Below are 86,529 nucleotides of genomic sequence, written 5' to 3'. Positions count from 1 at the left end.
TGCTGATCTTGCTTTGCGACATGTTGCACAGCCGCGCAAGCCGGACTCCCGTGAGTCCGGCTTGTCGACGGAGGCTCTTAAGCGCCGTCGCCAGTTCTTGCTTTGATCGCCCTAACTGGTCGAGATCTAGCGTCACCTGTGTTCTTTCAAGTATTGCTCGAATGGGATGGCGGCCTCCATGGCGATCCTTTTCCATTCGTGATACGGCTCGACATCGGTTTCGATGAGCTCTCGATTGATCTGGGTGCCGTCGGATCTGAAGTTCAGATGTACGACAGCCGAACCGTCGAGCATCCACCAGTCCCGGTCGAGTGGAATGCCGAGGTCGCGATCGGTGATGTCGAGAACGCGGATGTGTTCTCCCGCCTCGATGTTGCCCGGGATACTCCAGGCGAACTGATACTGCTGGTACTCGGTGAGTGGATGCCGTATCACGCGGACGCGTCCGATGGTCCTACCTGCTCGCACGTAGCCCGCCACACGCTTCCGCCATGCTGCATTATGATCTGCGGGCCTGGGCTCGCCGCGACGGAAACGGGCGATCCGCTCTGCTTCGGCGGGCATAGTGTAAGTAGGCTGAGTCTCCAGCCGGAAGGCGTCATGTTTGAACGAGTCGAAGAGAGACTGCCAGGCGTCACCATCCAAGAGCACGAAAAGCCTCCCGGAGCGTGCGCTCTGGAATCTCGACCGCGAGTTCTCCCGCCGGAACTTTTAGCTGCGTGAATCCTGCTCCCTGGACGATGAATGTCCCCCTCTCGGTTCGGTAGACGTTAGGACAGTCGTTGTCGTCGCAGTCGTCCGAGCCGTTGCCGGTGAGTCGAATCCATTCGGGCTTTTCGGTCATCGAATCCCCTCCCGTCGTTGAGTCGGATACGTGCCTTCTTGACCGTAGGAGCAGGATCTTATGTGGTCAACCCAAAGACGAGAATATTCCTGTACTGGAATAACGGCGCGATATTGCGCAGCCGGTCCGGTGGCTGCGGAACAGCTTCTCGGAACCCTGGAAGGACACCTGACCGACGCGCGTGGGAGCGTCTTGCGCGAGGAGCAAGACGTCCAGTGCCGCCGCGCGCCGACTGCGTCGGCCGACCCAATGGGCGAGCGCCGACCTGCGAGGGCTTCCAACTTGGCTGAACCCATCGTGGCCGTCGGAACCCATGTGCCGCCCTCCGGCGAGGGCGGGCGGATCATCGGTCGAGCAGTGACAGGTGGTGCTGGTTGTAGCGCTCTCCCTGGACGCCGATCCGTTCGGCCAGGTGGTCGAGGTCGGTCAGGTCGTCGGCCGAGAGTGCGAGCCGGGTGGCGGCGGTGTTCTCCCGCACGCGGCTCAGGCGGCGGGTGCCGGGGATCGGGACGATCCGGGGGTGCTGGGCCAGTAGCCAGGCGAGCGCGACCTGCCCCGGGGTGGCGTTCCTGGTGTGCGCCAGCGCGGCGATGTGGTCCACCAATGCCTGGTTGGCCGTACGGTTGCCGGCGGTGAAGCGGGGGATGGTGGCGCGGATGTCGCCGTCGGCGAAGGACGTGGCAGCGTCCACCGATCCGGTCAGGAACCCCTTGCCGAGCGGGCTGAAGGGCACGAACCCGATGCCCAGCGCCGCGCACGTGGGCAGTACGTCGGTCTCGGGGTCGCGGGTCCAGAGCGAGTACTCGCTCTGGACGGCGGTGACCGGGTGGACCGCGTGCGCGCGGCCGATGGTGGACGCGCTCGCCTCCGACAGCCCGAAGTGGCCGACCTTGCCGGCGGCGACGAGTTCGCCGACGGTGCCCGCGACCTCCTCGATGGGCACCTGAGGGTCGACGCGGTGCTGGTAGAACAGGTCGATCCGGTCGACCCCGAGCCGCCGCAGCGAGGCGTCGGCGACGGCGCGGATGTGCTCGGGGCGGCTGTCGAGCCCCGCGACCGCCCCGTTCTCGATGCGGAAGCCGAACTTGGTGGCGATCGTCACCTGCTCCCGGACCGGGGCCAGCGCCTCGCCCAGGAGCTCCTCGTTGACATAGGGTCCGTACACCTCGGCGGTGTCGAAGAAGGTGACCCCGAGTTCCACCGCGCCACGCACCACGCCGACCATGTCGGTACGGTCACCGGGATTGGGGCCGTAACCCTGCGACATCCCCATCACGCCCAATCCGACGGCCGAGACCCGCAGATCACGACCGAGTGTCCGCACATGCACGATTTCCTCCTGAGGTTTCCTCGACCAGGGCGAACGGCCGGTCTTCACCCTGCCGCGCGGACTCAGCCGGTGACAGGCCGAGCGGTTCAGGGGTAATGCCAGGGCCCCTCAGCGAACGCTCGTTCAAGGGACACTGGGGGCATGGCATCTGCGCACCTCTCCGACCCCACCGGCCCGGAACTGGGCCGTTTCCTGCGCGCCCGCCGTACTCAGACCCGGCCTGAACAGGTCGGGCTGCCGGTCGGCGTCGGACGGCGGCGCACGCCGGGACTGCGTCGTGAGGAACTGGCCACCCTGGCCGGGATCAGCATCGACTACTACGTGCGCCTGGAACGCGGCAAGGAGACCCGCCCCAGCCCCGCCGTCATCGACGCCCTGGCCCGCGCCCTGCGGCTGGACGAGCGCGAGTACCGGCACCTGCGCGAACTGGCGGCCCTCGCCGCGCGCTACGCCCCCGAGCCTCCGCCGCCGCCCAGCCGTACCGTGCGTCCTCATCTGGCCCTGCTGGTGCAGACCCTGCGGCCCCACCCGGCCTACATCATCAGCCGCAGCATGGACGTCCTGGCCGGCAACCCCGGGGCCCTGGCCCTGTTCGCCGGACTGGAGGACTGGCCCGCAACCCAGCGCAACCTGGCCCGCTACCTGTTTCTGCACCCGGCCGCCCGCACCCTGTTCCCTGACTGGGACGTCCAGGTCCGAGGCTGCGTCGCCCGGCTGCGCGCCCAGGCCGGGATCGCCCCCGACGCCCCCGACCTGAGCGGCCTGGTCGGCGAACTTCTCCTGAAAAGTCCTGACTTCGCCCGGCTTTGGGAACGTTACGAGGTCACCGGCCTCAAGCCCTCTCTCAAGACCTTCCATCATCCCGTCGTCGGCACCGTCACCTTCCAGACCCAGTCCATGGACCTGGAAGGCACCCCCGGCCGGCGGCTCGGCGTCTATCTCACCGACCCCGGCACCCCCGACCACGACGCGGCGCTGCTGCTGGACATGACGGCACCCTCCGCGTCCACACCCACCGCCGCGCGGCGGTGAGCGAGTGGACCTCCCGCTCCCGGACGGCGCGGCGATCCGACGAGCGGGCCACGACGAGGACGGGCGGGCCACGACGAGCGAGGAGGCCGCCCGCCAGAAGGTCGAGCTCGTGGGCCCAGCGCGGCCGTCCTGGAGATTTCGCCGGAAAACTTCGCGGGGGTATGTCGAGAATCGGGGCGCGGCTCCGTCCCCGCAGCGGACACGGCCACAATGGGTCGTACGGCACAAGGAGAACACCATGGCCAAGTACCTGCTTCTGAAGCACTATCGAGGCGCGCCCGCAGCGGTCAACGACGTGCCGATGGACCAGTGGACGCCGGCGGAGATCTCGGCCCACGTGCAGTACATGCGGGATTTCGCCGCCCGGCTGGAGGACAGCGGCGAGTTCGTCGACAGCCAGGCGCTCTCCCCGGAGGGCATGTTCGTCCGCTTCGACGGTGAGGGCCGGCCGCCGGTCACCGACGGTCCGTTCGCGGAGACGAAGGACCTGATCGCCGGCTGGATGGTGATCGACGTCGAGACCCATGAGCGGGCGCTGGAGCTGGCGGGCGAGTTGTCCGCGGCTCCGGGTGCGGGTGGCAAGCCGATCCACGAGTGGCTTGAGGTGCGCCCGTTCCTGGCCGCGCCCCCGACCATCACGGAGTGACACGCGGTGGACGAGGCGTTGCTGCGAACCCTCACCCCTGAGGTGATCGGGGTCCTCGTCCGCAGGGGAGCGGACTTCGCGGGGGCCGAGGACGCCGTGCAGGACGCTCTGGTCGAGGCCGTGCGCGGGTGGCGGGAGGACCCGCCGAGGGATCCCAAGGGCTGGCTGGTCACCGTGGCCTGGCGCAAGTTCCTCGACGCCGCCCGCGCCCACGCCGCCCGGCGGCACCGCGAGGTGCTCGTCGAGGGCGAGCCGGTGCCCGGCCCCGGCGAGGAGGCGGACGACACGCTGCGGTTGTTCTTCCTGTGCGCCCACCCGTCGCTGACGCCGGCCTCGGCCGTCGCGCTGACGCTGCGCGCGGTCGGCGGCCTGACCACGCGGCAGATCGCCCGGGCCTACCTCGTGCCGGAGGCGACCATGGCCCAGCGCATCAGCAGGGCCAAGCGAACCGTCTCGTCCGTCCGTCTCGACCGGCCCGGTGACGTGGCCACCGTGCTGCGGGTGCTCTATCTGATCTTCAACGAGGGGTACTCCGGCGACGTCGATCTGGCCCACGAGGCGATCCGGCTGACGCGCGAGTTGGCCGCCAAGACCAGCCACGAGGAGGTCGCGGGCCTGCTCGCGCTCATGCTGCTCCATCACGCGCGGCGCCCGGCCCGGACCGGCTCGGGCGGCAGGCTGGTGCCGCTCGCCGAGCAGGACCGAGGCCGGTGGGACACCCGCCTGATCGCCGAGGGCGTTGAGGTCCTCCAGACGGCCCTGGCCCGCGACCGCCTGGGCGAGTACCAGGCCCAGGCGGCCGTCGCGGCGCTCCACGCCGACGCCCGGACGGCCGAGGAGACCGACTGGGTGCAGATCGTCGAGTGGTACGACGAAGTGGTGCGCCTCACCGGCAACCCGGTGGCCCGTCTCAACCGGGCCGTCGCGCTCGGCGAGGCCGACGGCCCGAGGGCGGGTCTGGCCGCCTTGGCGGAGCTCGACCCCGCCCTTCCGCGCCACACGGCCGCCGCGGCCTACCTGCACGAGCGTGACGGCGATCCGGTCACCGCGGCACGCCTGTACGCCGAGGCCGCCCGATCGGCGCCCAACCTGCCCGAACGCGACCATCTCACGCGACAGGCCGCACGGCTCAACGCGCGACTACGCGGGTGAGCGGAGCGGCCGGGGTGCGCCGAGTTCGGCGACCAACGCCCCCGACACCAGTTCGCGGGCACGTCCCAGACTCATCGAGCCGCTGAGCCAGCGTTCGCTCACTCCTTCGACCAGGGCGCTGAGCCGTTCGGCGACATCGACGGGGTGGGCCTCGGCGTCGGCCAGCCCGGCCGCCTGCGCCTGCCGTACCAGGTCGGCGAGGTCGTCGATCCAGCGCTGCGTCGAGGCGCTCAGCGGCTCGCGCAGGTCGGGGTCGAAGACCGCGCTGGCCCGCAGTTCTCCCCAGGCCACGCTGTTCTCCCGGACTTCCGGAAGGTCCTGCAGTTCCAGCAGCAGGAGGAGTTCGAGCCGCTCCCGAGGGTCCTTTCCGACCTCCAGCGCCTCGTCGGTGTAGCGGTCGGCCCGCTCGCTGACGAACTCCAGTGTCCTGCGCATGAGGCCGGCGCGGTCGCCGAAGTGGTAGTAGATCAACGCGGTGGACACCCCGGCCTCGGCGGACAGCTGCTCCACCCGCAGGCCCCGCACGCCGCTGGCGGCGATGACTCGTACGGCCGCTTCCAGGATCACCTGCTGGCGGTTGGACGACATGGCACCTCGCGTCACGGGGGGTCGGGTGGTTTGACTGGAACTTCAGTCAAGCCCGTACTTTAGCAATCGGTTGTCCTGGATACCCAGGTCAGTGGGCTAAGCTCGATCCTGACGAAAATTTCAGTCAGGGAGTTCACCATGCGGATTTCGCGACGTCGGACGATCCAGTCGGCCGTCATGGCCGCCGTCGGCAGCGCGCTGGGCGCCTGCGGCACATCCCCGGAGCGCACCAGCGTGTCGACCGCCGAGGCCACGAAGGAAGCCCGGTGGCTGATGCCGGAGGAGACCCACCCCCACCGGCTGACCCTCATGTCGTGGCCGACCGCGCTGGTCTGGGAGTCGGACACCGCCGGAGTGCGCCGCGACATCGCCGGCATCGCCCGCGCGGTCGCGGACTTCGAGCCGGTGGTGCTGCTCGCCAACCCCGGGGACGTCAAAGCCGCGCGGCGGGCCTGCGGCTCCCAGGTCGACGTCGTCCCGGTCCCCGTGGACGACCTGTGGATGCGCGACACCGGGCCTGCCTTCGTGCTCGACGGCCAGAAGATCGCGGGAGTCGACTTCAATTTCAACGGCTGGGGCGGCAAGCAGGCGCACTCGCGTGACGAGAACGTCGCCCGTGAGATCCTGACCATGGAACGCATCCCCAGGATCCAGGCGCCGATCGTCGCCGAAGGCGGCTCCCTGGAGGTGGACGGCGTGGGCACGCTGATGGCCACCGAGAGTTCCCTGATCAACGACAACCGCAATCCCGGCAAGACCCGCGCCGACATCGAGCGCGCCCTCCGGGAGACCGTCGGCGCGACCACGTTCATCTGGGTCAAGGGCGTCAAGGGCAAGGACATCACCGACTACCACATCGACGCACTGGCCCGCTTCAGCGAGCCGGGCGTCGTGGTGATCAGCACTCCGCCCGAGGACGCTCCGCAGGACGTCTGGACCGCCGCCCACGATCAGGCGCGAAAGGTCCTGGACACCGCCGTGGACGCCCGGGGCAAGCGGCTCGACCTGGTCGAGTTGCCGGAACCCGTCGACGTCGGCCGCCGGGGCGAGGGCTTCCTGGCCACCTACGTCAACTACTACGTGGTCAACGGCGGAGTCCTCCTGCCCCGGTTCGGCGACAAGAAGGCCGACAGGGACGCCGTCGCCATCGTCCGCGACCTCTACCCCGGGCGCGAGGTCGTCCAGGTGTCCGTCGACACCCTCGGCGAGGGCGGCGGCGGCATCCACTGCGCGACGCAGCAGTTGCCCAAGCGGGCCTGACCTCCGAAGCGGCAGCTCAGACGGAGATGACGACCTTGCCGGGGACGTGGCCCCCTTCCAGGTAGGCGATCGCCCGGGGAATCTCCGCGAAAGGGTAGGTGCGGTCGATGATCGGGACAACGCGTTCGTCGTTCAGGAACCCGCTCAGCGTCCGCAGGTTCGCTTTGGGATCGGGGCACGCGAGGGCGTCGGCCACCGAGATCCGATGGCCGGCGAAGCGGGAGACCGCCAGGGCGGACAGTACCCGGCCCATGGGCTGTATCCAGCGACCGGGCGGGCCGCCGACCACCACGTAGGCCCCCTTGGGACGGAGCGTACGGCGGGCGACGGAGACCGGCCGGCTTCCGGCGATGTCCACGAACAGGTCGTAGCGCCGGGTCTCACGGGTGAAGTCCTGGGTGGTGTAGTCGATGACCTTGGCCGCGCCGAGGGAATGGACCAGGTCCACGTTCCGGGCGCTGCAGACGCCGGTGACCTCGGCGCCGAGGGCGCGGGCGAGTTGCACGGCGAACGTGCCGACCCCGCCGGACGCGCCGTTGACGAGAACACGCTGGCCGGGCAGGATCTGCCCCTCGTCGCGCAGGGCGAGGAGGGCGGTGTTGGCCGCCATGGGAACCGAGGCGGCCTCCTCGTACGAGAGGTTCTCCGGCTTCGGGGCGAGGCGGGATTCGCGGACGCAGACGTATTCGGCGAAGCCGCCGCCGTCGATGACGGCGAAGACGTCGTCGCCAGGACGGAACTCCGTGACATCTCCGCCGACGGCCTCGACCCGGCCGGAGACGTCCGCGCCCAGGACGGTGACCTTGGGGGTGCGGAGGGCGAGGCCGCCGGGCAGCAGCCGGGCCAGGTACGGCTCGCCGCGCATGTTGTGCCAGTCGTACGGATTGACCGAGCAGGCCCGCACCCGGATCAGGACCTCGTCGTCGCGAGGAACGGGGACGGGGATCTCGGTGAGCGTCAGAACCTCGGGTGGTCCGTACGAGCGTGAGACGAACGCCTTCATCGCCAGCTCCTCATGCGAGTCGACATGGTGGCCTGAAGGTTAAGAAACGCGGCCAGACCAGCGGATCAGCCGAAAGTACGCCTGATCCCCGGATGATCGGCTGAGCTGATTCGGGCCGTTCGAGCGATGAGCGGGCATGGGCGAAGCAGCCACGATCCCCTCATGACCGGTTCGGCACGGCGATGGCGGCCTCCCTCGTGCTCGGCTTCGCCGCCGTCCGGCGGCGAGATTTCCGCCGCCACCGTGCCTGGACGATGCGCGCCTACGCGATCGGCGTGGCCGCAGGTACCCAGGCGTTCACCCAGCTCCCCTGGATGCTCCTTGTCGGCCCCCTCGACGAGACCCCCAGAGCCCTGCTCGTGGCCCCCGGATGGGTCATCAACCTCGCCGTGGCCGAGTGGATCATCCGCAGACCTAGGTCCTGACGCGATGGGTCTCGTACGCCCACATGGCGATCTCCACCCGGTTCCGGGCGCCGAGCTTGGCCATCAGGCTGGCGATGTGGGTCTTGACGGTGCTGAGCGAGATGTGAAGTTCATCGGCGATCTCACTGTTCGTACGCCCCCGGGCCACCGTGAGGAGAATCTGCTCCTCACGCTCGGTGAGCGCCTCGATGGGACGGACCGGCGGTGCGGCAGGCCCGGCGTGCGCGAAGGCGGTGAGCAGGCGGGCGGTGACGCTCGGCGCGATGAGGGCGTCCCCGGCCGCCGCAGTGTGAACGGCCTGGGAGAGCAACGCGGCGCCGGCGTTCTTCAGCAGGAACCCCCGGGCTCCCGCGCGCAGTGCCGCGTAGACGTACTCGTCGAGGTCGAAGGTGGTGATGACCACGACCGCGAGCGGGTTCTCGACGGTGGGCCCGGCGAGCATCCGGGTCGCCTCGATGCCGTTGAGGACGGGCATCCGGATGTCGAACAGGCACACATCCGGTCGCAGCCGCCGGGCGAGTTCGACTGCGCGCCGCCCGTCGGCGGCATCGCCGACCACCTCGATGTCCGGCTGCGCGTCGAGGATCATCACCAGTCCGGTGCGGACGATCTCCTGGTCGTCGGCGACCAGCACCCGGACGCTCATCGGGCCACTCCGGTACGCGGCAGCACGGCGGTGACACTCCATCCCCGGCCGGGATCGGGGCCCGCCACGCAGGTCCCGCCGAGGAGATCGGCCCGTTCGATCATGCCGATGATCCCGTAACCGGGTGTCCCGTTGGGGCGGACGGGATCGCCGTCATCACTCACGGACAAACGGACCGACGTGTCGTCCGCGCTGACCCGGACCCGGACCCGGCTGGCGTGCCGCGCGTGGCGCCGGGCGTTGGTGACCGACTCCTGGGCGAGGCGGCAGATCGCGGCCTCGACGGACGGCGGGAGGCCGGCGGTGTCGCCCTCGATCTCCACGTGGACGGACGGACCGGACTGTCCCGGGCTTTCGAGCTGGGGGAGATCGGCGATGCTCCGCCCGGGAGCCAGGTCCGCGGGCGCAGTCCGGCGGAGGACGTGCACCATGGCCCGCATCTCGGCGAGCGCCTGGGCCGCCTCGGCCTCGATCAGCTCCAACGCCTCGATGGCGGCGGCCGGTCGCGACGCCGCCGTGGCCAAGCCCGCCTGCGCCCGGATCGCCATCGCCGAGACGTGATGGGCGACGGTGTCATGCAGGTCGCGGGCCAGTTGCTCCCGTTCGAGCAGTTTGACCTGGTCGAGCTCCCGCGTCCGTGCCCTCGTCCGGTACCGGAACGCCGCTCCTGCGGCGATCACCGAGCACACGACGGCGAAGGCGGCGGCGGTGTCGGCGGGGCCGGGATAGTCCACAACCGTGGAGAACACGGTCTTGCCCAGGATGATCGCCGACCCGATGACCGCCTCCCGCCCGGACCCCCATCGGAACAGCGCGTACGGCAGGAGAAGCAGATAGACCATGGTGGGGGACTCGGGCGAGTCGCCGCCCGCCAGCGCCTGGACCACACCCGACACGCCGAACGCGATCACGACCATCAGCAGCGGCCGGGTGCGGCGCCACAGCAAGGTGGGCACCAGCCCGACGGCGAGGCTCACCGAGACAACCCGTAGGGGCAGGTCCGGCCGTACGACTCCGTCGAGCAACGCGACCGGCAGCAGCACCCCCACGAGCACCCAGTCTCGCCACACCCGCCGAGGCGCGTCGGGGGAGCGGGGCTCGGACCACACGGAGCGAAGAAGGCCGTGCACGAAGTCATAGTACGAGAACCCCGCCACCCACGATCAGCCCGAAGCACACGACATTCCGAGCCGGTTACGCATCTCGTTCACCCGCCCCTCGCGGCGGCTTGACCTTGACACGGTGACAAGGTCTTCACTGTGGCCGAGGAGGTGGGCTCCGATGACCACGCAGAAGGCTTTCCAGGGGTTGGAGGACAGCCGCTCGTCAGTGCGGCTGCGGGCGGCGATGGCGGTCGGCACGACCCCCGACCCGAGGTTCGTCGACAAGCTCGTCGAGCGGTGCGCGATCGAACCCGAATTCCACGTCCGCGATATGCTGACGTGGGCACTCACCCGCCACTCAGCGGCGACGACGGTCCCGAAGCTGCTCCGGGAACTCCGATCGGAGCGCGCCCAGGCGCGAAGCCAGGCACTGCACACGCTGTCCAAGATCGGAGATCGGACGGCGTGGCCGGCGATCACCCGGGCGCTTCTGACCGACCCCGACGACGAGGTGGCGCGGAGCGCCTGGCGGGCGGCGGTCGTGCTCGTGCCCGACGGTGCGGAGCCCGAGTTGGCCGAGGTGCTGTCGACCCAGTTCGGGCGCGGGGAACGGGAGACGCAGCTGAGCCTCAGCCGGGCGCTCGCGGCGCTCGGCGAGGTGATCGTGCCCAGGCTGCGCGCCGCGATGACGGATCTCGACCCGCGCGTGCGCGCGCACGCGCTCGCCACGGAACGGTTGTTGCGCGACCCGGACGCCGGATTCGAGTTCGCGATCGAGGAGGCCAAGCGGGTCGTGGCCCTCGGCGGCGGCAAGGAGGAGTGATGAGCGGTGTTGATCGGTGATGTGGCACGACGTTCCGGCGTCAGTACCCGCATGCTCCGGCACTACGACTCCCTCGGCCTGATGCGGCCGACGGGCCGTACCGGCGCGGGTTATCGCGAGTACTCGGACGAGGACATCCGGCGGATCTTCCACATCGAAAGCCTGCGGTCGCTGGGGCTGTCGCTGAGTGAGGTCAGACGCGCGCTCGACGATCCCGAGTTCACGCCCTCGAAGCTCGTGGACGACCTCATCCGCCAGACTCGCGAACGCATCGCGGCCGAGACGGAACTGCTCACGCGCCTGCGCCGGGTCGGTGCCGTGGAACCCGCCGGATGGCAGGACGTCCTGCAGATCGTCGCACTCCTGCGGGCGCTGGGGTCGAAGAGCGCCGGCAAGCGCCAGCGTGCGGCCCTGTCCTCGGCCGAAGAGGTTCCGATGCCGGTGGAAGCACTGGTCGAGGCGGCGCTGAGCGAGACGGACCCCCACGTCGCCGGTGCCCTTCGCTGGGCTTTGGCGCAGTCGGGCGACGACGCCCTGGCGTTGCTGGCGGAGGGCCTCGGCGCACCGGCGGCCGAGGTGCGCGAGCGTGCCGTCCGGTCCATCGCCGAGTTCTCGGACGGCGGGGCGACCGTACTGCTGCGGGACGCTCTCGCGAACCCCGACGTCGTGGTGCGCAGGCATGCCGCTCTGGCCCTCGGGGCACGTGGCGTGGCCGAGGCGATCCCGACGCTCATCGACATCGTCGTCGAGGGGACGAACGACGTCGATGCGGCCGACGCCCTGGGCGCGCTGGCGGATCGTCCCGCGTCGGCGGAGCGGATCGCCGGCGGGCTCGTCGATCGCCTCGCCCGCAGTGGTGTCGAACCGGCCGTACGCCTACGGCTGACACAGGCGCTCGCGGACATCCCGGGAACCACGGCATCACGAGCCCTCGCGGATCTGTCCCATGACGAAGACCGCGCCGTCGCACTCACCGCGACCTACCTTCTCGGTCTCCGCGACGCACGATGACGGTGCTGGAGCATGGCGCTCGGCCCCGCTGACTGAGATGCTGGCCTGACACCGAGCACGCCTCCCGGCGAGGGGAAACGCTGTGCGTCACCTCATCGACACCGCGTTGCTGAAAGTCATCGGGTGGGCCAACCTGGCGGTTTTCAAGGTCTCCAGGGGAGGTGTCCGGTTCTACAGCTTCGGCGGTGTGCCGGGCCTGTTCCTCACCGTCACCGCACCGGCCGCGCCCATCGGGGAGGACCTGTCGGTGTCCTGCTTTCCCGACGGGGACGATCACATCGTGCTGGCCGCGGCGTCCGACACCAGACTCCTGGACCTGCTGCGCACCGCCACCGCCGTGACGTTCTCCGACTCGGAGATTCCCGTCGACTGCGTCATGCTGACCGACACCGAACGGGCCGTCCAGCTCAGGCGGATCCGCAAGCGGCTCTCCCTCCCTCAACGCCACGAGGTGACGGAGCATCGCCTGCTTCCCGTCGCCAGGCTGAGTCCCCGCCTGTAGTCGCTGCGCCGGGCATCCGTACGGCGGGCAAAGTCCCACTCGCGCGCGGACGAGTCTACTTGTGCGCGAATTCGCTTCAAGTCTTGTCTTTCCATGCATTATTGGGCATCTTGATCACAACGGCACCACAGTGTGGTGCGGGGAGCACAGCACGACGACTCATCGTGATGGAGAGCCCGAAAGCATGGATGATCTCCGAATCGCTGCCATCGGCCTCGGACAGAGGCGCAGCCTCGCCGTCGCCGTCCACCGTGAGCCAGGTCTTGGGGCGCGCGTCACCGCCGTCTGCGACCTGGATGAGACCACCGTCCGCAAAGAGGCCGACTTCTTCGGCGTGACCGCCGCCGAGACCGACTACCGCCGCCTGCTGGACCGCGACGACGTGGACGCGGTGCTGGTGGCCACCCCCGACCACACCCACGCCCGGGTGGCGATCGACGCGCTGAGCGCCGGCAAGGCCGTCTACCTGGAGAAACCCATGGCGACGACGGTCGAGGACGCCGACGCCGTACTGCGCGCCGCCCGGCAGTCGGGCGCCCGCCTGTACGTCGGGCACAACATGCGCCACATGGAAGTCGTCCGCCTGATGCGCCGCCTCGTACAGGAAGGCCAGATCGGCACCCCGAAGGCGGTGTGGATCCGCCACTTCGTGGGCCACGGCGGCGACTACTTCTTCAAGGACTGGCACGCGGAGCGGTCCAAGGTGAACAGCCTGCTGCTGCAGAAGGCGTCCCACGACCTCGACGCCATGCACTGGATCGTCGGCGGCGCCACCGAGGAGGTACAGGCGATGGGCGGCCTGACCGTCTACGGCGGCCTGCCGAGACGCGCGGCCGGGGCGCCCAAGCCGGAGAACTGGCTGAGCGAGGAGCACTGGCCGCCGTCGAGTCAGCGCGACCTCAACCCGGTGATCGACGTCGAGGACCTGGCGCTGCTCAACCTGCGCCTGGACAACGGGGTGCTGGCCGCCTACCAGCAGTGCCACTACACCCCCGACTACTGGCGCTCCTTCACGGTGATCGGCGACGCCGGGCGGCTGGAGAACTTCGGCGACGCGCCGGGCGGCACGGTCCGGGTGTGGAACGCGAGCCGGCGCGACTACGACCCGGGCGGGGACGCGGAGTTCCGGATCCCCGGTCCGATCGGCGGGCACGGCGGGGCGGACGCGAAGGTGATCGAGGAATTCGTCCGGTTCGTCCGTGAGGGCGGGGCCACCGACACCTCACCGGTGGCCGCGCGCACGGCCGTGGCCGCCGGTGACCTGGCCACCCGCTCGCTCCGGGACGGCGGCGCCGTCCTGCGCGTGCCCGAACTGGACGGATCACTACGGTCCTACTTCGAGAACGGCCAGGTGGAAGCGGCATGAGCGGGGTGCGGTGCTCCTTCGGGAACAGGCAGGTGGCGGCGTGACCGGGCGGCAGGATCGGTTCGATCTGAGCGGGCGGGTGGCGCTGGTGACCGGCGCGGCCGGTGGCGTCGGACGGGTGACCGTACGGCGGCTGGCGGCCTCGGGCGCGGCGGTGGCGGTCACCGACGTCGAGGAGAAGGGCGCGCAGGACCTCGCCGCGGAGATCACCGCCGACGGCGGCCGGGCGATCGGCTTACGGCTGGACGTCACCAGCGCCGACAGCGTGTCCGAGGGCTTCGCCTCGGCCGAAAGGCAGTTGGGCGGCCCGGTGGATGTGCTGGTCAACAACGCCATCGTGGCCTGCCCGGTGCCGCCCCGCTTCCACGAGGCGCCGGAGTCGCTCTGGGACACCGATCTCGACGTGATCGTCAAGGGTGCGGTGCGGTGCGCGCAGACGGCGCTGCCCGCCATGATGGCCCGTGGCGACGGCGTGATCGTGAACGTCGTCTCGGTGAACGCCGTCGCCTTCTTCGGCCATCCCTCCTACAGCGCGGCCAAGGCGGCGATCGTGTCGCTGACCCGCTCACTGGCCGTGGAGTACGGCGGTTACGGCATCCGCGCGAACGCGGTGAGCCCCGGGACGATCCGGACCCCGGCGTGGGACGAGCAGATCGCCAAGAACCCGGCCACCTTCGACGCGCTCAAGCAGTGGTACCCGCTGGGCCGGATCGGGGAGCCGGACGACGTCGCCGCGTCGATCTGCTTCCTGGCCTCCGACAGCGCCGCCTGGATCAGCGGATCGGTCCTGACCGTGGACGGCGCGCTCACCGCGGGCAACGCCGTGATGGCCCGCTCCGTCGAAGGCAGCTGACCGACCGAAGGAGGTGGCGCGTCGGCGGGACGCGCCACCCCCTCAGCCGCGAAACAGCCTGAAAATCCCGAAACAGCACGAAGAAGAACGAATTTTCATGAACAGCCCGTCAGGAAAGGACGCAAACGCATGCGCGTCATGCATCTGGTGCAGTGTGGACCCACGACAGGAGGTACGGTCAGCCACGTCGCCACCCAGGTGACCCACCAGATCGCCCTCGGCCTCACGGTCGCCGTGGTGGCCGGGAGCGACGGCGTCCTGACCGAGCACTGCCGCAGGGCGGGTGCCGACGTCTTCGTCGACCCGACCCTGCTGCCGGTGGCGGCCGACGGGCGGCCCGCCGACCTGGTGGAAACGGGCAGGGCCTGGCGGCCGGACCTGATTCACGCCCATCTGATGCACGCCGGCTTCAGAGGCGGGGAACTGGCCGAGGCGACCGGGACGCCGCTGCTGTACACGCAGCACATGTTCCAGCCGGTGGACCCGTTCCTCCAGGCCGCGCTGGCCACGGGCGCCGGCTTCCCGGTCATCGCCGTCGCCGAGTTCGCCCAGCGGGCCATCGGCAAGTTCCTCGGCGACGCGGGCCGCGTCCACCATGTCCCGAACGGCGTGGACGTCCCCGCCCCGTCGGGGTTCCGGCTGGAGCCGGGCGCCGGACCGCAGGTGCTGTACTGCGGCCGGCTGTCGCCGGAGAAGGGCGCGGACGTCGCGGTCCTCGCCTTCGAGCTCATCCTCGGCCAGTCACCCGGCGCGAAACTGCACATCGTGGGTACGGGCCCCGACGAGACCCTGCTCCGCAGGCTGGTCCACGCCCTCGGGATCGCCGAGCACGTGCGCTTCTACGGCAGCGTGTCCGGCGCCCTGACCGGGGAGATCGGCGCGGACGTGCTCCTGGCCTCGTCCAGAGGCGACGCGGCCAGCCTCGTCGTCCTGGAGGCGATGGCGTCGGGGATCCCGATCGTGTCGACGACGGTGGGCGGCATCCCGGAGCTGGTCAGGCACGGGATCGACGGCCTGCTGGTCGCGCCGGACAACCCGCACGCGCTGGCGCGGGCCGCGCTGAGCGTACTGACGGGGGAGGACCGGGGCGCGGCCTTGGCCGCCGGCGCCCGTGAACGGCACGCGGAGCTGTTCACGGCCGCGCGGATGGTCGAGCGCACCCGCGACGTCTACGAAATCGTCGCGCGGTGAACCGACGGCGGTTGATCTGGCAGTCCGCCGCGCTGGTCGTCCTGCTGGCCTCGACCTGGCTGGTCGTGCAGGCGTCCTTGGAGGGGGCGAGCACCGGGATCGTGTCGGCCGGCCGTACCGCGTTCACCGTCCTGGGACTGCTGGCGCTCACCTGGTGGTCGCCCGCCGGGCCCGCGCCACCGGCGGCGAAGAGCACGGCCTACCGGTGGTGGCAGGTCGCGCTGCTGGCGCTGACCGGCGTGACGGCGTACACGGTGCTCTCGACGGTCGCGATCAGCCTCGCCGGGCCGGTGCTGCCGTCGCTGGCCCTCTCGCTCACGCCGGCCGTGGTGCTGATCGCCGAGAGCGTCATGCTGCGCACCCGGCCCCCGGCCCGCACCGTCGTGGGGACCGTGGTCGCGGTCGCCGGCGCCGCGATCTACACGATCCCCCGGCTGGCGGGGACGCTGGGCACCGACGTGGCGCTCGGCTCCCTGGTCGCGCTCGCGGCGATGTTCTCCATGGCCTTCTACGGCATCTACTTCAGCCGGACCAACCGCGGCCACCAGGGGCCGATGGCGCCGCGCATCCTGCCGATCTTCGCGGTGGGGACGGTCCCCCTCGCCGCGTGGGCGGCGGCGGACCTCGCCTCGGGCGAGCGGGTCGGTTGGACGGCGCTGGGCCTGCTGGTCCTGCTCGGCGTCGTCATCTACGTGCCCGTCTACCTTCTCCAGCACCGCATCCTGCTGACCGGCGGGCCGTCCTACTCCGCGCTGCTCGGCCTGGCCGTACCGCCGCTGGTGGGGGTCAGTTCCGCGCTGTTGCAACTCGCGGGCACGCCCTCGCCGGTGCAACTCGCCGGGATGGCGCTCACTCTGGCAGGGATGGCACTCGTCATCAGGGGCAAGTTCGCCCGGCAGCAAGGCTGATCGTTTCTGTCGGTCATGCCACGTACGCTGCCGTGGCATGACCGCCCCCTCAGCCCGGCCCGACCTTCCTGACTACCGGGCGAAGCTCGGTTCGGCCTCTCCCGCGCGCGCCTGGAAGGCGGCCCGCGCACTCGTCCTCGACGGCCGTGAAGACGCCCTCGCGCTGGCCGCCGAGTTCGCGGAGATCGCCGAGCCGTCCACCGACAAACTGCTCAGACTCTGGCCGGACGCGCCCGACCCGGACGGGTTCGCCGAACTGCTGCTGAGTCCCGCGTTCCTGCGCGAGGGCCGCACCGCGCTGGAGCTGCGCCGTCGCGAGAAGCTCACCGGAGTGCGGCACCTGACCATGCTGCGGACCCTGCGCCTGGACCACTGCAAGCATCTGACGGACCTGTCCGAGCTCGCCGCGCTGACCGGGTTGTTCCGCCTTGAGCTGGACGGCTGCGCGGCCGTCACCGACCTCACCCCGTTGTCGGGTCTGCCCGTGCTGAAGACGCTCATTCTCCGCAGCAGCCGGGCCCTTACCGACGCCACCCCGTTGCTCACCCTGCGTACCCTGCGCCATCTCGACCTGCGCAGCAGCGGCGTGACCAGCGTGGAAGGGTTCGGCGAGGCTTTCCCCCACCTGGAAAACCTCGACCTCGACCACTGCCGGGCGATCGAGGACATCCTGCCCCTGTCGGGACTGCGGCGCCTGACCAAGCTGGAACTTTCCGGCACCAAGATCCGGTCCATCGCCGGGCTGCGCGACCTGGGCTCCGTCACCGACTTGAGCATGCACTGCGCCCGCCTGACCAGTCTCGACGGCATCGGGGCCATGACCGGGCTGCGGCGGTTGTGGCTCAGCGGCTGCACGAAGCTCACCAGCCTCGACGGGCTCGGCCACCACCCCCACCTGACCAACCTCGGCCTGCCGAACGCGCGCATCCCGGACCTGCGCCCCCTGTCCCGCCTGCCCGCCCTCACCACGCTCAACATCGACGAGTGGCAGGGGCTGACCTCACTGGACGGGCTGGAAGACCACCCCTCGCTCGCCGAGATCAGCCTGACCTACGCCCAGGACCTGCGCGACTTCTCCGCCCTGGCCCGCATGCCCGCCCTGCGTGAGCTCACCCTCCAGGGTCTCCACCAGCTCACCGACCTGGCCCCGTTCGCCGGGTTGCAGCGGCTTGAGGAGCTTGTCGTGGCCTACGACGGCCAGCTGCGAACCCTCGGCGACCCCGGAAACCTGCCCGAACTGCGCGTCCTGGAACTCATCGGCTGTAGCGTCCTGGCCGACCTGGGGACGCTCATCGAACTGCCCTCCCTCAAGGAGGTGAGGGTGCATGAATGCCCAGCGCTCCCTCCCGACGTCATCGCCGCCCTGGACGCCCGGGGCCTGCTCCCTGACTGAAGGAGGCAACGCCCCGACCCGCAACGGGCCGGGGCGCGGCTGTTCAGGTCCTAGTACGCGGTGTTGGTGAACCCGGTGCGGGCCACGATGTCGGCGTAGTTGTTGACGTCGAAATCCTCGGTGTAGAAGAAGGTGAAGTCCGACGGCCCCGCCGCCAGTGCGGTGCCGAACTGGTTGCCGGTGGTGTTGGGGTTCATCCGTACGACGGGGAAGCGTCCCGTGGTGCCGCCGTCGGCGTTGAAGCCCCGGGCGTAGACCTCGTGGGAGCGGCTCTCGTTCCAGATGTCGGACTCGGTCCAGCCCACGAGGAAGCGGCCGGACTCGTCCACGGCGATCGACGGAGTGCCCTGGACCGCGCATTTCGTCAGGTCGCACAGGGGCGGGTACTCGTAGGTCGCGTCGGCGTTCGGACCCGGACCGTTCACGCCGAGGGCGACGGGCCGCTCGGTGAAGCGCTGCGCGAGCGACGGGGTGAAGCCGCGCATCCGTACCCGCCACCGGTTGTCCAGGTTGTCGCTCCAGGCCACGACGCTGTCCCCGGCGCCCGTGACGGCCACGGCGGGGGCGAGGTGCTGAGTGGCGGCGTTGGTGTTCAGCCGCGTACGGCCCGCGAGGGTCGCGCCGGTGGCCGACAGCCGCATGCCGTACACGTGGGGGGCGTCCTGCCAGGCCACGGTGGCCGCGCCGGAGGAGTCGACGCCGACGTCCGGCCGGTCGCCCGCGCCTACCTGGACCGGCCCGAAGGTGCGGGAGGTCAGCGAGGCGTAACCGGCGGCGCGCACGGTGGCCGTGGTGGCGTCCTCCCAGACGACGGTGAACGCGCCGGCGGCGGTCACGGCGATCCTGGGCCGGGTCTGGTCGCCGCGCCATTCGGGGTCGTTGGCCCAGATGGCGGAGCTGAGCGCGCCGGAGGGCGAGAGCCTGCGGACGGCGATGTTGTGCTCGTTCCGGCAGTCGGCGTCCTCGGACCAGGCGACGTAGGCGTTGCCGGAGGAGTCGACGCCGACCGAGGGCTGCTGGTGGTTCCAGCCGCTCGCGCAGCCGACGCCGCCCATGGACACCTTCACCGGGCCGGTCACCGGCGCGCCGTCGCGGTAGATGCGCGCGTAGATCTCCTTCGCGCTCTCCCAGGCCACAGCGGTGTACCCGCCGCGTACGGCGGCCGCGCGGGGCGAGCGCTGGTCCTGCGGACCGTTGGCCGTCATCTGCAGCGCGGCGGCCGGATAGGCCGCTGGGACGATCTTGATGAGCTCTTCGCGCATGTCGCGGAAGTCGGCGTCGTAGGCGTTCCAGACCGCCTCGTCCTTCACCTGCACGATGGAGTCGTCGGCCCTGGTCAGCGAGCCGTTGTTGAGGTTGTGCGAGCCGGTGAAGACCAGCTTCCCGGTGGCCGCGCTGTCGATGAGCATGATCTTGGAGTGGATGGTGTCCAGCTCGCATTTACCGGCGAGCGGGTAGTGACAGCCGCCCGGCCGGTAGCTGAAACTGACGATGCCCCGGGCGGCCAGGAGCTTGCCCGTCGCGGTGGTCTGGTTGCCCTCCGGCACGATCACCTCGACCGTGCAACCGGCCGCCTTCTTGTCGCCCAGTGCCTTGATGAGGTCCAGGCGCTCGTCGCTGAACTGGGAGTGCGCGACGCGGATGGTGCCGGGGCAGTCTGTGTTCCGTACCGCCGCGAGCAGCGGGTCGTCGGTACGGGGCGTCATCCAGACGGTGACCTTGCCGGAGGTGGAGGTGAACGGCGTGGTCCAGGTGTGGGCGCGCTGGGAGGCCAGCGTGTCGAAGACGGCGCGGTAACCGTTCGCCAGCCCGGGGTCGCCGGAGCTGATCAGCATGTTCTGGTGTGCGGTGTGCTTGTTGTCGTAGTTCTGGGAGCTCTGCATGACCACGTCGGTGCGGCCGTCCGCCAGTTGGCTGAAGACGGCGAACTTGTGGTGCATGATGTCGGCGTTCGCCGCGCTGTTGCAGCCCTGATGACAGAGTACGACCCGGTCGGCGCCGAGTTCGGTCCTCAACTGGTCGAGCACCGGGCTGTGGTTGAGGTTCTCCGCGACCACGCGGACGTCCACATTGCGCTGGTTCTTTGCGTTGACCAGCGCGGTCTTGACGTCGGTGTCGCTCATGAGGAAGGTGGCCATGCGGATCGACGAGCCGGTGGCGGCCTGGCCGATCAGTTCAAGGGTGCGGGTCTTCAGGGAGTCGTCGTGGACGCCGGTGATGCTCGGGCGGGTGAAGTGGGCCTCCAGCTGTGGAGCGGAGGAGGAGGCGAGGAACAAGGCCAGGATGATCTTTAACATCGTCCGTCTCCGGATGCCGCAGGGCGGGGCCGTCACGGGGCCCCGGTGGGCTTGTGTGATCTTCGCGCCGTCCATTTATAGTGGATCCCACCATTAATCCGCGTCAAGAGGAGATCGGATGACGGCTGCCGTGACCGGAGGCGACCTCCACCGCCTGCGCCGCCTCAACGCCCTGTCGGTCATCGCCGCGCTCCGCGAGCACGGACCGGCGTCGCTCACCCAGATGGCCGAGCGGGCCGAGCGGGCCAGGGCGACCGTCAAGGACGTCGTCCGAGAGCTCATCGAGCAGGGCTGGGTGGCCGAGATGGAGCCCGCGGGCGGGGTGAAGGGCCGGCCCGCCCGCCGCTTCCGATTCCGCGCCGAGCGCGGCCGGGTGCTGGGGCTCGACGTGGGGGCGCACAAGGTCCTTGCGGCTCTGGCCGACCTCGACGGCACCGTCCTCCACCTGGCCCGCGAGGCGGTCACCCCCGCGATGAGCCGCGACGAACGCCTGGCCGCCGTCGACCGTACCGTCGCCGCCTGCCTGGCGGCCTCCGGCAGCGCGCCCGAGCAGGTCTGGGCGGCCGTCGCGGGCAGCACCGGCTATGTCGACCTCGACGGCGAGATCGTGATCTCACGCGCCATCGAGGACTGGGCCGGCGTGCCGCTGGCCGCCCATCTGGGCGGGCTGCTGCCGTGCCCGGTGCTGGTCGAGAACGACAGCCGCCTCGCCGCGCTCGCCGAATGCCGGCGCGGCGCCGCCCGCGACGCGCGCGACGTGGTCTTCCTCCATCTCGGACGGCGCGCGGGTGCCGCCGTCGTGCTCGACGGCGTGCCCCTGCGCGGTGGCGGCGGCGCGGCCGGCGAGATCGGCTTCCACCCGCTGTTCCGCCTGGGCGCCTCCAGCGAGGTGCTCTGCCCGCCGGGGGAGCAGGCCGCGGGCGACGTGGGCGCCGTCTTCGAGGCCGCGCGGCGCGGCGAGCCCTCGGCCAAGGGCGCGGTGCTCAGGTACGTCAAGGTCGTCGGGCTGGCCGCCGCGGCCATGGCCCTCACCGTCGACCCCGACCTGGTGGTCCTCGGCGGCGGCTTCTCCCGGTCGGCCGACGTGCTGCTCCCGCCGCTGCGGGCCGAACTGGAGGCCATGTGCCTGCGTACACCGGAGGTCCGGGCCTCGACGCTGGGGGACGAGTGCGTGGCGGTCGGCGCGGTGTGCCACGCGGTGGAGCACCTCAACGGCCTGCTGTTCAACCCCGAAACCGGCCCGATAACGGTGAACTCCACCAGAATGCTGGCCGCCATCGAGCGGGATCACCGCCTGCCGTAGGCCAGGCGAGGGTCTCCGTCGTGTGTCCGGCCGTCTCCCCTACGAGTGCGGGTCACACGTCCCAGGTGACGGGCAGGCTCCTGACGCCGTAGATGTCCGAGCTCTCGGGGCGCAGGACGACCTCTTCGGCCGGTGTTCGCCCGGCGCGAGCGCGACCCCGGGCGGCGCCGCGACGTCTACGTGGTCGACACCGAGGCCTGGTACCACTCGATCGTGGTCAGCTCGCGGCAGGCGCTGGAGGCGGCGGAGTTCGCGATCGCGGCGGCGCGGACGCCCGGGATCGACAGGTCCGCGGCGGAGCGGCTGGCCAGGGGCGGGGCCTTCATGGAGCGGATCACCCTGGACATGATCGAGTCGGCCGACCGCTGGCGCGCGCTTCTGACGTGAGGCCGCGCGGCGGATCCGTGGAATCGGCGCACACTGTGCTCACGCCACCATCGGCAGGCCGCGGTCCAGGCCGGTGATGTGCAGCAGCCGGGACATGAACGGGCGGGGCGCGGTCAGGGCCAGGGTGATGCCCATCGACCGGGCGCGGCGCTGGATGCCGACCAGAACGGCCAGGCCACCGGCGTCGCAGAACGACACCTGCGACAGATCGATGATGAGCAGGGTCGTGCTGTGCTCCAGTTCGTCGAGCAACTGCCGGCGCAATGCCGCGCTGGTGAAGATGTCGATCTCGCCGGACAGGTGGACGGTGGTCGGCTCGGACGGATCGGCCACGCCGAACGGCGCGGTGTCGATGACGGTCATGGAAGTCTCCCTTGCGGAGAAGCTGAAGTCAGGTGAGATGTCCCTCTGGCTGGACGACTGGCCCGCTCTCGCCGAGATCGGCGCGATCAGGCCGCTGGGCGTTACGTGGGTCGCCGGTGCCGCCGGGCGGCCTGCCGGCCGACCGGCCCGCACCCGCTTCCCCGGCGGGCCGTGCTGTCGGCCGTCGTCGGGTGCGCGGGATCGGACGGCAGGTGCGCCAGGGCGACGATGGCGTCGTCGGTCAGGTCGGCGGTGTCGCGGGCGGTGAGCTCCAGCGCGGCCTCGGCGGCGCCGAGCGCGGTGTCCGGCGGGATGATCAGCAGGGCGACCGGCTCGTCGGAGGCGAAGAACAGAACGATCACGTGGGGGTCGGCATGGCGGAACCATCCGATGCGGACCGTTCGCCCACGTGCCGGGATCCGGGACGGGATACGCGGCCACGCGTCCCGGTGCACGCCCACCATCAGGGTGGTCCGCTGCAGTCGCTGGTCGACCGCGGCGATGAGACCGGGTAGTTCGGCGGCCGCGTCACAGGAGTAGGGCCACCAGGCCCCGTTCACCAGGGCTCGCCGATCCGGCACCGGGTGAAGGCTGAGTCGCAGGGCCGAATCGGCTCGTGGCAGCGCGGAGGAGACGGAGCCGAGCGGTGCGCGTTGCGACAGAAGCGTCGGCGTCATGGTCGTCTGACCTGTCCAGCCCCTGAAGGCAGGGCCACGGTGAGTGGTTCGCCGGGGGCGACGCGGACTTGAGTGCCAACGCTCGAAAAGACCTCGGTCTATTCACAGTACCCCCTGGTTCCGGGATTCCCTAATTCCGGTATCAGGGACGACATTCCGGTATCAGGGACGACGCCCGCCGAGCACGTGGAGCATCCGCTGCCACACGATCACGACGGCGAGCCGGGTCGCGGCGCCGTACCGGCCGGGGGCGACCAGCCCCGCCCCCCGCCACATCAGCCGAAACCCTCGCAGCACCTCCGCCGACCCGTCGGGCCCGCGCAGCACCGCGACCGGCGCGACACACCGTGGAACCCCCGCCAGCAGCGGAAACTCGGTGGTGAGGTGAGGGTCTCGACAGGACCGCACGATCACCTGCGGGGCCAGCACCCGCGACAGCCGCTCCGCGATGGAGGAGCAACTGCCGCAGGCGCCGTCGTACACGACCACGAGCGAGCCGGTCACCCGGCCGCCCAAACACCGATCGCCAGCGAGGCGATCGTGGCGACCGTGGTGACGATCGCCAGTATCCGCCGGTGCGAGCTCCACAGCTCCGACCACGAGCCGTCGTCGCTGTGGGCGATGCTCGCCGCCGCCATGATCCACCGCGCCGCCGCGAACCCGCCCGCCGCGGCGAGGGCCCCGGAGAACGGCACCACCAGCAGGATCGCCAGCAGCACCAGGTGCGGCAGGGACGAGGGCGAGTACGTGCGCATGCCCGTCCCCATCTCGAACCCGAACTGGATGCCGCCGAACACCCGCCCGCGCTGCAGAACATGCTCAGGCACCAGCCGCTTGTTCTCCGGCACCGGCAGCGTGATCAGGCCCGCCTCCCGCAGGAGTACGGCCCCGGCCGCCAGCCCCAGCAGAGCCAGCCGTACCGCAGGCGGAAGCAGCGACTGCACGATGCCGCCGAACACGCCCGCCACGACCGCGACGCTCGTCGCACCGAGCCACAACCCGACCCCGAAATAGGCCAGAGCACCAGAACCGCGCCAGACCGACGCGCTCAGCAGGAAAGCTGAATTGTGGCTTCAAGTGCTGCCGGAGTTGGCGTACCCGGCATTCAGTCCCGCCCACAGGAACAGCAGGAGCACGGACCAGCCCATCGCGGCGGGTACGGCGAACCCGAGCGCGATCGGCACCGCCAGCACCAGCGGGTGCAGCGCCAGCCGACGGGCCTGGATCAAAGCCGGCACGCCGAGATGGTCAGAGCGGTGTAGCGCTCACCGGAGTTCCACACGACCATGGTGTTGGCGTCCGAGCAGCGGTAGACATTGCCGCTGGCGGTCCACCGCCAGGCGTTGCGGCCTACGCAGGTGGTGATGCGGTTGGAGGTGTAGCCCTCGTCGTGGTAACCCCGCCAGCCCTCGAAGTGGCGCTTGTTGGAGTTGCACGGGTAGCTGCCCATGCGCCAGCCGCCGAAGCAGGCCGCCGGCCCGCCCACCCACCAGTTGTTGCGCTGCTCGCCGTACCCGCTGGAGTAGGCGTCCCTGCAGTTGGAGCGGGTCCACTCGGAGGTGGGGCCGGCCGCCCAGGCGGCGCGCTTGGACAGCGCCCAGTCGAGCGGTGCGAGAGCGGCGGTGGAGGCCGCGACGAGCATGCCCTTCAGCATCGTGCGGCGCCGGGGGGTCAGGGTCGTGATGGAGGCGCGCACCCGGCTGGGCGCGAACTCCTCCGGCGCGTCGTTCGCGGAGGGGATCAGGTCAAGACGCATGGTGGCTCCCGGAATCGGAGAGTTCGGGCAGAAGCTCGCTCAGGAGGGCGGGTACGTCGGTGTCGCCGTACACGAAGCGGCGGGCGACGATGCGGCCGGCCGGGTCGATGACGTACACGCAGGGCGCGTAGCCCTCGTAGACCGCGCTCCACAGATCGGGGTCGGCGACCTTCTCCACGCCGCCGTCGAAGGTGCTCGCCACCTCCTGTGAGGTGAACAGGCCGAGGACGCGGACGCCGGGGATCGGCCGGACCGAGGTCTCCCAGAGTCCCTTGCAGATGCCGCATCCGGCGTCGAGCAGGAACAGCAGCGCGTGGGTGTCGCCCGCGCCGGGCCGGAGCCCGGCGGGGACGGCCTGGGGCTGGTCGGTGAGTTGCGCGCCGCCGCCCGCCTGTTCGAGTGTGCGCACCCGTGCGTAGACACCCGCCGTGGCGAGGAGGGTGAACAGCGACAGCAGCAGGGACAGCAGGGACAGCGCGACAGGCAGTGTCATGCCGCCCACACGGCGCGGACGCCGGAGACGATCGAGGTGACGCGGTCGTGTTCGGCCGCGTCGTTCGCCCGCATCATCGTGGCGGACGTCTGCGGGAAGAAGAGTTCGAGGACCGCCGTGGAGTTGGCCAGGATGTAGCGCCACTCGTACGGCGTGCCGCTGAGCGCACCGGCCTGGTCGGCGTCGAGGTCGAGCTTCTCCTTCCAGACTTCGGCGTCGCCCTGGGCCGCTCCGCGCCATGCCGGGAGTTCGTCGCGGCTGGTACGGACGTCCTTGACGGTGACCCACAACTGGTCGCTCACGCCGTAGACCATGTTGGCGAACTGCTGGAGGCCCATCGCGGGCAGTGCGGGCTTGACGGTGGCGCCTTCGGGCGAGTCGGCGAAGGCCACCGAGGAGACGATCCGGTTGAGCAGCGACCGCCGCGGCAGCGGCCCGCCGAACCAGGTGGTGGCCTCGTTGTACGGTCCGGCCCAGACGAGGCAGCTGTCGGTGCGGTCGGCGGATTCGTACACGACCAGGTCGAAGCCCTCGCGGCGGAAGGTCTCCGTGTGGCCCCCGGGGAAGATCTTCTTCGGGATGACCCGGTGTTGTCCCGCCTGGGCGAGGCCGAAGCTCCGCAGGAAGGACGGTCCGCCGATCTTGGTGTTGCCGTGCCATTCCAGGGCGGGCGCCTCCGGTGGGAGCGAGATCTCCACCCGGGCCCCGTCGGGTGCTAAGCGGGTGTTCGTCGAAATAACAGCGACCATGGTTCCCCCTGTGCTGTTGCCGGTTGATCGCCACAAGGGTGGCATTTGCGGCGGTGGCGAGCAAGGAAAAACATTGTTCCGTGGCAACTGTCGTATTGAGTGGCCCGTGTTGTCGCTTATCGCCCTTGACAAAAAGTGTGAAGTCTGGACGCTTATTTCCCCATTCTATTTATAATTCAACGAACGCGCGAATGCAACAAAGAATTGTGGAAATCGTGGAATCCAGCCGTCATGGTCGAGCGGGTGCCGCGGTCCGCCGGCCGTTGGTCACCAGTCGCAGCAGGTGCTCGACCGGCCCGTGGCGGTGCCGGCGCAGCCACCAGACGCTGAGCCCGAGCAGCACCGCGTAGACGACGGCGGCGACGCCCATGACCGCGACCGGCGGCAGCCGCCCGGCCAGGCCGAGGCCGTACCCGGTGAAGACCAGGCAGGCCAGCACGGACTGGCCGAGGTAGTTGGAGGCGGCGGCCCGCCCGGCCGGGGCGAGGGCCGCCGACACGGCGGGCACCCGGCGCGCCAGGCGGAGCAGCGTGACGACGTAGGCGGCGGCCAGCAGCGGCGAGGTGAGGGTGTTGAGAGCGGTCGCGGCCACCATGGCGGTGCCGTCCTGGTCGACCAGGTAGGAGTACAGGACGGCGGTGGGCAGTCCGACGCCGAAGCCGATCCACTGGACGGCGGGGACGCGGTGGGCCCAGTCGCCGGGCCGTTCGAGCAGGCGGCTCTTGCCGGCCGCGAGGCCGAGCAGGAACAGCGCCAGCGCGGTGGGCCCCTGAGCGCTCCAGGTCGTCTCGACGGTCTGGGCGTACTGAGCGATGTTCACCCGCAGGAACTCGGCCGGACCTGCGGTGAAGGCGGCCAGCAGCCGGTCGCCCTGCTCGGCCGAGAGGGCGGGCGGCATGACCGCGACGCCGGAGGGCGCGAGCGAGAGCAGCCAGGCGAGCGCGGCGTACGCGGCGGCGATGAGCGCGAGCAGGACGGCGGCGCAGACGACGGCGGTCCTGGGCCGGATGCGGTGCACGGCCAGCAGGACGACGCCGAGCACGGCGTACAGGGTGAGGATGTCGCCCGGCCACAGCAGCAGCCCGTGCAGCAGGCCGAGGACGAGCAGGGCGGCGCAGCGGCGCAGGGTCCTGGCCGCGACACGCGTCCCGTTCCGGTGCTGGAGCGTGAACGAGTAGCCGAAAAGGAAGGAGAAGATGACGTAGAACTTGGACAGGACGAAGGTCTGGACGACGAAGTCGACGGGCCCGGTGGTGCCGAAGCCGATGGTGCCCAGCAGGCGCGGGTCGGCGATGAAGCCGATGTTGGCGATGAGGATCCCGGCGAGGGCGAAGCCCCGGATGGTGTCGATCTCGTCGATCCGGCGGGTGGGCGACATGCCGACGACGCTATGAGCCCCTGAAGTCACGAAATATCGTTCTTTCGGAGGATGGTGGGCCCCTCCTTCGGACTCCTCCTCCGAAGCGGAAGCGCCGCGAGCAGGGGGACTACAGTGAGGCCATGCCTCACTTCCGCGCCATTCTGGACACCATGCCCCCGTACAAGGCGGGCAAGGCCGTCGTCAGCGCCGACGGTCGGTCCTACAAGCTGTCCTCCAACGAGTCCCCTTACGACCCGCTGCCCTCGGTCGTGGACGTCATCGCGGAGGGCGCGCGGCAGATCAACCGTTACCCGGACCCGGCGGCGGCCGAACTGACCGAGGCCGTCGCGCGGAGGTACGGCGTACCCCCCGAGCACGTGGCCCTCGGGGCGGGGTCGGTGACGGTGGCGCAGCAGTTGTTCGAGACCGTGAGTGAGCCGGGCGCCGAGGTGATCTACGCCTGGCGCTCGTTCGAGGCATATCCGCTGCTGGCCGACCTGGCCGGGGCGGTGTCGGTACGGGTCCCGCTGGTCGACGAGGCGCACGACCTGGACGCGATGGCCGACGCGATCACCGACCGCACCCGGATGATCTTCGTGTGCAACCCGAACAACCCGACCGGCGTCGCCATCGGGAGCGCCGCGCTCACCGCCTTCCTCGACCGGGTGCCGGACAACGTGCTGGTCGTGCTGGACGAGGCCTACCGCGAGTACGTCCGCGACCCCGACGTCCCCGACGGGCTCGGCTTCTACCGCGAGCGTCCCAACGTGTGCGTGCTGCGCACCTTCTCCAAGGCGTACGGCCTGGCCGGGCTGCGCGTCGGCTACCTCATCGGGCACGAGCCGGTGGCCGCCGCGGTCCGCAAGGTGATGGTGCCGTTCGCGGTCAACCACCTCGCCCAGATCGCCGCCGTCGCCTCGCTGCAGGCGGAGGAGGAACTGCTGGAGCGGGTGGACGCGGTGGTCAAGGAGCGCACCCGGGTCCGTGAGGCGCTGGTCGAGCAGGGGTGGACCGTACCCTCCACCGAGGCGAACTTCGTCTGGCTGCGGCTCGGCGAGCGCACGCTCGACTTCGCCGCCGCCTGCGCGGTGGAGGGCGTGGCGGTCCGGCCGTTCGCGGGCGAGGGCGCCCGGGTGTCGATCGGCGACCCGGAGGCGAACGACACCTTCCTACGGGCCGCCGCGGCGTACGGGCCTCACACGCCCTGAGTGACCGCGTACCAGTTGAGGTAGGCGACGCCGAGGACGAACGATCCCTGCTGGGGCTGCACCCGGCGGGCGTCGTAGATCGACCTGGAATGGGTGAACGGCCGCCGGTCCGCGGCGGCGGCGCCCGCGAGCCAGCGCGGGGCCTGGAGGTACTGACCGGCGTTGGTGGTGCTGCCGGTCCCGTCGATGCGCATGTAGGCGGTCGGGTGGCCGTCGGCGCCGGTGGGCGCGATGAGGTTGTCGGTGTACGTCCGCGAGAAGCGCGTGAGGTCCGCCCGGGTGAAGTGGATGCCGGAGCGGTGGGCGCGGGCGGCGAACTCGACGTCGATGGCGCCGTGGCTCAGGTCCTCGATCTGCTGTTGCGGGGTGAGCGACGGTGAGTACTCCGAGAGGTTGGCGGCTCGCGACCAGCCCCGGTGGGCATGGCCGAACTTCGGCCAGTACGTCCAGGTGGCGGCGGCGCCGGTGAGTTCGCGGCGGAAGGTGCGGGCCATGCGCTCGGCACGGTCGCGGTAGAGGGGGTCGCCGGTGGCGGCGGCGATCTCGCAGTAGGTCTTCCCGAGTGCGAGGCTCTGGTTGGTGGGCTGCTCGACGCCGTCGTGGGGGAGCGGGGTGCCCTTGTTCCACACGAAATAGCCGTAGCCGTCGGCGGTCTGCCGCCATTCGTGGTCGTGGACGGCGGCGGCCTGCTTCGCCGCGTCCAGATACTCCAACGCTTTGGCATGATATTTCGGGATCGCGGAGAGTGCGGGGTCGGTGAGCACCACCCGGGCGAACGCCGCCATCGGATACGTGATCATCCCTGTGTGCACGCTGAAGATCACCGGGTCCGAGACGAACGAGACCGCCCCGGCCGCCGGCCTGGTGTTGCCCACCGGGGTGGCCCGCAGCTCCCGTGCCGTCACCCGGGTGGTCGCGGTGGGGTACGCGTCGTTGATCTGCTTGATCGCGTAGTAGTTCGACAGGGGGTCGAGCGACAGGTACGCGTACGTGGTCGTCAGGTTGTGCCTGGTGTTCTTCACCTCCAGTTTCCACTTGCCGGGGGAGTCGACGGCCGTCACCGTCGCCACGGCGTTGTCCGCGTAGGACAGCGAGGTCCGCAGTTCGATGAGGTCCTGCCCGGCGGTGTCCTTGAGCGTCACCCTGCCCAGCGTGTACGGCGCGAGCGCCCGCCAGGCGGGCAGCGACAGCCCTCGGTGGTCGGCGGCGCCGCGCTCGGAGTCGCGCTGGGCCAGCACCAGGTCGATGACGGTGACGAGCCGGTCGAGGTAGTGGGTGTCCTTGTACGCCTCGTACATCCGGACCAGGGCGGTCATGGCGTAGGCGTGGCCCCAGGCGAGGCCGCCCCGTTCGTTGTGGCCGACCGGGCTGCTCGCGTGGAAGGCCCGGTCGAACTCGTCGAAGGTCGAACGCGCGGAGTAGTCGAACGCGCTGGAGAATCCGAGGGTGCCGACCGCGAGGGCGCCTAAGCCGAACTGTCTGCGAGTGATCATGAAGCTCGTGCCTTTCGTCTCACATGAGGGGTGGGGAGAGCGAAAGAGCGCGCCGAAACCGTCCCGAAGCTCGATAACGGCGCGCCAGAACTTCCTGCAGACTACCTACGGCCGAAATTCCCGACAATGGCCATAATCCGAATTACGGCGCGTGCTTGATCGGCCGCGCCGAGCGGCACGGGTGCACAGCACGGAACGGGCCGCGTTCCTCCCGGGAGGGGGGTGTCAACTCACGTCGGGTTCGTCAGAACTCGTCCACTCCGCCGACCTGTCCGATCGGGAAGATGTGGCGGGTGGCCGCGCAGATGGTCTCAAGCGTGTGGACAGGTGTCCCTTCGGTCGAATAGGAGGCGCGAAGGACCTGCACCACCCACTCGCCAGGGTCCAGGTTCAGCGTGTCAGCCTCGAAATGAGTCGCCGGTCGGGCGGTGAGTGTTTCCTCCGCGTGGCCGAAACTGTAGCCGAGGGCCTGGATCGCGGCTTGGAGCGAGGGCTTCACGAACTCCGGTTCGGCTATCCGAGTGCCGGCGAAGAGGTCGGCGCGAAAGTAGGAGGTCGCGATCCGCACCGGCACCTCGTTGGCCAGCATCATCTTGCGCCGGGCGATGATCTCGTCGCCGGTTCCCACGCGCAGGCACTCGGCGACGTGGTCACTCGCAGGCTCAAGGCCGATGTACAGCATCGTGCGGTCGGGACGGATACCCTGCCGCTCGGCTTCGACGAGAAAGAGCGACACCGACCCACGTGTGGCGGGGTCGGTCGGCAGTGCTCGTTGGACGATGACTTTCGGTACTTGGCTGACGGGCTGTTCGGGAGCCCTTTCCGGTGGTCCCTTGCGCATCTGGGAAACTCGTCCAGGTGTCACGCCCAGGGCCTTCGCGATCGCCTCAAGGGTGTGCCCCTGCTCTCTGGCCTCGGCGATGGCGCCCCGGCGGATGCGGGCGGCCTCCTGGGTGATGCCCTGCTGTTCGGTCATCGCGCGGCTGATGGCCCGCGCCCGCTCGATCGGATCAGCGATAGCGGAGATGTCTCGCAGTGTTCTGAGGTCCACAGGTGGTGATTCTCCGGTCATCTCGGGCGGATTTTAGCCCCCTAAAGTTCGCTCACTCGATGATCGCAGGGCTGGGTGCGTGAGTGCCAGGTCCAGGTTCAGTGGTGGGATAGGTCGTAGGTGGCTCCTCCGGCCGGGCACGGTGGTCCCTGTGCGATGCGCAAGGGACCACCGTCGAATCAATCGGCTGACCTGCCGATGTTGATCGTGAGCGCCTCGGTGAACTCAGCCGTGCTTGATCAACCGGGCCAGCGTGATGAGGTGGGAGGGGTTGGAGAGGGGCAGGTTCGTGTACTTCGTGGCGACCAGGGCTTTGACCTGCGGATCCCACTCGGTGAGTTCGATCCACGAGTGGAGGTAGTAGTCGGCCTGCGCGGTGTTGTCCGTCCCGTCCACGTTCCACGAGAAGCGCGGCGCGGTCGTCGAGCGGTTCCACATCTTGGTCGTGAACGTGTTCTTGAGTGCCGTCATGTCGGCCGCCGTGAGGATCCGGCCGTTCCGGTAGTACTCCAGGAAGGCCGACAGGTCCACGTTGGCGTGGGAGATGTCCTCCTTCTGGGCGGCGTAGCTCGCGTAGTTCCACACATACGCGCCGCCCGAGTTGACCAGCGCGCCCTTGGCCCACCGTACGACGGAGTCGGCCCGCGCCTGGTAGGTGGCGTCGCCGTTCAGGCTGTGCAGGACCGTCAGCATGTTGGCGAAGGCCAGCGCCATGTTGTACGGCAGGTCCCGGGACGGGTCGGTGCCCGGCATCGTGTTGATGTTCGGGGGCTCGCGGTAGGTGGTGCCGTTCCAGGTGTTGCCGAGGAAGGCGCTGCGTTCCCACCGGGGCACGATCTGCGTCTCCAGGAAGCTGCGGTACGCGTCGGCCTTCCCGGCGTAGGCCGACAGCGCGGGCGTGGTCGCGATGAGCCGGGCGAACTCCGCCATCGGCAGGCCGATCATGCCGTCGTGCACGATGAACGGGTAGCGCCCGCTCAGCTCGACCTCGTCGTAGTAGGCGGACCCGGTCGCCGTGTAGGTCGCGTGCTCAAGCCAGACCCGCAGGGCGGGACCGCCTCTGGGCATCACGCACTCGACCTCTTTGTACGTCCAGCTCGTCGAGGTGTAGTCGAGTGCGCAGATCGAGCGCGTGCCCTCGCGCAGCACGATCCGCCCGGTCGCCGAACCGGTCTTCTTGCCCCACCCGCGCAGCACGTACGTGACGCCGCTGCCGTACCCGGCGGCGACGTTCTGGTAGAGCTTCTTCCAGCGCGTCTGGTCCGAGATGATCCGTACGGCCTGCGGCCCCTCGCCCGCCGGGGTGTCGGTGGTGCGGTGGACGTGGCTCCCGGTGTCCTGGAACCGCGTCCACGCGGCGGGCAGGGTGGTGTCGCCGCTGGCCGCGTTGCCGAAGCCGGGGTTCGACAGCGCCACGGGGGTGTACTTCGCGGTGCTCCAGCCGAGGAACCCGTCGCCGTCGATGTCGTCGGCGTTGGAGATCACCTTGTCGGCGTGGGTGACGAGTTTGTCCAGCCAGGCCGTGTCCTGGGTGGCCTGGTAAACGTCGAGGTAGCTACGCATGATGTAGCTCTCGCCCCAGGCCAGCCGGTCGCTCTTCGGGCTGGTGTAGTAGTTTCCGCTGATCTGCGCCTCCAGGGCGCGGTATTTGGTGAGCCAGACGCTCTCGACGGGCTGCACCCCCGTCATGGCCAGTGTTCCGGCGAGCACCAGGTTGAGTAACACTCAGGACCTCTTTCTTCTCCTTGCGAACCAGTTCAGGTAGGCCACACAGCCCACCTGGGAGCCTTGCGTCGGCTGGACCGCTCGGCCGTCGTAGATGGACAGCGAGTGCGTGAAGACCGTCGGGTCCCACGGCGCGACCGGCATCCAGCGCGGCGCCTGGAGGTACTGGCCGGGGGTGGTGGTGCTGCCGGTGCCGTCCACGCGCAGGTAGGCGGTGGCGATGCCGTCCGGGCCGGGGGGTGCCACGAGGTTCCTGCTGTAGGTCCTGGCGAAGCGGGCCATGTCCACGTCCTGGAAGAACAGGCCGTGGCGGTGGACGGCGGCGGCGAACTCGACGTCGATGGCCGCGTGGCTGAGGTCCTCGACGCTGCGCACCGGGACGCTCGACGGGGTGTACTCCGAGACCCCGTCGGTCTTGGCGTAGCCGTTGTAGAGCTTGCCGTTCTTCGGCCAGTACGACCACACGTAGGCGTCGTCGGCGTCGGCGGTGACCTCGTTCAGGAAGCTTCTGGCCATCCGCCGGGCCCGGTCGGCGTAGAACGGGTCGCCGGTGGCGGCGGCGAGTTCGGCGTAGGTCTGGCCGAGCGCGAGCCCCTGGTTGAGGGGCTGCTCGGTGCCGTCGTAGGCGAGCTGCGTGCCCTTGTTCCACACGAAGTACCCGAGCCCGTCGTCGGTCTGCCGCCACTCCTCGTCGTGGATGGCGGCCGCGTCCCGCGCGGCCTGGAGGTACTGCTGCGCCTTGTTCAGGTACGTTCGCCGGGACCTGAGCTTGCGCGAGCGCAGCACGAGGCGGGCGAACGCCGCCATCGGATAGGTGATCATCCCGGTGTGCACGGTGAACAGCACCGGCTGGGAGACGAACGGCGTCTCGCCGAGCACCGGCATCGCGCCCGCCGCCGGGGCGGTCCGCAGCTCCCGCGCGGTCACCAGCGTGGGCGTCGGGTAGGCGTCGAGGACGCGGGTGACCACGTAGTCGGGCGCGGCCGGGTCGAGCGACACGTCGGGGAAGGTCGCCACCAGGTTGGTGCGGTTGTTGCGGACCTCAAGGGTGAACCGGTCGGCCGAGGTCCCCGCCCGTACGGTCGCCACCGCGTTGTCGGCGTACGTCCGCGCGGTGCGGATCTCGACGAGGTCCTGCCCGGCGGCGTCCTTGAGGGTGACCAGGCCGACGGTGTAGGGGGCCTTGGCCCGCCACCCCGGCAGCGACCTGCCCCGGTGGTCGGTGACGCCGCGCACGGAGTCGCGGTTGGCGAGGATCAGGTCGAGGTTGGTGACGAGCCGGTCGAGGTAGTGGGGGTCCCCATAAGCCTCGTACATCCGGACGAACCCCATGAGCACGTACGACTGCCCCCAGGCCAGGCCGCCCGCCTCGTTGGTGTCGCCGGGCTGGCCCGCTGCGCCGCTCTGGTGGAAGACCCGGTCGAACTCGTCGAAGGTCGCGCGGGCGGTGTAGTCGTAGGCGGCGGAGGTGGAGGCGGCGCGGGCCATGGAGGGGAGGGAGGCAAGGGCTCCTGCCCCTAATGCGCCCAGGGTGAACTGTCGGCGGGAAACGATCATCGCGATCAGCCTTTCACTGCGCCCCGCATGCCCTCAAGGACATGGCGTTGCATGATCATAAAGATGACGACCACCGGGACGATCGAGATGATGGTCCCCGCGGCCAGGGTGCGGACGTCGGTGCCGGTGATCCCGGCCAGATAGGCGATGCCGAGCGCGATGGGGTACTTCGCGGAGTCCTTCAGCACCACGAGCGGCCAGATGAAGCTGTTCCAGACCGAGATGAACCCGAAGATCGCGAGCACGGCGAGGGTGGGCCGGGCGGAGGGCAGCATCACGTGCCAGAAGACGCGCAGTTCGTTGCAGCCGTCGGTGCGGGCGGCGTCCACGATCTCGCGCGGGATCCCGGCGAAGGTCTGGCGCAACAGGAAGATCCCGAACGCCGACAGCAGCGCGGGCAGGATCACTCCCGCGTAGGTGTCGGCCATTCCGAGTTGCGAGACGACGAGGAAACGGGGGATGAGCGTGACCTCGCCCGGCAGGAACATCGTGGACAGGATGGCCAGGAAGATGAGGTTGCGGCCGCGGAAGCGCATCCGGGCCAGCGGGTAGGCGCACAGCGCCGAGACCAGGACGTAGGCGGGGACGATGGCGGCGACGTACAGGATCGAGTTGAGCAGGTAGCGCGGGAACGGGATCGCCGTCCACGCCTCCTTCACCCAGTCGAGCACGGGCGGCCTGGGGATGATGTCGGGCGGGAAGGAGAAGACGGCCTGGCCCGCCGGTTTCAGCCCCGACGACAGCAGGATGAGGAACGGGCCGACGAAGACCAGGGCGATGGCCGTGAGCAGGATGTACATTCCCGCGCGTCTGGTTCTCATGATCTCCCCCTGGTGAGGCGGTGGTTGACCAGCGCCAGGACGATCATGGCCACCCAGAGCACGAGGCCGACGGCGCTGGCGTAGCCCATCTCGTAGTGCTCGAACCCGGCCGACCAGATGTAGTAGCCGAGGGTCAGGGTCGCGTCCTGGGGTCCGCCTCTGGTCATGACGTACACGGAGGTGAAGGCCTGCATCGCGTCGAGCATCGCCATCGTGGTGGCGACCGCGAGGTAGGGGACCATGAGCGGCACCGTGATGCGCCACAGCCGGTTCCAGGCGGTGCAGCCGTCGACGCGGGCCGCCTCGTAGAGCGTCGAGTCGATGGCCTGCAGTCCGGCGAGGTAGACCATCATGTAGAAGCCCATGCTCTTCCAGCCTTCGACCAGGATGAGCGCGGGCAGCGCCCAGAACGGGTCGAGGAGGTACTGGATCGGCCGGTCCAGCAGGCCGGCGCCGGTGAGGACCCAGTTGAGGACGCCCTGCTGGTTGAAGACGTACTCCCAGGCCACTGCCACGGCGACCATCGAGGTGATCACCGGCAGGTAGTAGAGCATCCGGAAGGTCCTGATCCCGGGCAGCTTCTGGTTCACGAGGACGGCGAGCAGCAGCGGCAGTAAGACGAGCAGCGGCAGGAACCCGGCCATGAACAGCAGGGAGTTGCGCGTCGCCGTCCAGAACCGCTCGTCGCCGAACAGGCGCGCGAAGTTGTCCAGGCCGACGAAGACGGGCGGGGAGACCACGTCGTACTTCATGAACGACAGCTGGACCGCGGTGGCGAGGGGCCAGACGAAGAAGATCCCGAACAGGGCGAGGGCCGGGAGGGCGAAGAGGTAGGGGGTGTACCACCGCTGTCCTGGCATTGGCAGTCCTAAAGATGGATAACGGCGGGCCAAATTTTTTTGCAGCGTACATAGCCCAGGGATTGACGGCAAGAGTGCGCGATGACATTGTGCCGAAAGTAGCGATTAAGGACGGCCACATGTCACCCAGAAGCTTCTTAGCGGCAGCGCTCGCGTTCTCGTTCCTCACGACGGGCTGCGTCGCCGGCACCACCGGCGCGTCGGAGAGCAGCGCCTCCGACCAGCCCTTCGAGGGGGAGGTCGAGTTCTGGACGATCAACCTCAAGAAGAACTACAGCGCCTACATCGACGGACTCATCGCCGCCTACCAGAAGCAGCACCCCAAGGTCACGGTCAACTGGGTGGACGTGCCGGGCACGGAGAGCGCCACCAAACTGCTGGCCGCCGTGGCCAGCGGCGACGTGCCGGACGCCGTCAACGTCAACTCCATCGAGCTCGGCCGCTTCGTGCCGTCGCTCGAACCGCTCGACGCCTACTTCGGCACCGCCGAGCTCGCCGACTTCCAGCCCAACCTGGTCGAGCCGCTGCGCACCGGCGGCAAGCTGTACGCCGTGCCCTGGTACAACGGCGGCGCCCCCGTCGCGATGTACCGCAAGTCCGTGATGGGCAAGGTCGGCTTCGACCCGGAGAAGCCGCCCACCAGCTACGACGAGGCGCTCGCGCTGGCCGACAAGGTCCACGACCAGGCCAAGGTCCACGGCTTCAACGCGCTGCCCGACCACAACACCCTGCGCTACTACGGCATCGAACTGATCTCCGCCGACAAGAAGAAGGCCGCCTTCAACACCCCCGACGCCCTCGCCGTCCTGGAGAAGTTCAAGAAGAGCTACGACGCCGAGGGCATCGCGCCCGGCGCGGTCTCCAAGGACACCCGCAACCTCCCGCAGACCCTCGACAACGGCCAGATCGCCTTCAAGGCGACCGCCAACGCGGCCGAACTGCTCAACCTGCAGAAGAACGCGCCCGACGTCTACCAGGACCTGGCGGTCACCCCGCCCGTCCGGATGAAGGAGGGCGGCTACCTCCTGCTCGCCCAGCAGGCTTTCGCCATCCCCAGGGCCTCCAAGCAGAAGAAGGCCGCCGCCGAGTTCATCAAGTACTTCACCAACGGCGTCAACCAGCTCGCCTTCTGCAAGATCGTGCCGATCTACCCCTCGACCGTCTCCTCGGCCAAGGACCCCTTCTTCACCGACGTCACCGGCTCGGACCCCATGTCGGTGGCCAGAAGCGTGATCGTGAAGGGCCTGCCGGAGCTGAAGTACGTCCCGATCGGCACCGCCAAGGACGCCGAACTCGGCGAACTGCTCTCCGAGGAGGTCAGGGCCTTCATCACCGGCACCAAGACCGCCAAAGAAGCGCTGGACACAGCAGAGAAGCGATGGAATGACGCACTTGCCTAAGCTCAGAGTGGGGATCGTCGGCGCCGGGATCATGGGCAGGGGGCACGCCGAAGTGCTCACCGCCCACCCCGACGTCGAACTGACCGCCGTCTCACGCAGCCCCCTCGGGGACGCCACGGTCTACGCCGACTACCGCGACCTGATCGCCTCCGGCACCGTGGACGCCGTCTCGATCACCACCCCCGACCACCTGCACGCCGACCTGATGGTGGCCGCCGCCGAGGCCGGGCTGCACATCCTGGTCGAGAAACCCTTCACCACCACGGTCGCCGACGCCGACCGCGCCGTCGCCGCGATCAGGCAGGCGGGCGTCATCGCCATGTGCCTGTTCAACCACCGCTGGGTGCCCGCCTACGCCCAGGCCAAGCAGCAGATGGAGCTGATCGGCGAGCCCGTCGTCGGCTACGCCCGCAAGGACGACACCATCCACGTCCCCACCGAGATGATCCGCTGGGCCGACCGGACCACCTGCGCCTGGTTCCTGTCCAGCCACGACATCGACCTGGTGAGCTGGCTGTACGACGACCGCGTCGTCGAGGTCTACGCCACCGCCCGCCACGGCAAGCTGCGCGGCATGGGCATCGACACCCCCGACGCGATGCAGATCCAGGCCCGCTTCAGCCGGGGCGCCGTCGCCACCTTCGAGTCCGCCTGGATCTACCCTGACACCTTCCCGACCATGGTGGACAGCTACGTCACCGTCGTCGGCGAGGACGGCGTCATCCAGCTCGACCGGCAGAAGGAGAACATCCAGCTCGCCACCGCCAAGGGCTACACCTACCCGCGCAACATGCTCCAGCGGGTCGTCCACGGCGTACCGGCGGGCGCCTACCGCGACGCCATCCACCACTTCGTGGACTGCGCCCGCACCGGCACCGAGCCGCTCATCAGCGTGGAGAGCTCGCGCGACGTGACCGCCGTGCTCGCCGCCGCCCACGAGTCGGCCCGCACCGGGGCACCGGTGAGGCTCACGTGAGCGTGGAGAAACCGCCGCACGTGCATCCGACGCGGATGCGGCACATCCCCGACGCCGACCTCGACGCCCTCCTCGGTACGGCGGGCCGCGCGTGGCGGTGGCGGGCGCCCGTACCGGCCGGGTTGCCCGCCGACGGCGCCGACGACCTCATCGGCACGCAGGTCGACTTCCTCGACAAGGGCCACGGCCGCTCCCGCCTGTACGGTTTCCACTACCTGCGCTGGATGACCCCGCTCGTCGCCGCCTACGAGAAGACCGGCGACCCCCGCTACGCGGCCGAGTGGGAGCGCCTGTTCCGCCAGTGGTACGCGAGCCGCGACCGGGTCGAGGGCGACTGGCCCGGCCTCGACGTGGTCTGGTACTCCCTCGGCGTGTGGGCCAGGAGCATGCACCTCACGCACGCGCTGCACGTCCTCGGCGACGCGCTCGGCGAGGAGTGCTGGCGGGAGATGATGAAGACCCTCGTCGGCGGCGCCCGCTGGACGGCCGAGGAGCACGACTCCTTCCGCCACGGCAACTGGCAGTTCGCCGCGGTGTGCGAACTGCTGCACCTGGCCCGCGTCTTCGCCGACCTGCCGGAGTCCGAGGCGTGGGCCGAACTCGCGCTGGCCCGCATCGACGAGCACCTCGACCGCGACATCCGCGCCGACGGCGGCCACCACGAACGCTCGCCCGGCTACCACGGCATGTGCCTGGACGCGCTGCGCCGGGCCGCCGCCGTCGAACCCGCCCTGGCCGCCCACCCCCGCCACGTGGCGATGCGCGACTGGCTGGCCGCGCTCACGACCTCGGGCGGCTGGGTGCCGCACCTCCAGGACAGCGGCGTCGTGTGGCCGGAGGGCATCGACCCGGCGGCCGGCTCGGTCAATCTGGAGGCCAGCGGCTACGCGGTCTTCCGCGGCGCGGGCTTCCACACGGTGGTCAACTACGGCCCGTACGTCGGCCACGAGCTGGAGCCGCACAGCCACCACGCCGCCCTCGACTTCGTGATCGAGGGCTGGGGGCGGCCACTGGCCTGGGAGGGCGGCGGCCCGCCCTCCTACGACGACCCCGGCTACTACGACTGGTACCAGGCGACCCGCGCGCACAACACGCTGCTCGTGCCGGGACAGGAGTACACGGAGGACCGCCGGGCGGCCTGCGACCTGTTCTCCGTCACCGACGACGTGGACGTCTTCGCCGGCCACCACCACGGCTACGCGCAGCGGCACGACCGCCGCGTCACGTTCGTGAAGGACCCCGGCTACTGGGTCGTCGAGGACCGGATCGACGCCGAGGCGGTCTGGCTCCTGCACGGCCTGTCCCCGTGGCGTCCCCACGAGGACGGCTGGATCTCGGCGGAGGGGCCCGGCCTCCTCGTCGTACCGCTGCTGCCGCCCGAGGAGGTCCTGCACGGGAACGGTCCTGCGCGCATCCCCGACCCCTCGGCCAGGAGCGCCGAGTACGGCGAGATCCACTCACTCGGGCTGCGTCGCACCGACGGCCGGTTCACCGTCGGACTGTTCCCCTTCCGCGACCAGCCCCCCACGATCCCCGACGGATGGACGGTTCATGCTGATCGACGCTGACGCGATGCTCGGGCGACACCCCCGCAGGGATGTCGGTCCGGGCACGGTCACGCACACCCTGGCCGAAATGGACCGTTTCGGCATCTCCGAGGCGCTGGTGAGCCACAGCTGGTCGTGGCTGCACGACCCGCACACCGGCAACCTGCGCCTCACCGAACTGGTCGCGGGCCGGCCCCGGCTGCGGCCCTGCTGGGTGCTGCTCCCCGCCACCTGCGGGGAGACCGGCACCCCTGAGGAGTTCGCCGCCTCGGCGCTCGCGCACGGCGTCGCCGCCGTCCGCGCCTACCCGGCCGACCACGGCTACGACCTCGCCGGGCCGGACGTCGCGCCCGTACTCGACGCCGTCGCGGCGGCCGGGCTGCCGCTGCTGCTCGACGCGCAGCAGGCCGGCTGGGCCGCCGTCGAAGCCGTCGCCGCCGCCCGCCCGGCCCTGCCGATCGTCGTCGGCGGCCTCGGCTACCGGGTGCTGCGGCAGGCCGCGGGCGTGCTCGCCCGCACCGGCAACGTGCACCTCGGCCTGGCCAACCTCTCCTCACACTGCGGACTCGAATGGCTGGCCGACCGGTTCGGACCCGGGCGCCTCGTCTTCGGCACCGGGGCCCCGTACCGGGACCCGGGGGAGAGCGTCACCCGGCTGCTGTGGTCGGAACTCGACGACGGCGCCGTGGCCGCCGTCGGCTCCGGCAACCTGCTCGGGCTGCTGCGCGCGGAGGCGAGGGCCGCGTGAGCATCGAGACCTCGGTACGAAACCGCCGGGCGCAGACCGACGTCCGGATCGTGGACGCGCACGCGCACGCCGGGCCGTACAGTCTGTTCTTCATCCCGGACGCCGGGCCGCAGGCCATGGTGCGGGTCATGGACCGGTGCGGGGTCGCGCACGCGGTGCTGTCCAGCCACCTGGCGATCCAGCTCGACGCCTCGGACGGCAACGCGCAGACGGCCGAGATCGTCCGGTCGGCGCCCGGCCGGTTCACCGGCTACCTGACCGTCAACCCGTGGCAGGACCCCGTGGGCGAGCTGGCGCGGTGGGGCGACGACCCCGCCTTCGGCGGCATCAAGCTCCACCCCGACCTGCACGACTACCCGCTGACCGGGCGAAGGTACGCGCCGGTGTGGGAGTTCGCGCAGCGTACCGGCTGCCCCGTGCTGACCCACAGCTTCGACGGCTCGCCGTACAACGACCTCGGGCACGTCGAGGAGGTCGCCACCCGCCACCCGGACGCGCGCATCCTGGCCGGGCACGCCGGGGGCACGCCGCTCGGCTTCGACCTCGCGATCGAGACCGCGGAACGGTGCCCCGGGGTGGTGCTGGAGTTGTGCGGCTCTTTGAACAGCGGCCAGGACATTGCCAGAATGGTGGACGCACTGGGCGCGGACCGGGTGGTCTTCGGCTCCGACTTCCCGTTCATCGATCTTCGTATGTCGCTCGGCCGGGTAATCTTCAGTGGCCTTTCCGAGGAGGACCGGGCGGCGGTGCTCGGCGGGACGATGACGCGACTCCTGCGGTGGCGAACCGGATTGGGGAGATAGCGATCATGGATCGGTTGCGGTCCGAGACACGGTCGAGAGTGGCGATCGGCGTGGTCGGGCCGCCCGACCTGGTCGAGCAGATCATGATGATCGGCGCCGACCTGCCGGTGGCGGGCGACTGGCGCCTGGTCGGCGCGCCGCTCGCGGGCGAGCACGAGACGTACGAGAAGTTCTCGAAGATCGCCGACACCATAGACGTGGTGCTGTTCAGCGGGCCGCTCCAGTACGACCTCGCCAGGCAGGCGGGCGAACTGCCGGTGCCGGCCACGTTCGTGCCGATGAGCGGCGCCAGCCTGTACGCCGCCCTGCTGCGCGGCGTGCTCGACGACGGCATCGACCCGGCGCGGGTCAGCATAGACTCACTGCCCGCCGCCGACGTCGAGGAGGCGTACGGCGAGATCGGGGTGAGCACCGCCGGCGTCCACCTGTCCGAGTACGACCACCCCGAGTCGGCGCGCGGCTTCGCCGCCTTCCACGAGCAACTCCACCGGCAGGGCGCCACCACGGCGGCGCTCACCACCGTGCGCAGCGTCGCCAAGACGCTCACCGCCGCGAACGTGCCCGTGCTCCGGGTGCTGCCCACCTCCTCCACCCTGCGGCTGGCGCTCAACACCGCCGCGCTGCTCGGCACCGGCAGCCGGCTGGAGGAGTCCCAGATCGCCATCGCCGTGGTCGAACTGGCCGCCTCCGCCCGGCCCAGCTACTCGGGGCCCGGCAACTACTGGCAGCAGGAACTGCGGCTGTCGCTCCACCAGTCGCTGCTCGCCGACGCCCGCGTCATGGGGGCCACCGTGGCCCCCAGAGGCGAGAACGGGTACGTGGTCACCGCCACCGTCGGCGCCCTCGCCCAGGCGACGGACGGCTTCCGGGTCGCGCCGTTCATGGACCGGATCCGGTCGGAGGCCGGGGTGCCCGTCGAGGTCGGCATCGGCCTCGGCGGCACCGCCCGCGACGCCGACGCCAACGCGCTCGTCGCCGTCGACAAGGCCCGCGACGCCGGAGCCGCCGCCGCCTACCTGGTCGGCGGCGACGGCACCGTGCTGGCGTTGCCGCTGCGGCAGCGCCGCAGGCAGGACACCGTTCCCGTGGTCGCCACCAAGGCGGCCAAGCTCCTCGAACGGCTCGTGGCCGGGCTGGGCGACGGCCCGGAGGCGCTGGTGGTCGACGCCGAGATCGTGGCCGACGTGCTCGGGGTGGCGCCGCGCTCCGCGCGCCGGGTCCTGCAGAGCCTCGCGGAGGAGGGCCTGGCCTGGCCCATGCCCCCGGTCAAGGGCTCCCAAGCGGGACGGCCCCGCCAGCCGTACCGGCTGGTTCGGCCCTGACGTTCCTACCGGCAGGGTGGCCCCTGAGCCTCTGCCCCACCGGCTGGTCCGGCCCTACCGGCAGGTTCTCGTCTCGGGCGAGCAGTGCTCGACCTCGGGGTGGCGGCTCGACGGCCGGTCCAGCAGGGGCTGGGGCCGGTTGCGCAGGTGCAGGTCGAAGAAGGCCCCGACGTACGCGCGGGTGATGTCCATGGCGCGGTCACCGGGCAGTTCCGAACCGTCGTCGATGCCGAGCTGGTCCATCAGCAGGCCGAGGTCGGTGAAGGACGTGTGCGCCGTCCCGGTCACCAGGAGCCAGCGCTTCCAGCCGGTCAGCTGCTTCCAGTCACGCTCCCAGGTGGCGGCGGCCTCTCCCTTACCCGGGGTGTAGGTGGCGGGCTTGCCCAGGAGCAGCACCGGCCGGGACAGCCCGCCGTCCGGGATGCGGATCTCGGTGGTGCCGTCCATGTTGATTCCGGCGCGTACCCGGGAGTCCGTCAGCATGGTCGCGATGGCGCTCGCTCCTCCGACGGAGTGACCGGCCATCGCGACCCGAGACGGGTCGATCAGCCGGGCGCCCTTCCATTTCGGGCGCGGTGCGAGCAACTGGTCGAGCACGAAGGAGACGTCGGCCGCCCGGCCCCCCGTGAGCTTCGCCCACCACTCCGGGGTCTTGCTGAGCTCGCACGTGACGCAGGTGGTGACCCGTCCGTCGGGGAAGGTCGTGGCGACGTTCTCGTAGGTGTGGTCGATCGCGGCCACCGCGTGGCCTCGGCTCGCCAGGTCCTCGGCCAGCGCCGTGAGTTCGGTCCGGGGCTTGCTGTGGCCGGGGGAGAGCACGACGAGGGGGAGGGTGCGCGCCCGGCCTGCCGGGCCGACGTCGGTGAAGGCGTGGGTCCGCGTCCTGCTCAACGCGTCGGGCGGGACGCTGGTGATCCGCCCGCTCTTCAGCAGGAGCTCGGACTCCTTCGGCGTCATGTACCGGGCCCGCTCTCGGCCCGGCGACCTGGCCGGGTACCACAGGGAGACCATGAGCTCCCGGGCTTTCACCGACGGGACCCAGGGGTCGGAGCGGGAGGTGTCCTGCAGGTACAGGAAGGTGGTGCCGACCGGCCGCGAACCGGTCGGTTCCGGCAGGCGGAGCGTGCCGTTCGGCGTCGAAGAAGGACCGGCGGAGGCGCTTCCGGACTGCGCGGCCTCGGACGTGGACGGGGCGGTCCTGGACTGCGCGGCCTCGGGGGTGGATACGGCGGTCCCGGGTTGTGCGGTCTCGGAGGTGGATAGGGCGGTCCCGGGCTGCGTGGATCGGGTGTCCACGGACTCTGCGGTCTTGGACGTGGACGGGGTGCCCACGGACTCTGCGGACGCGGTCGACGTGGTCGCCACGTAGGCGAGCAACCCGGCGGCGACCACACCGCCGCGCAAGGTCCGGCCCCTTCTGCGCTGGGAGACGCCGGTGCGCGTCGGCCTGCCTGGCTCTGTCATATGACCCATGAACCTGTCCGCCCTTTTCGGTATTTGGCGGGATTTCCCGCATTGGCGAGGACGAGGCTAGGGACGGCCGAAGTCCGTGCGCGTCGGCCTCTGTACCCATCTCGGATGCCTCCGGAGAACGAACGGCCTGCGGTGTCATCCCTGCGACGTACTCCCAACGGACCACGGCCGTGGTCACCGCAGCCGATGTGCGGCAGTTCCCGCGAACGCGACAATGTGCAGGTGGCAGCAGATGAAAGACGGCTTTGGCGGCAATATGCGCGGGACATACTGCGGCCCGAACCGCGAACCGCCCGTCCGTCGCGCCGGGCTCTCGCCGCCGACGCGCTGCTCGCGATCCTCCTGACGGCCGCCGCGCTGATGGCGGCGGCAGGACTCCAGGGCCCGCTCCACCGCGTGGACGTGCAGTCGCACCCGCTGATCGAGTCGCTGCGACTGCGCCCTTCCCCGGTGGTCCCGGCTCTTCCCGCGATTCCGTCTCCTCCGGCCCCGGTGGTCCCGGCTCTTCCCGCGTTCCCGTCCCTTCCGGCTCTCCCGTCTGTTCCGGCTCTCCCGTCTGTTCCGGCCTTCCCTTCGCTTCCGGTTCCTCCGTCCTATCCGGTGCCACCGGAGGGCCTCGGCGCTCTGCCGCCCACCCTGCGCTCCGCAGGGTACGAGCCGCCCATGCTTCTGGTGGCGTTGACCGCTCTGCCGCTGGCGGTCCGGCGCAGGTACCCGCTCGCCGCCTTCTGGACGGTGGTGTCGGCGGCGCTGGCCACGACCGGTGGCGCGACCTGGATCACCGTACTGAGCTGCTCGATCGCCGGCTACAGCGCCGTCGCGCACAGCCGTAACCGGGTGCCCGCCGTGGCCGGCCTCCTGCTCGCGGCGGTGCTCGCCGGCGCCGTGGACCGGGCCATCGTGCCCAGTCTCCCCGGTTGGCTGGGGCCGTACGTCGTGCTGCTGAGCGCCGGGGTCTGCGCGAGCATCGTCCGGTTCCTGCGGCGGAGCCGGGATCGGCAGGCCGAACTCCGACGGGAGCAGGAGGAGGCCATGCGGAAGGCGGTGGAGGCCGAACGCGCCAGGATCGCCGCGGAACTCCACGATGTGGTGACCCACAATGTGAGCGTGATGGTGATCCAGGCGGGCGCGGCGCGCAAGGTGATGGACGCCGAGCCGGAACTGTCCAAACAGGCACTGCTCGCCATCGAGAGCAGCGGCCGCGCCGCCATGGCCGAACTGCGCAACGTCATGGGCCTGCTGGCCGGGACGGAAGGCGGTCGCGCCGACAACCGCGACGACGGGCTGGAACCACAGCCGGGACTCGACCGGCTCGACGGCCTCATCGAGCGGGTACGCGCCGCCGGGACACCCGTGGACGTCTCGCTCTCCCCACCGGACTCCCTGCCGGACGGGGTCGGCCTCACCCGGGTCGTCATCCTGACCACGTACGATCTCGACCACTACGTCTACGCCGCTCTCACCGCCGGCGCCAGCGGTTTCCTGCTCAAGGACGTCAGCCCCGAGCACCTGGTGGCGGCGCTGCGTCTGGTGCGCTCCGGCGACGCCCTGCTCGCGCCGACCATCACCCGCCGCCTCATCGAGCGGTTCGCGCCCCGCGACGAGGCGAAGGCCGACCTCCACCGTGATCTGTCCGAGCTGACGCCGCGCGAACTGGAGGTGCTCCGTCTGCTCGCCACCGGTCTGAGCAACGCCGAACTGGCCGATCGGCTGACGCTCAGCGCGACGACGGTGAAGACCCACGTCGCCCGCATCCTGTCCAAGCTCGGCCTCCGCGACCGGGTCCAAGCCGTCGTCCTGGCCTACGAAACCGGACTGATCTCCCCAGGCGGCCCGCCGGGCACCGGGTGACCGTTGCCGTCGGCGGTCAAGGGTTCCGAACGGGACGGCCCCGCCAGCCGTACCGACTGGTCCGCCCTTGACGACCGCGCAGAAACCCGATTTCGACAGGTCGTGACAACGGCCTGGCCCCGTGGGAAGGACGCCGACATCCGCAAGGGGATCGCCGTGTAGTCCCGGCGTGGCTTACGGTGACGGGGAACACCATCCGAGCGAGGCGGAAGGAGCCCAGAATGGGCGAGCACAAGGGCGAACCGAAGAAGGACAAGCCCCTCAAGCCCGCGCCGATCAAGCCCGAGCAGGGCGACAGAAACCCCAGTGGCGGCAAGCGCGGTGGCGACAAGAAGTGACCGACCCCATCCAGGACGTCGAGGCCCATGTGGAGCGGATGATCGGGCAGATTCCGGCCGCTCCACACCGCACCCGACGCGTTTACGACGCGATGCGGGCCGTACCGCGCCATCGGTTCGTTCCCCCTCTCGGGCAGGCGTTTCTCGGCGCGGACGAGATCGAGTGGATCATCGACCGCCGCGCCCGCCCGGACGACTGGCTGGCGGCCGTCTACAGCGACTCCGCGATCGTCACGCAGGTCGACGACGGGAACGGTGAGATCGTGCTGGGCGCCGGTGACCCCACCTCGGCCGCGTCCGCACCGAGCACCGTGGCGGACCTACTGGGCTGGCTGGACCCCGAGCCCGGCCATCGGGTGCTGGAGGTCGGTACCGGCACCGGCTGGACCGCCGCCCTGCTGTCTCATCTCGTCGGCGCGGCCAACGTCACCTCCATAGAGGTGGACCCCTCCGTCGCCGAGGGGGCCGCGAAGAATCTCGCCGCCGCCGGTGTCCAGCCGCACCTGATCGTGGGCGACGGCGCCGCCGGATGGCCGGACCACGCCCCCTTCGACCGGGTGCACGTCACCTGCGGTGTCCACACGGTGCCGCAGGAGTGGATCGTCCAGAGCAGGCCGGGTGCCGTGATCGTGCTGCCGTACTCCACCGGGCTGGGCGACGGGCACGGACTGCGGCTCACCGTCCTGCCGGACGGCAGAGCTCAGGGGCGGTTCGTGGGTTTCGCCGCCTACATGCCGATACGCTCCCAGCGCCCGGCCGACGCCGCGCCGGACGACGGCAGCGGCCAGGACCTCACCACCCGGATCGACCCGCGCCTCATCGCCTGCGCGCCCAGCGGCGCGACCTTGGCGATGGCGGCCCAGACCGGGCTTCAGGTCACCACCCGCCAGCAGGACGGGCGGCTCCTGCTGTGGGTGATGGACCAAGCCGACCCGGGCACCTGGACGCTCGTCGGCCACGAGCCCGGCCTGACCGAGTTCAGCGTGTACCAACTCGGCGACCGGCCGCTGTGGGACGAGATCTGCGACGCCTACTTCCGATGGGTGAGCTGGGGCGAGCCGGTCCGCGACCGCTTCGGCATGACCGTCACCGGTGAGGGCCGGCGGATCTGGCTGGACGCGCCCGAACGGGTGATCAGTCGCTGACGGCGGTGTCAGGGGCGCGGTTCGTGCTCAGTCGCGGAGACTGGTGAGGATTTCTCTCGCCAGGGGCAGGCCGGACGCGGCGACGAACTTGTACCGGTTGGCCATCGCCTTCGCGATGTCGGTCAGGGTGCCGAACCCGTACTCCATCGGAATGGCGTCGCCGCCGAGATCCAGGACCACACCCCCGGCCGCGTGCAGGATGTAGTGACCAGGGGCGAGATCCCAGGTGGCGAATCCCTTGGCGAACTCGACCATGGCGTCACTGAATCCGGCGGCGACATGGCATAGCCCGATGGAACCGAAGTCCACGCCGATCCGGCCCCGGCTTGAACCGTCTGTAGAGGGACGGCCAAGCGCTTCGACCAACCCGGTCTGCCCTGCCAGCGATGTGAAGCGCTCGGGCTTCATGAAGAAATTGGTGACCAGCGCCTCCGCCAGCGGGGCGGACCGGGTCAGCTCCAGAGAATGCGATGCGCCTTCCTGAGTGAAGACGAAGGCACGATCCACGCCGTCGTCGTCACGGGCGGCGACATAGATCTGCAGGTGATGGAAGATGTCGCCCACGACGGCGGCGATCGGGCGGGCGAGGCTGCGCGAATAGACCAGCACGTGGGTGTATCCACACAGCGCGCGAACCGCCATTTCGCTGGTGTCGAGCGGATCGACCAGGACGCAGAGGTCCGGGTCCGGATCGTCGCCGATCACCTCGGGGTCCGCTTCCTCTGACACGTATACGAAAGAGGGAAGAATCTCCGCCAGCAACCGGCGGTAGCGCTCGTGCATCGCCAGGTCGTACGCCGACAGGAAGTTGCTCGCATGTCGGACGTTGCGCCGCTCCGAACGGTCGCCCGACAGCGCCGCCTCGACGAGCTGCGGCCGCAACTCACGGATCACCGTCGCGACCAACCCGACGAGCTGCCGACCGATGCCGGAGAGGCAGGGCTGAGGTGTCATGGTGGCCTTCGCATCGTGGAGTTCGCCGGTGTTGGCGCCCTGTCAGATCGGGTCGGCGCCGTCGAGGTGAACGAGGAGGTCCGCAGGCAGTCGGCGGCGGCTCCCAGTGCTGAATGAATGAGAGCCGAAAGCGCGTTTTCGGTGCAGCCGAAAATCGGGCGTTCTGCTGAAGCCTTCGCATGAAGAGGCTCTGCGCCTTTAGCCTGAACTTGCGAAAGAATCAGGAGGTGCAGAGCCATGGCAAACGTTAACACGGAGCCGGGTGCGCGGCTCCGCGAGTTGCGTAAGCGGCGCGGACTCACCCAGGAAGATCTCGCTGAAATGGCGAATCTATCCGTTCCTGTCATAAAAAAGATCGAACAGGGCGGGACCGCCCGAATGGAAACCTTCCGGCAGATCGCGAAGGTACTCGGTGTCACCACCGTCTGGTTCGTCGCCGCCGGCCCGCCGCGTCCCACCGCAGACAACGGCGACGACACGGTTCTCGCGGCGATACGCTCTGCCATCACCCCGCCCATCGGCTTCGACGGCACCCCCATCCTCGGTACCGCCGACCACGACGACGTCGCGCTGTCCCGGCTCGTCGATGCCGCCGCCGCGGTCAACCGCGTCTACCACGCCGACCGATACGAAGACCTGGCATATCTGCTGCCCGCGCTCATCCGGTCCGCGAACTACCATGTCGCCCACCTCGACGGCGCCGAGCGGACGCAGGCCCGCAGAACACGCTCCGCCGTGCTCGCTCTCTCCGGCCGATACCTCATCCAGATCCGCGCTCACGACCTGGCACTGCTGACGCTTCAGGACGCGACGCGTGACGCCGTCGCCGCAGGCGACCAGGCCCTCGCCGCCTCAGCGATGTCCGGCCAGGCGTGGGCGATGCTGAGGCAAGGGCGCTTCGACGAGGTCGAACGACTCTGCTCAAGCGTCGCCGACCAGATCGAGCCGAGGATGTCCACTGCTACTCCCGACGAGCTCTCCGCATGGGGCTGGATGCTCATGCGGGCCAGTGCGGGGGCCATCCGCAACAACCGGTCCGGAGAAGCCGCTGAGTACCTCTCCCTGGCCAAGGCCGCCGGTGCCCGGCTCGGCCACGAGCACGCGCTCGGTGGGCAGAACACCTTTGGGCCGCTGACCGCCGCGCTTCAGGAGCCCGAGAACGCGATGATCGAGGGCCGCCCCGACAAGGCTCTGGAAGCAATGGACGCCCTCCCTCGCGACGTCGGCCGCACCGACTCCTCGACGTACAACCGGGCCCGCCTCGACAGAGCGCGAGCGCTGGTGCGGGTGGGCAACACCGAAAAGGCGACCGAGGTGATGACGCAGTTGCGGCGCCAGCACGGCGAATGGCTGCAGTACCAGCAGTCCGCCCGTGACGTAACAGAAGAAATCGTGCAAAGTAGAACACGGTCGCTATCCACCGACCAACGTGAACTCGTCGATTTCCTCGATCTCGACGAGTAGGAATACGCTCCGTATTCCTTACCGGCGCGGCGTGTCCGAATGGATGCGCCGCGTTTCTGTTGTCCGCTTGGTGCCGCAGCATACCTTCACGTCAGGCGGAGGTGTGGACAATGCATGTGGACAAGCCATTGCGCGAACTCGGGGCCTGGTTGCCCAGCCCGGCGGAGATACTCCAGGCCGAATATGTCGAGTGGGACATTTCACGTGAAGTAGACCCGGCCGGTCGCCACAGCGATTGGGTGGCCCGGTACTCGACCGAGCGTGACCGTGTGCACCGTGCCGCCGACATTCCGTCGCTGAGTGCGCTGCTGGCGAAGGACTCCGTGGAGAGCGAGGGCCTGCCGCCTCGGTAAGGGAGCGCTGAGCACACCGTGCCCAGCCGTCCACGACAAGTCGGGCTCGACGCACACCGCTTGCGACGCGCGCGTCGAGCCCTTGATCGGATCGAGGTCCGACCCATGACCAACATAGCCACAACAAGCCCTCCCGCCCACTGGATCCCGGGAGATCTCGCCCTACACCCGGCGCTGGACCGGAGCAGGCCCAATGCCGCTCGCGTCCACAACTGTCTGCTCGGGGAGAGGGACAATTCGCTCGCCGACCGGAGGGTCGCCGCGACGTTGGAGAAGTGCCTGCCGGGCCTGGCGGACGCCGCGTGGGCTGTTCGCCGCTTCGCGCTGGAGGCGGTGCGGACGGTGGCCGGGCTGGGCTTCGGCCTGTTCGTCGATCTCGGCTGCGGATACCCCCTCAGGGAGACCGTTCACGGGGCGGCCCTGGCGGGAGACCCGGGCGCCCGGGTCCTGTACGTGGACCACGACCCGGTGGTGGTCGCTCACGCCCGCGCCCTGCTCGCGGGCGGTGACGCCGTTCAGGTGATGCGGGCCGACGTGCGCGGCGACCTCGGCCGTGTCCTCGACCATCCCCGCGTCCGGCTGTGGATCGACTTCGGCGAGCCGGTCGTCGTCGTGATGGCGGCGCTGGCCGAGCACCTCACCGACGGCGAGCTGGCTGACGTCCTGGACACTCTGCTCGGCGAACTGCCCGGCGGCAGCGTACTGATCTTCACCCAGACCTGCGATAACGGCCTGGACGAGCGGAGAGTCGAGGCGGCCGCCGCCGCGTGCGGGGAAACCGGCGCTCCGCTGACGCTCCGGCCTGCGGACAGGGTCCGGGAATTGTTCTCCGACGGCCGGTGGAGCTGGGCGGAAGCGTCGTTCGAGGCCTTCCTCGCTCCCGGAGGGGTCACGTTCGTCGGCGGCATCGCCACTGTCTGCGGCAGGGCGTCGTGAACGGCCCTGATCTGGCGGTGGTGCCTGCCCAGCGGCCGTTCGGGGAGGAGCCGGCGAGGCCGCGATGCGGTGAGGACGACTGTCCGGCCCCGAGTTCGCCGCGGTCCTTTCGGGTGAAGTGGCAGGTCGGGGGCAACATGTGGAGGCTACGCTTCGGGCGGTTGCCTCGGGTCGTGCGGTCGAGTTGCCGCTGCCGGCCGGTGGAGTACGAGGAACTGGCCATCGGCGGCTTGCACTGGATCCGCCGTACCGACCGAACCGGCCCCGGCCACGTGGTCCACCTCAGCCCCGAGACCACGACCAGCAGAGTGAACGAACTGTGGAGCTTGATCATGTCCGGAGACGCGACCTGAGCGGGTGCTTCGAGAAGATCACTGGGGTGGCTCAGTCGCAACGGCGCTGGCAGCCGTGAGTATGTCGCTGGATTCAGAACGTGCGATCACGTTTCCCCTAATCTGTGGGGGTGCGCATGCTGATCGTCGTTCTGGCGCTTGGTTTGACCGCCTGCTCCGCAGGTGGATCCGGCGCTCGGAGCCAGTCGGCCTCACCGACGCCGGGCTGTCCGCCGCCGGCGCAGGCGCCAAGCCTGGCGCCCAAGGACGGCTGGCGGCTGGTCGCAGCCTTACCCGACGATAACCTCACGGACGTGGCGGTGTCGAAGGACGGGTCGGTGTGGACGGTGGGGAGCCGCCACCTGCACGGCGCTCCAGAAGTCGTGGACGGCTGCGAGTACAAGACGATCGCGGGCAATGAGGCAGTGGTCAAGCGCATGGATGCGGTCGGCTGGCGGGAGCTGCCCCTGCCTCGGTGTGCCGACAATCTGAGGCATCGCCTGGCCACGCGACCGCGGGCGATCGACGCTCTGGGACCCGACCAGATATGGGTGGCCGGTGACGGGCTACGTCTTTCGCACTGGGACGGCGGCCGCTGGTCCACCGTCCCAGTGCCCCGGATCAACCTGCGGGACGAGGTCAAGCCCAAGGTGGTCGGCCACGTCGGGGTCGACGACCTGCTGGTGCTCGGGCCACATGATGTCTGGATGAGTGCCACCGTCGTGACGTATGAAAAGGACGCCACCGAGGAAGTGCCGTTCCGCCGGGCCCTGCTCCTGCACTGGAACGGCTCCTCCTGGTGGTGGCAACTCGATCAGGAGGGCAGTCACCACGGGCAGCTCGCCGCTGACGCCGACGGCAACCTGCTGACGACTTCCGGGCTGGTGAGCATCACCGGGCGGCAGCGCAGGCCCATCGCCCTGCCAGTCGGCGAGCGAGCGCCCATGGTGAATGCGATCGCTTTCCGGCCGGGCACCCGCGATGCCTGGGCCGTGGGCGTGCTCTCCGGCTATGGAGAGGCAGACAGCTTCGCCGCCATCTGGACGAACGCCCCGAAGGGCTCCGCGCCCCACGAAGAGCCCGCACCGTCGCCGGTGATACCGACTCCGACCCCCTCGCCTTCACTTGCACAGCAGGACGAATGACGACGCCCAGCGGAACTCGGCGGTCATCAGTTCGACGGCTCCCACGCTGACGGGCCCGCGCCCTGCTCGGGGGAGATCGTGCGCAAGCCCGCTGACCGGCGCGGCTTCAACACCACGCCCGCCACGGCTGCGGGGGCGTTCCCGCTCGCCGTGGGGGCCGGTGATCATCGGTTGAGCAGGTGTGTGTAGCCGGGTTCCAGACCGGCCCGTGCGGTCATGTCCGCCGTACGGGCGTCGAGAGCGTCCGGGTCGGTGAGCGTGGTGTTGTCCTCCAGGGTGACGCCCTCGGGCGGCTCCGCGGCGCCGACCGGGTCGGCGTCCCACACGTTGCCCCGGAAGACGACGTGCTCCAGCGGCGGCGAGGTGAGCAGGATGGCCGTGTTGTCGCCGCGCCGCACGACGTTCCCCTCGACGGTCACCCAGGCGGCGCCGTAGTCGGTGTAGAGGCCGAAGTTGTACGGCGTGATCGTGTCGGTGATCACGTTGCCCTGGACGAGCGCGCCGTCGGCGTGCGAGGTGCCCTGCGGGCCCGACACGCGGATGCCGCCGCCGTCGGCCAGCTTCGACAGCGTGCGGACGGTCAGGTTGCGCAGCAGCTTGGCGCCCTCGCCCGGGCCGACCACGATGCCGCAGTGTGGGATGTCGTTGACCTGGTTGTGCGCGATCGTGGTGTCATGGCCGTCGGTCACCGCGATGCCGGGGCAGCCGGGGTAGTCGAGGCCGACGTGGTGGATCCAGTTGTTCTCGACGCGGGTGCCACGGGAGCCGCCGATCGCGACGCCGCTGCCGGAGACGTTCTCGAAGACGTTGCCCCGGACGAGGGCGCCGGTGCCGGCGGCGAACTCCAGTGCGGTGGCGCCGAGGGCGGTGAAGCGGCAGTCCACGACGGTGGCGTGTGTCGTGTCGGCGAACACGAGGCCGGCCGGGACGGTCTTCGTGTCCTTGGGGACGGTCACCCAGGCGTCCTCGCCGAAGACGACCTTCTCGATGGTGCCGCCCGCGTAGAAGTCGGTGCCGTGATAGTGCAGGAAGCCCTCGGGGCCGCTCGGGTGCAGCCAGGTGGCGTCGGCGAAGGTGATGCCACGGAAGGTGAGGTCGCGGGTGCCGGTGGCCTTGACCAGGGTCTCCAGTACGGAGGCGACGGCCGTGGTGTGTTCGGGGTGCTCGCCGGGGCGCGGGCGGTACAGCAGGACGTGCCTGCCGGGCTCGGTGCGGTCGAGGGTGAAGGTGCCGGGCTCGGTCAGGAAGGCGGCGGCGTTCTCCACGCGGGTGGGCAGGCCGAGGCCGTGGAACTCGACCTCCTCCCAGGGCACCACCGAGTTGTACAGGTCCGTGGCCCAGCCGAAGGCGGGCTGGGCCATGGTGATCGTGGTGGAGCGGTCGTCACCGGAGACGGCGGCGACCGGGCAGCGCGCCTCGGTCCAGGGGTAGACGCCGGTGTAGACGAACTCGATGTCGGCCTGGCCGGTCCACTGCTGCGGCTCGATGCTGTCCGTGACGTAACCTGTCTCGGTTTTCGTCACGTTTCCGGGGATGGCGTCGATCGAGGCCCGGGTCGCCCGGTGGCCGCCGACGGTGAGGTGGCGGGTGTCGAGGTCGCCCACCTCTGCCCGCCACACCCCGTCGAGCTCCCGCCAGCCGGTGATCCGCCGGCCGCCGCTGACGACGACCTCGCCCCGGCCCTGGTAGGTGGTCTCCGCATCTGCCTCGGTGAGCTCCAGGGAGCTGCCGAGGGTGTGAGTGCCTTCGTGCAGGATGACGGTGGCCGGGCCGTCCAGTTTCCTGGCGAGGTCTCTGGCGTGGTGGAGGGTGGCGACGGGGCGTTCGGGCGTGCCGGGGGCGGTGTCGTCGCCGGAGGGGGAGATGTGGATTTCGTTCATGTCACCTCGTTTATAGTGTAAACAGGACTGTACATAATAAACAGCGACTACGGTCGTTCGTCAAACGAAGGAAGGAGGGCTGAAAAATGGCCACCCAGGACGATCCGGATCACAGCGTCGAGTTGCTGTGGCGAGGCGTTGAGGAGCAGGAGAGGAAGGGGCTGAGTCTCCAGGCGATCGTGCGCGCGGCCGTGGAGATCGCCGACGCCGACGGCCTGGACGGCGTGTCGATGCGGCGGGTGAGTGAGCGGCTCGGCTTCACCACCATGTCCCTGTACCGCCACGTGCCGGGGAAGGCGCAGCTCATCGAGCTGATGTGCGACTTGGTCATGGCCGAGGTCACCACCGGGCGCCCGCCGGAGACGGCGGATGCCGAAGGGCGGCGGAGTGACTGGCGGGAGCGGCTGGAGCGGTGGGCGCGGCAGGGCTGGGCGCTCGCGGGGCGTCATCCCTGGCTGGCCGAGGTGCGCGGCACCAGGCACGTGCCGGGACCCCACTCCATCGCCGACTTCGATCACGCCCTGGGCGCGGTCGCCGGCACCGGCCTGCGGCCCGCCGAGATGGTCGCGGTCGTCGGTCTCGTCGGCCGGTTCGTGGACAGCGAGGCCGCCGGGGCGGCGGAGCGCGCGCGGGTGGAACGGCAGACGAGCCAGTCGGAGGAGGACTGGTGGGGTGCCAGGCAGTCTCTGTTCGACAGGCTCGACCGCTACCCCGTCCTGACCGCCGTCTGGGAGTCGGGCGGCTACGACGATCCCGAGGACTCCTTCGAGTTCGGCCTGGCCCGCGTGCTCGACGGTATCGAAGTACTCATCAAGGACCGTAACGAAAAGCGTGACGAAACTAGAGTCTGCGAGACGTGCGGCACGTTGTTGGACCCGACAGGCCCCGGCCGCCCCCGCGCCTACTGTTCGCAGGCGTGCCGGCAGCGCGCCTACCGAGAACGGCACACCACGTCGAGATCGGCCGACACCCCGGAGGAGCAAGCGGTGACAGGATCAGTTCGGCGACGGCTCGGGACGGAGCGGCCATGAGCGAGGTGCACGACAGCCCGACCGGATGGGTCGCGCGGCATATCCGCGAGTACGTGGAGTCGGGCGGCGAACGCGGGCATCGCAAGTGGGGTGTGAACACACTCCTGCTCACCGTGCGGGGGCGGGTGAGCGGCAAGCTCCGCCGTACCGCGTTGATCTACGGCGCGGACGGACCGGGCAGGTACGTCGTGGTGGGGTCCAACGGCGGCCTGGCAGCACATCCGGCCTGGTATCTCAACCTGCTCGCCGATCCGCAGGCCGACGTCCAGGTCGGCCAGGACGGTTTCCCCGCGCGGGCGGCGGAGGCCGACGGCGCCGACCGAGAGCGTCTGTGGCAGATGATGACGCGACTGTGGCCGCAGTACGACGTCTACCAAACCAAACTGCCCGACCGCCGGATTCCGGTGATCGTCCTGGAGAGGACCGGCACGCCCCCGTGAGCAGCTCGCCGGGAGCGGTCGCAAACGTCTGTGAACAACACAAGCTCACGCCGATACGCCCCGCGCCCGGACTTCCTGCAAGCCGTTTCGCCGAGGTGCTCCGAGGCCGCGATCTCAGCGAGACGCGACGGCGGCGATCGCGTCCGCCAGCGTGGCCGGTTGTGACAGGAACGGCGAGTGCGAGGAGTCGAGGTCGAAGACCTGGGTCGGGGTCGTCGAGATCGCGTCGATCTCCCGGATGAACCGACGTTGCACGTCGAGCGGGATGGCGTTGTCCTTCGCGCACGTGATGTAGGCGTGGGGGACGGCGCCGTAGCGTGCGGCCGTCACGGTCGGGCTCTCGGTGACGATCGCCAAAGGCGTGTCGGGGGTGAGCAGGCCGACGGCGGCGTCGGCGAGGCCGGGCTCGACGTCGTTGAAGAAGGTCTCGCGGATCAGCGCGTGCCGCTCCGGGTCGCCCACGTCGATGCGGAACGTGCCCACGGCGGCCGGGTCGGCGGCCAGGAGTGCGGGCACGCCGCCGCCGTCGTTCCCTGTGTCGGAAACTGTGTCGGAAACTGCGTCGGATTCGTAGGCGGTGGCAGGGAGGCCGGCGACCGGGGCGAAGGCCGCGAGGTACACGAGTGCGGCGAAGAGCGACGGCTCCTGTTCGGCCGCGGCGGTGGCGATGACCCCGCTCATGCTGTGGGCCACCACGACGCAGGGCTCGCCTCGGCCGATCTGCCTGATCTGCGCCAGGAGGGAGGCGGCGGCCGAGGCGATCGTGACGTCGGCCACCGAGGACCGCTCGGTGACGAAGGCGGCCGGATCGAACGGGCGGCTCCACCGGGAGGCGGGGGAGTGGGCGGCGAGGCCGTGGCCGTCCATGTCCACGGCGACCGACGGGACACCGCGCGCGGCGAGTTGCGGGGTGATCAGCGCCCAGCACCAGCTCGCATGCCAGGAACCGTGCACCAGAATGACGTTTCGCATGACGATCACTGTAAATTGGGTGATTTTCGGCATCCAGGGACTGGTTCCGGGCAGGTCGTGTCCTGGTTTTCGGGCAGGGGTTGGGGGTGCACGGGCGCCGAGTTCGGGCAGGCGGTGTGTGCGTGCCGGGTTACGGTCTCAGGCGTCTCCGAGACGGACGCGGGAGCCGTAGGCCGCCAGCAGGGCGGCGTTGTGGGCGTCGCCGCCCGGGGTGTTGGCCGATCGGTAGACCGGCGGGGTTTCGCCGTCGGCGAGGTAGCGGCCGACGACCTCCGCCACCAGGAGCTGGGCGGCCAGGGTGCCCGTCAGGTTGGAGATCGGGCAGATCGCGCCGCCGTCGGGCAGGGGGAGGGCGGCGTCGCCGTACGGGGCGCCGTTGTCGATGACCACGTCGGCCAGGTCGGCGAGCCGCGTGTCGGGGCCGGCGTGAGAGGCGTGGGCGCGGGAGGTGATCGCGATGACCGGGTGTCCGTTCTCGCCGGCCAGGCGGGCCATCTCGACGATCGCGGCGTTGCCGCCCGAGTTCGAGATGATCACGAAGACGTCCTGCGGGTCGATGTCCGCGAGGTCCCAGATCCGGGCCGCCAGTCCCGGTTGCCGCTCCACCTTCGGGTCGAGGATCTCCGCCGGTACGGCCTGGCCGTAATAGACCACGTCCCTGATGCCGAGTTGGTTGGCCGGGACCAGTCCGCCCGCCCGGCCGACCAGTTCCAGCGCCACCGAGCGCGAATGCCCGGTCCCGAACGCCTGGAGCACCCCGCCCGCGCGCAGCGACGTGTAGACCAGGTCGCCCGCCCGTCTGATCGCCTCCCACTGCTCCGTCGCGAGCCGCCACACCGCTCGGCCCGCCAGGTCGGCGAAGGCATCCTGATCGATCACGTTTCCTCCAGTAGGTGTCGTGCGGTCTCGACCAGCCGCTCGGCGCTCCCGGGAGCGACGGCGCTGGCCAGCACCTCGTACTCGGCGCGCGCGTACGCCTGCGCCGTGGGCAGGTAGCCGGGGTATCCGTTCACGTAGCCGAGCACCACGACCGGCCCCTGCCCTTCCTGGACGGCCTCGGCGACCCCCAGGAACGGCTCTCCCGGCAGTCCGACCACCCCCAGGGCACCGATCCGGGCCACGCCTACTTCAGCGGTGATCGTGGCTTCTGAGGGTGTTTCGGTGGGTCTGGCGCGGACGCCGTGCAGTCGGCTGAGGGCCAGCCGGGCGGCCACCGGGTCGTCCTTGACCCGCTCGTAGTCGGCGGCGAGCGCGTCGGCGTCGGCCGCCGGAACGGCCCGCGCCAGTTCGCGCCGGGCCCGCGCAAAGGTGACCCGGCCACCCGTCCGGACCGATGCTCGATCGTCCCAGCTGTCGCTCCACGCCGGTTCGCCGGGCCGGGTCAGGAGAGTGGCGCAGCGGCTCGCGACCAGGTCGGCGAGGCGGGTGAGTTCGCGGGCGTCCTGGCCCCGGCGGGTGAAACGGGTGCTGATGTCGCCGGCCGCGCCGGTGGCCACGACCACCCACGTGCCAGCGCCGAGCCGGGCCCGCAGCGCCTCGCGTACGGCTCCGACCAGGTCGGCGCTGACCAGGACGTTCGAGGCGGGCAGCACGGTCGGATGCACGGGCAGCACCACGACGACCCCGGCCAGGCCCGAATCGTCCCACACGGCGACCACGTCGAGCGGCACCGACGGGGACGCCTCCGGCCGGCTCCGGTCGGCGCCGACCCCGGTCAGCGTGCCCCGGTGCAGGGTGCCGTCGGAGGAGCGCTCGCCGTCCACAGCTCTGCGGACGGCGGCGCGCACCGCGCCGGACACCCGCTCCGTCCAGGCGGCCGGAGTGGCGCCACCGCCGGGTACGCAGCCGGTCTCCGGCCCTGCGTGCGTGTGACTGGCCGCAAGCCACACCTCGGCGTCGTCCACCGACGCGCGGACCCGCTCGGCCAGGTCGGCGTTGACGCAGATCAGGTCGGCCGTGGCCAGCGCGAAACGGCGCTCGCCGTCGAACCAGGTGACGACGGCGACCTGGAGCGGGTCGAGCGTCCCGGCCGACGGGCCCGGCCGGTCGATGTACCCGCCCAGTTCGGTGCCCTCCGGCACGGGCAGGTCCGCGTGGCCGTACCCGACCTTCATGAGACGACCGTCGCGAGGGACGTGTACGGCCCGAGGTCGGCTGCGGCGGCCAATCGGGCGGCCCCTGACAGGCTGTCGCCCGCCGCCGGACGGAGGGACGCCGCCGGAAGGCGGGCGCGCAACGCGGCCTCGAACCGGGTACGCAACAGTTCGCCGCGCAGCAGCCGCCCGGTCCACGCCACGGGCACCTCCTCGGGGAACGAGCGTGCGGCGGCGGCCACGGTGCCCGCCAGCTCCGTGGCCGCCGAGTCGGTGATCGAGTCGGCCGTGCCGTCGGTGGCGGCCAGCTCGATGACATGCGGGGCGAACCTGGCGATCCGCGCCACCGCGTCCGGGGCGAGGTAGAGGCGGGCGGGCAGGGTGGCGAGGTCTCCGAAGACCTCCTGAGCCCGCGCGGTGAGCGCCCCAGGGGCCTCCCGCCCGTCGAAGCCGCGCAGGGCCGCCTCCAGCCCCCGCCGCCCGATCCAGAACCCGCTTCCCGCGTCCCCGTAGAGAAACCCCCACCCGTCCACCTGCACCGGTCGCCCCCATTCGGAACGCCCGGCCACGGCATCGGTCGCAGGCGGGGTGCCAGCGGTGAGGGTGGCGGGTGTCCGAGCGGACGTTTCACCCGAAGCGGCGGATGTCCGAGGGGACCTTTCACCCGAAGTGGTGTGCGCCCGCGCAGGTGGGACGCCGAGGGCGATGGCGCCGGTTCCGGCCGCCAAAACCACGCCGGCGCCGGAGGGGAAGGCGCCCGCATGGGACGTCACCACGTCCGTCGTGACGATCACCCGCCGTGCGCGCCCCAGGAGGGCGCGGGCCAGCCGGATCGGGTCGTCCAGGACCGTGGTCAGCCCCAGGCAGACGGTGTCGACCCCGGGCGGCAGGTCGAGGCGCGACAGTACGGCCTCGACCGGCGGGCCTTCGGCGTACGACAGTCCGGGCAGTTCCCCGACCTCGGTGATGCGGCCGTGCACCGCCACGGCGAGGCGCAGGCCGGTCTGCCCGCCGTCGATCGCCACGTCCATGGGCTTCCACCTTAGTTACGGTCCAGTCCGAAATCTAGTCCGGCGGTACTCGGTCGGCGAACACCCCACGTGCCGCCGGAAGGCGATCCGCAGCGCCTTCGCGCTCGGATACCCCGTACTCGCCGCGATCGTGTCCACAGGCAGCACCGACGTGGTGAGCAGCCGCCGCGCGTGCCGCAGCCGCAACCCGGTCAGATGCCGCAGGAACGTCGTCCCCCGCTCCTCCGCGAACAGGTGCGAGATGTAGAACGGGCTCGCGCACACGGCCGAGGCCACATCCGCCAGCCGCAGCCCCGGATCGGTGTAGTGGTCGGCCAGGTACGCCTCCGCCAGCGCCAGGATGTCGCGGCGCGGCGGCACCGGCATCACCCTGCCGAGCGTCTCCTTCAGCCAGATGTGCAGGTGGGAGCGCTCGTGGATGTCACCGATGGTGACGATGTCCTCGATCGGCAGCCGGTTGCTGGTCTCCACCCAGTCGGTCGAGCCGTCGGCGAGCCTGGCCTGCCCGGCCACGTCCACGACGAACAGCAGTTGCCCGACGAGCCAGTTGCGCAACGTCCGAGGGTCCACGCCGGGCTCGCGGGCGCACCGATCCACCCAGCTCGCCAGCAACCCCGCCGCCCCCGTACGGTCCCCCGCCCGCACCCGCCGCGTCAGCTCCTGCTCGATCCGCAGCGGCGGCCCCCCGGTCCACCCGGCGGGCACCGCCTCGATGACCCGGTCGCCCCCGAGCACCAGCTTGAAGTCGTTGGCCCGCCGCGCCTCCCGCTCGGCCTCCACGGCCCCGGCGGCGGGCGGCCCGATGCTGACGGTGGCGGTCCAGGCGGTCTCGGCGACGATCCTCGCGCGCACCTCCTCGGCGAGTGTCGCCGCCTCGGTCGCCAGGGTGTCCGGGTCGGTGCCGACGAGCAGCATCAGCCACTCCTCGGGCGGCTCCGGCCGCCAGGTGGCGCCGGGCCGGACGGCCGTCGCCTCGGCCACGGCCCGCGCGACCCGCCGCACCTGCCCCTGCGCCCAGGGCTGCCCCTGTGCGCGTACGGTCGCCACGTAGTCGTCGAGGTCCACGAGCGCTGCGACAGCATAGGTCATGCACCTACTTTAGGCGGACCGAAATTTGACCGTATTAACGAGTGTGCCGACACCCTGAACGGTGGCCCGCATCGTGTCGCCGTCCTGCAGCGGCGCGATGCCGGCGATCGTGCCGGTGGCGATCAGGTCGCCCGGCATCAGCGTCATGCCGTCGGACAGGTCGGCGATGAGCCGGGGCAGCCCGAACACCATCTGCTTGGTGTTGGCCCGCTGCCTGACCTCGCCGTCCACCTCCAGGACGAGTTCCAGTGCCTGCGGGTCCGGCACCTCGTCCACGGTCGCGAGGTACGGCCCGGCGGGCGCGAAGGTGTCGAAGCCCTTGGACTGGTCCCAGGGCACGTTCCGGGCGATGTTGACCAGTTGGAGGTCGCGGGCGGTCATGTCGTTGATGACGGTGTAGCCCGCTACGGCCTCCAGCCACCGCTCCTCGGGCAGGTCGCGGGTGCGCCTGCCGATGACGACGGCCAGTTCCACCTCGTGTTCGAGGTGCCGGGTGCGGGCGGGCGCCTCGACGGGCCGGTTGTGGCCCGTGAGCGAGGAGGGCGGCTTGAAGAACAGCACCGGCTCCGGCGGCACCTCCATGCCGCTCTCCTCGGCGTGCGCGGCGTAGTTGAGCGCCAGGCAGCAGATCTTGGTGCAGGTGGCGACGGGCGGCTCGAACAGCACGGCGGCCTCGTCGAGGACGACCGGGCGGCCCGCGACCTCGTCGGTGAGCCGTTCCAGGCCGTGGGAGTCCAGCAGGGCGACGGGGTCGTCGGTGCCGAGATCGGCGAGGCTGACGAGCCCGCCGTCGCGGAGTGCGACCAGTTCGACGGGGGAGGAGGCGCTTCGTCTGATGCGTCCAAGGAACATGCCGCCAATCGCATCAAGCACGATAAATCGCGACAAGCACTGATATTTGCGTTGACGCCCCTCTTCTTGTTCTCTTGCCGGACCGCTCCTTGTCGGACGTCGAAATCCCGGCCTTTGATGGTCGCCATGACCCGCTCCCTGGACGTCAGCCGCGATCTCCACGCCACCGCCCTGCGCCACCTCGCCGGAGGCGTCTCCAGCGACGCCCGCCGTACCTCGGGCGTGCCCCTCTACGTCGACCGGGCCGAGGGCGCGCGCCTTTGGGACGTGGACGGCAACGTCTACCTCGACTTCGTCCTCGGCCAGGGCCCGGCACTGCTCGGTCACTGCCCGCCCGCCGTGGTCGAGGCCGTCTCGCGGCAGGTCGCCCGGGGCATCGTCTACTCGGCCCAGCACGAGGCCGAGGTACGGGTGGCCGAACGGCTCTGCTCGATGATCCCCTCGGCCGAGCGCGTGCGCTTCAACACCGTCGGCTCGGAGGCCGCCCACGCCGCCTGGCGGCTGGCCAGGGGGCACACCCGCAGGCCCAAGATCCTCAAGTTCGAGGGCCACTACCACGGCTGGCTCGACCCCGTCCTCTACAGCGTGCACCCGGCCGTGCACCTCGCCGGGCCCGCCGACTCCCCGGTCCCGGTCCCCGGCACCGCCGGGCAGCCGCAGGCCACAGACCTGGTCATCGCCCCCTGGAACGACCTGGACGCACTCACCGAGATCATGGCGGAACACGCGGGCGAGATCGCCGCCGTCGTGTGCGAGCCGGTGCTGTGCAACACCGGCGCCATCGAGCCACTGCCCGGCTTCCTGGAGGCCGTGCGCGCGCTGTGCGACGAGCACGGCAGCCTGCTGGTCTTCGACGAGATCATCACCGGCTTCCGGCTGGCGCCCGGCGGCGCGCAGGAGTACCTCGGCGTCACGCCCGACCTCGCGGTCTTCGGCAAGGCGATGGCGGGCGGCATGCAGGTCTCCGCACTCGTGGGACGGGCCGCCGTCATGGACACGATCTCCAGCGGCAAGGTCGCGCACGCGGGCACGTTCAACTCCCAGCCCGTCGGGATCGCCGCCGCCGAGGCCACCCTGCGCATCCTCGACGAGGACCGCGAGGAGGTCTACGGCACCTTGTACGCCAGGGGCCGCGCGCTCATGGCGGGCCTGCGCGAAGCGGCGGCCAAGGCGGGCGTGCCGATGCTGGTCGAGGGGCCGGGGCCGGTGTTCCAGACGTACTTCACCGACGCCGAGTCCGTGCGCGACTACCGCGACTTCGCCCGCACCGACCGCGCCCGGATGGCACTCCTACACGCGGCGCTCCTGGACCGGGGGGTCAACATGGTCCCCAGGGGGCTGTGGTTCCTGTCCACCGCCCATACCGAGGCCGACATCGCCGCCACCGTCGACGCCTTCGGCGACGCGCTGGCCGCCCTTCCGCTCGGTTGAGATCACCAGCGCGACGCCGACCAGGACGACCAGCCCGCCGACGGCGATCTGCGGGGTGATCGGCTCGGCCAGGATGAGCGCACCGAGCAGTACGGCGACGGCCGGGTTCACGTACGCGTACGTCGACACCAGGGAGATCGGGGCGTTGCCGAGCAGCCACGAGTACGCGGTGAACCCGACCAGCGACCCGACGAGCACGAGGTAGGCGAGCGCGATCCACGACCGGTCGGACGCTGCCGACAGGTCGAGCCGCTCACCCGCCACCGTGCCGGCGATCGCGAGGCCGATCCCTCCGGCGAACATCTCGACCATGCTGGTCGCGAGCGGGTTGCGCGGCATCGCGATCCGGCCGGACAGGAACGAGCCGATCGCCCACGACACGGAGCCGATGAGGACCACGACGATGCCGATGGTGCTGCCGCTCTCGCCGCCGGTCAGCGACAGCCCGGCCATACCCGCCAGGCCCACGAGCACGCCGGCGACTGTGAGCGGCTTGGGCCGGTCGCGCAGGGCGAACCTGAACACCACCAGCCACAGCGGCACGGAGGCGACCAGCAGCGCGGCCAGTCCCGTGGAGATGTACTGCTGGGCCACGGCCAGCAGGCCGTTGCCCGTGCTGAGCAGCAGGACGCCCATGGCGGCCGCGCCGACCAGTTCGCGCCGGGTCATCCGCAGCGCCGAGGGCCCGGAGCGGATGAGCAGGAAGGCGCCGAGCAGCGTGGCGGCGGTGATGAAGCGCATGGCGCCGCTCAGCATGGGCGGGATGGACTCGATGGCGACGGCGATGCCGATGTAGGTCGAGCCCCACACGACGTAGACGATGGCGAGCGCGCTCCAGACGAGCGGCGACGAACGACTGTCAGTCGCGTTCGGTCCCATGGCTGATGACAATAGCGGCGCATACCGACATTTCAGGAAGCGGGGGATATCGAAGGGCCGCGTCACTACACTCCCCGAAATGACGATCTTCGAGGAGCGGGTGGCCGCGCTGCGCACGGCCGCGCAGGACGGTGACGCCGAGGCCGCGCGGGAGTACGGACGGCTCCAGCTCTTCGAGTTCTACGAACAGGTGGAGAGCACCGGCGAACTGGTCTGGCCGGCCGAGCCCTGGCTGCGCGCCGCGGTCGCCGCCCGCCCCGACGACATGCTGGCCCGGGTGCTCCTGGGCAGCCTGCTGGTCACCCAAGTGGTGGAGCTGCGGGAGTCCCTGGTGTACCTGGAGTACTTCATCGGCGGATTCGGCGAGGAGACGCAGGAGGAGGCGAACGCACGGCGCGCGGAAGAAGCCGAGAGCCTGCTCAAGGGCATCCCGGAAACCGCCCCTGAGGCGGCCACCGCCGCCGCGTGCCTGGAGACGCTGAGGAAGACGCTCGCGGAGGAGGCGGAGGAGCGGCACGAGGACGACAGCGCGCCCTTCCCCTACGACTACCACCTGATCGAGACCGAGTCGTGGGGCGGCTCGGCGTACCTCGCGCTGAGACTGGTCGGGACCGACCCCGACGAACTGCGCTGGGCCTGCGGACGCTGGCTGGCCACCACAGACGGGTTCGGCCCGGAGACCCTGACGTCGTACTCCAGGGGCGAGAAGATCGGCGAGACGGCCATCGAGGTCGGCCCCGACCAGACCGTCGACTGGACCGGCGTGAGTTTCCCCGACCTGCCGGGTGTGCCGCTCCCGCCCGGCCACCCCGTCCCGCAGGCGCGGGTCTTCTACGGGTTCTCCGGCGAGGAGGGCTGAGTCGGGGCGCCGTACCCGGTGAAAAGTTGGCGCCCCCGTCCGAAGCGGTCGATCGGGGGCGTCCGAGTACATACCCCTGCAACAGCTCGGTCAATCTCTGATGTGACGACGTCCACGATTCGCGTTGTGTGTCGTGCCGTGCACGGTGTGCGGCCTACGTGGCGACTTACCGTCCGATCGTGAGAAGAATCATGGTGCTGCTGCTCGCGGCGGGGTTCGTGACGGGCGGCGCCGGCGAGAGCCGCGCCGCTGCCGGATCGCTCCTGCTCAGCGAGACCTTCAGCGGCTCAACGGTCACCGACCCCGGCTTTGTGCCACTCGACGACGCCTGCCTGACCGGCGCGGCAAGCCCGCCGCCGGCCGGCCAGTCCGCGCTCGGTCCGTGCACGGACCACCAGTTCGGCCCCGTGCCGCCCATCGGCGTCACGCCCGGCTACCTGCAGCTCACCGACGACCTCGGCGGCGCCACCGGCGGCGTGCTGTACAACCGCCCGTTGCCCGGCAACGGCGGCCTTGAGGTCACCTTCGAGCAGTACCAGTACGGCGGCACCGCCGCCGACGGCATCGCCTTCTTCCTCGTGGACGGGGCCGCCGAGCTGACGAGGACCGGCTCCTACGGCGGCGGCCTGGGCTACGCCCAGCGCACCACCGACCCGGGGGTCGCCCACGCCTATCTCGGGGTCGGCCTCGACGCCTACGGCAACTACGCCGTCGACTTCGAGGGCAGGGGTGCGGGCTGCCCCGACGACGAGAAGCCGCCGTCGGTCTACCAGGTCTACGACCGCCCGCCGAACAACGTGACCCTGCGGGGTCCGGGCAACGGCCTGAGCGGCTACTGCTACCTGGCGGGCACCGGCACCACGACGCCGATCGGCACCGACCCGGACGGCAACATCCTGTACGGCAGCACCCTGCCCGGCGAACTGCACGCGAGCACGCTGGACACCGCCAAGCGCACGGTCCGCGTCACGGTCTCCGCCGACGTACGGCCGACCGTCACCGTGGAGATCGACTTCGGCAGCGGCTTCCAGCAGGTGCTGACCAGGACGATGCCGCAGGACGCGCCGCGCACCTACAAGTTCGGCTGGGCGGCCTCCACCGGCTCCTCGACCGACGTGCACCTCATCCGGAACGTCGAGGTCAACTCGGTCGTCCCGCTGAACGCGGTCAACCTGGTCAAGCAGATCGACATGAGCACGCCGCAGCCGGACGTGTACGAGGTCGGCGACACCGTCCCGTACGAGTTCGTGGTCACCAACACCGGCACGCAGGCGCTGACCGGCGTCAGCGTCAGCGACCCGAAGGTCGGGCCGGTCACCTGCCCGAGGACCACCCTTGAGCCCAGCGGCGAGCCGGACGCCACGATGACGTGCACGGCCGAGTACGTGATCACCGCTGCGGACCTCGGCGGCGGCACGCTCACGAACACCGCCGTCGCCACCGCGACCGCGGGCGGATCCACGATCACCTCCAACGAGTCCTCGGTCACGATCGAGGTCGGCGGCGGGAGACTGCACCTGACCAAGACGGCCGACCGGGACGGCGACGAGGTCACCTACACGGTGACGGCGGAGAACACCGGCGACCGGGCCCTGCCCGACGCGCGGTTCGTCGACAACCTGAGCGGCGTCCTCGACGACGCCGACCTGGTCGGCCTGCCGGTCGCCACCTCCGGTACGGTCACCGTCACCGGCACGACGCTGACCTGGGAGGGCGCGCTGGCCGCCGGTGCGACGGCCACGATCACCTACACGGTCCGCATCAAGCCGAGCGGCGGCGACCGGGTGCTGCGGAACTCGGTCACCTCGACCACCCACGGCTCCAACTGCACCTCGACCGACGCGTGTGTCACCGTCATCAACCTCGGCGAGGGGCTGCTGCACCTGGCCAAGACCGCCTCGAAGCGGTACGTCAAGGCCGGTGACAAGATCACCTACCGGATCGTCGCGGTCAACGACGGCGACGCCGACCTGGTGAACGCCACGTTCACCGACGACCTGTCCGGTGACCTGGACGACGCGACGTACAACCACGACGCCACGGCGACCGTGGGCACGGTGACCTTCGCCAGCCCGCTGCTCACCTGGACGGGCACGTTGAAGCCCGGCGAGCGGGCCGTCGTCACCTACACGCTGACGGTGAACAAGGGCGGCGACGGCAGACTGCGCAACACGGTCACGACGCACGTGACGCCCAGCAACTGCCCGGCGGAGAACCCGCCTGCCCAGTGCACCGTCACGGTGTTCAAGTCGCAGAAGAAGAAGACCAAGCACTGACACCGACAAGGGTCCGCCGTCCTGGAAGGGGAAGGAGGACGGCGGACCCGGTTATCGGCGGACGTTCATCGCGGCCCTAGTTTCTCCACGATGAGCCGGTAGAGCTGACGCGGCCGGCCCGGCTGCGGAGTGCGGTTCGGCGGAAGCGGCCACGCGAGTCCCTCGTCAACCAGCGTGCGCAGCAACCGTCTGGCCGTACGCGGGGTGACGCCGAGCATTTTGCCCGCGCCCTCCGCGTCGACGACCGTGTCTCCACCCTCCAGCTTGGCAGCCAGCCTCGCCAGTACCTCCACGCCCTTCGGCTTGAGCGCGCCCGAACCCTGGGGCGGCATCCGTGGCGCCGGGATCAGTGCCCGGCCCTCGCGGTCCACGGTGAACCCCTGAGCCTGTTTACCGGCCTGAGTGCGCGCCAACGCCGCCCTGGCATGCGACTCCGCGTCGTGAGTCGTGCGCCCCATGCCTACGCCCACCTCGACCGCCAGCCCCAGTTCCTCGCGGATCCTGGCGGCGAACGGCAACACCCTGAACCCGTCGGTCGCCGTCGTGATCGAGCCCCTGGTAGCGGTCACCAGATAGGCGTGATCGTCGATCGGCCACACCGTGGCGTTGATCCGGTTGGCCTCCTGCACCAGCAATCGGTGCAGTGACAGGCGCAACTCGTCTCGCCAGTAGCGCGGCGCGGCCCGGCGTACGGGCTCGCGCAGCGTGGGCACCTCGACCAGCACCACCGTGAGCTGGGATTCCTCCAGCCGGTGGTGCGCGCCGAGCAGCGCCGCGGTGTGCAGGGCGGTGCGTACGGCTCCCGATGTCGGCCTGATCCGGATGACCGGGACGCCTGCGGTCTGCAGACGTTCGGCCACCGCGGGCAGGCAGGTCAGCGCGCCGCTCGTGGCGCCCTGACGGTGGAGCCGTTCGTGGTAGGCGGCGATCGTGCCGGTGGCTCCCGGCTCGTCGCGGCTGTGCACCTCTCCGGCCGCTATGCCGAGGTCGCTGTAGGCTTCCTCGACCTCGGGCCGCGACACCACGTCGACGCTGACCCGCTGGGGGTCGAAGCGTGGGTCGAGACCCGCTTTGGCCAGTGCGGCGACCAGTGCGGCGCCGCCGAGTTGCACATAGGTCGCCGGCATGGTGAGCACACCCGATCGCCGAGCCAGGTCGTAGGGGACCGGGCTGGCGAACAGACATGCGTCCACACCGGGACCGAGCCGTGTCACCTTGTCTGGTGCCTCCTGCTCATCGCGGTAGGCGGCCGCGACAAGGCGGCACGGTAGGGGCGCGGCGGCGTGCCCCATCAGCATGACCCGCTCGACCAGATCGTGCGGGCCGACCACGCCGATGGTCAGGTCCGGTGTCATGGCTCCAGGGCGTGACACTCGTTGAGTTTCTTCGGCCCTCTCGACCAATGTTCGTCCCATCCTGCCGTCCGTTGCAGTGTCTTCTTTTGGAACGATCGCTCGCGGGGGCCGTAATGTCACGCCCGACTTTTCCGGAAAGCCGTTCTGGTGGGCCGCCCGGGGCGTCGTTTCGGCAGCTCAACATGTACTTTTACCCGATTTTCGATGCTAGGAAATCTCTCGCGTAATGTCCGCGCCAAGTGCCCGCATTCGCTCCGCCAAGTGCGCGTGGCCCCGGTCGATGAGGTATCCGGAGTCGATGACCGTCTCGCCTTCGGCGGCAAGGCCGGCGAGCACCAAAGCGATTCCGGAGCGCAGATCGTGGGCGGTCACCTGAGCACCGGACAATGGCGTCGCGCCCCGCACGATCGCGCGGCTCCCGTCGACCTCCACGTTGGCGCCCATCTTGTTGAGCTCGCCCGCCAGTGCGAACCGGCCGTCGAAGATGCGCTCGTGGATGTAGCTGATGCCGTCGGCGAGGCAGGCGACCGTCATCATCGGCGACTGCAGGTCGGTGGCGAAGCCCGGGTAGGTGTCGGTGATGATGTTGATCGGGCGCAGCGGCTGGCGGTCGCGGCGCACGCCGAGCACCGCGCCCTGCTTGGCGAACTCGACGCCCATCTGCTCCAGCTTGTAGCGCACCACGCCGAGGTCGAGGCCGGTGCCGACCAGGCTCAGCTCGCCGCCGGTCAGCGCCGCCGCCATCGCGAAGACGCCCGCGTCGAGGCGGTCGGGCATCACGGTGTGCTCGACCGCGTGCAGTTTCTCGACGCCCTCGACGGTGATGAACCCGGTGCCGCCGCCGCTGATCCTGGCGCCCATCTTGGTGAGCATGTCGATGACGTCGAGGACCTCGGGTTCGAGCGCGGCGTTCTCGATCACGGTGACGCCCCTGGCCAGCGCCGCCGCCATGATGAGGTTCTCGGTGCCGGTGTGCGAGGGGGTGTCGAGGTAGAGCGTGGCGCCGGTCAGGCCGGAGGCCTTGACGTGGATGACGGTCTCGCCCTCGTCGACGACCGCGCCGAGCCGCTTGTAGCCGAGGTAGTGGAAGTCGAGGTTGCGGCTGCCCAGGTTGCAGCCGCCGACGCCCTCGACGATCGCCTCGCCCAGCCGGTGGAGCAGCGCCGGGGTGAACAGCACCGAGCCTCGGAAGCGGCGCGCGATGTCGGCGGGCAGTACCGGGCTGCCGAGCCGGGAGGCGTCGATGACCAGCGTGCGTTCGGCCTCGTGGAACTCGACCTGCGCGCCGACGACCTGGGCCAGTTCGACCGCACGGCGGACGTCCTCGATGATCGGTACGTTGCGGAGGACCGTACGGCCCTCCGCCGCGAGGAGAGCCGCACCGATCATGGGCAGCACGGCGTTCTTCGCGCCCTGGATGAAGGCGGTTCCACGCAAAGCGTTGCCACCGCGCACGCGGTAACGGACCATTCGTGCGGCTCCTTGGATGTCATTCGGTCGGGCTCGAACGGGCCAACAGTAGCCGCTAACCACGCCTGCCCCAGCCGAATCATCCGGCAAAAGGCACTCCGGTGAGCCTCTCGTACGCCTCCAGGTATCGCTGCCGGGTGCGTTCGACCACGTCGGCGGGCAGAGCGGGCGGCGGACCGCCTGCGGATCTGTCCCATCCGGAGGCGGGCGAGGCCAGCCAGTCGCGGACGTACTGCTTGTCGAAGGAGGGCTGCGGGCGGCCCGGCCGCCACTCGTCCTGCGGCCAGAACCGCGAGGAGTCCGGCGTCAGCACCTCGTCGGCGAGCGTCAGCGTGCCCTTGTGGTCGCGGCCGAGTTCGATCTTGGTGTCGGCCACGATGATGCCGCGCTCCGCACCGATCTCGGCGCCGCGCCGGTAGACGTCGAGCGTGATGCGGCGCAGGTCCTCGGCGGTCTGCTCGCCGACCAGTTCGACCACCCGCTCGAAGGTGATCGGCTCGTCGTGCTCGCCGACCGCCGCCTTCGTCGTGGGCGTGAAGATCGGCTCGGGCAGCCGGGAGCCGTCGACCAGCCCTTCGGGCAGCTCGACGCCGCAGACGGCACCGGTGCGAAGGTAATCGGCCAGGCCGCCGCCGGTGAGGTAACCGCGCGCCACACACTCGACGGTGACCATCCGCAGCGGCTTGCACACGACGCTGCGGGAGTCGGGGCCGTGCCGTACGACGTGGTTGGGCACGACGTCCGCGAGCCGGTCGAACCACCACAGCGACAACTGCGTGAGGATCGCGCCCTTGTCGGGGATCTCCGGGTCGAGGATGTGGTCGAAGGCCGAGATGCGGTCGGAGGCGACCATCAGCAGCAGGCCCTCGTCGGTCTCGTACAGGTCGCGGACCTTGCCGGAGTGCAGGTGTCTCATCGGGCGATGTCCGTCCTGTGGTGCATGCCGCGGAAGTGCACGCGCGAGACCAGCTCGTAGGCGCGGGAGCGGGCGGTGTCCTGGTCGGGGCCGGTGCCGACGACGCTGAGCACCCGGCCGCCGTCGGAGACGACGGCGTCGCCGTCGAGGCGGGTGCCGGCGTGGATCACGTACGCGTGCTCGGTCGGCTCCAGCCCGGTGATCACGTCGCCCTTGACCGGGTCGGCCGGGTACCTCTCCGCCGCGACGACGACGGTGACGGCCGCGCCGTCGTGCCAGTCGAGCGGGCCGCGCAGGCGGCCGGTCGCGCAGTCGAGCAGCAGCCCGCCGAGCGGGGTGGCGAGCCGGTCGAGCAGCACCTGGGTCTCGGGGTCGCCGAAGCGCGCGTTGAACTCGACGACCTTCGGCCCGGCGGCGGTGAGCGCCAGCCCGACGTACAGGACGCCCTGGTAGACGATGCCGCGCCGGTCCAGCTCGCCGAGCGTCGGTGTGACGACCTCGGCCATCACCCGCTCGGTCAGGTCGGCGGGCACCCACGGCAGCGGCGTGTAGGCGCCCATGCCGCCGGTGTTGGGGCCCTGGTCGCCGTCGTAGGCGCGCTTGAAGTCCTGGGCGGGGCGCATCGGCACGGCGCTGACGCCGTCGCAGAGCACGAACAGCGAGACCTCCGGCCCGTCGAGGTACTCCTCGACGATCACGCGCTCGCAGGCCCGCGCGTGCTCCAGCGCGGCCTCGAACGAGTCGGTGACGACCACGCCCTTGCCCGCCGCCAGCCCGTCGTCCTTGACCACGTACGGCGGCGCGAACTCCTTCAGCGCCCGCTCGGCCTCCTCGCCGGTGGTGCACGTGAAGGCCCGCGCCGTCGGGACGCCGGCCGCCACCATGACCTCCTTGGCGTACGCCTTGGAGCCTTCGAGCAGCGCGGCCGCGCGCACCGGGCCGAAGACCGGGACGCCCTCGGCCTTGAGGGCGTCGGCGACGCCCGCGACCAGCGGCGCCTCGGGTCCGATGACGACGAGGTCGGCGGCCAGTTTCGCGGCCAGTGACGTGACCTCCTCGGGGGAGGTCGGCGTTATAGGGTGGAGCGTCGCGATCTCCGCGATGCCCGCGTTTCCTGGGGCACAGTGGAGGTCGCTGACCTGGGGATCGAGCCTGAGTGAACGGCACAGGGCGTGTTCGCGCCCGCCGGAGCCGATGACTAGTACGCGCACGTGCCCCATTGTCTCAGGGGCGCGGATCGGACCGTGTCGCCGGATCGCTCGATGGTTCTGTGGTAAGTTAATGCGGCTTTGCGGCGTCTCTTGTGATTGGAGGTGGTCCGGGATGAATCCTGGTGAACCCAGCAGTACGTGCTCACACACGTACTCCGCGAATACCCCCGACCACTCCAATCCGGCAGCCTGATCGTGCCTCCACGCCCTTTTCTCGATTGAGGTGACCGTTCACTCACGCGTGGACCGCCAAAGGTCGGGCGGAAAGGGACAGCCATGCGCTCGTCCACCCTTTTCCGTCGCATCAACCGCCACCCGGTGCAGCAGCCGCATTCCGCACGCCAGCTGAGCAAGCCCGTGCGCGACATCTGTGTGCCACCGGTCGACTCCGTCGTCGAGTACGGCGCCTACGTCGAGGGCCGCAAGGTCCCGGCGACCGGCATCGTCGAGTCCCTCGAACTCGTCCGCGAGCACAACAAGGCCGGATCCCAGGCGTTCGTGTGGGTCGGCCTGCACGAGCCCGCCGCCCCCGAGGTCGAGTGGCTGGCCCAGGTGTTCGGCCTGCACCCGCTGGCCGTCGAGGACGCCGTCAAGGCCCACCAGCGGCCCAAGGTCGAGCGGTACGGCGACTCGCTGTTCGTGGTGCTGAAGACCGTGGCCTACCTCGACCACGACGAGCTCACGGCCACCAGTGAGATCATCGAGACCGGTGAGATCATGCTGTTCGTCGGGGCCGACTTCGTGGTGACCGTACGGCATGGGCGGCACTGCCCGTTGTCCGAGGTCCGCGAGCGTTTCGAGGACAGCGCCGACCTGATCGACCGGGGCCCGACCGGCGTCCTGCACGCGATCTCCGACCACGTCGTCGACCGCTACCTCCAGGTGGCCGACCTCATGCACCTGGAGCTCGAAGAGGTCGAGGCCGCCGTCTTCGCGGACGTCTCCTCTCGCGACATCAACCGGATCTACCAGCTCAAGCGGGAGATGCTGGAGATGAAGCGGGCGGTCACCCCGTTGCAGGCGCCGATGTCGGCGCTGCCGCAGCGGCGGGTGATCCCGCTGGAGATGCGCGAGTACTTCCGCGACGTCAGCGACCACCTGGCCCGGGTGTGCGAGCAGGTCGAGTCCTCCAACGAACTGGCCAACTCGATCCTCCAGGCCGCGCTGGCGCGCTCCAACACCATGGCCAACGAGGACATGCGCAAGATCTCCTCGTGGGTGGCCATCATCAGCGTGCCCACGATGATCGCCGGCATCTACGGCATGAACTTCGACTTCATGCCCGAGACCAAGCAGGTCTGGGGCTATCCGGTGGTGCTGGCCGTGATGGTCACGGCCTGCTCCCTCCTCTACCGGGGCTTCCGCCGCAACGGCTGGCTGTAGGCGAGCCGCCGCGGCTACACGCCGACCGGGCGCAGCGGCCTGACCTGCCGAGGCAGGTCGAGGCCGCGCTCCAACCAGAGTTCGCGCATCCGGTCCGGGTAGTCGGTGACGACGCCGGACACCCCGAGGTCGAGCATCCGGGCGGCGAGCGCCACGTCGTTGACCGTCCAGACGGCCACGTCGAGGCCCGCCCGCTCGCACTGGCGCATCAGATGCTCGTCCACCATCGCGTGCTCGGGCGACAACGTGGTCGCGCCCGCCGCGGCGGCGGCCGCCGGGATGTCGTCGCCGAGGTCGTCGTGCCAGTGCAGCGTGTCCAGCTCGATGAGCGCGAACCGCCAGGTGCCGGGCGCGCTCGCGGCCGCGTGGGACAGGATGCGCCAGTCGAAGCTGAGGATGGCCGCGTTGCCGAGCCGTCCGTGCCGGTCGAGTTCGTCGAGGACCAGGTTGGCGAACAGCCGGGGGTCGGCCGACAGTTCGGGCCGCGTCGGGTCGGACTTCAGCTCCACGTGCAGCCGGACGCTGTCGGCGGCGTAGGCGTTGACCAGCCCGAGCACCGCGCCCAGCGTGGGCATGCGGGTGTCGGGGATGGGCTTCTGGGTGAGGGCGAACGGATCGTTCGGATGGCGGGGCAGCCGTACCCCGACATCGAGCATGCGCAGCTGCGCCAGCTCAAGGGTGTTGATGGGCTTGCCCACATAGGGGAAGCAGGGGTCGTCGGCGCTCAGCGGCCTGGTGTCGGCGCTGGTCACCGCCGAGACGGTGAGATCGTGGGTGAGCACCAGCCTGCGGTCGGCGGTGAGGGCGACGTCGAGTTCGAGGGCGTCGACCCCGAGCTCCATCGTCCGGCCCAGCCCCGGCAGGGTGTTCTCGGGCCACAGGCCCCTGGCTCCCCGGTGTCCATGAATCTCGACGCGCACACCGGGGACCATACCGCCCCGGTGCCGCGCTCCCGCGATGCCACGCCGCTCGGGTGAGATTGCTCGCACCCGGATCGTTTCCGGACATATCGCAATAAGCTGGGGTGTCATGAGCGTGGACATCGTACGGGCCTGGGTTGAGGGCTGGACGGTCTCCCGCGCCACCGGCCGTCCGGTGGAGGAGGAGTGGGGTCTGCGCGTCGACGTCGGGCAGCCCGGCCACCTCGTCCGCCACGTCCTGCCCGAGGCCACGCCCGCCCTGCTGCGCCGCCTCGCCGGCACCCTCACCGCGCCGGGCACCTGGCTCAAGGTCTGCGCCCCCGCCGAGCAGGTCACGCCCTCGCTGACCGCCGCGTGGACCGTCCAGGTGCCCGAATACCTGATGACCGCTCCGCTGCGCCGTACGGACGTGACAGCGCCCGCTGGGTACACCCTGGCGGTGACCCCGCGCGGGCAGATCGTCACCGCCCGCCTGCTCACCGCCGACGGTGAGGTCGCCGCGCGCGGCCAGATCGCGCTCAACGGCAGGACCGCCGTCGTCGACCAGGTCGAGACCGCGGCCGGGCACCGCAGGCGCGGGCTCGGCAGCATCGTCATGAGGGCCCTGTCCTCCGCCGGGGCGGGCCGGGGCGCCCGCACGGGCGTCCTGGTCGCCACAGAGGAGGGCAGGGCCCTCTACACCACGGTCGGCTGGCGGCTCCACACGCCGGTGACCGCCGCCGTGCTGATCTGAACTGTGCCGGTATGGCCGGTGCCTGCCTGAACCCCGCCGACCTGACCCACGCCGACCTGAACCCCGCCGACCTGACCCACGCCGACCTGACCCACGCCGACCTGACCCACGCCGGCCGGGACGGTGCAGACCTGCCCGGGGCGGACCGGTCAGAGCCGGACCAGCATCTTGCCGACGTTGCCGCCGCGCATCATGTCGAGGAAGGCGGCCGGCGCCCGCTCCAGTCCGTCGGCGACGGTCGTCTCGGTGCGCAGCGAGCCGTCGGCCAGCCACCCCGCCGCCTTGCCGATCCACTCGGGGAAGAGGTGGAAGTAGCTGTTGATCAGCATGCCGCGCAGCGTGGCGTCCTTGGCCACCAGGTTGAACAGGTTGTGCGGGCCGGGCACCGGGCCGGTCGCGTTGTAGGAGCTGATCGCGCCGACCATGCCGATCCGGCCGCCGACCCTGATCGCGTCGAGCGCGGCCGTCAGGTGGTCGCCGCCGACGTTGTCGACGTACACGTCGATGCCGTCGGGCGCCGCCTTCGCGAGCTGGCCGGCGAGGTCGCCCTCACGGTAGTCGATCGCCGCGTCGAAGCCGAAGTCCCGCAGCAGCTTGCCGACCTTCAGCGGGCCGCCCGCCGAGCCGATCACCCGGGCGGCGCCGAGCTTGCGGGCGAGCTGGCCCGCCACGCTCCCCACGGCGCCCGCCGCCGCCGAGACGAAGACGGTGTCGCCCTCGCGTACCGGCGCGACCTCGGTCACGGTCGCGTACGCGGTCAGCCCGGTCGTCCCGAGCGGCCCCAGGTACGCCTCGGCGGGCGCCAGCGACGTGTCGGCCGGCGTCACGGCCTCGGCGTCGAGCACGGAGTACTCGCGCCAGCCCAGGAAGTGCACCACGGTCGTCCCCACGGGCAGCCCCGGGGCCCGGGAGGCGACCACCTCGCCGACCGCCGAGCCCTCCATCGCCTCGCCGAGCCGGAACGGCGGGATGTAGGAGGGCACGTCGTCCATCCGCCCCCGCATGTACGGATCGACGGACATCCAGGTGTTACGCACCAGGACCTGACCCTCCGCCGGTTCGGGCAGCTCGGTCACGACCAGGTCGAAGTTCTGCGCCACGGGGGCGCCGGAGGGACGGGAGACCAGGTGGATTTCACGGTTCGTTCTCATGGGCAGAACTGTGCCGGTGCCCGCGCACGATCTCCTGGGGGTTCGCTGGGGGTGGCGTGAGCAGGTGCGATTCGGTGTGCTCGGCCCGCTCCTGGGGGCGCGCTGCGGGTACCGTGAGCAGGTGCGATTTGGTGTGCTTGGTCCGCTTTCGGTGTGGACGCCCGACGGCGAGCCCGTGCGGGTGCCTGAGGCGAAGGTGCGCGCCCTCCTCGCCGACCTGCTGATCCACGAGGGCCGTCCGGTCCCCGCCGACCGGCTGGCCGACGACCTGTGGGGCGACGACCCGCCCGGCAACCCGGCCAACACCCTGCAGACCAAGATCTCGCAGCTGCGCCGGGTCCTCGGCAGGGAGCTGGTGACCTACCAGCCCGCCGGGTACGCGCTGCGGGCCGACGACGTGGACGCGCTCGCCTTCACCGCGCTGCTCGACCGGGCCCGCCGTACCGACGATCTGCGCGAGCGGGCCGGGCTGCTCACCGACGCGCTCGCGCTGTGGCGCGGGCCCGCCTACGCCGACGTACGCGACGAGGAGTTCGCCCGTGCGAGCGCCGTCCACCTCGACGAGTTGCGGCTGAGCGCGCTGGAGGAGCAGGCGGAGGCCAGGCTGGCGCTCGGCGAGCACGCCGCGCTGGCGGACGAGCTGGCCGAGGCCGTCGCCGAGCACCCGCTGCGGGAGCGGCTGCGCGCCGTCCATCTGCGGGCCCTGTACCGGGCCGGGCGGCAGCACGAGGCCCTGGAGGGGTACGCGGTGCTGCGCGAGCGGCTGTCGGCGGAGCTGGGCGCCGACCCGGGTCCCGAGCTGGCCGAGCTGAACCTGGCCATGCTCAGGCAGGAGCCCGCGCTGGCGGCGCCGCGTCGCGGAAATCTGCCCGCCGCGCTCACCGAGCTGGTGGGCAGGGAGCAGGCGGTGTCCACGGTCGTCGGACTGCTGGGCCGGTCCCGGCTGGTCACGCTGACCGGGCCGGGCGGGGTCGGCAAGACCCGGCTCGCGCTGGCCGTCGCCGACCTGCCGGGACCGGGGGAGACGTGGCTGGTCGAGCTGGCGGGCACGAGGGGCGGGCTGGTCCAGGTCGCCGAAACCGTGGCCGCCACGCTGGGCATCCGCGACGAGACCACCCCCGGCCACCCCGGTCACCCCGCTCAGCGGGCGACCGGTGATCAGCCGCCGACCGGCTTCGCCAGTGATCAGCTACAGCCTGGCTTTGCCGGTGGTCAGTCGCCGAGCGGCTTTGCCGGTGATCGGTCGTGGCCCGGACTCGCGGGTCGTCACCTGCCGGGGAAGCTCGCCGATGCGCTGCGGGGGCGGGAGCTGCTGCTGGTGCTCGACAACTGCGAGCACCTGGTCGATGCCGTCGCCGAGCTCGTGCACCTGCTGCTGCGCACCGCTCCCGGTCTGCGGGTGCTCGCCACCAGCCAGGAGTCGCTGGCGATCCCCGGCGAGGCGCTCCACCCGGTCGAACCGCTCGACCAAGGCAGCGCCGTCCGGCTCTTCGCCGCCAGAGCGGGGATCGACCCCGGCGCCGACCGCCCCTCGATCGAGGCGATCTGCGCCAGGCTGGACGGCCTGCCTCTCGCCCTCGAACTCGCCGCCGCCCGCGTGCGCGCCCTCGGCGTCGGCGGCGTCGCCGAACGGCTGGACGACCGCTTCCGCCTGCTCGGCCGGCAGGTGCGCGGCCTGCCCGCCCGTCAGCGTACGCTCGGCGCCGTCATCGACTGGAGCTGGGAGCAGCTGACAGAGCCGCAGCGACGGGCCCTGTGTGCGCTGGCCGTGCACCCCGGCGGCTGCACGATCGAGGCCGCCGGGGTCGCGGAGGAACTGGTCGATCAGCTCGTCAACCGCTCGATGGCGGTCGCGGAACCGCCCCGCTACCGGCTGCTGGAGAGCATCGCCGCCTACTGCCTGGCCCGCCTCGCCCCCGACGACCCGCTGTTCGCCCGGCGCGACGCCTACTACACCGCGCTGGTGGAGACGGCGGAGCAGCACCTGCGCGGCCCCGGGCAGCGCGAGTGGCTGGCGCGGCTGGACGAGGAGGCGAGCAACCTCAGAACCGTGCGCTCGCCCGCGCTGCTCTGGTACCTGTACCTGCGCGGCAGACACGGCGAAGCACACCGGCTGAGCACGGGCACCGCCTGGGAGCCCGCCTTCGCCATGCTCGTCGGCCTGCCGGTCGGCCACGTTGTCGGCCACATCGCCGACCGTGCCCCCGACGCCGACCGTGCCCCCGGCTCCGCCCTCGTCCCAGACTCCGCCCTCGTCCCCGACGCCGTCCGTGTTCCTGATGCCGACCGTGCTCCTGACGCGGACCGCGTGCTCGACCCGCAGGGCGCCCGCTGCCGGTGGTTCCTCGGGCACGCCTACCTGCACCTCGGCGACTCGGTGCGGGCGGCGCCGTACGTCGAACAGGCCCTTGCGGAGGCTCGCGAGCAGGGCGAGCGCTGGGTCGAGGCGGCGGCGCTCACCAGCCTGGCCAAGCTCGCGATCTTCCGGGGCGACCTCGCTGCCGGCCGCGCCGCCGCGGAGCGGAGCCTCGCGCTGTTCACCGCGCTGGAGGACCAGTGGGGACGCCTCCAGGCCGCCGACCAGCTCGGCCACTGGGCGGAGATCACCGGCGACCACGTCCGTGCCCGCGAACTGCACACCGAGGGGCTGCGCATCGCCGAGGACCTTCGGCTGTGGACTGACGTGTCGTACCGGCTGTCGAGCCTCGGCCGGATCGCGCTGCTCACCGGCGACCTCGACCGGTCGCGGGCGCTGCACGAGCGCGGGCTGCGGGTGGCGGGGGAGCAGTCCAACCGGTTCGCGGAGGAGTTCGCCCGGGTCGGGCTGGCTCTCACCGCGCGCCGCGCGGGCGACCTGGACGCGGCGGAGCGGCATCTCATGGAGTCGCTCGACTGGAACCGGCGGCTGGAGAAGTACTACGGGGTGACGCTCATCCTGGCCGAACTCGGCTTCGTGGCCGAGTTGCGCGGCGACGCCGTACGAGCGGGGCGGTTGCACGCCGAGGGGCTTTCGGCCGCGCGCGAACTCGGCGACCCGCGCGCGGTGGCCCTGGCCTTGGAGGGCCTGGCCGGGGCGGCCGTCCTGGACGGCCGCCCGGCGGATGCCCGGCGGATGCCCGGCGGCTGCTCGGCGAGGCCGAGCGGCTGCGCGCGTCGATCGGCGCCCCACTCCCGGAGGCGGAGCGGGGCGACGTCGACCGCATCGAAGCAAGGCTCGCGGACGGCTGAGCCCTGCGCGGCCCGGATCAGGGCCGGGCTCCGGGACGGCTGAGCCCTGCCCTGGCCTGGCCTGAACCCCAGGCAGGGGACGCCGGGTGCAGGCGAGCGCGACCCGGCGACTCTAGACGAGGGAGCGCAGGGAGATCGTCTGGTCGCGGCCGGGGCCGACGCCGATCGCGGAGATCGGCGCCCCGCTCATCTCCTCCAGCGTGCGCACGTACGCCTGGGCGTTCGGGGGCAGGTCCTCGAACGTCTTGGCGCCCGAGATGTCCTCCTGCCAGCCGGGGAACTCCTCGTAGATCGGCTTGGCGTGGTGGAACTCGGTCTGCGTCATCGGGATCTCGTCGTGACGCTGCCCGTCCACGTCGTAGGCGACGCACACCGGGATCCGCTCAAGCCCGGACAGCACGTCCAGCTTGGTGAGGAAGAAGTCCGTGACGCCGTTGATCCTTGTCGCGTACCGGGCGATCACCGCGTCGAACCACCCCGTACGGCGGTTGCGCCCGGTGGTGGTGCCGTACTCGCCGCCGGTCTGGCGCAGCCACTCGCCCGTCTCGTCCTCAAGTTCGGTCGGGAACGGCCCGGAGCCGACCCGTGTCGTGTACGCCTTCAGGATGGCGATCACCCGGGTGAGCCGGTGCGGCGGGATGCCGGAGCCCGCGCAGGCGCCGCCGCTGGTCGGCGAGGACGAGGTGACGAACGGGTAGGTACCGTGGTCGATGTCGAGCAGCGTGCCCTGCCCGCCCTCCAGCAGCACGAACCGGTCCTCGTCGAGCGCCTTGCTGAGCACCAGCGAGGTGTCGGCGATGTGCGGCTTGAGGCGCTCGGCGTACCCCAGGTACTCCTCCAGCACCTGCTCGGCCTCCAGCCCCCGCCGGTTGTAGATCTTGGTGAGGATCTGGTTCTTCTCGTTGAGCGCGACCTCGATCTTCTGGGCGAGGATGCCCGGGTCGAGCAGGTCCTGGACCCTGATGCCCACCCGGTAGATCTTGTCGCCGTAGGCGGGGCCGATGCCGCGCCCGGTGGTGCCGATCTTGGCCTTGCCCAGGTAGCGCTCGCTCACCTTGTCCAGGGCCTTGTGGTGCGGCATGATCAGGTGCGCGTTGGCGGAGATCAGCAGCCGTTCGGCCGACACCCCGCGCGCGGCCAGCGCGTCGATCTCGTGCAGCAGTACCCCGGGGTCGATGACCACGCCGTTGCCGATGACCGGCACCACGTGCGGCGACAGGATCCCGGTGGGCACCAGGTGGAGGGCGTACTTCTGGTCGCCGATGACGATGGTGTGGCCCGCGTTGTTGCCTCCCTGGTAACGCACGACGTACTCGACGGCGTCGCCGAGCAGGTCGGTGGCCTTTCCCTTGCCTTCATCGCCCCACTGGGCGCCCAGGACAACGACAGCGGGCATCTTGCTTCTCCCCAGCACCAAAAAACGGAAAGCCCCTGGCGCAAGCGCGACAGGGGCTCTTGCGTGGAGAGACTACCCGATTGGGCAATTCGTCCCAAGGTTCACTTGGTCAGGGCCTCGTAAGCCGCCGGGTCGCTGTCCTTGAGGAACTGCATGCAGCGCTCGGCTTCGTCCTTCTCGCCGATCGACTGGGCGGCCCTGCCGAGCGCGTGGAGGCAGCGCAGGAAGCCGCGATTGGGTTCGTGCTCCCACGGGACGGGCCCGTGCCCCTTCCAGCCGCTGCGACGCAACTGGTCGAGGCCGCGGTGATATCCGGTGCGGGCGAACGCGTAGGAGGTGACCGCGTGGCCCTTGGCGAAGTACTCGTCCGCGAGCGCGGCCCACGCCCCCGGGTAGGCGGGGAAGCGGGCGGCGACGTCGGCGGCCTTGGCACCGGATTCGAGCGCCTCGCGAGCCTCGGTCAGATCCGGCAGGTAGGTCGGGGGCGGCCCGGCGAGAAGGTTGTCCATAGAAATAGTCATACCCGCCGGGCCCGCCCTCTGACTAGGTGATCTTCGTCCCGGCGGACTTCAGGTCCTGGCACGCCTGCGCCACGCGGGCGGCCATCGCGGTCTCGGCGCTCTTGCCGTACGAGCGGGGGTCGTAGACCTTCTTGTTGCCGACGTCCCCGTCGACCTTGAGGACCCCGTCGTAGTTGGTGAACATGTGGGCGGCGATCGGCCGGGTGAAGGCGTACTGGGTGTCGGTGTCGATGTTCATCTTCACCACGCCGTAGGAGATCGCCTCGTGGATCTCCTCCAGCAGCGAGCCGGAACCGCCGTGGAAGACCAGGTCGAACGGCTTGTCCTTGCCGTACTTCGCGCCGACCGCGTCCTGGATCTCCTTCAGCACCGACGGCCGCAGCTTGACGTGTCCCGGCTTGTAGACGCCGTGGACGTTGCCGAACGTGGCCGCCAGCATGTAGCGGCCCTGCTCGCCGACGCCGACCGCCTCGGCGGTGGCCAGCGCGTCCTCGATGGTCGTGTAGAGCTTCTCGTTGATCTCGCCGACGACGCCGTCCTCCTCGCCGCCGACGACGCCGATCTCCATCTCCATGATGATGTTGGCCCGGCGGCACTTGTCGAGGAGCTCCTTGGCGATCTCCAGATTCTCCTCAAGGGGTACGGCGGAGCCGTCCCACATGTGCGACTGGAACAGCGGATCGAGGCCCTTGGCCACCCGTTCCAGCGAGATGTCCACGAGGGGGCGCATGAACCCGGCGAGCTTGTTCTTGGGGCAGTGGTCGGTGTGCAGCGCCACCGTCACCGGGTACTTGTCGGCGACCACCCGGGCGTACTCGGCCAGCGCCGTCGCGCCGACCACCATGTCCTTGACGGTCGTGCCGGAAAGGAACTCGGCCCCTCCCGTGGACACCTGCACGATGCCGTCGCTCTCGGCCTCGGCGAAGCCGCGCAGGGCGGCGTTGAGCGTTTGGGACGAGGTCACGTTGATCGCCGGATAGGCGAATCCACCGGCCTTGGCCCGGTCGATCATCTCGGCGTAGACCTCTGGGGTGGCGATGGGCATGGTTCATCTCCTCAGTCCGTACGGCTCCGCGCTGCCCAGTATCGCGGGTCGTTCACCGGCGGGGTAGGGCGACCCCCGGTACGCTCACGATGTGGACTGGCTTCTCGACCTGCTCGACCCCACCTGGTGGTTGACCGTGCTCGGCGCGTTCGCCACCGTGGGCGTGCTGGCGATCATCTTCGCCGAGACGGGGCTGCTGCTCGGCTTCTTCCTGCCGGGCGACTCGCTGCTCGTCGCGGCCGGGATCTTCAGCTCCGCCTCCGTGGCGGTCGGGATGGGCATCACGCCGCTGTCCCTGCCGGTGCTGCTGGTCGGAACCCCGCTGTGCGCGGTCGCGGGGGCCCAGCTCGGCCACTTCCTCGGGGCCCGCTTCGGCAGAAGGATGTTCGACCGGCCGGACTCGCGGCTGTTCAAGAAGGAGCACGTCGCCCGGGCCGAGGAGTTCTTCGAGAAGTTCGGCCCGGCCAAGGCCGTGGTGCTGGCGCGGTTCGTGCCGATCGTGCGCACGTTCATGAACCCGGTGGCCGGGGCGCTGGAGATGAGCCCCAGGCGCTTCCTGGTGTGGAACGTCGCGGGGGCGCTCGTCTGGACCGAGGGCCTGATCCTGCTCGGCCACTTCCTGGGCAGCCGGGTCGATCCGAAACAGATCGACAGGTACATCCTGCCGGGCGTGTTCCTGATCGTGCTGATCTCGCTGATCCCGATCATCGTGGAGATCGTCAAAGGCCGCAGGTCGGGCAGGCAGCACCGAATCGTGAACTGATCTGGGTGCGGGCTTGACCTCTGGGTACTCTGCGGAGTGTGGGACGCCACAGGACTGATCCGATGGGCCTGGCCAAGCTGGTGTCCGCCCTGGTCGCGGCGGCATTCGTGGTGCTGCTGCTGGTCGTGGGCGGATGGGTGCTGCTGCACTCGGCCGAGACCCCTGCCCCCGTGTCGGCCGAGCGCGAGTCCGCCGCGCCCGCCACCACCGCCCAGATCCCGACCGTGCGCATCGAGTGCGTGGCCGAGACCTGCCCGCTCGTGACCGTACGGGTGCCGGGCGGCGACGTGCTGCAGTACCGCGACATGAGCCGGGGCGAGGAGGTCGCCTACTACGAGCCGGAACTGTCCGTGGTGCTCACCGACGCCTCGACGGTGCGGGTGACGGAGAACGGTGTCCCGCGCAGGACCGGCGAACCGGGCACGCGGGAGGCGTTCACAGTCCGCACTCCGTAGCGGTGAACGCGTAGCGGTACGGGATGCCCTCCTCCGCCAGGCGCGGCGCGGCGCCGCGCTCGACGATGGTGACGACGGCGACGACCTCGGCGCCCTCCTCGCGCAGCGCCTCGACGGCGGTCATGACCGAGCCGCCGGTGGTCGAGGTGTCCTCCAGCGCGAGGACGCGGCGGCCCTTCACGTCCGGGCCCTCGATCCGCCGCTGGAGGCCGTGCACCTTCTGCGTCTTGCGCACCACGAAGGCGTCGAGGGTGCGCCCCCGCGCGGCGGCGGCGTGCAGCATCGCGGCCGCGACCGGGTCGGCGCCCAGCGTGAGGCCGCCGACGGCGTCATAGGAGAGGTCTTCGGTGAGCTCCAGCAGCACCCTGCCCACCATCGGCGCCGCCACCCCGTCGAGGGTGATGCGGCGCAGGTCGAGGTAGCTGTCAGCCTCGCGGCCCGACGACAGGACGACCTTGCCGTGCACGACGGCCTTGTTCTTGATCTCGGCAAGCAGCTTCTCGCGTTCGCTCATGCGCCCAAGCTTAGGGTCCGGATCAGGGTGAGAGCCTGTTCGTACCCTCCGGGCAGCGCCTCGACGGACACCCGGTAGGGGTGCAGTCCGGCCACCCGTCCGGGCAGGGCCGGACCGGCCCGCGCCAGCGCGCCCACCCGTGCGGGCGCGAGCTGGGCCAGGGTCTCGCCGTCCGGGAAGGCCCGGCGCAGCGCCCTCGCCAGGGTGAGCAGCTCGGCCAGGCGCCCGGTCAGCCCGGCCGGCCACTCGTACGGCTCGGCCACGACCAGCCGGTGCCGTTCGGCGCGCGAGCCCCGGTACAGCTCGGCCAGCCGGGTACGCAGGTAGGCGGGGCTGGCCAGGCCGGTGAGCGGATCCTCGCAGCACAGCGCGGTGATGGGCGCGAAGCTGGCCTCCGTCCAGCCGACGGCGTAGGCGCGGGCGGCGGTGAACGGCGGCTCGCTCAGCCCGAGGGAGGCGTAGAGGGCGGCGAGGTCGCTGAGGCCCTCGCCGATGCCGACGCCAGCGCGGGCCCGTGCGGCCCCCAGCGCCTCGCAGGCGGGCAGCACGCCGCGACCGGCGTGGAGCGCGGTGATCGTGTGTTCGACGGCGGGTGTCCACCAGTCTGCGGGCAGGGACCAGCCGGCCGCCAGGCTGCGCCTGCGCCACCGCGAGCGGAGCTCCTCCTGATCGTCGTCGTCCATCTGTCCTCCGAAGGGTTTCAACGGCAAAGACGAGCTTTCGCGTTAGTCATGACGCGGAATGCGGAATGATTCGGCGGGCAACCCCGCGTAATCGTGAGGTCACTATGAGTGTCGAATCCCCGCAAAGCGATGCGGATCTTCTGGAGGCGGTGCGAGAGGGCAACGCCGCCGCCTTCGGCGAGCTGTACGAGCGGCACGTGGCCGCCGCCAGAGCCCTCGCCCGCCAGCTCGTGCGGGGCGAGACCGATGTCGAGGACGTGGTCGCCGAGTCGTTCACGAAGATCCTCGACCTGGTCGGCCGGGGCGGCGGCCCGGAGGCGGGTTTCCGCCCGTACCTCCTGACCGTCGTCCGCCGCACGTTCTACGACCGCACCAGGGTCGAGAGCCGCCAGGTGAGCACCGGCGAGATCGAGGAGTTCGACCCCGGGGAGCCCTTCGTGGACCCGGCGCTGACGGGTCTGGAGAAGTCGCTGATCGCGCGGGCCTTCCTGTCGCTGCCCGACCGGTGGCGGGCGGTCCTGTGGCACACCGAGGTCGAGAGCGCCAAGGCGGCCGACGTCGCGCCGATGCTCGGCCTGTCGGCCAACGGGGTGGCGGCGCTCGCCTACCGGGCCCGCGAGGGGCTGCGCCAGGCGTACCTGCAGATGCACCTGACCTCCTCGCCCGCGCAGGCGTGCCGTCCGGTGCTCGGCAAAATGGGCGCCTACGTACGCGGCGGCCTGGCCAAACGCGACTCCCGGACCGTCGACGAGCACGTGGGCGGCTGCGCCGGGTGCAACTCGGTGCTCATCGAGCTGATGGACGTCAACCGGGGCCTGCGCGTCATCGTCGGGCCGCTGGTGGTGGGCCCGGTCTTCTCCGGCTACCTGGCGGCGCTGGCCCAGGCGGCCTCCCACGCGGGGGCGGGCGGGTTCCTGCACGTGCTCGCCTGGCTGCGGCGTATCCCGAGGAGTCAGCAGGCGGCCGCGACGGGCGCCACGGCGACCGTC

At 70.5% G+C, this 86,529-nt stretch carries 83 protein-coding genes and 2 pseudogenes; 41 read left to right on the top strand and 44 right to left on the bottom strand.

What is annotated here, in order from left to right; genetic code table 11:
• Positions 1 to 132: 132 nt before the first annotated feature.
• From ABD120_RS20630 to ABD120_RS20620, 3 genes are all read right to left on the bottom strand, one after another.
• On the bottom strand, positions 133 to 651 hold the full coding sequence (locus ABD120_RS20630; RefSeq protein ID WP_343951579.1) for a DUF6879 family protein: 519 nt from the start codon (positions 649 to 651) through the stop codon (positions 133 to 135).
• Positions 635 to 844 (bottom strand): hypothetical protein, encoded by a 210-nt coding sequence (locus ABD120_RS20625; protein WP_343951578.1) that lies wholly within the window; start codon positions 842 to 844, stop codon positions 635 to 637. Before ABD120_RS20625 ends, ABD120_RS20630 begins: the two co-directional genes overlap by 17 nt.
• Before the next feature lie 343 nt (positions 845 to 1,187).
• A complete protein-coding gene (locus tag ABD120_RS20620) occupies positions 1,188 to 2,174 on the bottom strand; it encodes an aldo/keto reductase (RefSeq protein WP_343951577.1) in 987 nt (328 codons plus the stop codon).
• A 141-nt stretch (positions 2,175 to 2,315) separates the two neighbouring features.
• On the opposite strand from ABD120_RS20620, the gene ABD120_RS20615 reads away from it, so the two are divergent.
• The 3 genes from ABD120_RS20615 to ABD120_RS20605 all read left to right on the top strand — a co-directional run bounded on the left by ABD120_RS20615 (position 2,316) and on the right by ABD120_RS20605 (position 5,004).
• Positions 2,316 to 3,206 (top strand): helix-turn-helix transcriptional regulator, encoded by an 891-nt coding sequence (locus ABD120_RS20615; protein ID WP_343951576.1) that lies wholly within the window; start codon positions 2,316 to 2,318, stop codon positions 3,204 to 3,206.
• Between the two features lie 238 nt (positions 3,207 to 3,444).
• Positions 3,445 to 3,852: a YciI family protein gene (locus ABD120_RS20610; protein ID WP_343951575.1), complete on the top strand. Its 408-nt coding sequence runs from the start codon at positions 3,445 to 3,447 to the stop codon at positions 3,850 to 3,852.
• A 6-nt stretch (positions 3,853 to 3,858) separates the two neighbouring features.
• Complete coding sequence (locus tag ABD120_RS20605; RefSeq protein WP_343951574.1) at positions 3,859 to 5,004, top strand: RNA polymerase sigma factor; 1,146 nt, start codon at positions 3,859 to 3,861, stop codon at positions 5,002 to 5,004.
• Here the strand turns inward: ABD120_RS20605 and ABD120_RS20600 are convergent.
• On the bottom strand, positions 4,993 to 5,592 hold the full coding sequence (locus ABD120_RS20600; protein WP_343951573.1) for a TetR/AcrR family transcriptional regulator: 600 nt from the start codon (positions 5,590 to 5,592) through the stop codon (positions 4,993 to 4,995). The two genes, ABD120_RS20605 and ABD120_RS20600, sit on opposite strands and share 12 nt — an antisense overlap.
• Positions 5,593 to 5,730: 138 nt before the next feature.
• Between ABD120_RS20600 and ABD120_RS20595 the strand changes: the two genes are divergently transcribed.
• On the top strand, positions 5,731 to 6,852 hold the full coding sequence (locus ABD120_RS20595; RefSeq protein ID WP_343951572.1) for an agmatine deiminase family protein: 1,122 nt from the start codon (positions 5,731 to 5,733) through the stop codon (positions 6,850 to 6,852).
• 16 nt (positions 6,853 to 6,868) lie between these two features.
• Here the strand turns inward: ABD120_RS20595 and ABD120_RS20590 are convergent, their stop codons facing one another.
• A complete protein-coding gene (locus ABD120_RS20590; RefSeq protein ID WP_343951571.1) occupies positions 6,869 to 7,855 on the bottom strand; it encodes an NAD(P)-dependent alcohol dehydrogenase in 987 nt (328 codons plus the stop codon).
• Positions 7,856 to 8,037: 182 nt separating this feature from the next.
• On the opposite strand from ABD120_RS20590, the gene ABD120_RS20585 reads away from it, so the two are divergent.
• Complete coding sequence (locus ABD120_RS20585; protein WP_343951570.1) at positions 8,038 to 8,280, top strand: DUF2306 domain-containing protein; 243 nt, start codon at positions 8,038 to 8,040, stop codon at positions 8,278 to 8,280.
• Here ABD120_RS20585 and ABD120_RS20580 read toward each other — a convergent pair.
• Both ABD120_RS20580 and ABD120_RS20575 read right to left on the bottom strand, forming a co-directional pair.
• Complete coding sequence (locus ABD120_RS20580; RefSeq protein WP_343951569.1) at positions 8,270 to 8,926, bottom strand: response regulator; 657 nt, start codon at positions 8,924 to 8,926, stop codon at positions 8,270 to 8,272. The genes ABD120_RS20585 and ABD120_RS20580 overlap by 11 nt on opposite strands.
• Positions 8,923 to 10,056, bottom strand: coding sequence for a sensor histidine kinase (locus tag ABD120_RS20575; RefSeq protein ID WP_343951568.1), 1,134 nt, complete (start codon positions 10,054 to 10,056; stop codon positions 8,923 to 8,925). Before ABD120_RS20575 ends, ABD120_RS20580 begins: the two co-directional genes overlap by 4 nt.
• A 151-nt stretch (positions 10,057 to 10,207) precedes the next feature.
• On the opposite strand from ABD120_RS20575, the gene ABD120_RS20570 reads away from it, so the two are divergent.
• The 8 genes from ABD120_RS20570 to ABD120_RS20535 all read left to right on the top strand — a co-directional run bounded on the left by ABD120_RS20570 (position 10,208) and on the right by ABD120_RS20535 (position 18,076).
• Positions 10,208 to 10,852, top strand: a complete 645-nt coding sequence (locus tag ABD120_RS20570; RefSeq protein ID WP_343951567.1) for a HEAT repeat domain-containing protein — start codon at positions 10,208 to 10,210, stop codon at positions 10,850 to 10,852.
• A gap of 6 nt (positions 10,853 to 10,858) precedes the next feature.
• The gene (locus ABD120_RS20565) at positions 10,859 to 11,863 is read left to right on the top strand and encodes a HEAT repeat domain-containing protein (protein WP_343951566.1); all 1,005 of its coding nucleotides are present in this window, start codon (positions 10,859 to 10,861) and stop codon (positions 11,861 to 11,863) included.
• Positions 11,864 to 11,945: 82 nt separating this feature from the next.
• Complete coding sequence (locus ABD120_RS20560; protein WP_343951565.1) at positions 11,946 to 12,365, top strand: hypothetical protein; 420 nt, start codon at positions 11,946 to 11,948, stop codon at positions 12,363 to 12,365.
• Positions 12,366 to 12,549: 184 nt separating this feature from the next.
• Positions 12,550 to 13,731, top strand: a complete 1,182-nt coding sequence (locus tag ABD120_RS20555) for a Gfo/Idh/MocA family protein (RefSeq protein WP_343951564.1) — start codon at positions 12,550 to 12,552, stop codon at positions 13,729 to 13,731.
• 40 nt (positions 13,732 to 13,771) lie between these two features.
• The gene (locus ABD120_RS20550) at positions 13,772 to 14,584 is read left to right on the top strand and encodes an SDR family NAD(P)-dependent oxidoreductase (protein ID WP_343951563.1); all 813 of its coding nucleotides are present in this window, start codon (positions 13,772 to 13,774) and stop codon (positions 14,582 to 14,584) included.
• A 129-nt stretch (positions 14,585 to 14,713) separates the two neighbouring features.
• Positions 14,714 to 15,775 carry a glycosyltransferase family 4 protein gene (locus ABD120_RS20545; RefSeq protein ID WP_343951562.1) on the top strand — a complete coding sequence of 354 codons (1,062 nt, stop codon included), beginning with the start codon at positions 14,714 to 14,716 and terminating at the stop codon, positions 15,773 to 15,775.
• Positions 15,772 to 16,683, top strand: coding sequence for an EamA family transporter (locus ABD120_RS20540; RefSeq protein ID WP_343951561.1), 912 nt, complete (start codon positions 15,772 to 15,774; stop codon positions 16,681 to 16,683). Before ABD120_RS20545 ends, ABD120_RS20540 begins: the two co-directional genes overlap by 4 nt.
• A 37-nt stretch (positions 16,684 to 16,720) precedes the next feature.
• Positions 16,721 to 18,076, top strand: a complete 1,356-nt coding sequence (locus tag ABD120_RS20535) for a hypothetical protein (protein WP_343951560.1) — start codon at positions 16,721 to 16,723, stop codon at positions 18,074 to 18,076.
• 50 nt (positions 18,077 to 18,126) lie between these two features.
• Here ABD120_RS20535 and ABD120_RS20530 read toward each other — a convergent pair whose 3' ends face one another.
• Complete coding sequence (locus tag ABD120_RS20530) at positions 18,127 to 20,373, bottom strand: phospholipase D-like domain-containing protein (RefSeq protein ID WP_343951559.1); 2,247 nt, start codon at positions 20,371 to 20,373, stop codon at positions 18,127 to 18,129.
• A gap of 118 nt (positions 20,374 to 20,491) precedes the next feature.
• Between ABD120_RS20530 and ABD120_RS20525 the strand changes: the two genes are divergently transcribed.
• Both ABD120_RS20525 and ABD120_RS20520 read left to right on the top strand, forming a co-directional pair.
• Positions 20,492 to 21,676, top strand: a complete 1,185-nt coding sequence (locus ABD120_RS20525) for an ROK family transcriptional regulator (RefSeq protein WP_343951558.1) — start codon at positions 20,492 to 20,494, stop codon at positions 21,674 to 21,676.
• 132 nt (positions 21,677 to 21,808) lie between these two features.
• A complete protein-coding gene (locus tag ABD120_RS20520; protein WP_343951557.1) occupies positions 21,809 to 22,063 on the top strand; it encodes a hypothetical protein in 255 nt (84 codons plus the stop codon).
• Positions 22,064 to 22,102: 39 nt separating this feature from the next.
• Here the strand turns inward: ABD120_RS20520 and ABD120_RS20515 are convergent, their stop codons facing one another.
• The 9 genes from ABD120_RS20515 to ABD120_RS20475 all read right to left on the bottom strand — a co-directional run bounded on the left by ABD120_RS20515 (position 22,103) and on the right by ABD120_RS20475 (position 27,479).
• On the bottom strand, positions 22,103 to 22,426 hold the full coding sequence (locus ABD120_RS20515; RefSeq protein ID WP_343951556.1) for an STAS domain-containing protein: 324 nt from the start codon (positions 22,424 to 22,426) through the stop codon (positions 22,103 to 22,105).
• A 101-nt stretch (positions 22,427 to 22,527) separates the two neighbouring features.
• Complete coding sequence (locus ABD120_RS20510; RefSeq protein WP_343951555.1) at positions 22,528 to 23,103, bottom strand: DUF5994 family protein; 576 nt, start codon at positions 23,101 to 23,103, stop codon at positions 22,528 to 22,530.
• A 162-nt stretch (positions 23,104 to 23,265) separates the two neighbouring features.
• A complete protein-coding gene (locus ABD120_RS20505; RefSeq protein WP_343951554.1) occupies positions 23,266 to 23,607 on the bottom strand; it encodes a hypothetical protein in 342 nt (113 codons plus the stop codon).
• Positions 23,604 to 24,071, bottom strand: a complete 468-nt coding sequence (locus ABD120_RS20500) for a hypothetical protein (RefSeq protein WP_343951553.1) — start codon at positions 24,069 to 24,071, stop codon at positions 23,604 to 23,606. The genes ABD120_RS20505 and ABD120_RS20500 overlap by 4 nt, the downstream gene beginning before the upstream one ends.
• A gap of 105 nt (positions 24,072 to 24,176) precedes the next feature.
• A complete protein-coding gene (locus tag ABD120_RS20495) occupies positions 24,177 to 24,341 on the bottom strand; it encodes a hypothetical protein (RefSeq protein WP_343951552.1) in 165 nt (54 codons plus the stop codon).
• Positions 24,329 to 24,859, bottom strand: a complete 531-nt coding sequence (locus ABD120_RS20490; RefSeq protein WP_343951551.1) for a hypothetical protein — start codon at positions 24,857 to 24,859, stop codon at positions 24,329 to 24,331. The genes ABD120_RS20495 and ABD120_RS20490 overlap by 13 nt, the downstream gene beginning before the upstream one ends.
• Positions 24,849 to 25,352, bottom strand: a complete 504-nt coding sequence (locus ABD120_RS20485) for a hypothetical protein (RefSeq protein WP_343951550.1) — start codon at positions 25,350 to 25,352, stop codon at positions 24,849 to 24,851. Before ABD120_RS20485 ends, ABD120_RS20490 begins: the two co-directional genes overlap by 11 nt.
• Complete coding sequence (locus ABD120_RS20480) at positions 25,349 to 26,101, bottom strand: hypothetical protein (protein WP_343951549.1); 753 nt, start codon at positions 26,099 to 26,101, stop codon at positions 25,349 to 25,351. The genes ABD120_RS20485 and ABD120_RS20480 overlap by 4 nt, the downstream gene beginning before the upstream one ends.
• 229 nt (positions 26,102 to 26,330) lie before the next feature.
• Positions 26,331 to 27,479 (bottom strand): DUF418 domain-containing protein, encoded by a 1,149-nt coding sequence (locus ABD120_RS20475; protein ID WP_343951548.1) that lies wholly within the window; start codon positions 27,477 to 27,479, stop codon positions 26,331 to 26,333.
• Between the two features lie 122 nt (positions 27,480 to 27,601).
• Between ABD120_RS20475 and hisC the strand changes: the two genes are divergently transcribed.
• Positions 27,602 to 28,669 carry a histidinol-phosphate transaminase gene (gene hisC, locus ABD120_RS20470; protein ID WP_343951547.1) on the top strand — a complete coding sequence of 356 codons (1,068 nt, stop codon included), beginning with the start codon at positions 27,602 to 27,604 and terminating at the stop codon, positions 28,667 to 28,669.
• Here hisC and ABD120_RS20465 read toward each other — a convergent pair.
• The 6 genes from ABD120_RS20465 to ABD120_RS20440 all read right to left on the bottom strand — a co-directional run bounded on the left by ABD120_RS20465 (position 28,657) and on the right by ABD120_RS20440 (position 36,176).
• Positions 28,657 to 30,162: a hypothetical protein gene (locus ABD120_RS20465; RefSeq protein WP_343951546.1), complete on the bottom strand. Its 1,506-nt coding sequence runs from the start codon at positions 30,160 to 30,162 to the stop codon at positions 28,657 to 28,659. The two genes, hisC and ABD120_RS20465, sit on opposite strands and share 13 nt — an antisense overlap.
• Before the next feature lie 244 nt (positions 30,163 to 30,406).
• Positions 30,407 to 31,213 carry a UTRA domain-containing protein gene (locus tag ABD120_RS20460; RefSeq protein WP_343951545.1) on the bottom strand — a complete coding sequence of 269 codons (807 nt, stop codon included), beginning with the start codon at positions 31,211 to 31,213 and terminating at the stop codon, positions 30,407 to 30,409.
• 225 nt (positions 31,214 to 31,438) lie between these two features.
• On the bottom strand, positions 31,439 to 32,938 hold the full coding sequence (locus tag ABD120_RS20455) for a hypothetical protein (protein ID WP_343951544.1): 1,500 nt from the start codon (positions 32,936 to 32,938) through the stop codon (positions 31,439 to 31,441).
• The gene (locus ABD120_RS20450; RefSeq protein WP_343951543.1) at positions 32,939 to 34,426 is read right to left on the bottom strand and encodes a hypothetical protein; all 1,488 of its coding nucleotides are present in this window, start codon (positions 34,424 to 34,426) and stop codon (positions 32,939 to 32,941) included.
• A 74-nt stretch (positions 34,427 to 34,500) separates the two neighbouring features.
• Positions 34,501 to 35,316, bottom strand: a complete 816-nt coding sequence (locus tag ABD120_RS20445) for a carbohydrate ABC transporter permease (RefSeq protein ID WP_343951542.1) — start codon at positions 35,314 to 35,316, stop codon at positions 34,501 to 34,503.
• Complete coding sequence (locus ABD120_RS20440; protein WP_343951541.1) at positions 35,313 to 36,176, bottom strand: carbohydrate ABC transporter permease; 864 nt, start codon at positions 36,174 to 36,176, stop codon at positions 35,313 to 35,315. The genes ABD120_RS20445 and ABD120_RS20440 overlap by 4 nt, the downstream gene beginning before the upstream one ends.
• Positions 36,177 to 36,295: 119 nt before the next feature.
• On the opposite strand from ABD120_RS20440, the gene ABD120_RS20435 reads away from it, so the two are divergent.
• Genes ABD120_RS20435 through ABD120_RS20410 form a run of 6 tightly spaced genes read left to right on the top strand, consistent with a single transcriptional unit; the run spans position 36,296 to position 42,972 of the window.
• Entirely contained in the window at positions 36,296 to 37,576 is a 1,281-nt protein-coding gene (locus ABD120_RS20435; protein ID WP_343951540.1) for an ABC transporter substrate-binding protein, read from the top strand.
• Positions 37,560 to 38,552 carry a Gfo/Idh/MocA family protein gene (locus ABD120_RS20430; protein ID WP_343951539.1) on the top strand — a complete coding sequence of 331 codons (993 nt, stop codon included), beginning with the start codon at positions 37,560 to 37,562 and terminating at the stop codon, positions 38,550 to 38,552. Before ABD120_RS20435 ends, ABD120_RS20430 begins: the two co-directional genes overlap by 17 nt.
• Positions 38,549 to 40,120, top strand: coding sequence for a heparinase II/III domain-containing protein (locus ABD120_RS20425; protein WP_343951538.1), 1,572 nt, complete (start codon positions 38,549 to 38,551; stop codon positions 40,118 to 40,120). Before ABD120_RS20430 ends, ABD120_RS20425 begins: the two co-directional genes overlap by 4 nt.
• Positions 40,104 to 40,847 (top strand): amidohydrolase family protein, encoded by a 744-nt coding sequence (locus ABD120_RS20420; RefSeq protein ID WP_343951537.1) that lies wholly within the window; start codon positions 40,104 to 40,106, stop codon positions 40,845 to 40,847. Before ABD120_RS20425 ends, ABD120_RS20420 begins: the two co-directional genes overlap by 17 nt.
• Positions 40,844 to 41,650 carry an amidohydrolase family protein gene (locus ABD120_RS20415; protein ID WP_343951536.1) on the top strand — a complete coding sequence of 269 codons (807 nt, stop codon included), beginning with the start codon at positions 40,844 to 40,846 and terminating at the stop codon, positions 41,648 to 41,650. Before ABD120_RS20420 ends, ABD120_RS20415 begins: the two co-directional genes overlap by 4 nt.
• A gap of 14 nt (positions 41,651 to 41,664) precedes the next feature.
• Complete coding sequence (locus tag ABD120_RS20410) at positions 41,665 to 42,972, top strand: transcriptional regulator (protein WP_343951535.1); 1,308 nt, start codon at positions 41,665 to 41,667, stop codon at positions 42,970 to 42,972.
• 54 nt (positions 42,973 to 43,026) lie between these two features.
• Here the strand turns inward: ABD120_RS20410 and ABD120_RS20405 are convergent, their stop codons facing one another.
• Positions 43,027 to 44,436 carry an alpha/beta hydrolase family protein gene (locus ABD120_RS20405; RefSeq protein WP_343951534.1) on the bottom strand — a complete coding sequence of 470 codons (1,410 nt, stop codon included), beginning with the start codon at positions 44,434 to 44,436 and terminating at the stop codon, positions 43,027 to 43,029.
• A gap of 672 nt (positions 44,437 to 45,108) precedes the next feature.
• Between ABD120_RS20405 and ABD120_RS39835 the strand changes: the two genes are divergently transcribed.
• Together ABD120_RS39835 and ABD120_RS20390 are read left to right on the top strand one after the other, a co-directional pair.
• Entirely contained in the window at positions 45,109 to 46,296 is a 1,188-nt protein-coding gene (locus ABD120_RS39835; RefSeq protein WP_425564010.1) for a LuxR C-terminal-related transcriptional regulator, read from the top strand.
• A 334-nt stretch (positions 46,297 to 46,630) separates the two neighbouring features.
• Complete coding sequence (locus ABD120_RS20390) at positions 46,631 to 47,779, top strand: methyltransferase domain-containing protein (RefSeq protein ID WP_343951533.1); 1,149 nt, start codon at positions 46,631 to 46,633, stop codon at positions 47,777 to 47,779.
• 27 nt (positions 47,780 to 47,806) lie between these two features.
• On the opposite strand, the gene ABD120_RS20385 is transcribed toward ABD120_RS20390, so the two are convergent.
• The gene (locus ABD120_RS20385; protein ID WP_343951532.1) at positions 47,807 to 48,733 is read right to left on the bottom strand and encodes an inositol monophosphatase family protein; all 927 of its coding nucleotides are present in this window, start codon (positions 48,731 to 48,733) and stop codon (positions 47,807 to 47,809) included.
• A 237-nt stretch (positions 48,734 to 48,970) separates the two neighbouring features.
• Here ABD120_RS20385 and ABD120_RS20380 point away from each other — a divergent pair, with 237 nt between their 5' ends.
• The 5 genes from ABD120_RS20380 to ABD120_RS20360 all read left to right on the top strand — a co-directional run bounded on the left by ABD120_RS20380 (position 48,971) and on the right by ABD120_RS20360 (position 52,963).
• Complete coding sequence (locus ABD120_RS20380; protein WP_343951531.1) at positions 48,971 to 50,197, top strand: helix-turn-helix domain-containing protein; 1,227 nt, start codon at positions 48,971 to 48,973, stop codon at positions 50,195 to 50,197.
• Positions 50,198 to 50,307: 110 nt separating this feature from the next.
• Positions 50,308 to 50,550 carry a hypothetical protein gene (locus ABD120_RS20375; RefSeq protein ID WP_343951530.1) on the top strand — a complete coding sequence of 81 codons (243 nt, stop codon included), beginning with the start codon at positions 50,308 to 50,310 and terminating at the stop codon, positions 50,548 to 50,550.
• A 105-nt stretch (positions 50,551 to 50,655) separates the two neighbouring features.
• A complete protein-coding gene (locus ABD120_RS20370; RefSeq protein WP_343951529.1) occupies positions 50,656 to 51,486 on the top strand; it encodes an SAM-dependent methyltransferase in 831 nt (276 codons plus the stop codon).
• A 173-nt stretch (positions 51,487 to 51,659) separates the two neighbouring features.
• On the top strand, positions 51,660 to 51,839 hold the full coding sequence (locus ABD120_RS20365; RefSeq protein ID WP_343951528.1) for a hypothetical protein: 180 nt from the start codon (positions 51,660 to 51,662) through the stop codon (positions 51,837 to 51,839).
• 110 nt (positions 51,840 to 51,949) lie between these two features.
• Positions 51,950 to 52,963 carry a hypothetical protein gene (locus tag ABD120_RS20360; protein ID WP_343951527.1) on the top strand — a complete coding sequence of 338 codons (1,014 nt, stop codon included), beginning with the start codon at positions 51,950 to 51,952 and terminating at the stop codon, positions 52,961 to 52,963.
• A 164-nt stretch (positions 52,964 to 53,127) separates the two neighbouring features.
• On the opposite strand, the gene ABD120_RS20355 is transcribed toward ABD120_RS20360, so the two are convergent.
• A complete protein-coding gene (locus tag ABD120_RS20355; protein WP_343951526.1) occupies positions 53,128 to 54,843 on the bottom strand; it encodes a right-handed parallel beta-helix repeat-containing protein in 1,716 nt (571 codons plus the stop codon).
• An 86-nt stretch (positions 54,844 to 54,929) separates the two neighbouring features.
• Between ABD120_RS20355 and ABD120_RS20350 the strand changes: the two genes are divergently transcribed.
• Positions 54,930 to 55,874 carry a TetR/AcrR family transcriptional regulator gene (locus tag ABD120_RS20350; RefSeq protein ID WP_343951525.1) on the top strand — a complete coding sequence of 315 codons (945 nt, stop codon included), beginning with the start codon at positions 54,930 to 54,932 and terminating at the stop codon, positions 55,872 to 55,874.
• Positions 55,871 to 56,314, top strand: a complete 444-nt coding sequence (locus tag ABD120_RS20345; RefSeq protein ID WP_343951524.1) for a nitroreductase family deazaflavin-dependent oxidoreductase — start codon at positions 55,871 to 55,873, stop codon at positions 56,312 to 56,314. The genes ABD120_RS20350 and ABD120_RS20345 overlap by 4 nt, the downstream gene beginning before the upstream one ends.
• Positions 56,315 to 56,428: 114 nt before the next feature.
• Here ABD120_RS20345 and ABD120_RS20340 read toward each other — a convergent pair whose 3' ends face one another.
• The 6 genes from ABD120_RS20340 to ABD120_RS20315 form a co-directional block, all read right to left on the bottom strand.
• Positions 56,429 to 57,286, bottom strand: coding sequence for an alpha/beta fold hydrolase (locus tag ABD120_RS20340; RefSeq protein ID WP_343951523.1), 858 nt, complete (start codon positions 57,284 to 57,286; stop codon positions 56,429 to 56,431).
• A 138-nt stretch (positions 57,287 to 57,424) separates the two neighbouring features.
• On the bottom strand, positions 57,425 to 58,165 hold the full coding sequence (locus tag ABD120_RS20335) for a sugar isomerase domain-containing protein (protein ID WP_343951522.1): 741 nt from the start codon (positions 58,163 to 58,165) through the stop codon (positions 57,425 to 57,427).
• Positions 58,162 to 59,400: a hypothetical protein gene (locus ABD120_RS20330; RefSeq protein WP_343951521.1), complete on the bottom strand. Its 1,239-nt coding sequence runs from the start codon at positions 59,398 to 59,400 to the stop codon at positions 58,162 to 58,164. Before ABD120_RS20330 ends, ABD120_RS20335 begins: the two co-directional genes overlap by 4 nt.
• Complete coding sequence (locus ABD120_RS20325; RefSeq protein ID WP_343951520.1) at positions 59,397 to 60,410, bottom strand: BadF/BadG/BcrA/BcrD ATPase family protein; 1,014 nt, start codon at positions 60,408 to 60,410, stop codon at positions 59,397 to 59,399. The genes ABD120_RS20330 and ABD120_RS20325 overlap by 4 nt, the downstream gene beginning before the upstream one ends.
• Positions 60,411 to 60,425: 15 nt before the next feature.
• Complete coding sequence (locus tag ABD120_RS20320; RefSeq protein WP_343951519.1) at positions 60,426 to 61,499, bottom strand: helix-turn-helix transcriptional regulator; 1,074 nt, start codon at positions 61,497 to 61,499, stop codon at positions 60,426 to 60,428.
• A gap of 9 nt (positions 61,500 to 61,508) precedes the next feature.
• Positions 61,509 to 62,351, bottom strand: coding sequence for a fumarylacetoacetate hydrolase family protein (locus tag ABD120_RS20315; protein WP_343951518.1), 843 nt, complete (start codon positions 62,349 to 62,351; stop codon positions 61,509 to 61,511).
• 117 nt (positions 62,352 to 62,468) lie between these two features.
• Here ABD120_RS20315 and ABD120_RS20310 point away from each other — a divergent pair.
• A pseudogene (locus ABD120_RS20310) lies at positions 62,469 to 63,629 on the top strand (aspartate aminotransferase family protein); the annotation flags it as partial.
• 12 nt (positions 63,630 to 63,641) lie between these two features.
• Here the strand turns inward: ABD120_RS20310 and ABD120_RS20305 are convergent.
• The gene (locus tag ABD120_RS20305) at positions 63,642 to 64,661 is read right to left on the bottom strand and encodes an EamA family transporter (RefSeq protein ID WP_343951517.1); all 1,020 of its coding nucleotides are present in this window, start codon (positions 64,659 to 64,661) and stop codon (positions 63,642 to 63,644) included.
• A 79-nt stretch (positions 64,662 to 64,740) separates the two neighbouring features.
• Between ABD120_RS20305 and ABD120_RS20300 the strand changes: the two genes are divergently transcribed.
• Complete coding sequence (locus ABD120_RS20300; protein ID WP_343951516.1) at positions 64,741 to 65,520, top strand: hypothetical protein; 780 nt, start codon at positions 64,741 to 64,743, stop codon at positions 65,518 to 65,520.
• Between the two features lie 179 nt (positions 65,521 to 65,699).
• Positions 65,700 to 67,796: a DUF7927 domain-containing protein gene (locus ABD120_RS20295; RefSeq protein WP_343951515.1), complete on the top strand. Its 2,097-nt coding sequence runs from the start codon at positions 65,700 to 65,702 to the stop codon at positions 67,794 to 67,796.
• Between the two features lie 65 nt (positions 67,797 to 67,861).
• Here the strand turns inward: ABD120_RS20295 and ABD120_RS20290 are convergent, their stop codons facing one another.
• The 4 genes from ABD120_RS20290 to purD all read right to left on the bottom strand — a co-directional run bounded on the left by ABD120_RS20290 (position 67,862) and on the right by purD (position 72,748).
• On the bottom strand, positions 67,862 to 69,151 hold the full coding sequence (locus ABD120_RS20290) for a GTP cyclohydrolase IIa (RefSeq protein WP_343951514.1): 1,290 nt from the start codon (positions 69,149 to 69,151) through the stop codon (positions 67,862 to 67,864).
• A 207-nt stretch (positions 69,152 to 69,358) separates the two neighbouring features.
• Complete coding sequence (gene murA, locus ABD120_RS20285) at positions 69,359 to 70,621, bottom strand: UDP-N-acetylglucosamine 1-carboxyvinyltransferase (RefSeq protein WP_343951513.1); 1,263 nt, start codon at positions 70,619 to 70,621, stop codon at positions 69,359 to 69,361.
• Positions 70,622 to 70,700: 79 nt separating this feature from the next.
• Positions 70,701 to 71,537, bottom strand: coding sequence for a phosphoribosylaminoimidazolesuccinocarboxamide synthase (locus ABD120_RS20280; RefSeq protein WP_343951512.1), 837 nt, complete (start codon positions 71,535 to 71,537; stop codon positions 70,701 to 70,703).
• Positions 71,534 to 72,748 carry a phosphoribosylamine--glycine ligase gene (purD, locus tag ABD120_RS20275; RefSeq protein ID WP_343951511.1) on the bottom strand — a complete coding sequence of 405 codons (1,215 nt, stop codon included), beginning with the start codon at positions 72,746 to 72,748 and terminating at the stop codon, positions 71,534 to 71,536. The genes ABD120_RS20280 and purD overlap by 4 nt, the downstream gene beginning before the upstream one ends.
• A 276-nt stretch (positions 72,749 to 73,024) precedes the next feature.
• Here purD and corA point away from each other — a divergent pair, with 276 nt between their 5' ends.
• Entirely contained in the window at positions 73,025 to 74,131 is a 1,107-nt protein-coding gene (gene corA, locus ABD120_RS20270) for a magnesium/cobalt transporter CorA (RefSeq protein ID WP_343951510.1), read from the top strand.
• A 14-nt stretch (positions 74,132 to 74,145) separates the two neighbouring features.
• Here corA and ABD120_RS20265 read toward each other — a convergent pair whose 3' ends face one another.
• Positions 74,146 to 75,051 carry a glycerophosphodiester phosphodiesterase family protein gene (locus ABD120_RS20265; protein ID WP_343951509.1) on the bottom strand — a complete coding sequence of 302 codons (906 nt, stop codon included), beginning with the start codon at positions 75,049 to 75,051 and terminating at the stop codon, positions 74,146 to 74,148.
• Between the two features lie 109 nt (positions 75,052 to 75,160).
• Between ABD120_RS20265 and ABD120_RS20260 the strand changes: the two genes are divergently transcribed.
• Together ABD120_RS20260 and ABD120_RS39830 are read left to right on the top strand one after the other, a co-directional pair.
• The gene (locus tag ABD120_RS20260) at positions 75,161 to 75,784 is read left to right on the top strand and encodes a GNAT family N-acetyltransferase (protein WP_343951508.1); all 624 of its coding nucleotides are present in this window, start codon (positions 75,161 to 75,163) and stop codon (positions 75,782 to 75,784) included.
• 11 nt (positions 75,785 to 75,795) lie between these two features.
• A pseudogene (locus ABD120_RS39830) lies at positions 75,796 to 75,918 on the top strand (pentapeptide repeat-containing protein); the annotation flags it as partial.
• Between the two features lie 15 nt (positions 75,919 to 75,933).
• On the opposite strand, the gene ABD120_RS20255 reads toward ABD120_RS39830, so the two are convergent.
• Positions 75,934 to 76,935, bottom strand: a complete 1,002-nt coding sequence (locus tag ABD120_RS20255; protein WP_343951507.1) for an NADP-dependent oxidoreductase — start codon at positions 76,933 to 76,935, stop codon at positions 75,934 to 75,936.
• Between ABD120_RS20255 and ABD120_RS20250 the strand changes: the two genes are divergently transcribed.
• On the top strand, positions 76,934 to 80,206 hold the full coding sequence (locus ABD120_RS20250; RefSeq protein WP_343951506.1) for an AfsR/SARP family transcriptional regulator: 3,273 nt from the start codon (positions 76,934 to 76,936) through the stop codon (positions 80,204 to 80,206). The genes ABD120_RS20255 and ABD120_RS20250 overlap by 2 nt on opposite strands.
• 69 nt (positions 80,207 to 80,275) lie before the next feature.
• Here ABD120_RS20250 and ABD120_RS20245 read toward each other — a convergent pair whose 3' ends face one another.
• The 3 genes from ABD120_RS20245 to fbaA all read right to left on the bottom strand — a co-directional run bounded on the left by ABD120_RS20245 (position 80,276) and on the right by fbaA (position 83,125).
• Complete coding sequence (locus ABD120_RS20245; protein ID WP_343951505.1) at positions 80,276 to 81,559, bottom strand: adenylosuccinate synthase; 1,284 nt, start codon at positions 81,557 to 81,559, stop codon at positions 80,276 to 80,278.
• Positions 81,560 to 81,660: 101 nt separating this feature from the next.
• Positions 81,661 to 82,068: a DUF3151 domain-containing protein gene (locus tag ABD120_RS20240; RefSeq protein WP_343951504.1), complete on the bottom strand. Its 408-nt coding sequence runs from the start codon at positions 82,066 to 82,068 to the stop codon at positions 81,661 to 81,663.
• Positions 82,069 to 82,102: 34 nt separating this feature from the next.
• A complete protein-coding gene (fbaA, locus tag ABD120_RS20235; RefSeq protein WP_343951503.1) occupies positions 82,103 to 83,125 on the bottom strand; it encodes a class II fructose-bisphosphate aldolase in 1,023 nt (340 codons plus the stop codon).
• A gap of 91 nt (positions 83,126 to 83,216) precedes the next feature.
• Here fbaA and ABD120_RS20230 point away from each other — a divergent pair, with 91 nt between their 5' ends.
• Together ABD120_RS20230 and ABD120_RS20225 are read left to right on the top strand one after the other, a co-directional pair.
• The gene (locus ABD120_RS20230; RefSeq protein WP_343951502.1) at positions 83,217 to 83,888 is read left to right on the top strand and encodes a DedA family protein; all 672 of its coding nucleotides are present in this window, start codon (positions 83,217 to 83,219) and stop codon (positions 83,886 to 83,888) included.
• A 38-nt stretch (positions 83,889 to 83,926) separates the two neighbouring features.
• The gene (locus ABD120_RS20225; RefSeq protein ID WP_343951501.1) at positions 83,927 to 84,343 is read left to right on the top strand and encodes a hypothetical protein; all 417 of its coding nucleotides are present in this window, start codon (positions 83,927 to 83,929) and stop codon (positions 84,341 to 84,343) included.
• On the opposite strand, the gene pyrE is transcribed toward ABD120_RS20225, so the two are convergent.
• Complete coding sequence (pyrE, locus tag ABD120_RS20220) at positions 84,324 to 84,857, bottom strand: orotate phosphoribosyltransferase (RefSeq protein ID WP_343951500.1); 534 nt, start codon at positions 84,855 to 84,857, stop codon at positions 84,324 to 84,326. The genes ABD120_RS20225 and pyrE overlap by 20 nt on opposite strands.
• Entirely contained in the window at positions 84,854 to 85,540 is a 687-nt protein-coding gene (locus tag ABD120_RS20215) for a hypothetical protein (protein ID WP_343951499.1), read from the bottom strand. The genes pyrE and ABD120_RS20215 overlap by 4 nt, the downstream gene beginning before the upstream one ends.
• A 104-nt stretch (positions 85,541 to 85,644) precedes the next feature.
• Between ABD120_RS20215 and ABD120_RS20210 the strand changes: the two genes are divergently transcribed.
• Positions 85,645 to 86,529, top strand: an 885-nt coding sequence (locus ABD120_RS20210) for a sigma-70 family RNA polymerase sigma factor (RefSeq protein ID WP_343951498.1), incomplete at its 3' end; no start/stop codon positions are given.

This window comes from Nonomuraea longicatena (assembly GCF_039525605.1).
Classification (GTDB): Bacteria; Actinomycetota; Actinomycetes; order Streptosporangiales; family Streptosporangiaceae; genus Nonomuraea; species Nonomuraea longicatena.
This window is presented reverse-complemented; position numbering and strand designations above follow the sequence as displayed.

Excerpts from the sequence above, each read along its gene's own strand:
- ABD120_RS20625 (WP_343951578.1), bottom strand. The coding sequence starts at position 844 with ATGACCGAAAAGCCCGAATGGATTCGACTCACCGGCAACGGCTCGGAC.
- ABD120_RS20615 (WP_343951576.1), top strand. The coding sequence starts at position 2,316 with ATGGCATCTGCGCACCTCTCCGACCCCACCGGCCCGGAACTGGGCCGT.
- ABD120_RS20610 (WP_343951575.1), top strand. The coding sequence starts at position 3,445 with ATGGCCAAGTACCTGCTTCTGAAGCACTATCGAGGCGCGCCCGCAGCG.
- ABD120_RS20600 (WP_343951573.1), bottom strand. The coding sequence starts at position 5,592 with ATGTCGTCCAACCGCCAGCAGGTGATCCTGGAAGCGGCCGTACGAGTC.
- ABD120_RS20595 (WP_343951572.1), top strand. The coding sequence starts at position 5,731 with ATGCGGATTTCGCGACGTCGGACGATCCAGTCGGCCGTCATGGCCGCC.
- ABD120_RS20590 (WP_343951571.1), bottom strand. The coding sequence starts at position 7,855 with ATGAAGGCGTTCGTCTCACGCTCGTACGGACCACCCGAGGTTCTGACG.
- ABD120_RS20585 (WP_343951570.1), top strand. The coding sequence starts at position 8,038 with ATGGCGGCCTCCCTCGTGCTCGGCTTCGCCGCCGTCCGGCGGCGAGAT.
- ABD120_RS20580 (WP_343951569.1), bottom strand. The coding sequence starts at position 8,926 with ATGAGCGTCCGGGTGCTGGTCGCCGACGACCAGGAGATCGTCCGCACC.
- ABD120_RS20570 (WP_343951567.1), top strand. The coding sequence starts at position 10,208 with ATGACCACGCAGAAGGCTTTCCAGGGGTTGGAGGACAGCCGCTCGTCA.
- ABD120_RS20555 (WP_343951564.1), top strand. The coding sequence starts at position 12,550 with ATGGATGATCTCCGAATCGCTGCCATCGGCCTCGGACAGAGGCGCAGC.
- ABD120_RS20545 (WP_343951562.1), top strand. The coding sequence starts at position 14,714 with ATGCGCGTCATGCATCTGGTGCAGTGTGGACCCACGACAGGAGGTACG.
- ABD120_RS20535 (WP_343951560.1), top strand. The coding sequence starts at position 16,721 with ATGACCGCCCCCTCAGCCCGGCCCGACCTTCCTGACTACCGGGCGAAG.
- ABD120_RS20530 (WP_343951559.1), bottom strand. The coding sequence starts at position 20,373 with ATGTTAAAGATCATCCTGGCCTTGTTCCTCGCCTCCTCCTCCGCTCCA.
- ABD120_RS20525 (WP_343951558.1), top strand. The coding sequence starts at position 20,492 with ATGACGGCTGCCGTGACCGGAGGCGACCTCCACCGCCTGCGCCGCCTC.
- ABD120_RS20515 (WP_343951556.1), bottom strand. The coding sequence starts at position 22,426 with ATGACCGTCATCGACACCGCGCCGTTCGGCGTGGCCGATCCGTCCGAG.
- ABD120_RS20510 (WP_343951555.1), bottom strand. The coding sequence starts at position 23,103 with ATGACGCCGACGCTTCTGTCGCAACGCGCACCGCTCGGCTCCGTCTCC.
- ABD120_RS20490 (WP_343951551.1), bottom strand. The coding sequence starts at position 24,859 with ATGCGTCTTGACCTGATCCCCTCCGCGAACGACGCGCCGGAGGAGTTC.
- ABD120_RS20485 (WP_343951550.1), bottom strand. The coding sequence starts at position 25,352 with ATGACACTGCCTGTCGCGCTGTCCCTGCTGTCCCTGCTGCTGTCGCTG.
- ABD120_RS20480 (WP_343951549.1), bottom strand. The coding sequence starts at position 26,101 with ATGGTCGCTGTTATTTCGACGAACACCCGCTTAGCACCCGACGGGGCC.
- ABD120_RS20475 (WP_343951548.1), bottom strand. The coding sequence starts at position 27,479 with ATGTCGCCCACCCGCCGGATCGACGAGATCGACACCATCCGGGGCTTC.
- hisC (WP_343951547.1), top strand. The coding sequence starts at position 27,602 with ATGCCTCACTTCCGCGCCATTCTGGACACCATGCCCCCGTACAAGGCG.
- ABD120_RS20465 (WP_343951546.1), bottom strand. The coding sequence starts at position 30,162 with ATGATCACTCGCAGACAGTTCGGCTTAGGCGCCCTCGCGGTCGGCACC.
- ABD120_RS20450 (WP_343951543.1), bottom strand. The coding sequence starts at position 34,426 with ATGGCCCGCGCCGCCTCCACCTCCGCCGCCTACGACTACACCGCCCGC.
- ABD120_RS20445 (WP_343951542.1), bottom strand. The coding sequence starts at position 35,316 with ATGAGAACCAGACGCGCGGGAATGTACATCCTGCTCACGGCCATCGCC.
- ABD120_RS20440 (WP_343951541.1), bottom strand. The coding sequence starts at position 36,176 with ATGCCAGGACAGCGGTGGTACACCCCCTACCTCTTCGCCCTCCCGGCC.
- ABD120_RS20435 (WP_343951540.1), top strand. The coding sequence starts at position 36,296 with ATGTCACCCAGAAGCTTCTTAGCGGCAGCGCTCGCGTTCTCGTTCCTC.
- ABD120_RS20430 (WP_343951539.1), top strand. The coding sequence starts at position 37,560 with ATGACGCACTTGCCTAAGCTCAGAGTGGGGATCGTCGGCGCCGGGATC.
- ABD120_RS20420 (WP_343951537.1), top strand. The coding sequence starts at position 40,104 with ATGCTGATCGACGCTGACGCGATGCTCGGGCGACACCCCCGCAGGGAT.
- ABD120_RS20405 (WP_343951534.1), bottom strand. The coding sequence starts at position 44,436 with ATGACAGAGCCAGGCAGGCCGACGCGCACCGGCGTCTCCCAGCGCAGA.
- ABD120_RS39835 (WP_425564010.1), top strand. The coding sequence starts at position 45,109 with ATGCTTCTGGTGGCGTTGACCGCTCTGCCGCTGGCGGTCCGGCGCAGG.
- ABD120_RS20385 (WP_343951532.1), bottom strand. The coding sequence starts at position 48,733 with ATGACACCTCAGCCCTGCCTCTCCGGCATCGGTCGGCAGCTCGTCGGG.
- ABD120_RS20380 (WP_343951531.1), top strand. The coding sequence starts at position 48,971 with ATGGCAAACGTTAACACGGAGCCGGGTGCGCGGCTCCGCGAGTTGCGT.
- ABD120_RS20375 (WP_343951530.1), top strand. The coding sequence starts at position 50,308 with ATGCATGTGGACAAGCCATTGCGCGAACTCGGGGCCTGGTTGCCCAGC.
- ABD120_RS20370 (WP_343951529.1), top strand. The coding sequence starts at position 50,656 with ATGACCAACATAGCCACAACAAGCCCTCCCGCCCACTGGATCCCGGGA.
- ABD120_RS20355 (WP_343951526.1), bottom strand. The coding sequence starts at position 54,843 with ATGAACGAAATCCACATCTCCCCCTCCGGCGACGACACCGCCCCCGGC.
- ABD120_RS20350 (WP_343951525.1), top strand. The coding sequence starts at position 54,930 with ATGGCCACCCAGGACGATCCGGATCACAGCGTCGAGTTGCTGTGGCGA.
- ABD120_RS20345 (WP_343951524.1), top strand. The coding sequence starts at position 55,871 with ATGAGCGAGGTGCACGACAGCCCGACCGGATGGGTCGCGCGGCATATC.
- ABD120_RS20340 (WP_343951523.1), bottom strand. The coding sequence starts at position 57,286 with ATGCGAAACGTCATTCTGGTGCACGGTTCCTGGCATGCGAGCTGGTGC.
- ABD120_RS20330 (WP_343951521.1), bottom strand. The coding sequence starts at position 59,400 with ATGAAGGTCGGGTACGGCCACGCGGACCTGCCCGTGCCGGAGGGCACC.
- ABD120_RS20325 (WP_343951520.1), bottom strand. The coding sequence starts at position 60,410 with ATGGACGTGGCGATCGACGGCGGGCAGACCGGCCTGCGCCTCGCCGTG.
- ABD120_RS20320 (WP_343951519.1), bottom strand. The coding sequence starts at position 61,499 with ATGACCTATGCTGTCGCAGCGCTCGTGGACCTCGACGACTACGTGGCG.
- ABD120_RS20315 (WP_343951518.1), bottom strand. The coding sequence starts at position 62,351 with ATGTTCCTTGGACGCATCAGACGAAGCGCCTCCTCCCCCGTCGAACTG.
- ABD120_RS20305 (WP_343951517.1), bottom strand. The coding sequence starts at position 64,661 with ATGGGACCGAACGCGACTGACAGTCGTTCGTCGCCGCTCGTCTGGAGC.
- ABD120_RS20300 (WP_343951516.1), top strand. The coding sequence starts at position 64,741 with ATGACGATCTTCGAGGAGCGGGTGGCCGCGCTGCGCACGGCCGCGCAG.
- ABD120_RS20290 (WP_343951514.1), bottom strand. The coding sequence starts at position 69,151 with ATGACACCGGACCTGACCATCGGCGTGGTCGGCCCGCACGATCTGGTC.
- murA (WP_343951513.1), bottom strand. The coding sequence starts at position 70,621 with ATGGTCCGTTACCGCGTGCGCGGTGGCAACGCTTTGCGTGGAACCGCC.
- ABD120_RS20280 (WP_343951512.1), bottom strand. The coding sequence starts at position 71,537 with ATGAGACACCTGCACTCCGGCAAGGTCCGCGACCTGTACGAGACCGAC.
- corA (WP_343951510.1), top strand. The coding sequence starts at position 73,025 with ATGCGCTCGTCCACCCTTTTCCGTCGCATCAACCGCCACCCGGTGCAG.
- ABD120_RS20260 (WP_343951508.1), top strand. The coding sequence starts at position 75,161 with ATGAGCGTGGACATCGTACGGGCCTGGGTTGAGGGCTGGACGGTCTCC.
- ABD120_RS20250 (WP_343951506.1), top strand. The coding sequence starts at position 76,934 with ATGGGCAGAACTGTGCCGGTGCCCGCGCACGATCTCCTGGGGGTTCGC.
- ABD120_RS20255 (WP_343951507.1), bottom strand. The coding sequence starts at position 76,935 with ATGAGAACGAACCGTGAAATCCACCTGGTCTCCCGTCCCTCCGGCGCC.
- ABD120_RS20245 (WP_343951505.1), bottom strand. The coding sequence starts at position 81,559 with ATGCCCGCTGTCGTTGTCCTGGGCGCCCAGTGGGGCGATGAAGGCAAG.
- ABD120_RS20240 (WP_343951504.1), bottom strand. The coding sequence starts at position 82,068 with ATGGACAACCTTCTCGCCGGGCCGCCCCCGACCTACCTGCCGGATCTG.
- fbaA (WP_343951503.1), bottom strand. The coding sequence starts at position 83,125 with ATGCCCATCGCCACCCCAGAGGTCTACGCCGAGATGATCGACCGGGCC.
- pyrE (WP_343951500.1), bottom strand. The coding sequence starts at position 84,857 with ATGAGCGAACGCGAGAAGCTGCTTGCCGAGATCAAGAACAAGGCCGTC.
- ABD120_RS20215 (WP_343951499.1), bottom strand. The coding sequence starts at position 85,540 with ATGGACGACGACGATCAGGAGGAGCTCCGCTCGCGGTGGCGCAGGCGC.